At 61.3% G+C, this 113,708-nt stretch carries 101 protein-coding genes and 4 pseudogenes (2 of these 105 only partly in view); 51 read left to right on the top strand and 54 right to left on the bottom strand.

Features of this window, described 5'->3' with window-relative positions; all coding sequences use genetic code 11:
• From AC13QO_RS02510 to AC13QO_RS02495, 4 genes are all read left to right on the top strand, one after another.
• Positions 1 to 956, top strand: partial view of an ABC transporter substrate-binding protein gene (locus AC13QO_RS02510; RefSeq protein WP_488539891.1) — the 3' portion only. Its footprint begins 22 nt before the window's first position; the window shows 956 of its 978 coding nt (coding positions 23-978); the start codon falls outside the window, past its left edge; its stop codon occupies positions 954 to 956.
• Between the two features lie 93 nt (positions 957 to 1,049).
• On the top strand, positions 1,050 to 2,123 hold the full coding sequence (locus AC13QO_RS02505; RefSeq protein WP_488539830.1) for an ABC transporter ATP-binding protein: 1,074 nt from the start codon (positions 1,050 to 1,052) through the stop codon (positions 2,121 to 2,123).
• Entirely contained in the window at positions 2,120 to 3,289 is a 1,170-nt protein-coding gene (locus tag AC13QO_RS02500) for an ABC transporter permease (protein ID WP_488539829.1), read from the top strand. Before AC13QO_RS02505 ends, AC13QO_RS02500 begins: the two co-directional genes overlap by 4 nt.
• Positions 3,286 to 4,074 (top strand): ABC transporter permease, encoded by a 789-nt coding sequence (locus tag AC13QO_RS02495; RefSeq protein ID WP_488539828.1) that lies wholly within the window; start codon positions 3,286 to 3,288, stop codon positions 4,072 to 4,074. Before AC13QO_RS02500 ends, AC13QO_RS02495 begins: the two co-directional genes overlap by 4 nt.
• A 228-nt stretch (positions 4,075 to 4,302) precedes the next feature.
• Here AC13QO_RS02495 and AC13QO_RS02490 read toward each other — a convergent pair whose 3' ends face one another.
• From AC13QO_RS02490 to AC13QO_RS02480, 3 genes are read right to left on the bottom strand one after another with little or no spacing between them, the layout of a single operon-like run.
• Entirely contained in the window at positions 4,303 to 5,127 is an 825-nt protein-coding gene (locus AC13QO_RS02490) for a transglutaminase family protein (RefSeq protein WP_488539827.1), read from the bottom strand.
• Positions 5,128 to 5,139: 12 nt separating this feature from the next.
• A complete protein-coding gene (locus AC13QO_RS02485; protein ID WP_085779010.1) occupies positions 5,140 to 6,081 on the bottom strand; it encodes an alpha-E domain-containing protein in 942 nt (313 codons plus the stop codon).
• Complete coding sequence (locus AC13QO_RS02480) at positions 6,081 to 7,490, bottom strand: circularly permuted type 2 ATP-grasp protein (protein ID WP_041678724.1); 1,410 nt, start codon at positions 7,488 to 7,490, stop codon at positions 6,081 to 6,083. The genes AC13QO_RS02485 and AC13QO_RS02480 overlap by 1 nt, the downstream gene beginning before the upstream one ends.
• A gap of 518 nt (positions 7,491 to 8,008) precedes the next feature.
• On the opposite strand from AC13QO_RS02480, the gene AC13QO_RS02475 reads away from it, so the two are divergent.
• The gene (locus tag AC13QO_RS02475; RefSeq protein ID WP_488539826.1) at positions 8,009 to 8,908 is read left to right on the top strand and encodes a DMT family transporter; all 900 of its coding nucleotides are present in this window, start codon (positions 8,009 to 8,011) and stop codon (positions 8,906 to 8,908) included.
• A gap of 133 nt (positions 8,909 to 9,041) precedes the next feature.
• Here the strand turns inward: AC13QO_RS02475 and AC13QO_RS02470 are convergent, their stop codons facing one another.
• From AC13QO_RS02470 to AC13QO_RS02450, 5 genes are all read right to left on the bottom strand, one after another.
• Positions 9,042 to 10,250, bottom strand: a complete 1,209-nt coding sequence (locus AC13QO_RS02470) for an MFS transporter (protein WP_183699406.1) — start codon at positions 10,248 to 10,250, stop codon at positions 9,042 to 9,044.
• Positions 10,251 to 10,308: 58 nt separating this feature from the next.
• The gene (locus AC13QO_RS02465) at positions 10,309 to 11,298 is read right to left on the bottom strand and encodes an AraC family transcriptional regulator (protein ID WP_285195647.1); all 990 of its coding nucleotides are present in this window, start codon (positions 11,296 to 11,298) and stop codon (positions 10,309 to 10,311) included.
• Between the two features lie 311 nt (positions 11,299 to 11,609).
• A complete protein-coding gene (locus tag AC13QO_RS02460; protein WP_488539890.1) occupies positions 11,610 to 13,343 on the bottom strand; it encodes a DEAD/DEAH box helicase in 1,734 nt (577 codons plus the stop codon).
• A 247-nt stretch (positions 13,344 to 13,590) separates the two neighbouring features.
• Positions 13,591 to 14,706 (bottom strand): DNA alkylation repair protein, encoded by a 1,116-nt coding sequence (locus AC13QO_RS02455; protein WP_285195648.1) that lies wholly within the window; start codon positions 14,704 to 14,706, stop codon positions 13,591 to 13,593.
• A 68-nt stretch (positions 14,707 to 14,774) separates the two neighbouring features.
• Positions 14,775 to 15,083 carry a hypothetical protein gene (locus AC13QO_RS02450; protein WP_285195649.1) on the bottom strand — a complete coding sequence of 103 codons (309 nt, stop codon included), beginning with the start codon at positions 15,081 to 15,083 and terminating at the stop codon, positions 14,775 to 14,777.
• A 328-nt stretch (positions 15,084 to 15,411) separates the two neighbouring features.
• Here AC13QO_RS02450 and AC13QO_RS02445 point away from each other — a divergent pair, with 328 nt between their 5' ends.
• Positions 15,412 to 18,831 (top strand): response regulator, encoded by a 3,420-nt coding sequence (locus AC13QO_RS02445; protein WP_488539825.1) that lies wholly within the window; start codon positions 15,412 to 15,414, stop codon positions 18,829 to 18,831.
• A gap of 26 nt (positions 18,832 to 18,857) precedes the next feature.
• Here AC13QO_RS02445 and mnmC2 read toward each other — a convergent pair whose 3' ends face one another.
• Positions 18,858 to 19,586 carry a tRNA (5-methylaminomethyl-2-thiouridine)(34)-methyltransferase MnmC2 gene (gene mnmC2 / locus AC13QO_RS02440; protein WP_488539824.1) on the bottom strand — a complete coding sequence of 243 codons (729 nt, stop codon included), beginning with the start codon at positions 19,584 to 19,586 and terminating at the stop codon, positions 18,858 to 18,860.
• On the opposite strand from mnmC2, the gene AC13QO_RS02435 reads away from it, so the two are divergent.
• The 8 genes from AC13QO_RS02435 to AC13QO_RS02400 all read left to right on the top strand — a co-directional run bounded on the left by AC13QO_RS02435 (position 19,585) and on the right by AC13QO_RS02400 (position 25,082).
• On the top strand, positions 19,585 to 20,763 hold the full coding sequence (locus tag AC13QO_RS02435) for an NAD(P)/FAD-dependent oxidoreductase (RefSeq protein WP_488539823.1): 1,179 nt from the start codon (positions 19,585 to 19,587) through the stop codon (positions 20,761 to 20,763). The genes mnmC2 and AC13QO_RS02435 overlap by 2 nt on opposite strands.
• Positions 20,764 to 20,877: 114 nt before the next feature.
• Complete coding sequence (locus tag AC13QO_RS02430) at positions 20,878 to 21,585, top strand: DUF1045 domain-containing protein (RefSeq protein ID WP_488539822.1); 708 nt, start codon at positions 20,878 to 20,880, stop codon at positions 21,583 to 21,585.
• A 114-nt stretch (positions 21,586 to 21,699) separates the two neighbouring features.
• Positions 21,700 to 22,623 carry an allantoinase PuuE gene (gene puuE, locus AC13QO_RS02425; RefSeq protein WP_085779000.1) on the top strand — a complete coding sequence of 308 codons (924 nt, stop codon included), beginning with the start codon at positions 21,700 to 21,702 and terminating at the stop codon, positions 22,621 to 22,623.
• On the top strand, positions 22,623 to 23,123 hold the full coding sequence (gene uraD / locus AC13QO_RS02420; RefSeq protein WP_085778999.1) for a 2-oxo-4-hydroxy-4-carboxy-5-ureidoimidazoline decarboxylase: 501 nt from the start codon (positions 22,623 to 22,625) through the stop codon (positions 23,121 to 23,123). The genes puuE and uraD overlap by 1 nt, the downstream gene beginning before the upstream one ends.
• A complete protein-coding gene (locus AC13QO_RS02415) occupies positions 23,120 to 23,482 on the top strand; it encodes a HepT-like ribonuclease domain-containing protein (protein ID WP_085778998.1) in 363 nt (120 codons plus the stop codon). Before uraD ends, AC13QO_RS02415 begins: the two co-directional genes overlap by 4 nt.
• Positions 23,483 to 23,487: 5 nt before the next feature.
• Positions 23,488 to 23,988, top strand: a complete 501-nt coding sequence (locus AC13QO_RS02410; protein ID WP_488539821.1) for an ureidoglycolate lyase — start codon at positions 23,488 to 23,490, stop codon at positions 23,986 to 23,988.
• Positions 23,985 to 24,341: a hydroxyisourate hydrolase gene (gene uraH / locus AC13QO_RS02405; protein WP_085778997.1), complete on the top strand. Its 357-nt coding sequence runs from the start codon at positions 23,985 to 23,987 to the stop codon at positions 24,339 to 24,341. The genes AC13QO_RS02410 and uraH overlap by 4 nt, the downstream gene beginning before the upstream one ends.
• Positions 24,342 to 25,082: a metallophosphoesterase family protein gene (locus AC13QO_RS02400; protein WP_488539820.1), complete on the top strand. Its 741-nt coding sequence runs from the start codon at positions 24,342 to 24,344 to the stop codon at positions 25,080 to 25,082. It abuts the gene before it with no gap.
• 22 nt (positions 25,083 to 25,104) lie between these two features.
• Here AC13QO_RS02400 and AC13QO_RS02395 read toward each other — a convergent pair whose 3' ends face one another.
• From AC13QO_RS02395 to AC13QO_RS02380, 4 genes are all read right to left on the bottom strand, one after another.
• Entirely contained in the window at positions 25,105 to 26,871 is a 1,767-nt protein-coding gene (locus tag AC13QO_RS02395; protein ID WP_488539819.1) for a flotillin family protein, read from the bottom strand.
• A complete protein-coding gene (locus AC13QO_RS02390; protein ID WP_488539818.1) occupies positions 26,868 to 27,515 on the bottom strand; it encodes an OB-fold-containig protein in 648 nt (215 codons plus the stop codon). The genes AC13QO_RS02395 and AC13QO_RS02390 overlap by 4 nt, the downstream gene beginning before the upstream one ends.
• Positions 27,516 to 27,520: 5 nt before the next feature.
• A complete protein-coding gene (locus AC13QO_RS02385; protein WP_488539817.1) occupies positions 27,521 to 28,660 on the bottom strand; it encodes a PspA/IM30 family protein in 1,140 nt (379 codons plus the stop codon).
• A gap of 194 nt (positions 28,661 to 28,854) precedes the next feature.
• Complete coding sequence (locus AC13QO_RS02380) at positions 28,855 to 29,466, bottom strand: CDP-alcohol phosphatidyltransferase family protein (protein WP_488539816.1); 612 nt, start codon at positions 29,464 to 29,466, stop codon at positions 28,855 to 28,857.
• A gap of 202 nt (positions 29,467 to 29,668) precedes the next feature.
• On the opposite strand from AC13QO_RS02380, the gene AC13QO_RS02375 reads away from it, so the two are divergent.
• From AC13QO_RS02375 to AC13QO_RS02365, 3 genes are read left to right on the top strand one after another with little or no spacing between them, the layout of a single operon-like run.
• A complete protein-coding gene (locus tag AC13QO_RS02375; protein WP_488539815.1) occupies positions 29,669 to 31,453 on the top strand; it encodes a bifunctional alpha/beta hydrolase/class I SAM-dependent methyltransferase in 1,785 nt (594 codons plus the stop codon).
• A gap of 53 nt (positions 31,454 to 31,506) precedes the next feature.
• Positions 31,507 to 32,793 (top strand): phosphatase PAP2/dual specificity phosphatase family protein, encoded by a 1,287-nt coding sequence (locus AC13QO_RS02370; protein ID WP_488539814.1) that lies wholly within the window; start codon positions 31,507 to 31,509, stop codon positions 32,791 to 32,793.
• Complete coding sequence (locus AC13QO_RS02365; protein WP_488539813.1) at positions 32,790 to 33,230, top strand: hypothetical protein; 441 nt, start codon at positions 32,790 to 32,792, stop codon at positions 33,228 to 33,230. Before AC13QO_RS02370 ends, AC13QO_RS02365 begins: the two co-directional genes overlap by 4 nt.
• Positions 33,231 to 33,299: 69 nt before the next feature.
• Here the strand turns inward: AC13QO_RS02365 and AC13QO_RS02360 are convergent, their stop codons facing one another.
• The 3 genes from AC13QO_RS02360 to AC13QO_RS02350 form a co-directional block, all read right to left on the bottom strand.
• Positions 33,300 to 34,442: an alpha-hydroxy acid oxidase gene (locus AC13QO_RS02360; RefSeq protein ID WP_488539812.1), complete on the bottom strand. Its 1,143-nt coding sequence runs from the start codon at positions 34,440 to 34,442 to the stop codon at positions 33,300 to 33,302.
• Positions 34,443 to 34,566: 124 nt separating this feature from the next.
• A complete protein-coding gene (gene guaD, locus AC13QO_RS02355; protein WP_488539811.1) occupies positions 34,567 to 35,874 on the bottom strand; it encodes a guanine deaminase in 1,308 nt (435 codons plus the stop codon).
• Complete coding sequence (locus tag AC13QO_RS02350) at positions 35,871 to 37,115, bottom strand: urate hydroxylase PuuD (RefSeq protein WP_488539810.1); 1,245 nt, start codon at positions 37,113 to 37,115, stop codon at positions 35,871 to 35,873. The genes guaD and AC13QO_RS02350 overlap by 4 nt, the downstream gene beginning before the upstream one ends.
• A gap of 351 nt (positions 37,116 to 37,466) precedes the next feature.
• Between AC13QO_RS02350 and AC13QO_RS02345 the strand changes: the two genes are divergently transcribed.
• A complete protein-coding gene (locus AC13QO_RS02345) occupies positions 37,467 to 37,799 on the top strand; it encodes a hypothetical protein (protein WP_085778989.1) in 333 nt (110 codons plus the stop codon).
• Positions 37,800 to 37,853: 54 nt separating this feature from the next.
• Here AC13QO_RS02345 and gcvA read toward each other — a convergent pair whose 3' ends face one another.
• A complete protein-coding gene (gene gcvA, locus AC13QO_RS02340) occupies positions 37,854 to 38,750 on the bottom strand; it encodes a transcriptional regulator GcvA (protein ID WP_085778988.1) in 897 nt (298 codons plus the stop codon).
• 101 nt (positions 38,751 to 38,851) lie between these two features.
• Here gcvA and AC13QO_RS02335 point away from each other — a divergent pair, with 101 nt between their 5' ends.
• Complete coding sequence (locus tag AC13QO_RS02335) at positions 38,852 to 39,055, top strand: hypothetical protein (RefSeq protein ID WP_221113363.1); 204 nt, start codon at positions 38,852 to 38,854, stop codon at positions 39,053 to 39,055.
• On the opposite strand, the gene xdhC is transcribed toward AC13QO_RS02335, so the two are convergent.
• The 4 genes from xdhC to AC13QO_RS02315 form a co-directional block, all read right to left on the bottom strand.
• On the bottom strand, positions 39,031 to 39,846 hold the full coding sequence (gene xdhC, locus AC13QO_RS02330; RefSeq protein WP_488539809.1) for a xanthine dehydrogenase accessory protein XdhC: 816 nt from the start codon (positions 39,844 to 39,846) through the stop codon (positions 39,031 to 39,033). The genes AC13QO_RS02335 and xdhC overlap by 25 nt on opposite strands.
• A gap of 285 nt (positions 39,847 to 40,131) precedes the next feature.
• Positions 40,132 to 42,471, bottom strand: a complete 2,340-nt coding sequence (gene xdhB / locus AC13QO_RS02325) for a xanthine dehydrogenase molybdopterin binding subunit (protein ID WP_488539808.1) — start codon at positions 42,469 to 42,471, stop codon at positions 40,132 to 40,134.
• Positions 42,472 to 42,667: 196 nt separating this feature from the next.
• Positions 42,668 to 44,131: a xanthine dehydrogenase small subunit gene (xdhA, locus tag AC13QO_RS02320; protein ID WP_488539807.1), complete on the bottom strand. Its 1,464-nt coding sequence runs from the start codon at positions 44,129 to 44,131 to the stop codon at positions 42,668 to 42,670.
• Between the two features lie 28 nt (positions 44,132 to 44,159).
• Complete coding sequence (locus tag AC13QO_RS02315) at positions 44,160 to 44,936, bottom strand: 3-hydroxybutyrate dehydrogenase (RefSeq protein ID WP_488539806.1); 777 nt, start codon at positions 44,934 to 44,936, stop codon at positions 44,160 to 44,162.
• 248 nt (positions 44,937 to 45,184) lie between these two features.
• On the opposite strand from AC13QO_RS02315, the gene glpK reads away from it, so the two are divergent.
• The 7 genes and pseudogenes from glpK to map all read left to right on the top strand — a co-directional run bounded on the left by glpK (position 45,185) and on the right by map (position 51,600).
• Positions 45,185 to 46,678 carry a glycerol kinase GlpK gene (gene glpK / locus AC13QO_RS02310; protein ID WP_488539805.1) on the top strand — a complete coding sequence of 498 codons (1,494 nt, stop codon included), beginning with the start codon at positions 45,185 to 45,187 and terminating at the stop codon, positions 46,676 to 46,678.
• A gap of 110 nt (positions 46,679 to 46,788) precedes the next feature.
• Complete coding sequence (locus AC13QO_RS02305) at positions 46,789 to 47,163, top strand: YciI family protein (protein WP_008530596.1); 375 nt, start codon at positions 46,789 to 46,791, stop codon at positions 47,161 to 47,163.
• A complete protein-coding gene (locus tag AC13QO_RS02300) occupies positions 47,160 to 48,419 on the top strand; it encodes an RNA polymerase sigma factor (protein ID WP_488539804.1) in 1,260 nt (419 codons plus the stop codon). The genes AC13QO_RS02305 and AC13QO_RS02300 overlap by 4 nt, the downstream gene beginning before the upstream one ends.
• A gap of 90 nt (positions 48,420 to 48,509) precedes the next feature.
• A complete protein-coding gene (locus AC13QO_RS02295; protein ID WP_085778981.1) occupies positions 48,510 to 48,977 on the top strand; it encodes an SRPBCC family protein in 468 nt (155 codons plus the stop codon).
• A gap of 177 nt (positions 48,978 to 49,154) precedes the next feature.
• Positions 49,155 to 49,440, top strand: a pseudogene (locus AC13QO_RS02290) (GIY-YIG nuclease family protein).
• A 258-nt stretch (positions 49,441 to 49,698) separates the two neighbouring features.
• Entirely contained in the window at positions 49,699 to 50,760 is a 1,062-nt protein-coding gene (locus AC13QO_RS02285; RefSeq protein WP_434710842.1) for an LLM class flavin-dependent oxidoreductase, read from the top strand.
• 81 nt (positions 50,761 to 50,841) lie between these two features.
• Complete coding sequence (map, locus tag AC13QO_RS02280; RefSeq protein ID WP_085778980.1) at positions 50,842 to 51,600, top strand: type I methionyl aminopeptidase; 759 nt, start codon at positions 50,842 to 50,844, stop codon at positions 51,598 to 51,600.
• A 159-nt stretch (positions 51,601 to 51,759) separates the two neighbouring features.
• Here map and AC13QO_RS02275 read toward each other — a convergent pair whose 3' ends face one another.
• A complete protein-coding gene (locus AC13QO_RS02275; protein WP_488539803.1) occupies positions 51,760 to 52,335 on the bottom strand; it encodes a PadR family transcriptional regulator in 576 nt (191 codons plus the stop codon).
• A 161-nt stretch (positions 52,336 to 52,496) separates the two neighbouring features.
• Between AC13QO_RS02275 and AC13QO_RS02270 the strand changes: the two genes are divergently transcribed.
• Both AC13QO_RS02270 and sbmA read left to right on the top strand, forming a co-directional pair.
• The gene (locus tag AC13QO_RS02270) at positions 52,497 to 53,681 is read left to right on the top strand and encodes a YbfB/YjiJ family MFS transporter (RefSeq protein ID WP_488539802.1); all 1,185 of its coding nucleotides are present in this window, start codon (positions 52,497 to 52,499) and stop codon (positions 53,679 to 53,681) included.
• Between the two features lie 123 nt (positions 53,682 to 53,804).
• A complete protein-coding gene (sbmA, locus tag AC13QO_RS02265) occupies positions 53,805 to 55,070 on the top strand; it encodes a peptide antibiotic transporter SbmA (RefSeq protein ID WP_488539801.1) in 1,266 nt (421 codons plus the stop codon).
• Between the two features lie 229 nt (positions 55,071 to 55,299).
• Here sbmA and AC13QO_RS02260 read toward each other — a convergent pair whose 3' ends face one another.
• The gene (locus AC13QO_RS02260; protein ID WP_488539800.1) at positions 55,300 to 56,289 is read right to left on the bottom strand and encodes a polysaccharide deacetylase family protein; all 990 of its coding nucleotides are present in this window, start codon (positions 56,287 to 56,289) and stop codon (positions 55,300 to 55,302) included.
• A 121-nt stretch (positions 56,290 to 56,410) separates the two neighbouring features.
• Here AC13QO_RS02260 and AC13QO_RS02255 point away from each other — a divergent pair, with 121 nt between their 5' ends.
• The 3 genes from AC13QO_RS02255 to der all read left to right on the top strand — a co-directional run bounded on the left by AC13QO_RS02255 (position 56,411) and on the right by der (position 59,221).
• Positions 56,411 to 56,995, top strand: a complete 585-nt coding sequence (locus AC13QO_RS02255; RefSeq protein ID WP_285191384.1) for an NnrU family protein — start codon at positions 56,411 to 56,413, stop codon at positions 56,993 to 56,995.
• Positions 56,996 to 57,099: 104 nt separating this feature from the next.
• Positions 57,100 to 57,783: a tetratricopeptide repeat protein gene (locus AC13QO_RS02250; RefSeq protein WP_221112107.1), complete on the top strand. Its 684-nt coding sequence runs from the start codon at positions 57,100 to 57,102 to the stop codon at positions 57,781 to 57,783.
• A gap of 16 nt (positions 57,784 to 57,799) precedes the next feature.
• A complete protein-coding gene (der, locus tag AC13QO_RS02245) occupies positions 57,800 to 59,221 on the top strand; it encodes a ribosome biogenesis GTPase Der (protein WP_488539799.1) in 1,422 nt (473 codons plus the stop codon).
• A gap of 431 nt (positions 59,222 to 59,652) precedes the next feature.
• Here the strand turns inward: der and AC13QO_RS02240 are convergent, their stop codons facing one another.
• Both AC13QO_RS02240 and AC13QO_RS02235 read right to left on the bottom strand, forming a co-directional pair.
• Complete coding sequence (locus AC13QO_RS02240) at positions 59,653 to 60,834, bottom strand: glycosyltransferase family 4 protein (protein ID WP_488539798.1); 1,182 nt, start codon at positions 60,832 to 60,834, stop codon at positions 59,653 to 59,655.
• 236 nt (positions 60,835 to 61,070) lie between these two features.
• Positions 61,071 to 62,111 carry a glutamine synthetase beta-grasp domain-containing protein gene (locus AC13QO_RS02235; RefSeq protein WP_011426340.1) on the bottom strand — a complete coding sequence of 347 codons (1,041 nt, stop codon included), beginning with the start codon at positions 62,109 to 62,111 and terminating at the stop codon, positions 61,071 to 61,073.
• 432 nt (positions 62,112 to 62,543) lie between these two features.
• Between AC13QO_RS02235 and gstI the strand changes: the two genes are divergently transcribed.
• Positions 62,544 to 62,735 (top strand): glutamine synthetase translation inhibitor GstI, encoded by a 192-nt coding sequence (gene gstI, locus AC13QO_RS02230; RefSeq protein ID WP_097597128.1) that lies wholly within the window; start codon positions 62,544 to 62,546, stop codon positions 62,733 to 62,735.
• A gap of 83 nt (positions 62,736 to 62,818) precedes the next feature.
• On the opposite strand, the gene AC13QO_RS02225 is transcribed toward gstI, so the two are convergent.
• The 7 genes from AC13QO_RS02225 to AC13QO_RS02195 all read right to left on the bottom strand — a co-directional run bounded on the left by AC13QO_RS02225 (position 62,819) and on the right by AC13QO_RS02195 (position 69,884).
• The gene (locus AC13QO_RS02225; RefSeq protein WP_285191387.1) at positions 62,819 to 63,742 is read right to left on the bottom strand and encodes a sugar kinase; all 924 of its coding nucleotides are present in this window, start codon (positions 63,740 to 63,742) and stop codon (positions 62,819 to 62,821) included.
• Between the two features lie 184 nt (positions 63,743 to 63,926).
• Positions 63,927 to 64,268 (bottom strand): hypothetical protein, encoded by a 342-nt coding sequence (locus AC13QO_RS02220; protein ID WP_011426337.1) that lies wholly within the window; start codon positions 64,266 to 64,268, stop codon positions 63,927 to 63,929.
• Between the two features lie 167 nt (positions 64,269 to 64,435).
• Complete coding sequence (locus AC13QO_RS02215; protein WP_183704657.1) at positions 64,436 to 65,422, bottom strand: ABC transporter ATP-binding protein; 987 nt, start codon at positions 65,420 to 65,422, stop codon at positions 64,436 to 64,438.
• Positions 65,415 to 66,416, bottom strand: coding sequence for an ABC transporter ATP-binding protein (locus AC13QO_RS02210; protein ID WP_221112111.1), 1,002 nt, complete (start codon positions 66,414 to 66,416; stop codon positions 65,415 to 65,417). Before AC13QO_RS02210 ends, AC13QO_RS02215 begins: the two co-directional genes overlap by 8 nt.
• 1 nt (position 66,417) lies before the next feature.
• The gene (locus AC13QO_RS02205; RefSeq protein WP_085778968.1) at positions 66,418 to 67,335 is read right to left on the bottom strand and encodes an ABC transporter permease; all 918 of its coding nucleotides are present in this window, start codon (positions 67,333 to 67,335) and stop codon (positions 66,418 to 66,420) included.
• Positions 67,332 to 68,255 (bottom strand): ABC transporter permease subunit, encoded by a 924-nt coding sequence (locus tag AC13QO_RS02200; RefSeq protein ID WP_183704661.1) that lies wholly within the window; start codon positions 68,253 to 68,255, stop codon positions 67,332 to 67,334. The genes AC13QO_RS02205 and AC13QO_RS02200 overlap by 4 nt, the downstream gene beginning before the upstream one ends.
• Before the next feature lie 48 nt (positions 68,256 to 68,303).
• Positions 68,304 to 69,884 (bottom strand): peptide ABC transporter substrate-binding protein, encoded by a 1,581-nt coding sequence (locus AC13QO_RS02195; RefSeq protein ID WP_285191697.1) that lies wholly within the window; start codon positions 69,882 to 69,884, stop codon positions 68,304 to 68,306.
• 286 nt (positions 69,885 to 70,170) lie between these two features.
• On the opposite strand from AC13QO_RS02195, the gene bglA reads away from it, so the two are divergent.
• Complete coding sequence (bglA, locus tag AC13QO_RS02190) at positions 70,171 to 71,892, top strand: beta-galactosidase BglA (RefSeq protein ID WP_488539797.1); 1,722 nt, start codon at positions 70,171 to 70,173, stop codon at positions 71,890 to 71,892.
• A 21-nt stretch (positions 71,893 to 71,913) separates the two neighbouring features.
• Here bglA and ade read toward each other — a convergent pair whose 3' ends face one another.
• Together ade and AC13QO_RS02180 are read right to left on the bottom strand one after the other, a co-directional pair.
• On the bottom strand, positions 71,914 to 73,611 hold the full coding sequence (ade, locus tag AC13QO_RS02185; RefSeq protein WP_488539796.1) for an adenine deaminase: 1,698 nt from the start codon (positions 73,609 to 73,611) through the stop codon (positions 71,914 to 71,916).
• Between the two features lie 116 nt (positions 73,612 to 73,727).
• Positions 73,728 to 74,831, bottom strand: coding sequence for a branched-chain amino acid ABC transporter substrate-binding protein (locus AC13QO_RS02180; protein ID WP_488539795.1), 1,104 nt, complete (start codon positions 74,829 to 74,831; stop codon positions 73,728 to 73,730).
• Positions 74,832 to 75,006: 175 nt separating this feature from the next.
• Here AC13QO_RS02180 and AC13QO_RS02175 point away from each other — a divergent pair, with 175 nt between their 5' ends.
• On the top strand, positions 75,007 to 75,291 hold the full coding sequence (locus tag AC13QO_RS02175) for a hypothetical protein (RefSeq protein ID WP_488539794.1): 285 nt from the start codon (positions 75,007 to 75,009) through the stop codon (positions 75,289 to 75,291).
• Positions 75,291 to 76,205, top strand: coding sequence for an HD-GYP domain-containing protein (locus AC13QO_RS02170; RefSeq protein ID WP_488539793.1), 915 nt, complete (start codon positions 75,291 to 75,293; stop codon positions 76,203 to 76,205). The genes AC13QO_RS02175 and AC13QO_RS02170 overlap by 1 nt, the downstream gene beginning before the upstream one ends.
• Before the next feature lie 78 nt (positions 76,206 to 76,283).
• Here the strand turns inward: AC13QO_RS02170 and aptA are convergent, their stop codons facing one another.
• From aptA to AC13QO_RS02140, 6 genes are all read right to left on the bottom strand, one after another.
• Positions 76,284 to 77,609: an omega-aminotransferase AptA gene (aptA, locus tag AC13QO_RS02165; RefSeq protein ID WP_488539792.1), complete on the bottom strand. Its 1,326-nt coding sequence runs from the start codon at positions 77,607 to 77,609 to the stop codon at positions 76,284 to 76,286.
• 340 nt (positions 77,610 to 77,949) lie between these two features.
• Entirely contained in the window at positions 77,950 to 78,267 is a 318-nt protein-coding gene (locus tag AC13QO_RS02160) for an ArsR/SmtB family transcription factor (RefSeq protein ID WP_085778959.1), read from the bottom strand.
• A 107-nt stretch (positions 78,268 to 78,374) separates the two neighbouring features.
• Positions 78,375 to 79,124: a HugZ family pyridoxamine 5'-phosphate oxidase gene (locus tag AC13QO_RS02155; protein WP_221156114.1), complete on the bottom strand. Its 750-nt coding sequence runs from the start codon at positions 79,122 to 79,124 to the stop codon at positions 78,375 to 78,377.
• A 31-nt stretch (positions 79,125 to 79,155) separates the two neighbouring features.
• Positions 79,156 to 80,208 carry a choline ABC transporter ATP-binding protein gene (choV, locus tag AC13QO_RS02150; protein ID WP_064804161.1) on the bottom strand — a complete coding sequence of 351 codons (1,053 nt, stop codon included), beginning with the start codon at positions 80,206 to 80,208 and terminating at the stop codon, positions 79,156 to 79,158.
• On the bottom strand, positions 80,205 to 81,050 hold the full coding sequence (gene choW / locus AC13QO_RS02145; RefSeq protein WP_085778957.1) for a choline ABC transporter permease subunit: 846 nt from the start codon (positions 81,048 to 81,050) through the stop codon (positions 80,205 to 80,207). Before choW ends, choV begins: the two co-directional genes overlap by 4 nt.
• 74 nt (positions 81,051 to 81,124) lie before the next feature.
• Complete coding sequence (locus tag AC13QO_RS02140; protein WP_285191397.1) at positions 81,125 to 82,081, bottom strand: choline ABC transporter substrate-binding protein; 957 nt, start codon at positions 82,079 to 82,081, stop codon at positions 81,125 to 81,127.
• A 234-nt stretch (positions 82,082 to 82,315) separates the two neighbouring features.
• Here AC13QO_RS02140 and AC13QO_RS02135 point away from each other — a divergent pair, with 234 nt between their 5' ends.
• The 3 genes from AC13QO_RS02135 (at position 82,316) to AC13QO_RS02125 (ending at position 85,690) form a co-directional block, all read left to right on the top strand.
• On the top strand, positions 82,316 to 82,918 hold the full coding sequence (locus AC13QO_RS02135; RefSeq protein ID WP_011426320.1) for a thymidine kinase: 603 nt from the start codon (positions 82,316 to 82,318) through the stop codon (positions 82,916 to 82,918).
• Between the two features lie 336 nt (positions 82,919 to 83,254).
• Positions 83,255 to 84,328, top strand: coding sequence for a hypothetical protein (locus tag AC13QO_RS02130; RefSeq protein ID WP_488539791.1), 1,074 nt, complete (start codon positions 83,255 to 83,257; stop codon positions 84,326 to 84,328).
• 231 nt (positions 84,329 to 84,559) lie between these two features.
• Positions 84,560 to 85,690 (top strand): DUF2333 family protein, encoded by a 1,131-nt coding sequence (locus AC13QO_RS02125; RefSeq protein WP_285191400.1) that lies wholly within the window; start codon positions 84,560 to 84,562, stop codon positions 85,688 to 85,690.
• 11 nt (positions 85,691 to 85,701) lie between these two features.
• Here AC13QO_RS02125 and AC13QO_RS02120 read toward each other — a convergent pair.
• The 3 genes and pseudogenes from AC13QO_RS02120 to AC13QO_RS02110 form a co-directional block, all read right to left on the bottom strand.
• Positions 85,702 to 86,161, bottom strand: a pseudogene (locus tag AC13QO_RS02120) (PAS domain-containing protein).
• A gap of 45 nt (positions 86,162 to 86,206) precedes the next feature.
• A complete protein-coding gene (locus tag AC13QO_RS02115; RefSeq protein ID WP_085778952.1) occupies positions 86,207 to 86,932 on the bottom strand; it encodes a helix-turn-helix transcriptional regulator in 726 nt (241 codons plus the stop codon).
• Positions 86,933 to 87,044: 112 nt separating this feature from the next.
• On the bottom strand, positions 87,045 to 87,413 hold the full coding sequence (locus AC13QO_RS02110; RefSeq protein WP_259668135.1) for a hypothetical protein: 369 nt from the start codon (positions 87,411 to 87,413) through the stop codon (positions 87,045 to 87,047).
• Between AC13QO_RS02110 and AC13QO_RS02105 the strand changes: the two are divergent.
• Positions 87,400 to 88,889, top strand: a pseudogene (locus AC13QO_RS02105) (COG3904 family protein). The gene AC13QO_RS02110 and the pseudogene AC13QO_RS02105 sit on opposite strands and share 14 nt — an antisense overlap.
• Before the next feature lie 67 nt (positions 88,890 to 88,956).
• Here AC13QO_RS02105 and AC13QO_RS02100 read toward each other — a convergent pair.
• On the bottom strand, positions 88,957 to 89,487 hold the full coding sequence (locus tag AC13QO_RS02100; RefSeq protein WP_488539790.1) for a TIGR00645 family protein: 531 nt from the start codon (positions 89,485 to 89,487) through the stop codon (positions 88,957 to 88,959).
• Between the two features lie 155 nt (positions 89,488 to 89,642).
• Here AC13QO_RS02100 and AC13QO_RS02095 point away from each other — a divergent pair, with 155 nt between their 5' ends.
• Entirely contained in the window at positions 89,643 to 91,322 is a 1,680-nt protein-coding gene (locus tag AC13QO_RS02095) for a formate--tetrahydrofolate ligase (protein ID WP_285191402.1), read from the top strand.
• Positions 91,323 to 91,504: 182 nt separating this feature from the next.
• On the opposite strand, the gene AC13QO_RS02090 is transcribed toward AC13QO_RS02095, so the two are convergent.
• The gene (locus tag AC13QO_RS02090; RefSeq protein ID WP_488539789.1) at positions 91,505 to 92,455 is read right to left on the bottom strand and encodes an extensin-like domain-containing protein; all 951 of its coding nucleotides are present in this window, start codon (positions 92,453 to 92,455) and stop codon (positions 91,505 to 91,507) included.
• Between the two features lie 96 nt (positions 92,456 to 92,551).
• Between AC13QO_RS02090 and AC13QO_RS02085 the strand changes: the two are divergent.
• The 6 genes and pseudogenes from AC13QO_RS02085 to queF all read left to right on the top strand — a co-directional run.
• Positions 92,552 to 94,070: pseudogene (locus AC13QO_RS02085) on the top strand (TonB-dependent receptor domain-containing protein); the annotation flags it as partial.
• Between the two features lie 266 nt (positions 94,071 to 94,336).
• Entirely contained in the window at positions 94,337 to 96,526 is a 2,190-nt protein-coding gene (locus AC13QO_RS02080) for an anthranilate synthase (protein ID WP_488539788.1), read from the top strand.
• A gap of 103 nt (positions 96,527 to 96,629) precedes the next feature.
• Positions 96,630 to 96,869, top strand: a complete 240-nt coding sequence (locus tag AC13QO_RS02075; protein WP_085778946.1) for a hypothetical protein — start codon at positions 96,630 to 96,632, stop codon at positions 96,867 to 96,869.
• Between the two features lie 14 nt (positions 96,870 to 96,883).
• Positions 96,884 to 97,540, top strand: a complete 657-nt coding sequence (locus AC13QO_RS02070) for a DUF2161 domain-containing phosphodiesterase (protein WP_183704779.1) — start codon at positions 96,884 to 96,886, stop codon at positions 97,538 to 97,540.
• A 225-nt stretch (positions 97,541 to 97,765) separates the two neighbouring features.
• Positions 97,766 to 98,680: a CDF family cation efflux transporter EmfA gene (emfA, locus tag AC13QO_RS02065; protein WP_285191405.1), complete on the top strand. Its 915-nt coding sequence runs from the start codon at positions 97,766 to 97,768 to the stop codon at positions 98,678 to 98,680.
• Positions 98,680 to 99,144: a preQ(1) synthase gene (gene queF / locus AC13QO_RS02060; protein ID WP_488539787.1), complete on the top strand. Its 465-nt coding sequence runs from the start codon at positions 98,680 to 98,682 to the stop codon at positions 99,142 to 99,144. The genes emfA and queF overlap by 1 nt, the downstream gene beginning before the upstream one ends.
• Positions 99,145 to 99,280: 136 nt before the next feature.
• Here the strand turns inward: queF and AC13QO_RS02055 are convergent, their stop codons facing one another.
• Positions 99,281 to 100,042 (bottom strand): DUF2076 domain-containing protein, encoded by a 762-nt coding sequence (locus AC13QO_RS02055; protein ID WP_488539786.1) that lies wholly within the window; start codon positions 100,040 to 100,042, stop codon positions 99,281 to 99,283.
• A 231-nt stretch (positions 100,043 to 100,273) separates the two neighbouring features.
• On the opposite strand from AC13QO_RS02055, the gene AC13QO_RS02050 reads away from it, so the two are divergent.
• The 3 genes from AC13QO_RS02050 to leuA all read left to right on the top strand — a co-directional run bounded on the left by AC13QO_RS02050 (position 100,274) and on the right by leuA (position 104,299).
• Positions 100,274 to 100,858 (top strand): ATP-dependent Clp protease proteolytic subunit, encoded by a 585-nt coding sequence (locus tag AC13QO_RS02050; protein ID WP_011426306.1) that lies wholly within the window; start codon positions 100,274 to 100,276, stop codon positions 100,856 to 100,858.
• Between the two features lie 149 nt (positions 100,859 to 101,007).
• Complete coding sequence (locus AC13QO_RS02045; RefSeq protein ID WP_488539785.1) at positions 101,008 to 102,237, top strand: benzoate/H(+) symporter BenE family transporter; 1,230 nt, start codon at positions 101,008 to 101,010, stop codon at positions 102,235 to 102,237.
• A gap of 343 nt (positions 102,238 to 102,580) precedes the next feature.
• Positions 102,581 to 104,299, top strand: coding sequence for a 2-isopropylmalate synthase (leuA, locus tag AC13QO_RS02040; RefSeq protein WP_488539784.1), 1,719 nt, complete (start codon positions 102,581 to 102,583; stop codon positions 104,297 to 104,299).
• A gap of 345 nt (positions 104,300 to 104,644) precedes the next feature.
• On the opposite strand, the gene AC13QO_RS02035 is transcribed toward leuA, so the two are convergent.
• From AC13QO_RS02035 to AC13QO_RS02020, 4 genes are all read right to left on the bottom strand, one after another.
• On the bottom strand, positions 104,645 to 105,484 hold the full coding sequence (locus AC13QO_RS02035; RefSeq protein WP_488539783.1) for an anti-sigma factor family protein: 840 nt from the start codon (positions 105,482 to 105,484) through the stop codon (positions 104,645 to 104,647).
• Position 105,485: 1 nt separating this feature from the next.
• Positions 105,486 to 105,995 (bottom strand): RNA polymerase sigma factor, encoded by a 510-nt coding sequence (locus tag AC13QO_RS02030; protein ID WP_285191411.1) that lies wholly within the window; start codon positions 105,993 to 105,995, stop codon positions 105,486 to 105,488.
• A 185-nt stretch (positions 105,996 to 106,180) separates the two neighbouring features.
• Complete coding sequence (locus tag AC13QO_RS02025; protein ID WP_085778938.1) at positions 106,181 to 106,741, bottom strand: tetratricopeptide repeat protein; 561 nt, start codon at positions 106,739 to 106,741, stop codon at positions 106,181 to 106,183.
• A 158-nt stretch (positions 106,742 to 106,899) separates the two neighbouring features.
• Positions 106,900 to 107,808 carry a metallophosphoesterase family protein gene (locus tag AC13QO_RS02020; RefSeq protein ID WP_488539889.1) on the bottom strand — a complete coding sequence of 303 codons (909 nt, stop codon included), beginning with the start codon at positions 107,806 to 107,808 and terminating at the stop codon, positions 106,900 to 106,902.
• A 70-nt stretch (positions 107,809 to 107,878) separates the two neighbouring features.
• Here AC13QO_RS02020 and AC13QO_RS02015 point away from each other — a divergent pair, with 70 nt between their 5' ends.
• Positions 107,879 to 108,358 (top strand): NUDIX domain-containing protein, encoded by a 480-nt coding sequence (locus tag AC13QO_RS02015; protein ID WP_085778936.1) that lies wholly within the window; start codon positions 107,879 to 107,881, stop codon positions 108,356 to 108,358.
• Positions 108,359 to 108,441: 83 nt separating this feature from the next.
• Here the strand turns inward: AC13QO_RS02015 and AC13QO_RS02010 are convergent, their stop codons facing one another.
• Entirely contained in the window at positions 108,442 to 109,452 is a 1,011-nt protein-coding gene (locus AC13QO_RS02010; RefSeq protein WP_488539782.1) for a glutathione S-transferase family protein, read from the bottom strand.
• A 277-nt stretch (positions 109,453 to 109,729) separates the two neighbouring features.
• On the opposite strand from AC13QO_RS02010, the gene AC13QO_RS02005 reads away from it, so the two are divergent.
• Positions 109,730 to 110,230, top strand: coding sequence for a GNAT family N-acetyltransferase (locus AC13QO_RS02005; RefSeq protein ID WP_285191414.1), 501 nt, complete (start codon positions 109,730 to 109,732; stop codon positions 110,228 to 110,230).
• Here AC13QO_RS02005 and AC13QO_RS02000 read toward each other — a convergent pair whose 3' ends face one another.
• The 3 genes in view from AC13QO_RS02000 to AC13QO_RS01990 are tightly spaced (at most 4 nt apart) and all read right to left on the bottom strand, a layout consistent with a single transcriptional unit that may run on beyond the window.
• Positions 110,231 to 110,647, bottom strand: a complete 417-nt coding sequence (locus AC13QO_RS02000; RefSeq protein WP_488539781.1) for a GNAT family N-acetyltransferase — start codon at positions 110,645 to 110,647, stop codon at positions 110,231 to 110,233.
• Between the two features lie 4 nt (positions 110,648 to 110,651).
• A complete protein-coding gene (locus tag AC13QO_RS01995; RefSeq protein WP_488539780.1) occupies positions 110,652 to 112,724 on the bottom strand; it encodes a hypothetical protein in 2,073 nt (690 codons plus the stop codon).
• A 1-nt stretch (position 112,725) separates the two neighbouring features.
• Positions 112,726 to 113,708, bottom strand: partial view of a DUF4159 domain-containing protein gene (locus AC13QO_RS01990; RefSeq protein ID WP_488539779.1) — the 3' portion only. The gene runs 1,831 nt beyond the window's last position; 983 of the gene's 2,814 nt are visible here — the last part of the coding sequence; the start codon falls outside the window, past its right edge — the gene reads right to left on this strand; the stop codon is at positions 112,726 to 112,728.

Below are 113,708 nucleotides of genomic sequence, written 5' to 3'. Positions count from 1 at the left end.
CATCCTGGGGTGGGAATTTTCAGGATGCCCAGCGGGAAATTTACTTCAAACCTTTCTCCCAACAGGCCGGCCGGCCGCTGCTGGATGAAGGATGGGATGGCGGCATCGGTGTTCTCCAGGCGAAGGTCAAGGCAGGCAGCCCTTCCTGGGATGTCGTGGAGGTCGAAGCCGATGAACTGGCGCTCGGCTGTGCCGACGGGCTTTTCGAAAAAGTGGACTGGAACAAGCTTGGCGGCAAGGACGCATTTTTGCCTTCGGCCGTCAGCGATTGTGGCGTCGGCGCCATCGTCTGGTCGACCGCGATCGCCTATGACGGCGCCAAGATTGCCGATGGTCCCAAGTCCTGGGCCGATTTTTGGGATGTGAAGAAATTTCCGGGCAAGCGCGCCCTTCGCAAGGGGCCGAAATACACGCTCGAATTCGCGCTGATTGCCGACGGCGTTCCGGCCGACAAGGTTTATGAAGTCCTGGCGACGCCGGATGGCGTCGATCGTGCCTTCGCCAAACTCGATGCCCTGAAACCGAACCTCGTCTGGTGGACATCAGGCGCTCAGCCGCTGCAATTGCTTGCTTCCGGCGAGGTGGCCATGACCAGCGCCTATAACGGCCGCATCACGGGCATCAACCGCTCCGAAGGCAAGGCGTTCAAGGTCGTCTGGCCAGGCAGCATCTACGCGGTGGACAGCTGGGTCGTCCTGAAGGGCGCTGAAAACAAGGATGCGGCCTTCGACTTCGTCGCCTTCGCCAGCAAGCCGGAAAGCCAGGCGAAACTGCCGCAATATATCGCCTACGGCCTCACGAACAAGGCCGCGGACAAGGACCTGCCACCGGACCAGCTCGCAGACCTGCCGACTGCGACCGCCAACATGACGGGAGCACTCAGCCTCGATACGGACTTCTGGATCGACAATTCGGAAGCGCTGACGAAGAGGTTCGACGCCTGGCTAGCGCAATAACAGCGCTATTTTCTCCCCACGGATCGCTCCAAGAAGCAATACGTGGGGCTTTCCATGTTCCTAAAGAAACGACTATCTGAACGGAGGGCCATCATGGCTACCCCGCGCATACGCTTTGAAAGAATCTCCAAATCCTTCGGCCCGCTGCAAGTCGTCAAAGACCTGTCCCTCGATATCGACAAGGGTGAATTCGTCAGCCTTCTGGGACCCTCGGGCTCGGGCAAGACGACTTTGCTGATGATGCTTGCGGGATTTGAAAATCCGACCGGCGGCGGCATCTTTCTCGACGGCCGTCGTATCGAACATCTGCCGCCGCACCGGCGCGAAATGGGCGTCGTTTTCCAGAATTACGCCCTCTTTCCCCACATGTCGATCGCCGACAACATTGCCTTTCCGCTCAAGATGCGCGGCATCGGACGCAGCGAGATCGAGGATCGGGTGACGCGTGCGCTCGACATGGTGCAACTGTCGGCATTGAGCAGCCGAAAACCGGCCCAGCTTTCCGGCGGTCAGCAGCAGCGTGTGGCACTTGCCCGGGCACTGGTATTCGAGCCCACCGTGGTGCTGATGGACGAACCGCTCGGGGCGCTCGACAAACACTTGCGCGAACAGATGCAACTCGACATTCGCGACCTTCACAAACGCCTGGAACTGACCGTGGTGTTCGTAACCCACGATCAATCGGAGGCGCTGACCATGTCGGACCGAATTGCGGTCTTCAACCATGGAAAAATCGAGCAGATCGGCTCACCACGTGAGATCTATGACCGCCCGCGGACGCGCGTTGTCGCCGAATTCATAGGCGAAACCAATCTCATAGAAGGAACTGTCAAGGCAACGGATCCAACCGGGACGGCAGTCGAGATCGTCGAGGGGCGGCATGTGGTCGTATCGGGCGGCCGCTCCCTTTCCGTCGGAAGCCGCGTCCACATTTCCGTCCGTCCCGAGCGGATTTCTCTTGCGGCACATGGAAACGGCTCGCCGGCCAATGCCCTGCCGACAAAGATACTCGACAGCGTATACCAGGGCGATCACCTGCGGGTGCAGCTCGACGAAGATGCCTTTCGCTTCGTGGTTCGAACCGACAGGCGATCGGCGGAGTGGCCGCCGGGATCCGACGTGGTGGCGCATTTCTCACCGGACGACTGCTGGGTGATCGCCGCATGAGCGTTTTTCGTCAACGTCTCGGCACCTTCGCCCTCGTGTTTCCACTCGCCCTGTTTCTGAGCGTCTTTTTTATCTGGCCGCTTCTGACCGTGCTGGGTCAAGCGGTGTCGGATCCGGTCGTGAGCCAAAACCTGCCGCGCACGACAGCCGCTGTTTCCACCTGGGACCGTATCGCCAAGCCTTCGGACACCATGCATGCCGCTCTCGTCGACGATCTGAAATTGATCGAGGACGACCAAAGCCTGGGCGAGGTGGTGAGACGATTGAACAGTGCCCAGCCTGGCTTCCGCACTCTGATGAGGAAGACCGTCACGGCCGTGAGAGATAGCACGCAGCCGATCGTCCTTGGAGAGGTCGATCCGCGATGGAACGATATTGCGTTCTGGCGGGCAATTGCGGAGGCCATCAGCCCTTATTCTGATCGCAATCTTCTTGCTGCCGTCGATCTTCAACATGATGCCGCAGGGGCGATCGTGGCCATGCCGGCCGAGGAGTCGGCCAACCAGGCGATTCTTCTCAGGACCTTCGCTGTGGCTGCTGTCGTGACCTTGGCGACCTGCCTCATCGGGCTGCCATACGCGATGCTGGCGGCCGCCTCGAACGGCTGGCGACGCCAGCTTCTCCTGGTTGCCGTGCTTCTGCCGCTATGGACCTCGCTTCTGGTGCGCACAGCAGCCTGGTACATTCTTCTTCAGGACAAAGGCCTCATCAACTCGGCGCTGATGTCGCTCGGCCTCGTCAGCAATCCCTTGCCGCTGCTCTTCAACAGGACAGGTGTCATCATCGCCATGACGCATGTATTGCTGCCTTTCATGGTTCTGCCGATCTACAGCGTTCTCATTGCCATTCCGCGAAATCTCATGCCGGCGGCCGCTTCTCTCGGTGCGAGGCCAATCAGAGCCTTCCTGCATATTCTGCTGCCTTTGACGCTGCGCGGCATCGCCTCCGGCGGCCTGCTCGTTTTCATGGCAGCGCTCGGCTACTACATCACGCCCGCGCTTATCGGCGGACCGAAGGACCAGATGATCAGTTCGGTCATTGCCTTCTACGCTACCGGTTCCGCCAATTGGGGCATGGCGGGCGCGCTCGGTATCGTTCTGCTTGCCGTGACGGTCGTGCTTTATGGCATCTATGGGCGGCTTTCCACGGAGACGACAGGGGCATGAGAATGGCGCGGTTACTCAAATTCGTGTTCGGCGCGGCAACGGTCGTCTTTCTGCTGGCTCCGCTTTTGACGATCCTACCGATCGCATTTACATCAAGCAGCTTCCTGGCCTATCCCATACCAGCCTTTTCGACCCGCTGGTTTGCAGAGCTTGCAAATACCGACGCCTGGCGGCGATCCATCGTCAACAGCTTGCTGATCGGCACCGGAACCACCCTGCTGTCGACGGTGCTTGGTATGCTTGCGGCCCTCGCATTGCGCAGGCGCATTGCGTTCCGTTCGACATTGCGAACGATTTTCCTCCTGCCCATGGTCGTTCCGGCGGTCGTACTCGGTGTTGGGCTGCAGATCCTGTTTGCCCGGCTCGGATTTGCGAACACCTTTGCCGCGGTCATCGTCGCGCACACTGTTGTCGCGCTCCCCTTCGTTCTGGTCAGTATCACCGCATCGCTCGAAGGCATCGATTATCGGGTCGAGCGGGCGGCGGCGAGCTTAGGCGCTTCCCCCCGGCGTGTTTTCTGGAAAATAACGCTTCCGCTTGCTGTGCCGGGGGTGCTGTCGGGCGCAGTGCTGGCCTTTGCCACATCGCTGGACGAGGTGGTGCTGACTCTTTTCGTTGCCGGACCGAACCAGTTGACGCTCGCGCGCCAGATGTTCTCCTCTATCCGCGAAAACATCAGCCCGGCCATCGTCGCAGCAGCATTCCTGTTCATCGTGGGAACAGTCTTACTCGGCGGCCTGTTGGCCGCCGTGCACAAGCGCGCCCGCATCGCGGTCGCAGGCTGAGATCTCGATCACTCTTGGTGATTTGTCGGCTTCAAGCAGGGTGAGACGATTTCGTCCAATGGCGGATTTGGGCGGGGCGCCCGGGCTTGATCGGAGGCAGGGGGCAGGTATTCCCGGTCGGGCGGACAGATCTTCAGCCACTCCATCACCGCCGCCCCGCGGAGCCGGCGGGCTGCCGGCTTCGACGGCTCCAGTCCGCCGGCGCCGCGCATCCTGGGGCGGCGTCGCTCAGCTCTGGCTCTGGCTTTGCATCTGGCCGCTGTCCTCTACCTTCACGGTGACTGACAGTGTTTCCCCCGGCGTGCCGATGCGCATGCCTGAGATCGGGGCGGCGTCGCGGTAGCAGAGGCCCGAGGCGATGCGGACATATCGTTCATCCGGGCAGATCTCGTTGGCCGGATCGAAGCCGACCCAGCCGAGGCCGGGAATATGGGCTTCGGCCCAGGCATGGGTCGCCGCCTGTTCGACCTTTTCTTCCATCATCAGATAGCCGGAGACATACCGCGCCGGCACCTGCAGGGCGCGGGCGGCGGCAACGAAGATATGCGCATGATCCTGACAGACACCGCTCTTCTTCTCCAGCGCCTGTTCGGCCGTCGTCGCAGCGTCGCTGGTTCCTGGCCTGTAGATGACGGTCTCGTGAATGGCTGCCATCAGCGCATGCATGCGGGCGAGTTCGTTATCGCCGTTGACGGTTCTGATCAGTTCCTTCACCAGCTTGCCGCTCCTGGTGAGCGGCGTTTCGCGCAGGAAGAGCCAGAGTGGACAGAAACCGGTATGCGGCCCGGTGACGCCGTTCTGATCCATGGTTTCGACCTCGCCTTCGGCGAGAATGCGCGTCACCTGCTGCTCGCCTTCCAGCGAGACCAGGTTGACGTGGTTGCCGAACTGGTCGTCATATTCGACTTCGGGCGTCGCACCCTCGACCTTCAGCGACCAGCCGAGCACAGTCTGGCCATTGTTTGTCGGCGGTGTCAGTCTCAGCCGTTGCAGGGAGAATTTCGCCGGATCGTCGTAGCGGTATTCGGTGAGGTGGCTGATCTTCAGTCTCATATTCTGATCCGCTTAAACGTAGAACCGGTAGCCGTCGGAAATTTCCATGCCGAGCTGGTTGTTGCGCGCGACGAAATCCTCGAGGAACTCATGCAGGCCTTGATCCATGATGTCGCGGATCGCCCGCGTCTGCAGGGTGGTGCGGATCGCGTCCGCCGTATCGTGGGCGGGAAGCCGTTCCTCGTAATCCTGGGCGAGATAACCGAGATTGCTGACGATCTTCTCGTAGCAATAGGCCAGGGAGCGGGGCATCTGCACATTCAGGGTGAGGAAGTCGGCGATGTTCATTGCCCGGTACTCGCCGTCATAGGCCCAGCTATAGGCGCGGTGCGCGGAGACCGAGCGCAGGATCGATTCCCACTGCACGTTGTCGAGTGATGAGCCGACGGCGGAAACCGAGGGCAGCAGCACGTAATATTTGACGTCGAGGATGCGGCTCGTATTGTCCGCCCGCTCGATGAAAGTGCCGATGCGGGCAAAGTTATAGAGTTCGTTGCGTAGCGTCGAGCCGTGGAAGGCGCCGCGGATGAGGCCAGCGCGGCGCTTGATGACGTCGATCACCTCCGGCATGTCGGCGGCTTTCACGCGCTTTTCGAGCAAAGATTTCAGATCGATCCAGCATTCGTTGGTTGCTTCCCAGGTCTCCCGCGTCAGCGCGGTGCGCACCATGCGGGCATTGTTGCGGCCGGAGTCGATGCAGGACATGACGCTTGACGGGTTTGAGCGATCGCGCAGGAGATAATCGATCGCATCGGCATTGGTCAGCTTGGCGTGGCCCTCGTCATAGGCCTCGCGCACGCCGGCACTTTGCAGCACGCCATCCCAGTTGTCGTCGCCGGCGCTGCTGCGGGTCAACGACATGCGCAGCCCGGCGTCGATCAGGCGGGCGATATTTTCGGCGCGCTCGATGTAACGGAACATCCAGTAGAGGCCGTTTGCAGTTCTTCCGAGCATCAGTCCTCCAGTACCCAGGTGTCTTTGGTGCCGCCGCCCTGACTGGAGTTGACCACCAGCGAGCCCTGCTTCAACGCCACGCGGGTGAGACCGCCCGGAATGATCTGGACCTTGTCGGAAACGAGTACATAGGGACGAAGGTCGACATGGCGCGGCGCGATCCCTTTGTTGACGAGGATCGGCACGGTGGAGAGCGACAGGGTCGGCTGGGCGATGTAATTGTTCGGTTTGGCCTTCAGCTTTTCGGCGAAATCTGCGCGTTCCTTCTTCGATGCCGTCGGTCCCACAAGCATACCGTAGCCGCCGGAGCCGTGCACTTCCTTGACGACGAGCTCCTCCAAGTGCTCCAGCACGTATTTCAGGCTTGATGCTTCCGAGCAGCGCCAGGTCGGGACGTTTTCCAGAAGCGCCTTGCGGCCGGTATAGAATTCGACGATCTCCGGCATGTAGGAATAGATGGCCTTGTCGTCCGATATGCCGGTGCCCGGCGCATTGGCGATGGTGATGTTGCCAGAGCGGTAGACATCCATGATGCCGGGAATGCCAAGGGCGGAATCGGCCCGGAATGTCAGCGGGTCGAGGAAATCGTCGTCGACGCGGCGATAGAGCACGTCGATCGCCTCGTAGCCACGGGTCGTGCGCATCTTCACCTTGCCGTCAATGACGCGCAGGTCCGAGCCCTCGACCAGTTCGACGCCCATCATGTCGGCCAGGAACGAATGTTCGTAGTACGCAGAATTGTAGATGCCGGGGGTCAGCACAGCGACGCGCGGCTTGCCGGTACAGCCGGGAGGCGCAAGCGACGCAAGGCTCTGGCGCAAGAGATAGGGGTAATCCTCGACGCGCTGCACCTTGTTCTCATGGAAGAGCTCCGGGAACATCTGCATCATGGTTTCCCGGTTTTCCAGCATGTAGCTGACACCGGAAGGCGTGCGGGCATTGTCCTCCAGCACGTAAAACTGGTCTTCGCCTGTTCGTACGATGTCGGTGCCGACGATATGGGTGTAGACGCCGCCAGGCGGCCGGAAGCCGATCATCTCGGAAAGGAAGGCGACGTTGTTTTCGATCAGTTCACGCGGGATGCGACCGGCACGGATGATCTCCTGCTTGTGATAGATATCATCCAGAAAGGCGTTGAGCGCGATCACCCGCTGCTCAATGCCCTGGGCCAGCTTGCGCCATTCGCGGGCGGAGATGATGCGGGGGATAATATCGAAGGGGATGAGCTTTTCGGAACTGTCGGCATGGCCGTAAACGGCGAAGGTGATACCGGTCTTCCGGAAGATGTTTTCCGCGTCGCGGGACTTGGCAATCAGATGCGACCGGTCTTGGCTGTTGTACCACTCGAAATATTTTTCATAAGGCGGGCGGGGGCTTTCGTCCCCGGTAATCATTTCATCAAATGCCAAAGGTGCGGCTCCCCTTTTTTGTTCATTTGAATACAACGCAAATTGCAATGCAAGAACCATGCGCAGTTCGGGGAAAAGATTTTGCGCTGCGAGAAAACGGTAAAAATCCGGGCATTCGGAGTGAGGTGGCGCGGCGGAGAGGGTGGTCAGTCTGCCGGGGCTGCGCAAAATGCAGGCAGGTGATGGTTTTTCGGTCAAGCGGTTTAAAGGGTGCATGCGCTTCCTCCCTCATTCCTGTGCCTGTCACAGGAATCCAGCCACCGCGCGTCTGCGCGGTGAATGACTCTGTGACGATGATGAGAGTCTCCCGCGCCCTAGGACTTGGGCGCACTGGATTCCTGTGACGAGCACAGGAATGAGGGAGATTGGGAAAGTGCCGGTCATTCTTCGCCGTGGTGGCATGGCCCCGCCTGCCGCCCGCAACATCAGCGAAATTTCACGTAAGCATCAACGCTTCGCCTTTGACTGCGGTGCCCGGGTGCCGTTATCAGCACGGCGAATCTTTCTTGCGAGCCCCCATGTCCCTTGATCGCCTTGCCCCCGCTCTCTTCGTTCTGCTCTGGTCCACGGGATGGGTGGTGGCGAAATATGCGGCGCTGCATTCCGAGCCCTTCACCTTTCTTTCGATACGCTACGCGCTGTCGGCCCTGGCATTCCTGGTGCTCTGCCTGTTGATGCGGGCGCAATGGCCGACAAGCCGGGCGACGTGGCTGCGCGCCATCTATTCCGGCGTCTTCCTGCATGGTTTCTATCTCGCCGGCCTCTGGTGGGCGATTGCCAATGGCGTGCCGGCCGGCATATCGGGGATCATCGCGGCGCTGCAGCCGCTGCTGACCGCAATGGCGGCGCCCTTTCTCGTCGGCGAGCGGTTGCAACAGACACAGAAGCTCGGCCTCGGGCTCGGTTTCATCGGTATCGCCATCGCGATTTCGCCGAAGCTCTTCGATCCGGCGACGGCCGATCTCAGCCATGCGGCGCTGCCGTTGGCGATCAACCTCATCGCCATGGGCTCCGTCACTTACGGCACGCTTTACCAAAAGAAACACTTGCAGTCGGGTGATCTCAGAAGCATCGCGACGCTGCAGTATGTCGGTGCGCTAATCCTCACCCTGCCGTTGTCGCTGATCTTCGAAAACCAGCATTTCGATGGCACCGCGCAGGCCTGTGGCGCGCTTCTCTGGTCGGTCTTCGGCCTCTCGATGGGCGGTGTCGGGCTGCTGCTTTACCTCATCCGCCGCGGACAGGTCTCGCGCGCCGCCTCGCTCATCTACCTGATGCCGCCGGCGGTGGCGTTGGAGGCCTTCGTTGCCTTCGGGGAACCGCTGACGCTGCCGTTGATCATCGGCACCGCGATCGTAGTGATGGGCGTATATATGACAAACCGTAGGGTCGTTCAGCAAGCGCAGGCGAGCGTATAGGCTGATGGCTCGGCCAAGGTCGAACAATCGGATGGCTTGAACCTCAACTGAGCGAGGTCGCCGGCGATTGCCGACGACCTCATGTCTAGAGCGCCCTAGAGCGCTACTCGGCCCATCGAGCAGCAAGCGACGATCAGCTGCGGGGCTGCAGCAGCGCCAAGGCAACCGTCGACGCCGCCAGGAGAGCGGTGAGCGTCAATGGTCCCGCAGCGCCGTAGTGGTCGACGATATAGCCGCCAAAAATCGCGCCGCTACTGATGGCCACCTGAAAGGAGACGACCATCAGGCTGCCCGCCGCTTCCAGAGCGTCGGCGGCCGCGCGGGAAAGATTGGTCGGCAGCACTACCGGCGCCATGCCGAAGGCAAAGCCCCAAAGCGCGACGAGCGCAAACGCGACGGCGGTATGAGCGCCCCAAAGCAACAGAGCGAGTGCGGCAAAAGCCATCAACACCGCCGTGACTGCGAGCGCTATGCGGATGCTCGCGTCGGCCATCCGGCCACCGGCAAGATTGCCGATCACCGAGGCGATGCCAAACCCGAGTAGTGCCAGGGCGATCGATCTGGTTTCAAGGAGCGTCACTTGTTCGAGGAAGGGACGCACATAAACCGATCCGGCAAAATGTCCGGTCATCAGCAAAAGGATAGCAAGCATTCCCAGTTGAACACCGCGCCGTCGTGTCAGCCGGAAAACATCAGCGAGACTGTTGCTTGTGCTTGCCGGGAGCGTCGGCAAGCTGAGCACCTGCAGCAGCATGGCAAGCGCGGCAAGCCCGGCTGTCATCGCCATGGCGCTGCGCCATCCCAGCCAATCGCTGATCAAAGCACCCATTGATGGCGCAGCTATCGTGGCGAGCGAAACGCCGAGGGTGACGATAGCCATGCCCCGACCTGTCGCGTTGGCGCCGACCAGCCTCGCCACGACCGCCACGGAAAGCGCCCAAAAGCCGCTCAACGCGATGCCCAGCCCAGCCCGGCCCAACAACAACAGCCAAAAATCGGTCGCTAAAGATGCGAGTATATTGGAGCCGACCGCCAACGCACTGAGACCGACCAGCACCACCTTGCGGTTCAGTCTGCCGATAAGAACATTGCTCAAAAGGGCCGTCACAGCGCCGACGGAAGCGGTGGCGGTGACGACCTGTCCGGCCGTTCCCTCGGAAATGCCGAGATCGCGCGCCATTGGCGTCAACAGTCCCGCCGGCAGGAACTCAGCAGATACCAGTGCAAAGCTGGTGGCCGCCATCGAAACAACGGCAAACCAAGTCGCCGCGCTCCACGCGGATGGTTCAGCCGTCTCCAGACCAATTGCAGCCTCGTCGAATTGTGATGTTGTGTCCGTCATAGATGGATCTCCTGTGTTCGGAGATTTCATAGACGAAGTTTTCAGGATGATATGTGTCTTAAAATCCGAAATCCATGTCCGTTCGTCCGGAATTTGTGCGACGCACAATCCCCGGTGAAAGGTTGGTGACGCGCTTGAAGGCACGCGCGAAAGACGCCTCGGACTCATAGCCCAATCGTGAGGCTACCTCGGCGACCGACATACCGTTCTGCGCCAACAAATCGCGGGCAAGCTGCATACGCAGACGGGCGAGATAATGTGCCGCGCCTTCTCCCAAGATAGCGCTGAAGCGCTCGGCGAAGATCGAGCGCGACTGGCCTGCCACACCAGCGAGGCTTTCAAGGGTCCAGTTATGGCCGGGATCTCGGTGCATGGCCGCCAGCACACGACCGATCTGGGGATCGCGGATGGCAGCGAGCCAGCCGGTGGTCGAGGCTCCGCTGCAATTGACCCAGCAACGGATAAGCCGCGCAGCGAGCAAGTCCGCCATACGCGACAAGACCGTCGCACTTCCCATCTGGGGTTGTGTCGCCTCCGCCGACATAGCGGCCAGCAGGGGGCCCACGATCGGGTCGTTGCCGGCCACATCGCAGCCCTTGATGATTGGGGGCATCAAGGCGATTAAGGGATTAAGCGCATGGGCGCCCAAAGCCATGGAGCCGCAGAAAAGGGTGCTGGTGGCGCCCGTTCCTTCCCGCACGACGTCGCAGACGTTGCTGCCCAATTTTGTAATCTGGCAACTTTTAAGCGAGTCGCCCTCAACATCAGGCGCGCTCGCCAACCGGTGTGCGTTACCTTGCGGCAGCAGCACCAGATCGCCATCGTTCAACGCCTGCCATCCGTGGGTTTCGGTATGGATCCAGCATGGACCCTGGCTGACGAAGTGAAAACGAAGCAGCTGTTGTTGCGGAAAGGCGATGCTCCATGGATGCCTGAGCTCGCAGCGTCCATAATTGACTCCACTCAAGCGAAAGTCTTGCAGGACTTCGCTCAGGGCATCCATTGGGATAGTTGGCGGCGACAATGGCCGGGACGAATGGTCAAGCATGGAGCTAATTTAGGTCTCAAACGTCCGGGACGCAAGCGGTCCGGCTTCGCGGCGCGGTTCTTTGCGGCGTCACGCTGCCCGTCGACGCGGGTTCACAGCGCATTGATACCGCAAGGCTCCCGCCGGCGCTGCGAAGGGCTTCGATCTCGTCAACTGGGTGAGTTCAGAAACCGGGAAACGTGACCGAGTACTGCCGTCGCAGTGTTGTCGTCACTACAATGAGAAAAAGGCCGGACATCCCACTGGATGCTCCGGCCTCCCAATATTCAAGGCCGAAGGTCCGGCCTTTTCTCCTTTGAATCAATCGGCGCTCAGGCGCGTTCGCGGCGCTGGCCGCCGCCATTGCGAGAGCCCGAGCCGCCGCGGCGGTTGCCGCCATTGCCGTCGCGGCGCTGTTCGCCGCCCTGAGCCTGATGCGGTCCACGGTCTTCGCCGTGCTTGCGGGCCGGGCGGCCGTGAGCGTGGCGGCCGTTGCCGCGGTGATGGCCGCTCGGTTCGCCATTGGCATGATGGCCATTGGGGCCGTTATGCGCAGGGCGCTGCGGCTTTGCCGGGCGGAAATCGAAGGTCGAGGCCAGATCGTTGTCGGGGCCGAAATCCGGGGCTGCTTCGCCGCGGCGCTGACCGCGGAAGTCCTCGTTACGGCCTGAGCGTTCGGGACGAGGACGGCGCTCGCGGCGCTCCTCGCCGCCGGCGCGGATTTCGCCGCCTTCGCCTTCGCGGCGCGGGCGGCGTTCCTGGCGGCTGCCGCGATGCTCCGAGCGGTTGGCATCGCCGCGGCCTTCGCCGCGACCCTGGGTGCCGCCCCGATTGCGGTTGTTGCCATTGCCGTTGCCTCGGCGCGGGCCGCCGGCGCTGATATGTGCCGGCGGTTCACCGCTGGCAACTGATATGTCGATGCCCATCAGGCGCTCGATATCTCGCAGCAGCTTTGCTTCGTCAGGGGCGCAGAAAGCGATGGCAATGCCGTCGCGGCCTGCGCGCGCCGTGCGGCCGATGCGATGGACATAGGCATCCGGCACTTCGGGCAGGTCGTAGTTGTAGACGTGGCTGACGGCCGGGATGTCGATGCCGCGGGCGGCGACGTCTGTCGCGATCAGCGTCTTGATGCTGCCCTCGCGGAAGGCCTTCAGCGCCCGCTCGCGCTGACCCTGGCTCTTGTTGCCGTGGATCGAGGCGACGGAATAACCGATATTGTCGAGGTGCTTCATCAGCTTCTCCGCACCATGCTTGGTGCGCAGGAAGACGATGGCGCGGCCGTCCGGATTTTCGGTCAGCGATTTGCGTAGCAGTTCCGTCTTGTCGTTCTTGCCGCCGACGAAATGGACATACTGCTCGACCTTGTCGGCAGCCTTGCCGGGAGGCGTGACTTCGACCTTGACGGGATCGACGAGATAGTCGCCGGCGAGATCGGCGATCGCCTTCGGCATGGTGGCCGAAAACAGCATGGTCTGACGCTTCTTCGGCACCAGTTTGGCGATCTTGCGCAGGTCGTGCACGAAGCCGAGGTCGAGCATCTGGTCGGCCTCGTCGAGCACGAGATAGCGCACCGTCGTCAGCGTGATGGCGCGGCGGTTGACGAGATCGAGCAGGCGGCCTGGGGTCGCGACCAGGATGTCGGTTCCCTTTTCGAGCTGCAGCTGCTGCTTGTTGATCGACACACCGCCGACGACGACGTTGATGCGCAGCGGCGACTTGCGGATGAACTTCTTCAGGTTCTCGGCGATCTGGTTCACCAGCTCGCGGGTCGGCGCCAGGATCAACGTCCGCGTCGTGCGGTTGTCGGGGCGGCGCTCGTCAGCGAGCAGCTTTTCGATGAGCGGCAGGCCGAAGGCGGCGGTTTTGCCGGTGCCGGTCTGGGCAAGGCCGATCAGATCGCGGCCTGAAATGAGGAGGGGAATGGCCTGTTCCTGGATCGGCGTCGGCGTTTCGATGCCGAGCTGGAACAAGGTGGCGACGATCGGCTTGGAGACACCAAGCGATTCAAAATTAGTCAAGGCATAACCTTTCGGGGCGCCACAACGACTAGCGCCGGAACGCACCATGCGATCCGGTTTCATTCTGGCGTCAAGAACCCCGCGTGAAGTGGGAACTTGCAAGTTGGAAAAAGCTTTCCAGCGCTTCTGGCCGCTCTTGAGAGTGCGGCGCTCTGTCGAAATGCGCTTTTGTCCCTTCTTCCTGCGTTTCGTATTTTCCAGCAGGGGCACGCTCACGCGGCGGCCGGAAGGGTGAAAGCTGAGCCGCATTTGGGCTAGTTTGCGTGGAAAGTCAAGTGCAGCGCACAAAAAGGCATTAGCCCGGGTCAGGCGACGGCATTCTGAGGACGAAACTTTCCGATGCGCTTTCGGCGCCATTGACGAGCACGGCGATGCGATGCTCGCCGGGATAATAGCGCCGCGTCGTGATCGGCCGCATGGCATGGCGGCGCTCGATTGCGTGGCTCTGCCCCGGCGCGAGCGTGACCGTCTTGCATTTGAAGACTTTGGGCGAGAGCGAGCCGTCGGCCTTCATGTGGTGAATGGCGTAGTCGATCATTAGTGAGTGCGCGGTTTCGCCTGAATTGGTCAGGCGGATTTCAAAATCCAGCCCTTCGCCGAACACCACTTCGCCGTTCTGAAGGCGCAGCTCGCATGTCAGCGCGGTTGCCGCGTCGAAACCGAAATTGGCAAGCGCCTGCGCATGGCCTTTCTTAAGCATCGTGCGAGAGGCGTGTTTCAGCAGCCGGCGGCGCTCGGCGGACGCGCCGTCGATATGGCCGGCGATAAAGGCGGCGACCAGATCTGGATGATCCTTGGCGATGTCGTTCAAGCTGTTGGCGACGGAGCGGCGCACATAATCCTCCGGATCATCCATCAGCGCGGTCAGGATCGGCAGGATCGGTGCGGGGTCTTTCACAAGTTGCGGCAGGCGCATGGCCCAAGGCAGGCGCGGCCGCGTTCCCTCGCTCGCCAGCCGGCGCACATGCCGGTTGGGATCGCCGACCCAGGTGGAAATGATGGCGAGCGCACGTTGCTGGTCGCGATGGATGAATTGCCGGATGCCGAATTCGCCGGTGAAATGCGGCGTCAGCGCCTTGAGGAGGTCGAGGCCGAGATCGAAATGATCGGTGCCGCGGGCGGCGATGAACTGATTGACCGGCAGCAGCATCCAGCCGGAGAGTCCCGGCGTGTCGGCGGCCGGCAGGCTTGCCTTGAGGATAGAGGCTGCTTCAGGAAAATCTCCGGGAAGCGTGGCAAGCAGCGCGTCACGGATCAATGCGGAGCGCTCCATCAGTTCCAGGGCTGCGAGGCCATCGGTCGCCAGAGTTGCGAAACGTTCCCGGTCGAAGGCGGGCGCACGGGCCGCAATGTGATCGGCCATATCACCGACGAGCTCTACATGCAGCAGTTTCTTGAGCGGTTCCGGCATGCTGATCCTCCTGCGGGGGGATTGGACCAGCGCCGCCGGGAGGTCAAGCGGCGCCGGATGCGGTCTTGCTATTCCGGGCAGACTTTCACGCGGTAGGGCTCGCCCCAGCGGTCGTAACGCCATTCGAGGTGGCAATAGTGCGGCCGGTAATAGGTCCGATAGACGGGGTAGGGACGGTAGACAGGGTAAGCCGGATAGACGGGATAGGCGGGGCGGGCGGCCTCCGACAGCAGGGCGCCGCCGACGACGCCGGCGGCAAGGCCGCCCCAGAAGGCATCGCGCGGATGGGCATCGGCAGTGGTGGCAGTGGCGAGCGAGGCGCCGGCAAAGGTCAGCGCGATCAGGCCCGTCGCCATGGTCTTATGAAGAACGGACATGGTATCTTCCTTATCTAGACTGGCTTCTGTTAAAGCCATGCCCAGACTCCGCCCGGATCGCGGCGGAGCGATGGCCGCACAAGGGCTCTCCAGATTAAATTTCGTCCATGATTTCAATAGCTAGCCAAGAGTAAAGGCGGATCGCGGCCGACAGGATTTGCTGCCGATAACGGCGTGCTCTGGATTTCACGCAGGAACGGGGCCTCTTCAGCCTGGTACGCCGATTGTAAAATTCCGCCCTCGAAATTTATGGTTAAAACCTTGTTAAAAGCCTTGGCGTTATAGTCTTTGTCGTTGATATTCCATTCATTGCGGGAGCGACAATTTCTTGAAATCAGCCGGGGACATTCTGGAATTGGCTTGCCGCCGGATCGCCGATCTGGACACCCCCGCCTATGTCAAGAATAGCGAGCTGCGCTATGTCGCCGTCAACGAGGCCTATGCCAATTTCCTGGGCCGCGAGATTTCCGATTTCATCGGCAGGCGCAGCCGCGAACTCTTTGACCGCCCCGAGGAAGAGGATCGTGAGGATAGGGAACGCCGCGCGCTGGTGTTCGGCACCGAGGAAAACGCCATCTGCTTCGATGCCGCAGGCCAGGGCCACGAGCGCGTCCAGATCGAAAGCTTCTCGCCGTCGCCGGACCGGATCTATGTGCTCGGCATCTTCGAAGCCCGCGAGCGCCGCGCCGTTGCCCTTGGGGGGATTGCGGGCAAGCCCGGGATTGCCGGCAGCTCTAAGACTGTAAACGATTTCGGAAGTGCCGCCGATCTCGCCCAAGTGCGCGAGGCACTGGAGAACCTCGATCACCCGATCGGCATCTTTGCAGCCGACGGACGCCCGCTGGTCGTCAACGCAGCCTATCGCAACGGCGCGACGCCTGTGGCCGCCGGGGAATCGGCCTGGGGAGAGAGTGTCAATGAACTCGACGTACTCCGCACCGTCCTGGAGGATCTGCCTGTGGCGGTCTTCGTCCGCGACGACAAGCATCGCCTGGTCTATGCCAACAAATATTATGAAACCTTCAGCGGCCGCGCCCGCTCCGAATATCTGGGAATGACCGAACACGAAATGTTCGGGCCAGAAGGTGCTGAGGCGATCTACCAGGAAAACCTGCTGGCGCTCAGGGACGGCATTTCGGTGGAGCTCGAAAGCGAGATGCCGAGCAATAGCGGCCATGTCTATCCCGTCATTTCGCGCGTCAATCGCGTGGTGACGGCGGATGGGCGAACCTATGTCGTCGGCTCCTTTTCCGACATCTCGCCGCTCAAGGAACGCGAGAAGGCGCTGATTGAATCGCGCAAACAGCAAGAAATACTACATCGGGACATCGAGAGCATTCTGCGATCGCTGCCAATCGGCGTGCTGATCCTCGATAACGACCACCGGATTCTCTACGTCAACGACGAATTCTACAGCATCTGGGAACTGCCGCTCGACGATCGCTTCGATGGCCGCCCGTTCATCGACGTCATCCGCCGTAATGACGAGCTCGGCCGCTATGACGGGACGAAGACGCCGGAAGAGATCTACGCCTTCCGCAAACATCTGTTCGAAGCCGAGGAGCCCGAGCCGATCGAGCTTGGCTGGGCGGGCGGCAAATCCGTGATCTTCGACAGCCGCCGCATCTCCAACGAGCGCATTCTGCTCACCTATGCCGATATTTCGGCGGTGCGCGAACGGGAAAAGGAAATCCACGAGACGCGCGCAGCCCTCGAGCGGCTCGGCGAAATGATGCGGGATGCGACGCATGCCATGTCGCAGGGCATTGCCATCGTCCAGGACGGCATCATCAAAATGTCCAATGAGGCGATGGCCGAGATCCTGCAGATCCCGCCGCACTATATCGAGGCCGGCCAGGGCTGGCTCGGCATGTTCGAATTCTGCGCGGCACGCGGCGATTTCCACGATGCGGTGGATGAGATCCTGCAGGAGTGGCGGGCGAATATCGCAGCCAGGCAGCCAATTTCCACCGTCTTCCATGTCGGCGGCGAGCGCTGGGTGAATATGGATGCGACCGTCAGCCGGGGACAGCATTGGGTGGCGCTGTTCACCGACGTCACCGAGCTCAAGCGCCGCGAGGAGGAACTGCGCCAGCTCCTGTCGCGCGCCGAAGCCGCCGACCGCGCCAAATCCGAATTCCTTGCCAATATGAGCCACGAGATCCGCACGCCGATGAACGGTGTGCTCGGCATGGCAGAACTGCTGGCCAAGACCAATCTCGACACGCGCCAGAAAACCTTCATCGACATTATCGTCAAGTCGGGAAATGCGCTGCTGACTATTATCAACGACATCCTCGACTTTTCGAAGATCGATGCCGGACAGATGAAACTGCGCAAAGCCGCCTTCGATATCACCGAAGCGGTGGAGGACGTGGCGACACTCCTCTCCTCGCATGCCGCCGAGAAGAACATTGAACTGCTGGTGCGGGCTGCACCCGATCTGCCGGCCGCGGTGATCGGAGACGCCGGGCGTTTCCGCCAGATCGTCACCAATCTCGTCGGCAACGCCGTCAAGTTCACCGAGCGCGGCCATGTCTTCGTCGATGTCGGCTTCGAGACGATCGCCGGCGGGGAGATCATGGCGATCATCCGCATCGAGGATACCGGTATTGGCATTCCCCGAGAAAAGCTCGAATCGGTCTTCGACAAGTTTTCGCAGGTCGACACCTCGTCGACGCGCCGGCATGAGGGAACGGGGCTCGGCCTCGCGATCACCGCCGGCCTCGTCGATCTCTTCGGCGGCTATATCAATGTCGAGAGCGAATGGGGCAAGGGCTCGGTCTTCACCCTGAACCTGCCTTTTGCGGTGGCGGCCGCCCACCTTGAACCGAAGCCGCTGCCGATCAATGTGCAGGGCGCGCGCATCCTCGTCGTCGACGACAATGAAGTGAACCGGCGCATCCTGACTGAGCAGCTCTCGCTCTGGGGCTTCGACGGAGTGGCTGCCGAAGGTGGCGGCACCGGTCTGGCGATCCTCGAGGCAGCGGCCGATCTCGGTGTCACCGTCGACGCCGTCGTGCTCGACTATCACATGCCCGACATGAACGGCGCCGACGTCGCGCGCCGGCTGCGCGCCGATCCCCGCTTCGTCGAGCTGCCGATCATCTTCCTGACGTCGATGGATATTTCGGGCACGGAAAAGGAATTCGCCGCGCTGAACGGCCATGCGCATCTGATGAAGCCGGCACGCGCGAACGTGCTGCGCAATACTGTCGTCGAGGTCGTCCGCGCCCGCCGCGTCAAACAGGCCTCTGAAGCCGATATCGCCCGGCTGCGGGCGGAAGCGGTCGGACCGGCGCCTGCACTTGCAACTGCGCCCGAGCCGCAAGAGCGGGCGGCCGAGTTCGTCGACGTGCTGGTTGCCGAAGACAACGAGGTCAACCAGATCGTCTTCACCCAGATCCTGCAGTCGACGCGGCTTTCCTTCCTGGTCGTCGACAACGGGCAGGAGGCTGTCGCCGCCTGGGAAAGCCACACGCCGCGCATCATCATGATGGACGTCTCGATGCCCGTCATGAACGGCCATGAAGCGACCCGGACGATCCGCGAAAGGGAAAAGGGGCAGGGCCACCGCGTGCCGATTATCGGCGTTACCGCCCATGCCCTTGAAAGCGACCGCGAAGCCTGCCTCGACGCCGGCATGGACGATTACATGTCGAAGCCGATCAGCCCGGAACTTCTGGAGGAGAAGATCCGGCAATGGCTCGGCAAGGATGAGCTGCAGCCGGAGCGCACGAGTTACTGATCTCCATCGAGTAGCAGTCGTAGGGCTTACCGAGCAGGTGCCTTAATGCCGCAGAGCATTTCGCGCTTGCCGGCGAAGCCCCGGCGGCGTTCGACTGCAAAGCCGGCGGCGATGAGGTTGCGGCGAACGAAGCCGGCCGCGGCGTAAGTTGCGAAGGTGCCTCTGGCCACAGTCTTTTCGTTGACCTCACGCAGCAGTTCCTCCGACCACATGTCGCCGTTGCGCGAGGGCGCGAAACCGTCGAGATACCAGGCGTCGAAGCCGGGCTTTGCCGCGGCGACGCCGTCGAGTGCCGCACCGCAGACGACGCTGAGCCGCGTTTGGGCATCGAGATCGAGCGAGACAGTTCCGGCTGGCGTTTGCGGCCAGGCCGCCGTCAGCGCCTCGCATTCCGCGTCGATCTCCGGCCAATGCGACAGCGCCCGGCCGATCTCTTCGCCGCGCATCGGATGGAGTTCGAAGGAGATGAAATGCAGGTGCTGGCCGTGTTCACGGTGAAGCTTCCATTGCCGCCAGGTCTCGGCGAAATTCAGGCCGGTGCCGAAGCCGAGTTCGCCGATCATGAATTCCTGCCTGCCGGCCCAGCGCTCCGGCAGGCCGTTGCCGGCGAGGAAGACATGGCCGCATTCCAGCCGGCCGTCGGTCTGGCAATAAAAATGATCGCCAAAGACAGTGGAATAGGGCATATCGCCGTCGCGCCATTCGAGCGGCTGCGGCGCGCCCGCGCCAATCTGATCGGGGTTCACGTCTCTCATGGAAAAAGCCGATAGTCCTCAGCCGACGTCCGGTCAATCTTCTTGCGACTTGCTGATCGTCGGCGGCGGCATCATGGGTCTCTGGGCGGCCATTCATGCCGAACGCCGCGGTATCAGCACCGTCCTCGCCGACGGCGGCAGATTGGGCGGAGGCGCGAGCGGCGGACTGCTAGGCGCGCTGATGCCGCATATGCCGGACCGGTGGTCGGAGAAAAAGCAATTCCAGTTCGATGCGCTGGTCTCGCTCGAAACCGAAATTGTGGCGCTTGAAGCAGAAACCGGGCTGTCGGCCGGCTACAACAGGTCGGGGCGGCTGATCCCGTTGCCGAAACCGCATCTCAAGCGCATCGCCCGCGGCCATTCCGAAGATGCGGAGCGCCATTGGCGGACCGGCGAACGCCGCTTCCACTGGCATGTCATCGACAGGCCGCCGGTCGATGGTTGGCCTGACGCATCTGCCGGCGAAAGTGGCTTCGTGCACGATACGCTCGCCGCCCGTGTTGCGCCCCGCTCCTTGATCTCAGCGCTCATCGCATTGCTGCGGCGGGCAAAACATGTGCGCATCATGGAAAATGCTGTTGTCTCCGATCTCAATCCCGATCGCGGGACGGCCGAGATCGGCGGCGAAATCATCACGTACGGCCGCTGCATCCTGGCCGCCGGCCATCAGTCCTTTCCCGCGCTGCAGCGGCTGACGCCGGGCTTGAAGCAGCCGCTCGGCCAGCCGGTGAAAGGGCAGGCGGCGCTGTTGAAAGCAGATGTCGACCCGGCGTTGCCGACGATCTTCCTCGATGGACTCTATATCGTCGCGCATGAGGGGGGGCATGCGGCGGTCGGCAGCACCAGCGAGAACCGTTTCGACGACCCCCTCTCGACCGATGCACAGCTCGACGCGTTAATCGCGGCGGCGCGGGCGATCGTGCCGGCGCTCCGCAGCGCCCCTGTCATCGAACGTTGGGCGGGGCTTCGCCCGAAAGCCATCGACCGCGATCCAATGGTCGGCCGCCATCCCATCCATCCCCGACTGATCGCACTGACCGGCGGTTTCAAGGTCAGCTTCGGGCTGGCCCATCGGCTGGCGGAGGCTGCGGTTTGTATGGCAGGCGACACAGATTGCGAATTTTCGCTGCCGGAAAGCTTCGCGATATCAAGCCATATCGCTGTCGCTTCACGTTAAACGTGAATTAGATACAGCTGCGTTTCGTTATTCTGTCATGCAAATCACCTATCTGCTTGCGCATCGGCAGCGCCGGATTTTCCCGGCGCTCACTTCCTTCACGGAGGAAATTGCATGCGCTATGCCATTTGCTTTACGCCTCCGGCGAGCGACCCCTTGTCGCTCGTGGCCGCTAATTGGCTTGGCCGAAACGTGTTTTCAGGCGATATGGTGGAGCCTCCGGCCGTCCGCGGCCTCGGCATTCATGAGATCGCCTTTTATACTGCGGTGCCGCGACGCTATGGTTTTCACGGCGTTCTGAAAGCGCCTTTTCACCTCTCCGCCGAGACGTCCGAATCGCAACTCCTGCGCGATCTCATGCGTTTTGCCGGAACATATGCTCCCTTCCAGATCCCAGGTCTCGAAATCGCCCGGCTCGGCAATTTCTACAGCCTGGTGCCGAGCGCCCCCTGTGAGCGGATCCAGTATCTGGCTTCGGCGATCGTTCAGGAGTTCGATCGTTTCCGGGCGCCGCTGAGTGAAGCCGATATCGAACGCAGCGATCCCGACGGATTGTCGGCGGCGCAATTCGCCAATCTGCATCGTTGGGGCAATCCCTATGTGATGGAGGAGTTCCGCTTCCATATGCCGGTGACAGGCCCCATCCACACGATCGACATGCCCCGCATCGAGCCAGCGCTGGGAACGATCTTCGAGCCCGTCTTGAGGGAGCCGGTGATCGTTTCGAATGTGGCTTTGATGATCGAGGAGGGCACTGGCGGTCCCTTCCGCGTTCACTCGCTCCACCCGATGGGCAAGGTCAGCGCGCGCAGGATCGCCTGAGCAGATGTCGATCTAACCGGTTGTTTTAAAAAGAAAAATTCTCCTGTGCAGTTTCCGTCTCGACATTCCGGCTGCGGATGATACCGTTCCTTCGTCTTTTCAGAAGGTGATTTGATGGTTTCCGAGACCTACCCGCGCAATCTCGTCGGCTACGGGCGTCAGACGCCCGATCCGAAGTGGCCGGGCGACGCCCGCGTCGCCGTGCAGTTCGTCATCAATTACGAGGAGGGCGGCGAAAGCTGCATCCTCGAAGGCGATCCGGCTTCCGAAAACCTGCTGTCGGAGATTGTCGGTGCGGCGGCCTGGCCGGGGCAGCGCAATCTCAACATGGAATCGATCTACGAGTATGGTTCGCGCGCCGGGTTCTGGCGGCTCTGGCGGATGTTCACGGGTCTCAAGGTGCAGGCGACCGTCTATGGCGTGACGCTGGCGATGGCGCGCAACCCCGAAGCCGTCGCGGCCATGAAGGAGGCCGGTTGGGAGATCGCCAGCCACGGTTATCGCTGGCTGGAATACAAGGATTTCCCCGAGGATCTCGAGCGCAAGCATATCCTCGAAGCCGTGCGCCTGCACACCGAACTCACCGGCGAGCGGCCTTTCGGGATGTATCAGGGAAAGCCTTCCGACAACACGCTGCGACTGGTGCAGGAAGAGGGCGGTTTCCTCTATTCCTCCGATTCCTATGCCGACGACCTGCCTTATTGGGTGAAGGGCGTCGACGGGAAACCCTTCCTGATCATCCCCTATACGCTCGAAACCAATGACATGCGTTTTGCCACACCGCAGGGTTTCAATGCCGGCGACCAGTTCTTCACCTATCTCAAGGACGCTTTCGACACGCTTTACGAGGAAGGCAAGGACGGCAGCCCGAAGATGATGTCGGTCGGCCTGCATTGCCGCCTCGTCGGGCGTCCGGGCCGGGCAGCCTCTCTGAAGCGCTTCATCGAATATGTGTTGAAGCATGACAAGGTCTGGATTCCGCGCCGCATCGAAATCGCCGAGCACTGGCACAAGAATCATCAGCCGGATGCGCTCTGATGTTGTCGCGCGAGGATTTCGTTTCCCGCTTCGGCGGCGTCTTCGAGCATTCGCCTTTCATCGCCGAACGCGCCTATGACGCCGGGGGTCTGAGGGAGCCTTTGACGGCATCAGGCGTGCATGCGGCTCTTGCCGCCGTCTTCCGTGCAGCAAGCCGGGAGGAGCGTCTCGGCGTGCTGCGTGCCCATCCCGATCTTGCCGGGCGTCTGGCGATAGCGGGCGAACTCACGGAGGACAGCCGCAAGGAGCAGGCCGGCGCCGGTCTCGATCGGTTGAGCCCGGCCGAACATGCCCGCTTCACCGAACTTAATGCAGCCTATGTCGAAAAATTCGGCTTTCCCTTCATCATCGCCGTCAGAGGGCTCGACAAGGACGATATCCTTTCGGCCTTCGAAAGGCGGATCGGCAATGACCTGGATGAAGAATTCGCGACCGCCACGACACAGGTCGAACGGATCGCGCTGCTGCGCCTGACATCGATGTTGCCGGAGGGCAAATGAGCGAGCCTCGTGCTATCGACTATCTCAATGAAATGCAGAAGGCGGCAGCCGAAGCACTATACTTCGTGGGCGGAATGGATGAGGCGGCCTTCGCCGAGGATAATCTCACCTTCAAGGCGGTCGCCTTCTGCCACTTCACTATCGGCGCGGCTGCTTCCCGACTGCTCGTAGCCCATCCGGAATTCGCAACCGAGCATCCCACTCTGCCGTGGACGAAAATCTGCGGAACCGGCAACCGTATCCTGGAAGACGTCTTCGCTCTCGATCCCTCGGACATCTGGGATGCAACCTATCGCACGCTGCCGGAACTTCTCGTCGAGATCGACGCTATTCGTCACTGGCACGCCGAAGGTGAGTGAACCCGTTGGCTGATTTTCTCGATATCCGCCCGCTTACCAGATCGGCCTTTGCTCCTTTCGGCGAAGTGATCGAAGCCGATCCAGCCTCGATGCGGCTCATCAACGGCGGCACGACCGAACGCTTCCATGCGCTGGCCGCGGCGGAGGCGGCGGGCGAGGGCGCGCGCGTGATCATCAATCTCTTTCGCGGCCAACCGCGCAGCTTCCCTTATCACGTCGACATGATGGAACGCCATCCCTTCGGCAGTCAGAGTTTCTCGCCGATCTCCGGCCGCCCATTCCTCGTCGTCGTCTCCGAGGACGAGGGCGGACGTCCGGGCAGGCCGCAGGTGTTTTTCGCGCGCGGAGACCAGGGTGTGAACTACCGCCGCAATGTCTGGCATCATCCGCTGATGGCGCTCGGCCAAACCTCCGATTTCCTGGTCGTCGACCGCGACGGCCCTGGCAATAATCTGGAGGAATTCTTCTTCGACCCCCCCTATGTCATCAAAGAGCCAGGCCCATGACCGGACTGACGACACATGTGCTCGACACCGCCCTTGGCAAGCCCGCCAATGGGCTCAGGATCGATCTTTTCCAGCTCGACGGCGAGATCCGCAGACATCTGAAAACGGTGGAGACCAATGCGGACGGCCGAGTCGACGGTGGCCCGATCCTTGCGGGCGAAAATTTTCACGTAGGCATCTACGAGCTGGTCTTCCACGCCGGCGAGTATCTCAGGGCCTGCGGCACGCCGCTGCCGCATCCGGCCTTCCTGGATCTCGTGCCGATCCGCTTCGGCATCGCCGATGTCACGGCGCATTACCATGTGCCGCTCCTGCTTTCGCCTTACGGCTATTCAACCTATCGCGGCAGCTAAATGAGGTTTGCTGCGATCGCCGATATTCACGGCAACCATCTTGCACTCGAGGCGGTGCTTGCCGATATCCGGGCTCAGGGCATCGAGGACGTCGTCAATCTCGGCGATTTCTTCAGCGGGCCGCTGGAGGCAGGCCGAACGGCTGACCTGCTGACGCCTCTCGGGCTGACCTCGGTTCGGGGCAATCACGACCGCTATCTGATCGAGCAGGATCCCGCCTCTATGCATGCCTCGGATGCTGCCGCCTACCGGCAGCTGACGCCGTCCCACCTCGAGTGGCTGCGGGGTCTACCGTTCGATGCCGTATATCGCGGGGAGGCCTATCTCTGCCATGCGACGCCGAAAGACGACAATCTCTACTGGCTGGAGTCCGTTTCGCCGCAGGGGCAAGTCTTCTTGAAGCCGTTCGAAGCGATCGAGGCGCTCGCCGAAGGCATCGACCTGCCGCTGATCCTCTGCGGCCACAGCCACATTCCCCATGCCGCCCGACTCTCGGACGGCCGGCTGATCGTCAATCCCGGCAGTGTCGGCTGCCCCGCCTATGACGATGTGCTGCCCTATTATCACAAGGTCGAAGCCGGCCATCCGCTGGCGAGCTATGCTATCCTGGAAAAGACGGCGGCCGGATGGATGTGGCAGTTCCGAACTGTCGCCTACGACCACATGGCCCAGTCGGCACTGGCCGCCGAAAGGGGCCGTGCCGACTGGGCCAGTGCGCTTGCAACGGGCTGGGTGAGATAGCCCGGCCCTACCTGCGCTGCGATCAATCCTTCTCGGGCGCGTGAGGAGCGATCGTTTGTACGGGAGCCGCGGCCGATGCTACGGGCTTTACCGGAGTGGCGGGCGGAATTGCAGGCCTTGCCGGGGGTGCCGCCGGCTTTGCCGGTTTTGCGCCATCGAGATTGCCAAGCAGGGATGAGATGGCGTTGTCGCCGTCGAATCCGGCTTCCTTCAATAGCTTGTCGAGGATCGGCTTGTTCGCCTGATAGGAGAGCAATTGCCCGGCCAGCCCGTCGCCTAGTCCGATGCCGCCTTCACCGTTCGCGCCGTTTCCGCGGCCGAGCATGCCGCCGGTGTCGAAGATGCGGATATCGGAGATCTTCTCGATCGGCTTGACCGCCTCGGCGAGCGCCTCGGGAATGATGCGGATACGCTCGCGGGTGATCTCGAACTCGATGATGGTCTGGCTGAGTTTGTTGCGCGCCTCATTGAGGAGCGCCTCGCTTTCGGCCTGAGCCCGGCCGGTTTCGAGGATGCCTTTGGCCTTGATGATTGCGGCATCCGCCTCGGCGGTCGCGAGCGTCTTGATGGCTTCCGCCTGGTCGATCGCGGCCTGTTTTTCGGCCTCCGCGCCGACGGTGACGGCGGTGGCCTCGGTTTCGGCGGTCTTGCGGGCGTCGATCACGGCGATCTGCTTTTCACGTTCGGCGATTTCGATCGCCTTGGCGGTGCCGACCTTTTCCTCTGCCGCGATCGCCCGGGCGCGGGCCATTTCGGCGGTCGCCTTCGCCTCGGATTCTTCTCGGCTCTTGTTGGCGACAGCGATGGCGCTTTCCTGCGCCACGATCTGAAGGTCGCGCTTGGCTTCGGTATCGCGCTGCTGGACGGCGCGGGCGGCATCGATGTTTGCGCTTTCGCGGGCCTGCTTGGCGGCTGCCTCGCGCTCGGCGATCGCCTGTTCGGCGGCGATGCGGGCTTCCTCCTCGGCGCGTTTGGCCGCCTGTTCCTGTTGTGCGGTTTCGGCGCGGGTCGCCGCGGATTTGTTGGCGATGTCGCGTTCCTGGTTGAGTTCGGCTTCGCGCTTGGTCCGCTCGATGGCCAGCGATTGCTGGCGGGCCTCCAGGTCCTTCTGGGCGATGGCGACTTCGGTGTCGCGGACGATTTCGTTGCGCTCCTTCTTGCGGCCTTCGGTTATGCGGGTCAGCGCCGCCAGCCCCTGCGCGTCGAAGAAATTGTTGGCGTTGAAATGCTTGATGTCGGTCTGGTCGAGCCGTGTCAGCGACACGGATTCAAGCTCGAGGCCGTTCGACTGGAGGTCGGCGCCGACGGCTTCCTGCACGGCCTTGACGAAATCCATGCGCTGTTCCTGCAGCGCGTCGAGATTCATGGTCGCCGCCACCGAGCGAAGGCCGTCGACGAACTTCGCCTCGATCAGGATGCGGAGCGCCTCGGCGTCATTGGTGCGGCTGCCGAGCGTCTGGGCAGCCAGCGCAATCGAGGAGCCGTCGGGTTTGACGCGGACGTAGAATTCGGCGCCGATATCGACGCGCATGCGGTCCTTGGTGATCAGCGCATCGCCTTCGCCGCGGCGAACCTCGAGGCGGAGTGTCTTCAGATTGACCCTGGCGATGGAGTGGAAGATCGGCAGGACGACGGAGCCGCCGTCGAGCACGACCTTCTGGCCGCCGAGGCCGGTGCGCACATAAGCCTCGTCGCGGCTGGAGCGCGTATAGAGAGAGGCGAGAACAAAACCGATGCCGAAGATCAGAACGATGCCAATGCCGGCCGGTAGAATAATGTCATACATCATGGCTGCTCCCTGAAAGATTGATTGTCCGCTGCGGCGGGGTCCGCCAGTGCGGGAATGGCGATAAATACATCTGCCGTACGATCGACGAGGAGAACCTCCGTGCCAACCTTGAGAGGCTCCTGATCTCTGGCGGCCTTGGCTCTCAGCACGTGCCAGTTTCCATGCTGGTCCTTGACGCGGACGCGCCCCGGCAGTCCCTGATCAAGCGGGCCGAGCGATACTTCGGCGGTCCGGCCGATCAACGTGTCGAGATCGACGGCATAGGTCTCGTCGTGTGGAACGAGCCGCGCCACGGTTCTGCTCGAGGCCCTGACCATGGGCACGGCGATCAAGATGGCGGGAACGGCGGCGACGGCGGCGGGAAGCGGCGCCCAGAAGGCGTTGGCGACGGCCTGTATGGCAAAGCCCGTCATGGCGAAGAAGCCGAGCGCCAGCATGATGAGGATGAGCAGGGGAACGCCGCCGACGTTGAGCCAGGACAGATAGCCCGAAAACCCGTCATGGCCATGAAAATCCGGTTTTCCCAGAAATTCCATGATCGAAAAACCCATGACGGTCGCGAGCATCTCGATCGCGGTCAGGCCTGCGAGCACGGCGGCGGCGATGGCGAAGGGGGCACATTCAGGGGCGAAAAGAAGTGCCATCGGCGTTACCGGTTATCCGCCTTGAAGCGTGCGAGGCGTGCTTCGATCGCTTGTTCGCGATGCAGCCGGTCGAGTTCATCCAGTTCGGAGCTGTTGATATGGTCGCCTGATGGAACGCCGGTCAGCCGCGACACCGCCGCCGCAGCCCGGGCAGCATCGGCGCCCGGCGCGGGCCGGCTATGGCCTGTAGCGGCGTCCTCGGGATGTCTGGCGATGCTGCGCTTGAAATCGGCAAGGCGGGCGTCGGCCTCGCGGCGCGTGGCGAGCACGGCCTGTAGGGCTTTCTGGCCTTCGTCCAGCTGCTGCCTGGCATCGGCCAGCGCCTTGTCGAGCGCGGCGATCTGGGATTCGAGATCGATCTGGCGGGCGACGCCGGCCTTTGCCAGATCAGCGCGCCCGGAAGAGACGGCGAGGCGGATCTTTCCGTCGAGCGCGTTCATATCTCCGACGATCTCGTCCCTGCGGCTCTGGATGCGATATTCCTCGGCGCGCGCCTTGCCGAGATCGGTGCGGGCCTCATCAGCCGCCGCGTCGATCTCGCGGATCGCCTGTTCGATGACGGCGATCTTGTTGACGCCTTCCGCCTTGTCGACCGCTGCATTCGCGATGCCCGCGATCAGGCGGCCCATGCGGGAAAGAATGCCTTCATTCGTCATGTTTTCCTCCATCCGAAAGGAATTCGGCGTGACGCCGATGTGAATCTCGTAGTGATCCGGGCCGGCAACGAGATAGGCCGGGAAAATACTCTCCCATCCCCTGGAATAGCCGGCGACATCGAAGGGCACGGCAACGCGTCCGTGCACCGTGGCGATCGTCAGGTCTGCAGGTCCTTTGATGGCGAAGAGCTTATCGTCGAGCGGCAGCTGCGGCGGATTGGCGATCACGCCGCGATTGGCGGCGAAATCGCGAAGGCCGAGTGTGACCAGCCGCGCCGGCAGGCCCGTTTGTTCGCGCACGGTTTCATAGGCAAGGTCGTGCAGGACGACGAGATTGGCGCCTGCCTTGTCGTCGATGATTTCAGCGAGGATGTCGATCATCCTGCGGTAGGCGGCGATGGTGTCATCAAGCGCCTGGCGGGCATGATCATCCGGTGCCAGCACGTAGCGCAACTGCGATGGATGCTGTGTCCTGCTCACGTTTGCCATGAGTAAGACATAAAGCACCGCTTTTGTGCTTTCAAGGAGAGCGGAAAAAAATAGAGGCTGCGTTTAACAGGTCGTTAGGAGGAGAGTGGCTTGGAAGAAGCGCCAACCAAGCAACTAGTAAGAAGCAGCGTTCAACACTAGTTTCGAAATACAGTGCCAGTGAAAGAACGGGCGGCCGATCGGCTCCTCGCTTTCTATCGGGTGGCCGTCTGCGACTCCCGAATACCGGCGCTGATACGGTTGGTGGTGGTCCATACGAGAAGCAGGGCCACCACCGCCCAAAACCACGAGGTCCATCCCGCAAACCCACCGCCAACTCCGACATAGGTGCCGAGCGCGCCGAAAAGCACCGCACGGTCGCTCTTGCCCAGCGGCCCGTCATAACGCCGGCTTGCCCCAACCGTTTGACCCAGGACGCCGGCAAATTCCGTCAGCGCCGAGAGGAATATGACAGCCATGACCGGCATCAGATCGTTCGGATCGATGAGCGCAAACGGGAAATAAAGGGCGGCATCCGACACGACGTCACCGATCTCGTTGAGATAGGCGCCCAAAATGCTCTTTTGCCCATGTTCGCGCGCGAGCATGCCGTCAATGGCATTGAGGCCCATTCGCAGTAGAAACCATACAGGCACCAGCACGAACCAATGCGGAAGCGGGGCGACGCTGAGGAAAAGCCCAAGTGCAACCGAGACGGCGGCAGCAACTGAAGTCACCTGATTGGCGGTGACGCCTCGCGCCGCAAGCGAGCGCACCAGGGGGCGAAGAATATTCTGAAACCGGGACTTCAATTGATAAACAGACATGGTACCTCAGTGGAATTTCGCGGCAATTGAACAGTCTATCCCGGCTGGGTCCGTGCGGATCATCGTAGCTGTGGGAAAGCCCGCACTTCAAATCGGCTCACCCAAAGGACTTATCATTTGCAGCTAGACTTTTGCAATGAAAGCAACTCACTGTTGCCGGCAATAGATGCAACCTATCCACTGATCAGAATTGGAGACGACCGTGCTGCAGACTACCGACAGCGAGCAACCGTCCTCGACGACCAGACCCATGCATGAATCCGAATTCGCATCGAATGACGGGACTCGACTGTTTTATCGGACGTGGCCTGCGACCGGTGCTTCACCGAAGGGCGCCATCATTCTTCTCCATCGCGGCCACGAGCATAGCGGCCGCGTCGCCCATCTCGCCACCGAGCTCGGCCTCGATGATTTTGCCTTCTACGCCTGGGACGCGCGCGGTCACGGACGTTCGCCGGGAGAGCGCGGTTATTCGCCATCCTTCGCTGCCTCGGCGCGTGATCTCGATTGCTTCGTCCGCCATGTCAGCGAGATCAGCGGTACTGCGGTCGAAGACATCGCCGTCATTGCGCAGAGCGTCGGCGCCGTCCTTGCCGCCACCTGGGTGCACGACTATGCGCCGCCGATCCGCGCGCTGGTGCTGGCCTCACCGGCCTTCAGCGTCAAGCTCTATGTGCCTTTCGCCAAGGAAGGCATTGCGCTCTGGGAAAAGTTCAAGGGGACATTCTTCGTCAATTCTTACGTCAAGGCGAAGTTTCTGACGCATGATCCCGAGCGCATTGCCTCTTTTGAATCCGATCCGTTGATCACGCGGCCGATTGCCTCCAACATTCTGCTGCAGCTCTACGAGGCGGCGGCCCGCGTCGTCAACGACGCCCGCGCCATCACCGTGCCGACCCAGCTGCTGATCTCCGGCAGCGACTGGGTGGTACGGCACGCGCCGCAGCATCGGTTTTACGAAAACCTCGGCAGCCGCATCAAGGAACGGCACGTGTTTGCCGGCTTCTACCATGACACGCTCGGCGAAAAGGATCGCGCGATTGCGCTCGCCGAAATCCGCCGTTTTATCGATGCGCGTTTCGCTGAGCCGCGGGCGCCTGCCGACCTGCGCACCGCCCATGTCCAGGGCTATACCAAGGACGAAGCCGACCGGCTCGCGAGCCCGTTGGATGCGACATCCGCACGCGGCATCTACTGGGCGCTCAGCCGCCTCAACATCCGGATCGGGGCGCTGGTGTCCGCAGGCATAAGGACCGGGGCGAAGACCGGTTTCGATTCCGGCTCGACGCTCGATTACGTCTACGAAAACAAGCCCCGCGGGCTCGGTCCCGGCGGGCGGTTGATCGACCGGGTGTTCCTCGAGGCGGTCGGCTGGCGCGGTATCAGGCAGCGCAAGCTGCATTTGCAGGAACTGATCGACCACGGGCTGCAGCGCCTGAAAGCCGCCGGCCGCAGCACTCATATGCTCGACATAGCGGCCGGGCACGGGCGATATGTCCTTGATGCTATCGAGACCGCTGCAGTGCGTCCCGATAGCGTGCGGCTGCAGGATTATTCCCTCATCAACGTCGAGGCCGGCCGCAACAGCATCGCCGCGCGCGGCCTCAGTGATTTTGTGAGCTTCCGCCAGCAGGATGCCTTTGACGGCGAGGGGCTGGCCGCAATCACGCCGGCTCCGGACCTCGCGATCGTCTCCGGCCTGTATGAGCTGTTTTCCGACAATCAGATGATCGCCGCATCGCTCGAAGGGATCGCCCGCGCGATGCAGCCCGGCGGTCTGCTCGTCTACACCAACCAGCCATGGCATCCACAGCTGGAGATGATTGCTCGCGCGCTCACCTCTCATCGCGGCGGTCAGGCATGGGTGATGCGGCGGCGCACGCAAGAGGAAATGGACCAGCTGGTCGCCGCAGCCGGTTTCCGCAAGATCGAACAGCGCATTGACCAGTGGGGCATTTTCACCGTCTCGCTGGCGGAGAGAGTTTGAGGGCAACGCCGTTGGGGCAGGCACATTCTCCACTTTCCCGAACAGCGCCGGTCATGAAGCGGGCGGCGTGCTGGCTCGCCTTCCTGGCGCCGTTCTTCTATCTGACCTATGGCGGCGCCAACTGGCTGGCGTCGCAACGCGCTGATGTGCCGAACATTGCCTTCGCATGGGAAAGCGCCATTCCGTTCTTGGGATGGACGATCATTCCATATTGGTCGATCAATCTGTTCTACGGGCTCTGCCTGTTCATCAACACGACGCCGCGCGATGTGGATATGCTGGCAAGGCGTTATCTGACGATCCAGTTAATCGCAGTCGCCTGTTTTATCGCGTTTCCGCTCGAAGCAATCTTCGTGCGGCCGGCCACGAGCGGCCTGCCCGGTTTCATGTTTGCTGTCCTCGGTGGCTTCGACAAGCCGTTCAACCAGGTGCCGTCGCTGCATATCGCGCTGCTGGTGGTGATCTGGGACCATCTGCGCGGCCGGCTGCCGCGCAGGGCCCGGCTTCTCTGGCACTGCTGGTGCTTCCTCATCGGCGCCTCCGTGCTGACGACGTGGCAGCATCACGTCATGGACATACCGACCGGCGTGCTGCTCGGTCTGTTTGCCGCCTGGCTTTTCCCACGCGATGCCGGTTCGCCTCTTGCCAATTTTGCGTTGAGCGACGACCCGAAGTCGCGCCGTCTCGGCATCTATTATCTGTGCGGTGCTCTCGCATTTCTCGGCCTTGCAGCGCTCTTTACTCCTCTGTCGGCCGCAGCGCTTCTGTTGCTCTGGCCGGCGGTTGCGCTGGCGATCGTCGCAGCCGGATATCTCGGCGCCGGCCCGCAGATATTCCTGAAACGCGCCGATGGCCGGGCCGCACTTGCCAGCCGCTGGCTACTGGCGCCCTACCGGCTCGGCGCCGTCGTCAATGTTTGGCTCTGGACACGCAAAATACCGGCATCCGTGATGATCGTTGACGGTGTCCATCTCGGCCGTTTTCCGCGCCGCCACGAGGCCGACCATTTCGCCACGGTGATCGACATCACCGGCGAGTTTCAGCGCCCAAGCGGGACATCAAGGCGCTGGTGCAGTTTTCCCACCCTCGATCTGACAGGCCCCGACGAGATCCAGACGCGAGCCGCGGCGAACCTCATCGAGATTGCGCGCCACCAGGGACCGGTCCTCGTCTGCTGTGCGCTCGGTTTCCAGCGGAGCGCCGGCGTCATCGTGCGGTGGCTGCTCGTCAGCCGACGTTGCGAAACTCCAGCAGAAGCGCTGCGGCTGATCGAAAGGGCAGGGCGGCGTGTTCATCTGCCCGAGGAAAGCATCCATGCCGTGACGGAGGGCTTGCAATGACGCAATGGAATGCCAAGGCCTCGGCGGCTGCGCGAAATCTGGGTCGCAATTCAATCGTCTGTGGGCTGACAGCGCTGTTGCCGCTGATTATCGGCCCGATCACTCAGGGATATCGAGGTTTCGCTCCAGCATTCGGCTGGCTCTTGATGCTCGTCTTCTGCGGGATCGTGCTCGCGCTGGCGATCCATCTCCTTTTCGATGCGCTGTTGTTTCGCCTCGCGTCGAGCCATGAGACAGAGGCCGCCGGTCTTGCCGCCGTCGACGACCTGCTCTCCCGAATGCAGCTTCGCAAGCCTGACGGGACATCGCCTGGCCTCGAGAGGCGGATTGCCGGATCGCGCCGCATCGTGTGGCGGCAGCGTTTGGCGCTCGCCATCTGTCTCGCGATTTTTGCGATCCTGCTGTTCACCGCGGGTGACGGCCGGTCGCTGTGCTGAATCGCATGCCGTTGCGCAGGTCGAAGATATTGCCGACCCATCGGGGCGTTCAGCCAGTGCCGACTTCTCTCAGCCGCGCCCCGATATGATCGACGCATCCACGTCATTGATGTCGCGCTTGCCGCAGAGGGCCATCGTGATGTCCATCTCCTTGCGGATGATGTCGAGCGCCAGCGTGACGCCTTCCTTGCCCATGGCGCCAAGCCCGTAGAGGAAGGGGCGGCCGATATAGGTGCCCTTGGCGCCGAGCGCCACGGCCTTCAGCACATCCTGGCCGGAGCGGATGCCGCCGTCGAGGTGGACTTCGATGCGGTCGCCGACGGCGTCGACGATCGAAGGCAGCATGCTGATCGAGGAGGGGGCGCCGTCGAGCTGACGGCCGCCATGATTGGAAACGATGATCGCATCGGCGCCGGTATCGGCGGCGGCCTTCGCGTCTTCGGGATCGAGGATGCCTTTGATGATCAGCGGGCCGCCCCATTGCTCCTTGATCCAGGCGATATCGGCCCAGGACAGCCGTGGGTCGAACTGCTCGTGCGAAAACTTGGGCACAGAGGCGACATTGGCGACGTTCTTGGCATGGCCGACGATATTGCCGAAGTACCGGCGCTTTGTCTGCAGCATATCAAGGCACCAGAGGGGCCGGGTTGCCATCTGCCAGATATGTTTCGCGGTCAATTTCGGTGGGGCCGAGAGACCGTTGCGCAGGTCCTTATGGCGCTGGCCGAGGATCTGCAGGTCGGCGGTCAGCACCAGCGCGGAGCATTTCGCCGCCTTGGCGCGACGGATGAGGTCGAGGACGAAATCCTTGTCCCTCATCACGTAGAGCTGGAACCAGAAGGGACGTGTGGTCACTGAGGCAACATCCTCGATCGAGCAGATGCTCATCGTCGACAGGGTAAAGGGAACGCCGAATTCTTCCGCCGCCCGCGCCGCCAGCATTTCGCCATCGGCGTGCTGCATCCCGGTCATGCCGGTCGGTGCGAGCGCTACCGGCATCGATACTTTCTGGCCGATCATCGTCGTTTCGAGCGTGCGGTCGCTCATGTCGACCAGCACGCGCTGGCGCAGCTTGATCTGACCGAAATCGCTTTCATTCGCCCGATAGGTGGATTCCGTCCAGGCGCCTGAATCCGCATAGTCGAAAAACATTTTCGGCACGCGGCGCTGCGCGAGTTTTTTCAGATCGTCGATGGTGAGCGGAGTTGCCATGAATCGAACCTTCTACAGGTTTAAATGCGACCATCGCCCATAACATGAATCCCAAAAGAAGGGTTACGGGAAACGTCCGCCTCAGACGGTCTTCACTGTACCTCGTTGGGGGGAACCGATATCGTCAAAGCCCTGTTTTCAAGGCAATGCCGGAAACGTAGGTCTCGGCAATCGCTCTGTCGTCGCCCATCGTCTGAAGCAGGAAGAGTTCCTCGGGCAGGGTCTTTACCGTTTCCATCTTCAGCGCCATGGCCGGGGTCGCGGCCGCGTCGAGGACGACGAGGTCCGCTTCGGTGCCGGGGTCCAGCGTGCCGATCCGGTCGGCGAGCGACAGCGCCTCGGCATTGCCGCGCGTCATCAGGTAATAGCTTTCCAGCGGGTTCAGCCGCTCGCCGAGCAGCTGCTGGATCTTGTAGGCCTCGTCCATTGTTTTCAGCATCGAATAGCTGGAGCCGCCGCCGATATCGGTTGCGACACCGATGCGGACCGAGTTTTGGCGCCGCGTCAGCGCCTTCAGCGGAAAGAGACCGGAGCCGAGGAAGAGGTTTGAGGTCGGGCAATGGACGGCGACGGCGCCGGCCTCGCTCATGACATCGGCCTCGCGTTCGGACAGGTGGATGGCGTGGCCGAAGAGGCTCTTCGGCCCGAGCAGACCGTAGCGGGCGTAAATGTCGGTATAGTCGATCGCCTCGTGATAGAGCTCGCAGGTGAATTTGATCTCATCGTGGTTTTCCGAAAGATGCGTCTGGATGTGAAGATCGGGAAATTCGCGGGCGAGCGCCGACGTAGCCTCCATCTGCGCCGGCGTCGACGTGATGGCGAAGCGCGGGGTGATTGCGACATGGTTGCGGCCTTTGCCGTGCCAGTCCGCTATCACCTGGCGGGTCTCGTCATAACCCATCTCCGGCGTGTCGAGCAGGCCCTGGGGAGCGTTGCGGTCCATCATCACCTTGCCGCCGACCATGCGCATATTGCGCTTCATCGCCTCGGCGAAGAAGGCGTCGGCCGAGGTCTTGTGCACGGAGCAATAGGCGACCGCCGTCGTCGTGCCGTGGCGGATCAGCTCGTCGTAGAAATGTGTGGCGATCCTTTGCGCATGCGCGCTTTCGACGAAGCGGCATTCCTCGGGGAAAGTGTAGGTATTCAGCCATTCGAGCAGGTTGGCTGCATAGGAGGCGATCACCTGCATCTGTGGAAAATGCAGGTGCATGTCGATGAAGCCGGGCAGGATCAGATGCGGGCGATGGTCGATCTCGGTCGTGCCTTCGGCGGCTTTCGCCTTGACGTCGGCATAGGGGCCGACTGCGGCGATCAGCCCGTCCTCGACCAGCAGGCCACCGTCTTCCTCGTAGAGATAACTCTGGCTGTCGGCGAGACTCAGCGGCGCGCGATGGAAAGAGAGGAGGCGGCCGCGGAGAAGTGTCGTCGTCATTGTTTCTTGCCTTCGACTGCGCTTTCGAACCAGGCGACGAGCAGTCTGCGTTCGTCCGGGGTAATATCGGTCACGTTGCCGGGCGGCATGGCATGGCTGCGGCCTGCCTGTATATAGATTTCTCGGGCATGGGCGGCAATTTCCGCGTCGTTTTCGAGCATCACGCCTTTCGGCGGCCGCACGACGCCTTCATAGGCGGGCTCGGCCGCATGGCACATGGAACAGCGTGTCGAGACCAGTTGCTTGACGGCCGGAAAATGCGGATTTCCGGCAAATTTCTGGAAGGCCCGCGCCACTGCCGTCGCATGCGCATCTGTCTCGCCGGTCAGCAGCTTTGGTGCCGTCGAAAGCCACATGATCAGGATGAAGAGGATGACGGTAACGATCCAGGTCCAGGTCGGGCGGCCTTTCCTCGCATGGGTGGTGTTGAACCAGTGGCGGATGGTGACGCCCATCAGGAAGACCAGCGCCGCAATCACCCAGTTGAACGCCGTGCCGAAGGCCAGCGGATAATGGTTCGACAGCATGAAGAAGATGACGGGCAGCGTCAGGTAGTTGTTGTGGAGCGAGCGCTGCTTGGCGATCTGCCCGTATTTCGGATCGGGCGTGCGCCCGGCGATGAGGTCGGCGACGACGATCTTCTGGTTCGGGATGATGATCATGAACACGTTCGCCGACATGATCGTCGCGGTAAAGGCGCCGAGATGCAGGAAGGCGGCGCGCCCCGTGAAGAGCTGCGTATAACCCCAGGCCATGAAGACCAGCACCACATATAGCACTGCCATCAGCCCCCAGGTGTTGCGGCCAAGCGGGGATTTGCACAGCAGGTCATAGACGATCCAGCCGAAGGCCAGCGACGTCAAGGAGATCAGGATCGCGACGGGCGGACTGATATCGAGGACGTGGCGATCGATGAGAAACAGGTCGGCGCCGCCATAATAGACGATGCAGAGCATGAGGAAGCCGGAGATCCAGGTGAAATAGCTCTCATATTTGAACCATGTCAGGTGCTCCGGCATCTGAGCGGGCGCCACCAGATATTTCTGGATATGATAGAAGCCGCCGCCATGAACCTGCCATTCCTCGCCATAGGCGCCGGGCGGCAGATGCGGGCGTTTCACCAGTCCCAGATCGAGTGCGATGAAATAGAAGGATGATCCAATCCAGGCGATCGCGGTGACGACATGGAACCAGCGGGCCGCGAAGGCGAGCCATTCCCATGCTATGGCATATTCATACATCGAGTTCCCCTATCTTCCTCCGACTCGCGACATTGCGGAAATTTTGGCGGGGAGGAAAGAGGAGAATGATGAACCGCACAGGCCCTTCGCAAGGCGGCGGGCCGGGGCGGGGCGCTGGCAGTCGCCATTGGTTTCGCCTATGTCGGCGACCGCTAACGCATCGCCGATCTGTCGTCCGTGCCTAAAAGCTGCCGAGAAGGCCATGCATTATGACTGTCTCATACTGGATTGGCAAAGATTTGCCGATCTTGAAACTATGATGAGCAGATACAGTTAGGTTTGCAGGCCGCCGGCATGAAATAAAAAGAAACGTTAGATATCGGCGGCGCATTCATCGACGGAGAGATGCCCATGCGCAGCATTCTGACGTGTGTGATGATGGCATACGCATCGTTGGCGACGGCTCACGACGCACCTTCGGGGTGGAGTTATGACCCCTATTGTTGCAATGGCGACAGTCATAATGGCGATTGCCAGATGATTCCGTCGAAAAGCGTGGCGGTGACACCAAACGGATATCGTGTGACGCTGATGCCGGGCGACCACCGCCTGGTCACGCATGCTCACGTCTTTCTGCTGCCGATGACGAAGGCAATGCAGTCCGGCGATGGTGATTATCACCTCTGTCTGTTTCCCAACGAGAACACGCCGCGCTGCTTCTATGCGCCGGAAATGGGGTTTTGAAGCCGAACTTAGCAAGGCCTATTCAGCCTGATTGGATCTGATCTGTTTGCCGGATCAGTTTCCGGCGGCTTTCATCTCTTCCAGGATCCAGTTGCGGAAGGCCTTGATCTTCGGCACGTTGCGGCGATTTTCGGGATAGGCGAGCCAGTAGGCCTTGCCGTCGCTGCGGGTCAGGTCGAAAGGCTGATAGAGCCGGCCGAGCGCGATCTCCGCCTCATAGAAGGCGGGGTGGAGGATGGCGACGCCGTGACCGGCGATCGCCGCGTCGGCTTCCATCGCCTGAGAGCCCAACTGATTGCGCGGGCGCCGATCGAGATCCGTATCGGTAACGCCGGCAGCTTCGAACCATTGCTTCCACCAGATGTCGCCGGCGTCGAAAAGGTCGAATTTCAGGAGATCGCGCGGCTCCTTAATGCCGCCTGCCGATTCCGCCAGCTTCGGGCTCAGCATCGGCGTGAACTCCAGGCCCATCAACCGGTGCAGCGCGAGCCCCGGCCAGTTGCCGTCGCCCCAGCGGATGCCGACGTCGATCTGTTCGCGGGCGAAGTCGATGATGTCGGAGGTCGCCTGAAACCGCACCGCGATCGCCGGATGCTTCAAATGGAAGGAGCCGAGGCGGGGCGCCAGCCATTTCGAGGCGAAGGTATGGGTCGAGCTGATGGCGAGCGTGCCTTCGACGCTGTCGCGCGCCGTTGCCATCGCATCATGCAGCATGGCAAAGGCCTCGGTCACCTTCGGGGCCAGCCGCTCGCCGGTCTCCGTCAGCGCGATCTGGCGGGGACGGCGCAGGAAGAGCGGCTCGCCGACATTCTCCTCCAGGAGCTTGATCTGATAGCTGACGGCCGTCTGCGTCATGCCGAGCTCATCACCTGCCCTGGTGAAGCTGCCGAGCCGGGCTGCGGCTTCGAAGACGCGCAGCGCATTCAGCGGAAATTGCTTCGACAGTTTCATGGATAAGTTCTCTTGATGCAGGCAGACGATCGTTCGATTGGAATAGCAGCATTTTTAGCGGCAAGCTGCAACTCATACCATCAATCTGATGAGGTGACGTCATGGATTGCCAAGCTATCGAAGAGAGCCGGCCGCAACGGAATAGCAGTGTTTTCCTGCGTCTTGCCGGCTGGCTGGCGGGAAGCGCCAATCGCTTCTGCCGTTTGCCGCGGCTCGACCTTTCCGCCACGCCGGACCGCGTCAAGCGCGACCTCGGTTTCCTCGACGGCCGCGATCCTTATTATGAAGACGAGCGCATGCGGTAGGCTGCGAGTGCCGTCAGGATTTCGGCAGCCGTCATCGCGGCGATCACTTCCGGGCGCTTATCCCTGACGGCCGAACCGCCGATCGGCAGCGTCAGCCGCTCTATCCAGGCGCGGTCGCCGCCGGCCTCACGGGAAAGCCAGCTTGCGAAGGTGGCGCGTTTGGTCGCCGAGCCGATCATGCCGATATAGGCGAGGTCGGTTCTCTCAAGCGCCTCGCGGGCGATGAGGAAATCCAGCGCGTGGTCGTGGGTGAGGATGACGACCGCTCCGCCGGCGGAAATATCCTTCACCAACGCTTCCGGCATTGGCACGAGCCGGGTGTTGATTTCATCCGGAAGGTTAGCAAGCTCTTCCTGCCTCGTTTCGACGACCGTCACGGACAGCGGCAGCGGCGCAAGGGCCGACGCCAGCGCCCGGCCGACATGGCCGGCGCCGAAGAGAAAGACCTCCGGCAGCCTGTCGATCTCGCCGGCAAGCCTTGCCTCGAGCTCATCCTTCAGCGCCTGCGTCAAGCGCCGAAACCGCAGTTGCGTGCGCCCGCCGCAACATTGGCCGATTTCGGGGCCGAGCGGGATGTCCATGGTAAGGGCTCCGCCGGTTCCAGCCAGAATCTCACGCGCATTTGCAATTGCCATGAACTCGAACTGCCCGCCGCCGATCGTGCCCCAGAGGGCGTTCGCCGAAACGAGCATGAAAGCGCCGGCCTCGCGCGGAGTGGAGCCTTGCGTGCCGGTGATGTCGACGAGGACGCTCTCTGGGTGGGCGGCGAGGAAGGTTTGGAGGTCTTTCATGGAAAGACAACCGATGGGTATGTGGGCGTGGCACCCCCCTCTGTCCTGCCGGACATCTCCCCCACAAGGGGGGAGATCGGCAAGAGGCAATGCCTCCCCATGATAACGGATCGATAGCTTAAAACCGGATTTTCATAGTCTGATGTCAGGGCAATAAGGAGCAAGGGCTTTCGTCTTGCCGATCTCCCCCCTTGTGGGGGAGATGTCCGGCAGGACAGAGGGGGGTGCAACTCGTTCCAGCCTGTCCGCCCGTCCTGCCCAAACAACAAATCAGCCGGACGCATCCTACACTCGCTTCATCCGCTCCACCGCCATCAGCACCCGTTCCGGTGTCGCCGGCGCATCGAGTCTCGGGCAGACCTTATAATCGGCGACGCTAGCGACCGCCATCGACAGGGCTTCCAGCGCCGAGATCGCCAGCATGAAGGGCGGTTCGCCGACGGCCTTAGAGCGGCCGATCGTCGCTTCGGCATTCTCCGACCATTCGGCAAGCCGCACGTTGAAGATCTTCGGGCGGTCGGAGGCGAGCGGGATCTTATAGGTCGACGGGGCATGGGTGCGCAGCCGGCCCTTATCGTCCCACCAAAGTTCTTCTGTCGTCAGCCAGCCCAGGCCCTGCACGAAGCCGCCCTCGACTTGGCCCATGTCGATCGCCGGGTTCAGCGAACGGCCGACATCGTGGAGAATGTCGGTGCGGTCGATCAGATATTCGCCGGTCAGCGTATCGATCGAGACCTCGGTGCAGGCGGCGCCATAGGCGAAATAGTAGAAGGGGGTGCCGCGGCCGGCCTTGCGGTCCCAGTGGATCTTCGGCGTCTTGTAGAAGCCGGTGGCCGACAGCTGGACACGGGCGAAATAGGCCTGCTTGATGAAATCGGGGAAGGGGATCTCGCTCTCGCCGATGCGCACGCGGTTAGGCAGGAAGACGATCTCGGAAGGCGCCACTTCCCATTTCTCGGCAGCGAAGGCTACCAGACGTTCCTTGATCTGGCGGGCGGCGTCGTAAGCGGCCATGCCGTTCAAATCCGAACCTGATGAGGCGGCGGTGGCCGAGGTGTTCGGCACTTTCGCCGTTGTCGTCGCGGTGATCTTGACGCGGTCGATGTCGACCTGGAAACTGTCGGCCAGCACCTGCGCCACCTTGGTATAGAGGCCCTGGCCCATTTCGGTCCCGCCATGGTTCAGGTGGATCGAGCCGTCCTGATAGACATGGACGAGGGCGCCGGCCTGGTTGAAGGCGGTCATCGTAAAGGAGATGCCGAATTTGACCGGCGTCAGCGCGATGCCTTTTCTGATGTAGCGGCTGTCGCGGTTGAAGCCGATGATGGCGTTGCGCCGCGCCCGGTAGTCGGCCGTTTCCTCCAGCTCTTCGACGACGCGGGCGATGATATTGTCCTCGACCTCCTGATGGTAGGGGGTCAGCGTGCGCCCGGAACCCGGCTGTCCGTAGAAATTCAGCTTGCGGATATCGAGCGGATCCTTGCCGAGGGCATAGGCTACCTCCTCGATGATGCGTTCGGCGCCGAGCATGCCCTGTGGCCCGCCGAACCCGCGGAAGGCGGTGTTGGAGACAGTGTGCGTCTTCAAGGGTTTCGACTGCAGATGCACATGCGGATAGAAATAGCTGGAATCGGCGTGGAAAAGAGCTCTGTCGGTCACCGGGCCCGAGAGATCGGAGGAAAAGCCGCAGCGGGCCGCATAAGTCGCATCGACGGCGTGGATACGACCTTCGGCGTCGAAGCCCACCTCGTAATCAACGAGGAAATCGTGGCGCTTGCCGGTGGCGCTCATATCTTCGTCGCGATCCGGACGGAATTTGACGGCGCGACCGAGCTTCTTGGCGGCGATCGCCGCGAGTGCGGCGAACTGGTTGCCTTGGGTTTCCTTGCCGCCGAAGCCGCCGCCCATGCGGCGCACATTGACGGTAACGGCGTTAGACGGGATATCCAGCACATGGCCAACGATGTGTTGGATCTCGCTCGGATGCTGTGTCGAGGACCAGACGGTGACCTCGTCATCTTCGCCGGGGATCGCCACGGCGATATGGCCTTCGAGATAAAAATGCTCCTGGCCGCCGATGCGCATCTGGCCCTTTAGCCGCATCGCGGCGTTCGACATTTCCGTTTCCGGCTCGCCGCGCTGCAGCGTCATCGGCGTGGTGACCAGCGGGCTGCCATTGGCAAGCGCGCCGTCGATATCGTGCCAGTGCGGCAGGTCACGATAGTCGATCTTGGCGAGCCGCGCGGCGCGGCGGGCGGCGTCGCGCGTTTCGGCGATGACGGCAAAGATCGGCTGGCCGTGGAACTGAACCAAAGTTTCGGCCAGCAGCGGTTCATCATGGCTGCCGTTGGAGCTGGTGTCGTTGACGCCGGGCACTTCCTTGCCGGTGAAGACCCAGACGACGCCGGGATAGGCGGCGACCGCGGAAAGATCGATGCTGAGGATTTCGGCATGCGCCCGGTCGGAGAGGCCGAGCGCGCCGTGCAGCAGGCCGGCGGGTTCGGGAATATCGTCGATGTAGTCGGCGGTTCCGGTGACGTGTTTGTGCGAGGAATCATGGCGCAGCGAGCCGTGCATGGGGCCGGAGATGACGACTTTAGGGTCCTCGAAGGTGGACTTGTCCATTAGATCAGTCCTCCGTGACCAGCCCTGTTCGCGCGGTGGCCCCTTATCCGGCTGCCGCCACCTTCTCCCCGTTCTGACGGGGAGAAGGGATATGCCGCACCGCCTCTTGCTCTCGCAAACATTGCGCGAGGCACGTTCCCTCTCCCCGCAAGCGGGGAGAGGGTTAGGGCGAGGGGCCAATTTGCGAAACAACCCATCATGCCACCTCCTCGAACCGCTTCAGTTCGGCCGGCGCCCCTACCGTTTCCAGATAGAACCGCGTCAACAAATTCTTCGCCGTCAGCTGGCGATATTCCGCCGTGGCGCGCCAGTCGGTGAGCGGCTGGAAATCGGCGTCGAAGGCGGGGCGGGTCGCCTCGATCGTTGCTTCCGTCCAAGGTTTGCCGATCAGTTCTCCCTCCACCGTACGAGCGCGTTTCGGCGTTGCAGCCATGCCACCGAAGGCGACACGGATGTCGGTGACCGTCTCGGCATCGTCAAGGGTCAGCAGGAAGGCGCCGAGCACGGCGGTGATGTCCTCGTCGCGGCGCTTGGTGATCTTGTAAGCCGCAAAGCGGCTGGCCTTGGGATAGGGCACGAAGACGCTTTCGACGAACTCGCCTGGCCTGCGGTCTTGTTTGCCATAGGCGATAAAGAAATCCTCGATCGGCATTTTGCGCTGGCCTTCCAGGGAGCGCAGCGTCAGCGTCGCACCGAGCGCGATCAGCGGCGGCGGGCTGTCGCCGATCGGCGAGCCGTTGGCGATGTTGCCGCCGATCGTGCCCATGTTGCGCACCTGCTCGCCACCGATACGGTCGATCAGCCGTCCGAGCGCCGGGATCTTTTTCGCGATCGCCGCAAAGGCGCCGGTATAGCTGACGCCGGCGCCGATGGTGACACCGTCCTCGTTTTCCGTGACCGACTGCAATTCGCTCAAGTGATTGATGAAAACGACGGGGCTCAGCCGGCGCATCTGCTTGGTCACCCAGAGGCCGACATCGGTCGAGCCGGCGACCAGGATCGCATCCGGTTCCTGCGAGAGAACTTCAGCCAGCGCCTGGACCGAAGCAGGTACGATCAACCGGTCTTCGCCCTTGGCAATGCGGACGGTGTCGCTCGCCTGCATGGCCCAGAGCCGCGCGATGATTTCCGAACGCGCGCGCTCCAGCGGATCGAACAGCGCGCTCGGCCGCATCAGGCTCACCTGCTCGGCGGCCTTGACGATCGGCTCATAGCCAGTGCAGCGACAGAGATTGCCTTGCAATGCCTTTTCGATCTCGCGGCGGCTTGGTTTTTCCTTGGTCAGCCATAACCCGTAGAGCGACATGACGAAGCCCGGGGTGCAGAAGCCGCATTGCGAGCCGTGGCAATCGACCAGCGCCTGCTGCACCGGATGCAACGCGCCGTCCCGACCGGCCAGATGCTCGACCGTCACCACGTGCGTGGCGTGCAGCGAGCCGGTGAAACGGATGCAGGCATTGACGGATTCATAGGCAAGCTTGCCGTCGACGAGCCGGCCGACGAGCACGGTGCAGGCGCCGCAGTCGCCTTCCGCGCATCCCTCCTTGGTGCCGGTGAGGCGCCGCTTCAACCGCAGAAAATCGAGAAGCGTCTCGGTCGGCCCGACATCGGTGAGTTCGATGTCCTCGCCATTCAGGATGAAGCGAATGCTGTCGTTCATGGTATTCCCGGTTGTCTTTTCCAAATGGTTAGGCCGCCGTCCAGCCACCGTCAATCGAGATGTGGGTTCCCGTCACCTGGCGGGCGGCGTCACTGGCGAGGTAGAGCGACAGCGCGCCGATCTCCTCGGCCTTGACGAATTCACGCGTCGGCTGCGCCTTGAGGATGACTTCGCTTTTCACCTGCTCCTCGGTTATGCCGCGGGCCTTGGCGGTATCGGGTATCTGCTTTTCGACGAGCGGCGTCAGCACATAGCCCGGGCAGATGGCGTTGACCGTCACGCCGAATTCGGCAAGTTCCAGCGCCGCTGTCTTCGTCAGTCCTAATATACCATGTTTTGCCGCCACATAGGCGGATTTGAACGGGGAGGCGACGAGGCCGTGAGCCGAGGCGATGTTGATGATGCGGCCAAACTTCTTTGCCTTCATCAGCGGAATGGCGGCGCGCATGGTGTGAAAGGAGCTCGACAGGTTGATGGCGATGATCTGGTCCCATTTTTCGATCGGGAAATCCTCGATCTTCTCGACATGCTGAATGCCTGCATTGTTGACGAGGACATCGACGCTGCCGAAGGTTTTTGCGGCCGTTTCGATCAGGTCGGCGATCTCGGGGGGCTTGGTCATGTCGGCCGGATGATAGATCGCCCGGCCTTTCGATACCGATTCAAGTCGCTCGACGATCGCCTTGATTTCATCGGCATTTCCAAACCCGTTGATGACGACGTTGTCGCCGGTTTCGGCGAAGGCGGTGGCGATCGCAAGGCCGATGCCGCTGGTGGAACCGGTGACGACGACTGATCTGCTCATGCTGTTTCTCCCTGAATGCCGATGCTGCGTCGCAGCGTTAGCCGCGAGGTTATTCCCAAAGCCGGCTGGCTGGCAATTCCGCTTTATTGGCTTTTCTCGCCCGCATCCGTCTCCTTGTCATGATAATCAGCCTGGAGCAGTTCCGTTTTCTCCGAATCGCGGAAATGCTCTATTTCATTGTTCCACGCAATTCCGGGCGCAAAACCGCTGCGCACTTTTGCTGGAATTGCTCTAGGGAGAAGGATTTCATGAGCGGATATGTTCTGGCGATTGATCAGGGAACGACGTCGACACGGGCTATCGTTTTTGATGGCGACATGCAGGTCGTCGGCAAGGGCCAGAAGGAATTCACTCAGATCTATCCGCGATCCGGCTGGGTGGAGCATGATCCCGAGGAGATCTGGGACTCGGTCGTCACCACCGTCACGATGGCGCTGAGCGAAGCCAAGCTGACGGCGAAGGACATCGCCGCGCTTGGCATCACGAACCAGCGCGAGACCGTGGTGGTCTGGGAGCGCGAGACCGGCCGGCCGATCCAGAACGCCATCGTCTGGCAGGACCGGCGCACGGCAAATTATTGCGACAACCTGAAACGGCAGGATCTGGAGCGGGTTTTCACAAAAAGGACCGGACTCATCCTCGATCCCTATTTCTCAGGCACCAAGCTCTCCTGGATGCTCGCCAATGTGAAGGGGGCGCGGACGCGCGCGGCCAGAGGCGATCTCTGCTTCGGTACGATCGACACCTTCCTGATCTGGCGGCTGACCGGCGGCAAGAGCTTCGTGACCGACGCCACCAACGCTTCACGCACACTGATGTACAACATTGCCGAAAATGCATGGGACGAGGATCTGCTCGACATTCTGAGAGTGCCGGCCGCTATGCTGCCGGAGGTCAAGGACTGCGCTGCCGATTTCGGCACGGTCGATCCGGAGATTTTCGGCGCGGCTATCCCGATCCTCGGCGTCGCCGGTGATCAGCAGGCGGCAACTATCGGTCAGGCCTGCTTTGCGCCCGGCATGCTGAAATCGACCTACGGCACCGGCTGTTTCGCGCTGCTCAATACCGGCGCCGATATGGTGCGTTCGAAAAACCGGCTGCTGACCACCATTGCCTACCGCCTGAACGGCGAGACGACCTATGCGCTCGAAGGTTCGATCTTCATCGCGGGTGCTGCCGTGCAATGGCTGCGGGACGGGCTTCGCATCATCGATAGTGCTGCCGAGACCAATGCGCTTGCCGAAAAGGCCGATCCCACGCAGGAGGTCTATCTCGTCCCGGCCTTCACCGGGCTTGGCGCGCCATATTGGGATGCCCAGGCGCGCGGCGCGATTTTCGGGCTGACGCGCAACAGCGGCCCTGCGGAGCTTTCCCGGGCGGCGCTCGAAGCCGTCTGTTACCAGACCCGGGACCTGCTCGATGCCATGCAGAAGGACTGGAAGAATGGTGCTGAGGATACGGTGCTCCGCGTCGACGGCGGCATGGTCGCCTCCGATTGGACGATGCAGCGCCTCGCCGACCTGCTCGACGCTCCTGTCGACCGCCCGGTGATCCTGGAGACCACCGCCTTGGGTGCGGCCTGGCTCGCCGGCAGCCGGGCGGGGGTGTGGCCGGATAGGGATGGGTTTTCGGCAACTTGGAAACGCGACCGGCGGTTCGAGCCCGACATGGACGAGAAGGTGCGGACGGCAAAGATCAAGGGCTGGAAGAATGCAGTCAGGCGGACATTGAGCGAAGGCTAGCCTTCGGTAAGAGCCGTGGTTCCTGCAATCGCCGCTGAGCTGGATAATTTTTTGATGCGGCCTGTCGGGTAAGCGGTTACTCCTTCGTCATTCGGAAAGAGGAGTGACCGATGCTTTATGCAATCCTTTGTTACGCCCATGAGGAAACCGTCTTCGCCTGGAGCAAGGAGGAAGAGGCTGCCGTCATGGAGAAGCTTTACGCTGTGCAGGAGCCGCTTGCCAAAGCCGGCAAGCTGGGCCCCGTCGGCCGGCTCATGCCGACGACGGCGGCGACGACCGTGCGCAAGGGCAAGGACGAAGCTCTGGTGATTGACGGGCCGTTCGCGGAAACGAAAGAGGCGCTCCTCGGCTTTTACGTGGTTGACTTCGATACGCTCGACGAGGCGGTCGCCTTCTCGAAACAGCTATCCTCGGTCAATCCCGGCTCCACCTCTTACGAAATTCGGCCTTTCTACGTGTTCCGGCCGGGAGATGCTGCATCATGACCGACATTGCCTGGATCGACCTCGCGCTTGCCTCTGCCCGGCCGAAGGCGCTCGGCGCGCTGCTACGCTATTTCCGCGATCTCGACACCGCGGAAGAGGCGTTCCAGGAGGCGTGCCTGAGGGCGATCCGGACCTGGCCGGAGAAAGGGCCGCCGCGCGATCCGACGGCCTGGCTCATCTTCGTCGGGCGCAACAGCGGTATCGATGCGGTGCGCAAACGCTCGAAGCTGCAGGCGCTGCCGGACGAGGACGTCATTTCCGATACCGAGGATGCCGAAAGCGACATTGTCGAGCGGCTGGATGATGCCAATTATCGCGACGATATCCTGCGGCTTCTCTTCATCTGCTGCCATCCCGATCTGCCGGCGACGCAGCAGATCGCGCTGGCGCTGCGCATCGTCTCCGGCCTTTCGGTGACACAGATCGCGCGCGCATTCCTTGTCTCCGAAAGCGCCATGGAGCAGCGCATCACCCGGGCCAAGGCGCGTGTCGCGAAGGCCGGCGTGCCTTTCGAAACGCCGAGCCCTGAGGAGAGGGCCGAGCGTCTTTCGATCGTCAGCACGATGATCTATCTCATCTTCAACGAGGGCTACAGTCAGGCGGATCCCGAACATGAGGCGGCCGCCTTCAGCGACGAGGCGATCCGGTTGGGACGGCTGATGCTGCGCATCTTTCCGTCCGAACCGGAGTTGATGGGTTTGCTTGCGCTCATGCTTCTGCAGATATCGCGCCGCCCGGCGCGCTTCAGTTCCGAAGGCGAGATCGTGCTGCTCGAGGATCAGGACCGCTCTCTCTGGAACCAGCTTTTCATCAGTGAGGCCCTGGCGCTCCTCGACAAGGCGCTGCGCCATCGCCAACCTGGCCCCTACCAGCTTCAGGCTGCCATCGCCGCCATCCATTCCCGCGCGAAACGGGCCGAAGACACCGACTGGACGGAAATCGATCTGCTTTACCGCGCGCTGGAGCGTGTTCAGCCGTCGCCTGTCGTAACGCTTAATCGCGCGGTCGTCGTTTCCAAGCTGAACGGGCCGCAGGCGGCGCTGGATCTCATCGATCCGCTCGGTGAGAAGCTCGGGGGCTATTTCTATTATCACGGTCTGCGGGGCGGGCTGCTGAAGCAGCTTGGCTTGACCAGCCAAGCGCGCGAAGCCTTCGACCATGCCATCGCGCTTGCCCATTCGGCGGCGGAAGCCGCCCATATCCGCCGGCAGATCGACAAGATGCAGGAAGAGGCGGCGCAGCCGATTGCAAATTAATTTCGGCGTGCTGTCGGAACGGCGAAGTTTGACACGTCCTTATAACAACCTGATACGAAACGGGTTTCACTCAAAAGGAGAGATGTTGAAATGACCGCCAGCACGCAACATGAACTCGTCCTTGTTCGCGAATTCGACGCTTCGCGCGAGAAGATTTACAAAGCCTGGACCGATCCGGACCTGCTGAAGCAATGGTTCGTGCCGCGCCCCTGGGGTGTGGCGGAAGCAACGCTCGACGTGCGGCCCGGCGGCTCCAGCGTCGTCGTCATGCAGGATCCCGAGGGCAATCAGTATCCGAACCGCGGCGTCTATCTGGAGGTGGTCGAGAACGAGAAGATCGTCTTCACCGACGCCTATAGCAGCGCCTGGGTGCCGGCTGACAAGCCTTTCTTCACCGGCGTCATCCTGCTGGAAGACCTCGGCAACGGCAGGACGAAATATACGGCCAGGGCGCTGCACTGGCGCGCCGAGGACAAGGAAGCGCACGAGAAGATGGGCTTCCATGAGGGATGGGGCAAGGCCGCGGACCAACTGGCGGAACTGCTGGCGACGATGTGATTGCTGCGGACGGCGAGGGGTAGGCCTCGCCTTTCCGACGCTTCAAGTGCGGCGTGAGGTTGCTTGGAAGATGATTCCGCTGGGGCTTAGAAGTCGTTGAATTCAGATTCGAATTGGGGATTCGGGCGCGTCGGTGTCTCTGTCGACGTGGGATCTATCCTGTGCCAATCTGCTGTTATGAAAGGGCACGTCTATATCCTCGCATCCGCACGCAACGGCACGCTCTATACCTGCGTGACGCGTTGCCGGCTGGCTATACGAGCATCAGAATGAGCTGACGCCGGGTTTTACGTCGGAGGATGGTGTCAAGACGCTGGTGTGGTTCGAAGAACATGATCTGCTGACGACAGCGATCACGCGTGAAAAGACGATTAAGAAATGGCCGCGACTGTGGAAGCTCAATCTGATCGAGCGGGAGAATCCCGAATGGGAGGACATTTCGTTTCATCTCTTGGGCTTGTGAGAGGATGAGTCTCCTGTCGCGCGGACGCGCGACTGCTGGATTCCTGTGACAAGCACAGGAATCCAGCAGCGCCGTGTCTACGGCCAAAGACTCTTTAAATCGTCCTGTCTTCACCCAATCATACCGCGCAGTTGGTGCCCGTCGAGCCCGTGAAAACTAACGCCTATCAAGATTCTCGAACGATCCGTTCCACAATTTGTGTTTGCGCTGCATCACCGCCATCCTTATCTCCGGATCGAGTTCAACAGGATGCCGATGATGGAACTGGGGCTTTACACATTCGCCGATGTCAATCCTAATCCCTCCCGCAGCAAGGGAGCTGAGGGGGCCGAGCGGCTGAAGCATCTGATCGAGGAGATCGAGCTTGCCGATCAAGTGGGGCTCGACGTCTTCGGACTCGGCGAACATCATCGGCCGGATTATGCGGTATCGGCCCCCGCCGTGGCGTTGGCGGCTGCGGCCGTCAAAACCAAAAACATCCGGCTGACCAGCGCCGTGACGGTGCTCTCCTCCGACGATCCCGTGCGGGTGTTCCAGCAGTTTTCGACACTTGATCTCATTTCCAACGGCCGTGCCGAGATCATGGCAGGGCGTGGCTCTTTCATCGAGTCCTTCCCGCTGTTCGGCTACAATCTCGAGGATTACGACCAGCTGTTCGAGGAGAAGCTCGATCTGCTGCTGGCGTTGCGCGACGACGAGACTGTCACGTGGAAGGGGGAGCTTCGCGCGGCGATCAACGGACGCGGTGTCTATCCGAGGCCGCTGCAGGATCCGCTGCCGCTGTGGATCGCGGTTGGCGGCACACCGCAGTCGGTGGCGCGCGCCGGCGCGCTCGGACTGCCGGTCGCGCTCGCGATCATCGGCGGCGAGCCGCGCCGGTTTGCGCCGCTGTTCGATCTCTACCGTGAGGCGGCGCGCCGGGCGGGGCAGGATCAGGCGAAACTGAAGACCAGCATCAATGTCCATGGCTTCATCGCCGACACGACCGAGAGAGCGGCTGACCAGTTCTACGGCCCACAGGCCGAGGTAATGAACCGTATCGGCCGCGAGCGCGGCTGGGGACCGACGAGCCGTGCGCATTTCGATCTGTCGCGCGGGCCGAACGGCGCGCTCTTCGTCGGCGGTCCCGAAGCGGTTGCGGAAAAGATTATCGCCCATCACGCGATATTCAAGAACGACCGCTTCCTGCTGCAGATGGCGATCGGCTTGATGCCGCATGATCAGATCATGCGCGGCATCGAGCTCTACGGGACAAAAGTCGCGCCGATCGTCAGAAAGGCATTGACTGAAAGGGGCGAAGGGGCGAAAGCCACGGCTTGATTAGCGCAATTCCTCAGCGCGTCCTGCCGGACGCGTGCTCTAAGGCGGCCGCGGCCGTCGCGTGCAGGCCGGATGAGACGAATGGTAATCGCAAACGACGATGAACTGACAAAGCTCAAAGAGATCGGCCGGATCTGCGCCAACGCCATCCAGGTGATGGCGGCGGCGATGGAGCCGGGCATGACGACGCTGGAGCTCGACCGGATCGGCCGCAAGGTGCTCGAGGATTCCGGCGCGCGCTCGGCGCCGGAGTTCTGTTACCAGTTTCCCGGTGCCACCTGCATCAGCGTCAACGAAGAAATCGCCCACGGCATTCCAGGTGCGCGTGTCATCCAAGCCGGCGACCTGATCAATATCGACGTCTCGGCGGAAAAGGACGGCTTCTTCGCAGATACCGGCGCTTCCTTTGCGATGCCGCCGGTCAAGCCGAAGATCGAACGCCTCTGCCGCGACGGCAAGCGGGCGCTCTGGGTGGGGCTCAATCAGGTGAAAGCGGGCGAACCTCTGGCAAAGATCGGCACCGCCGTCGGCGCTTTCGCGCAGAAGAACCGCTATACGCTGGTCGCCAATCTGGCGAGCCACGGCGTCGGCCGCTCGCTGCACGAGGAGCCGGCCGAGCTCTCGACCTGGCCGGATCCGTCGGAAAAGCGAGTGACGACAGATGGCCTCGTCTTCACCGTCGAGCCGTTTCTTTCGCTCGGCGCGACCTGGGCCGAAGGCGGCGACGATGCGTGGACGCTTTATGCCGATCCGAAGGCGCCGACTGTGCAATTCGAGCACACGGTGGTTGCGACGCGGAATGGGCCGGTGATTTTGACGCTGCCGGATGGGCGGGTGTAGAGGCTAAGGCGCGCGCCTCGCCGTTCGAGGTTGGTATCTCCATGACGTTTTGTGGGCGCGCACCCACTTCTTCCCCATCGTTCCAGTGACGAGCACGGGAATGAGGGAGGAGGAGTTAGCGCACCATCAACTTACGGACTTGTCCGCAATTCTTCGTCTTCACCCCCGCGTTTCCGGCCGGCCGCCCTGCAGTATCTCCGTCGCCGCGCGTTCCAAAATGCCGGCGATGCGGGCGGCTTCGGGTTTGGACCAGGGATAACGCATCCTGAGCGCCGAGCGCAGCAGCATGCGAGCGGCGCGGATATCGCCGCCGTCCTGCATGAAGTCACTGTCGTTATCATCATCGGCGCCGTGACGTTCGGATTCGAAGACACGCTTCACATAGGCCATCTTCTCGCCGATGCGTTCGAGCTTGGCGAGCGTGTGCAGGATCATCTCGCGGTTTTCGGCGACGCGGCGGCGGCCGGCCTCGGTGATGCGGTAGAGTTTCTTGGCGCCCTCGTTTTCCACTTCGGCAAGGCCGGTTTCCTCGAGATAAGTCAGCGCGGGATAGATGACTCCGGGGCTCGGCACGTAGAAGCCGCCGGAGCGCTCTTCGAGGATCTTGATCAGCTCATAGCCATGGCACGGCCGCTCGTCGAGCAGGGCCAGAATGACGAGCTGCAGGTCGCCGGCTGCGAATTTACGACCCATGCGGAAACCTCCGCCAAACATGCCGCCTTTGAAACCTCTCATGGCCTTCCCCTTCATCATTGGATATATCGTTCGCTATGTCGTAAAACATATATCGTAAGATATTCCAAGGGCGGCGGCAAGATTCCGATCTTTCGTGGAATTGATCGATCGATCAGAAATAGTCGTTTGTGGCACCGGCGCTGCGGCGCGATAAGCACTGCATGCTTTCCCGCCCACCTCGCTCCGCGCCTGATCTCGTTTCGACCGCCGCCGCCGGCGCCGTCGCGATGGCGGCGGCCATGGGTTTTGGGCGCTTCTCCTACACGCCGATCTTGCCCGGCATGATGAGCGGCGTGCCACTTTCGGCAGCCGATGCCGGTTTTATCGCGTCTGCGAATTTCGTCGGCTATCTCGTTGGCGCCGTGCTTGCGGCCTATGGCTGGGCGGCGGGACGCGAGCGGCTGGTGGCGCTTTCGGCATTGCTGGCCACCGCGATCCTGCTCGCTGCCATGGCCGCCACCGATTCCGTTGCGGTCTTTGCGGTCATCCGGTTCCTCGCCGGTCTCGCCAGCGCCTTTGCAATGGTCTTCACCTCGTCGATCGTGCTCAGCCACGGGGCTGCCGCCGGAAACGACCATGTGCAGGCGGCGCATTTCGGCGGGCCGGGTGCCGGGGTTGCGCTTTCCTCGGTGATGGTGCTCCTGGTCGGTCTCGGTTTTCACGACGGACCCGGCGGCTGGCGCGCCGATTGGATCGGCGGAGCGCTCTATTGCGCGGCGAGCCTCGTCGTCGTCTGGTGGCTCCTGCCTTCAGCGCCGGCGCAATCGGCGCGGACAGGCAGGGAGCCGGCGCTCACCTGGGGCCGGCCGACGGTACTGGTGACGCTGTCCTACGGCCTGTTCGGCTTCGGCTACGTGATTACGGCAACGTTTCTCGTCACCATCGCGCGGCTATCTGCGACGGGACCTTTCATCGAGTTTCTCTGCTGGTTTATCGCCGGGGTGACGTCGGCGGTTGCTCTCTTCGCCTGGAAGCCGCTGGTGAGGCCGCTTGGGCTCGGCGGCGTTTATGTTGCGGCCCTTGTGGTCGAGGCTGTCGGCGTGCTCGCCACCGTGGCGTTGCCGCCCTCGGTCGCGCCGCTGATCGGCGGGGCGCTGTTCGGGGCGACGTTCCTTGCGATCACTGCCTACGGGCTGCAGATCGGCCGCAAGCTTTCCCCGGAGAGTCCGCGGCGGATCCTGGCGATGATGACGGCTGCCTTCGGCGTCGGCCAGATCGTCGGGCCGATTGTTGCCGGCCGGATTGCCGAACGCTCGGGCAGCTTTACCCTGCCGACGGTGATCGCTGCCGCAGCACTTCTTGTCTGCGCGGCGCTCGTAATGCCCGTCGTCAGGAAAATCGCCTAACCGGTTACATCTGCGTAACAATCGGCCAAACCCATTGCTGCTTCCTTCGAACTGCCGTAGTTTCCGGCACAATCAGTGTTCCGACACTCCCGAGACTCACAGTTCAGGAAAGCAAAGCCCCCCGTGTTTCATTCCTTCTTTCCCCAGCCGAAACCTTTCTTCATTTCGCTTGTCGTCTGGACGCTGATTTCAATATTGGGCTGGTATTTCTTCGCGGCCGGTCTCGGCGCGTCGCTCGGCTTTGCGCCGGTTCCCGAAGAGCAGCAGCCGATCGATCTTTCCTTCTTCTTGCTGCCCGAAAATGTCTGGTTCTACAGCTATTTCTTTCTCTCAGCGCTGATCTTCTGCGGCGCCTGGCATCTGATAGCGCGCAATCATCCCTGGAAGCTCTGGTCGATCTGGGGTTCGGCGCTCATTATTTTCGTGACCTATTTCGGCGTGCAGATCACGGTCGTGATCAACAATTGGCGCCGGCCGTTCGGCGATCTTCTGCAGAACGCCTTGTCGAAGCAGCCGGGCATTTCAGTGGATAATTTCTACAGCCTGATGTGGGTCTTTTGTCAGATCGCGTTCCTCAGCATGTTCGTGTCGATCATGACCGACTTCTTCACGAGCCACTACATCTTCCGCTGGCGCGCCGCGATGAACGATTTCTATATGTCGAAGTGGGAAAAGCTGCGGCACATCGAAGGCGCTTCACAGCGCGTGCAGGAAGACACTATGCGTTTTTCGAGTACGCTCGAAGGTCTCGGCATCAGCCTCATCAATTCGGTGATGACGCTTGTGGTCTTCCTTCCGATCCTTCTGGCGCTGTCGCATTATGTGACCGAACTACCGGTCATCGGACCGCTGGCGAATTCGCTCTTCTGGTTGGCGCTCTTCTGGTCGGCATTCGGCACGTTGCTTCTGGCGGTCGCCGGTATCAAGCTGCCGGGCCTGAACTTCCGCAATCAGCGCGTCGAAGCCGCCTATCGCAAGGAACTCGTCTACGGCGAGGATCATGCGGACCGGGCGCAGCCGCTGACGGTGAGGGAGCTTTTCAACAACGTACGGCGCAACTATTTCCGCATGTATTTCCACTACATGTATTTCAATGTCGCCCGCTATTTCTACATTCAGGCGGACGCGCTCTTCGTGATCTTCATGCTGGTGCCGACGATCGTGGCGGGTGCTATCACCTACGGTATCTTCCAGCAGATCTCGACCGCCTTCGGACAGGTCAGCAACTCGTTCCAGTATCTGGTCAATTCCTGGACGACGATCATCGAGCTGCTGTCCATTCACAAGCGCCTCAGGGCTTTCGAAGCGGCCATTGATGACGAGCCGCTGCCTGCGATCGATCGACGCTATCTGGAGCGTGAGGCGGGTGTCGTGCACGCGGATGGTTGATGGATAGGGTTTGGCCGGAGCGGGCGAGGTGGTGCTTTGTGGCCCCCTCATCCGGCTGCCGCAGCCAGCTCCCCGAGGGGAGAAGAGACTCGTGGCGATGCCTCGCCTTTATCCATCGCCTTAGAGAATTTTGGTCGACTTTGCGATTCCCCCTTCTCCCCAGAGGGGAGAAGGTGCCCGTCAGGGCGGATGAGGGGGCCACACGGCACCACCCCTCGTTCTCAAAGCGTCAGAGCCCCGACGTCCGCTCCAGCTTCCCGCGCGCCTCGATCATCGGAATCGCTTCGGAGTAACTGACGCAAGCCACATCCGCCCGGTGGCAGACGTCGCTGACCAGGCGGTCAAGCGCGCGCCAGTAGGCGCCGCCGTTCATTTCGACGAAATGGAAGCCGAGCTGGAGGGGGATGCGGTCGCCGTTATACTGGCGGTCGAAAACCTGGGAGAAGGCGGCGTAGGCGCGGTCCTCGAATGCCTTCGTATCCGCACTATCCTCCTGACCCTTGGAATGGCGAACGAAGAGGTTGTAGTCCATGCCGATGATCGGCTTTTGGCTGGGGCCTTCGGGAATCAGGGGGAGGCCGAAGCGGAGGATGCCGTTTTCCTCGACAGGCATCGCCGGGCCTTTGGTCACGAGGCTTGCGTCATAGGTGAAGCCCGCCTTCTTTTCGGCGGCGATCATGTCGGCGCCCGCCGTCGCCGAGAGATAGGGGGCGCGAAAGCCTTTGATGCCATGGTCGACCAGATCCTGCCAGCCGGCGGGTTCTTCGAGGCCGACGCTCTTCCAGGCATTTTTCAACGTAGCATGGAAGGTCGCGTATTCGGCTGACCAGTCGGCTGCGCTCCAGAGGCGGCCGTCAAAATGGCCGCAGGCATGGCTTGCTATGTCGTGCCCTTCAAGATGTGCATGCCAGATATTGCCGAGCCGCTCGCGGATCTCGTCGTCACTCTGGGCAAAACCGACATTGGATTTTCCGCGTTTCTGGTGCGGCGCCTGGTAGGCCCTTTTCGCCGCGTCGTTCATCAGGAAGGTGCAGGAAAGGAAATAGGTGAAGTGGGCGCTGTTCTTCGCCGCCATCTCGCGGCTCTTCAGCCAGAGCGCGTTGTCGTGGGCGCCGTCGAAGGAGATGATGACGAGCTGCTTCGGCCGGTCGGCCGCCTTTGCCGCCGCGGGAAGAACGAGGGAGGCGACCAGACAGGTGGCGAGGAGAGGACGAGACATGGGCACCGCGACAATTTGTTCGCGGTTTCCCTCCGATAGAATTGCGGCGAAGCTGCGATCACAACTGGCATTTTTTCCCGCCAGCCGCTAAGCAATGTCAAACTGCACGGAAGGGACCGCAATGGCACTGCTTATCATCGGCATCATACTTTTTCTCGGTGTGCATCTGGTGCGGGTGGTGGCTCCTGGCCTGCGCCGCTCGATGATCGCAAGCCTCGGCGACAAGGGTTGGCGGGCCGGGTATTCGATCGCGAGCATTCTCACGCTGATCCTCCTGATCTACGGTTTCGGCCAGGCGCGGCAGGTGACCGGCATGCTTTACAATCCGCCGGTGTGGACGGCGCATATCGCCGTCGCGCTGATGCTGATCGCGATGATCTGTCTCGTCGCCTCGCTGCTGCCGGCGGGGCATATAGCTACCAAGACCAAACATCCGATGGTGCTGTCGGTGAAGATCTGGGCGCTGGCGCATCTGCTCGCCAATGGCGAGACGTCGTCGGTCCTGCTGTTTGGGGCGTTTCTTGCCTGGGGCGTGATCGTGCGCATATCGCTCAAGCGCCGCGAGCGGGCGGGCGAAATCACGCTTCGGCCCTTCGTCTCGGCCAAGTACGACCTCTATGCTGCCGTCATCGGTATCCTCGTCTGGGCGCTGATCATCTGGAAGCTGCACGAATGGCTGATCGGCGTTTCACCGCTCGCTACGTGACGAATCTTTCACATCCCCCTTACAACGGCGGCAAAATGGAGTAGAAGGCCGGGCAATGCGCATTTTGCGCAAAGTTATGGGTATTTCCGCGGCCGGAGACGAGAATGGCATTTAACGACGACAGCTTCATCCGTGAGGTCAATGAGGAATTGCGGTCCGACCAGATGAAGGGCGCCTGGCGCCGGTTCGGCCGCTATATTATTGTCGTCGCCATCCTGATCGTCGCCGGCACCGCCGGCAAGGTTCTCTATGAATATTGGGACGATACCCGCTCCTCCGGCGCCGGCGACCAGTTTCTGGCGGCGATGAAGCTTGCCGACGAGAACAAGAACGACGAGGCGCTGGCCGCGCTTGAAAAGCTGGAAAAGGAAGGCCATGGCGCCTATCCGGTGCTGGCGCGCATGCGGGCTGCGACCGTCCAGGCGCAGAAGGGCGATGCTGCTGCTGCAATCGCCGCCTTCAACGAGATCGGCAAAGACAACGGCGTGCCGGCTGCCGTGCGCGATGTCGCCAAAATGCGTGCGGGCTGGCTGCTGATCGAGAACGGTTCCTATGAGCAGGTTTCAGCCGCGATCGAAGAAATGGCCGTGCCGAGTAACGCCTTCCGTCATTCGGCGCGCGAAGCACTCGGTCTGGCCGCCTACAAGGCCGGCAACATGGCGCAAGCGCGGCAATGGTTCCAATCGATTATCGACGACACCGGCAGCCCACGTCCTGTTGCCAATCGGGCTCAGATGATGCTTGATCTCATTACCGCATCCGGCAAGGCGCCCGCCGCGCAGGGCTGAGTTTTAAGGAAAAAGAATGAGTTTCACGGTCGCCATCGTCGGTCGTCCGAATGTCGGCAAGTCGACGCTTTTCAACCGTCTGGTGGGCAAGAAGCTTGCGCTCGTCGATGATACACCCGGCGTGACCCGCGACCGCCGGCCGGGTGATGCGCGGCTGATGGGGCTGACCTTTACGATTATTGACACGGCCGGTCTGGAAGAAGCCGACGAGGAAAGCCTGCAGGGCCGCATGCGCGCGCAGACCGAAGCGGCAATCGACGAGGCCGATCTTTCGCTTTTCGTCGTCGACGCCAAGAACGGGCTGACACCGGTCGATAAGGCGCTTGCCGAAATGCTGCGCCGGCGCGGCAAGCCGGTCGTGCTCGTCGCCAACAAATCCGAAGCGCGCGGCTCCGACAGCGGCTTCTATGACGCCTATACACTGGGGCTGGGCGAGCCGACGCCGATTTCGGCCGAACACGGGCAAGGCATGCTCGATCTGCGCGACGCGATCGTCGAGGCGATTGGCAAGGACAGGGCCTATGCCAAGGAGGATGTTGCCGTCACGGACGTCGATATTCCCCACTCGGCTGATGAGGGTGAGGACGAGGACGAAGAGCCAGCTTATGACGAGACCAAGCCGCTGCGAGTGGCAATCGTCGGCCGGCCAAATGCGGGCAAATCGACGCTGATCAATCGCTTTCTCGGCGAGGATCGGCTTTTGACCGGCCCGGAAGCAGGCATCACCCGCGATTCCATCTCGGTCGAATGGGACTGGCGCGGCCGCACCATCAAGATGTTCGATACGGCTGGCATGCGCCGCAAAGCGCGGGTGACGGAGAAGCTGGAAAAACTTTCGGTCGCCGATGCGCTGCGCGCCATCCGTTTTGCCGAAACCGTCGTCATCGTTTTCGATGCGACAATCCCGTTCGAGAAGCAGGACCTGCAGATTGTCGACCTGGTGCTGCGTGAGGGCCGCGCGGCCGTGCTTGCCTTCAACAAATGGGACATGATCGAGGACCGCCAGGCGGTGCTTGCGGATCTGCGCGAAAAGACCGACCGGTTGCTGCCGCAGGCGCGCGGCATTCGCGCCGTGCCGATCTCCGGCCAGACCGGCTGGGGACTCGACAAGCTGATGCAGTCGATCATTGATACGGACAGGGTCTGGAACAAGCGTATTTCGACGGCGCGGCTCAATCGCTGGCTGGAGACGCAGCAGATCCAGCATCCGCCACCGGCTGTTTCCGGCCGCCGCATCAAGCTGAAATACATGACACAGGTCAAGGCCCGTCCGCCGGCCTTCATGATTTCCTGCACCCGCTCGGACGCGCTGCCGGAATCCTATACGCGCTACCTGATCAATGGGTTACGCGCCGATTTCGACATGCCGAGCGTGCCGATCCGCATCCATTTCCGTTCGCCTGATAATCCGTACGAGTCGAAGAAGAGGCGGACGTAGGGCGCGCTTGCAATGATTGGTGGCCCATTAGGCCTGCGCCATGCGGCAGCCATCTGCAGGTGCCAAGCCGCGCTTCTATTCAGCGCCTCGCTCAGCGCTAAGATCTCGGATAGCAGCCCGCTGAGATCGACTGCATCACGGCCGATCTCGGCGGCGATGCAGTCGGAGATGACGGCTCTTTCTTGTTGGTGCTTGCCTTCCCCGTCGGCCGAAGCGCGACCACGCGTTGGTCATCCTCGCGCCTCATGTAGCCGGCACTTTTCCAGGCGTTCGAGCAATGGGGCCCGGATGTGATTCCAGTAAGAGCTTTTCGCAGAGGCTGCCGACGCTCTGGCCGTCCTCGCCTCACAGCGCGACCCTGACGCCGCCCGTCCGCAGCACGATTGTGGTCGCGAACGATACGCTTCTAGACCTGCACAAAATGGGAACGATCAATCTCCAGAAGGGAGAGGCCCGGCGTTTTCGCCGGGCTTTCTGCTTCTTGGAAGCGACTTGGCAAATTGCCACGCCTTCTTCCATTTCGGCGTGATCACGCCGTTGGCGGCGCGAATGTTGTTGATGAACTGCTGCGTCGCCGCTTCCCAGGAATATTGCATGGCGAGCGCATGCGCCTTCTCGCGCGAAGCCGAGAGGGCAGCAAGGCAGGCGGCGCGCAGGTCCGTGTCGAGCGCGCCGACTTCGCTGTCTTCACCGATGATGTCGAGAGGGCCGGTCACCGGGTAGGCGGCGACCGGCACGCCCGAGGCCAACGCTTCGAGAATGGTGTTGCCGAAGGTGTCGGTGAGCGAGGGGAAGACGAAGACGTCGGCCTGGGCATAGGCTTGCGCCAGCTCCTCGCCGAACTTCACGCCGGCGAAGAAAACATCGGGATATTGCTTTTCGAGCTCGGCGCGCGCCGGCCCATCGCCGACGACGACCTTCGAGCCCGGCAGATCGAGCTCAAGGAAGGCCGGCAGATTCTTTTCTAATGCCACGCGGCCGACGGTCATGAAGACCGGGCGCGCCAGGCCGAACGGCTTTTCCTCGAGCGCCATAGGGCGGAACTGCGCGGCGTCGATGCCGCGGCTCCAGGGCATGAGATTACGGATGCCTTTTTCCGACAGTTCACGCGCAAGGCTCGGTGTCGCCACCATGCAGCCGGCGCCGCCATTGTGGAACCAGCGGATGAAGGAATAGAGCCAGCTCTTCGGGATCGGCAGGCGGGCCGCGACATATTCCGGGAAGCGGGTGTGGTAGCTCGTCGAAAACGGCATGCGGTTCTTCAGGCACCAGCGGCGGGCGGTGAGACCGAGCGGCCCTTCGGTGGCGATATGCACGTAGGAGGGATTGTGCTTTGCGATCTCGCGGGCAATGCGGCGATAACTGGCGATCGACAGACGGATCTCGGGATAGGTGGGGCAGGGGATGCTGTTGAAACGCTCCGGCGTCACCATCCCAACCTCGACGCCCATCTTTGCCAGTTCGCGATTGGTGTTCTCGATCGAGCGCACCACGCCGTTGACCTGCGGATGCCAGGCATCGGTGACGATCACCAGCCGTTCCGGCAGTTTGCCGGCCGAGGTGGCATTGGCCCAGCTCTCGCCGCTGTAAGTGTTTGCCGGACGTTGCAGCATATCGCGATTTCCATCCGCGTTGCAGTGATCTGTCAACGCTCAACCCCAAAGCGGGGTTCCGGAACGGCGATTCCCGCTTGCCTATTTTGAGGCATGACCATGATGGAAATATTACAGCCGCTTGCCAGTCTTTTGAGGCGTTTAGCGGTCCGATCGGCGCGAATATGTCAGCGGCCGATCATCATTTCAGGCAGAAGAATGACGGCGCCGGTCGAGGACCGACGCCGCTTGGGAGGTTAGGCGGCAGCGGAAGCCGAACCGGCGAGCGGAACTTCCGAGATCGTCTTCAGAACCTGGGAAGCGATCTGGTAGGGGCAGCCCTGCGAGTTCGGGCGGCGATCTTCTAGATAGCCCTTGTAGTCGTTCTTGATGAAGGAGTGCGGCACGCGGATCGAAGCGCCACGATCGGCAACGCCGTAGGAGAACTTGTTCCACGGAGCCGTCTCGTGCTTGCCGGTCAGGCGCTTGTCGTTGTCAGGACCGTAAACGTTGATGTGGTCCATCAGGTTCTTTTCGAACTGCGCCATCAGCGCTTCGAAGTAGGCCTTGCCGCCGACTTCGCGCATGTACTTAGTCGAGAAGTTGCAATGCATGCCCGAGCCATTCCAGTCGGTGTCGCCGAGGGGCTTGCAGTGATACTCGATGTCGATGCCGTATTTTTCGGTCAGACGCTGCAGCAGGTAGCGTGCCATCCAGATCTGGTCGGCAGCCTTCTTGGAGCCCTTGCCGAAAATCTGGAATTCCCACTGGCCCTTGGCCACTTCGGCGTTGATGCCTTCGTGGTTGATGCCGGCAGCGAGGCAGAGATCGAGATGCTCTTCGACGATTTCACGGGCGACGTCGCCGACATTCGAATAGCCGACGCCGGTGTAGTAGGGGCCCTGCGGAGCCGGATAGCCCTGCTCGGGGAAGCCGAGCGGGCGGCCGTTCTGGTAGAAGAAATATTCCTGCTCGAAGCCGAACCAGGCATCTTCGTCGTCGAGGATGGTGGCACGGGCGTTGCTCGGGTGCGGCGTGACGCCATCGGGCATCATGACTTCGCACATGACGAGAACGCCGTTGGTGCGGGCCGGGTCGGGATAGATGGCGACGGGCTTCAGCACGCAATCGGAGCTGCGGCCTTCGGCCTGCATCGTCGACGATCCGTCAAAGCCCCAGAGCGGAAGCTGTTCCAGCGTCGGGAAGGCGTCGAATTCCTTGATCTGCGTCTTGCCACGCAGGTTCGGTACCGGGGTGTACCCATCGAGCCAAATATACTCGAGCTTATATTTTGTCATCGTGACTCTCTCAATACGACGAAGGTGAGCAAACCCGGAGACGATCTGGGCGCGCAAACGCATCCGACCGCCAGGGGATGCACCTATTTAAGCACGTAGCGTGCCAGTTTGATCGCGGGCGAAAGAAAAATTGTAAATCAGCCGGTCAATCCGCGCTTTTCCTTTCTCGAAGGAAGCCCGTTTGGACGATCGAAGATTGATTCATCAGGAGGATAGAGAGGTTTTCTGCCTCGGAACCGGATGAAAAATTGGGCGTTAGTCTGAAACGGTGAAGTGTTGAACAAATAGGCGGAAGCTTCAGCCATAAACAGCATATGGATCAATCATTAGTTAGATCATGCATTTATTTTGTGCAATTTGCATAAAGGATGTGCATCATGCTATGGTCGCGGTCCTGATGCCGATGCGCCGAACGGAATGGAGGCGAGTCTCATGCCCACCGGTTTCCATCGTGAATCCGCGACGATCTACCAGTTTCCCGTCAAGCCGACGCGGGCCGCAAGCCGGTTCGAACGCGCCAGGCTGATGGAGCGCGAGGCGGCTGATGTCTGCGACGCCGCGCTCGATAGCTGCTGGTATCATGACGAGGCCGTTCGCGAGACAGATCGGCCGACGAAGTCCTGATTTTATGCCCTTAACCGGGGAGGCATGCCGACAAGGCGGGGAGCGCCCGCCCATGGCATATGTACGGTCGTCATGCGCGGGCTTCAGGCGCCGCTCAACCCGAGCTTCTCTCTTGCAATCAACGCCCCATGCTCACTGACGACGCGAGCCGCAACGCCTGCGGCGAAGCGCGCAGCGGCCGGCGCGTCTTGACTCTCGAGATATCGTGCGAGAAAGGCACCATTGAAACTGTCGCCGGCGCTGGTGGTGTCGACGACGTTCTCGACCTTTTCGGCCGGCACGAAGGTCTCCTCGCCGCCGAAATTCAAGGTAACGCCGTCTGCGCCATTTTTGACCACGACATCGAGAGCGCCCAGCGCGCGGTAGCGATGGATGGTCGCCTCGATGGAATCGTCGCCGAAATGGGCGGCCTCGTCGTCAAAGCTCGGCATGACGAACACGGAGGAGCGGGCGCCTTCGCTAATCGTCGCATGCATCACGTCGTAGCTCGACCAGAGGCGTGGACGGATGTTGGGGTCGAAAACCACGAGCTTGCCGGCTGCCTTGGCGCGACGGATTTCGGCGAGCAGCGTTGCGGCATCCTCCTGCGGCAGGATGGCAAGGGTGATGCCGGAGAAATAAACGACGTCAGCGCTTTCCACCGCCTCGCGTAGATGATCCGGATCGGCAGCCAGGCTGCGGGCGGCCGAACTGTCGCGCCAATAGCTGAAGGAGCGTTCGCCGTTCTTCAGATTGATCATGTAGAGGCCCGGCGTCTTGCCCTTGACGCGGCGGATGAGGTTCGTGCCGATACCCGCTCCGGCGATAAAAGCAGCCATCTCGTCCGACATGGCGTCGTCTCCGAGCGCGGTGAAATAATCGACCGACCAATCGGGGCCGAGGCAAGCGCGGGCATACCATGCGGTATTGAAGGTATCGCCGGCAAAACCCTTGCGCAGCAGGCCGTCGCCGGCCTGCGAGAGCTCCACCATGCATTCACCGATCGACAGAAACCGTCTTCCGTTCACCTTGTCCTCCCGGCATCGGAGCGCCGTTGATGCAACAGGCCGCTCTATCACTTCGAATTAACGCTTCATCCGCTGATACGCGGAGCCGGGCGGAGTGACAAGCGTCGATATTGCAAGCGCCATTGCGACAAGGAACCGAAAGCCGCCTTCGCGGGCAAGCGAAGGCGGCAAGCGCGAAAGGTGTTTATTCGTGGATGGTGTAGCTGCCGAGCGCGCAAAGATCCTGCGTGTCTTCGGTGGTGTCGAGGTCCGAGTCTTCGTCGAATTCGAAGCGCATGTCGTATTTGCAGACGGTACGGCCGTCGGCGATGGTGATGTTCACGGTCTCGCCTGGATTGAGGACATCCTCGCCGAACACGTCTTCTTCCCAGCTGTTGACGCCTGTCGGCGAACTGTAGAAGCGTGTCAGGACGGACTTGGTCCCGTTGGTGAGCTGGAATTTCAGATCTTCGGCATGTGACGATACGGCGGAGGTGGCGATGATCGCAGCGGCAAGCGCGATCAATCCTGATAGTTTCGATTTCATATTGCGTTCCCCAAGCCCATGATTGGGCGGAGGCAGGGATAACATGCGCGCATCTAAATCTTTGTTATCGGAGATTATAGATTCCGACGCATGTGTGTTTTGGCCGATTCACCGCGAAGGGGACGTGACAAGTGTTACGAGCGAAGGCCGCTTCATGCGGCCTCCACTCACGGCCGGTCCATATGATAGCAGGCCGCCTTCTGACCGGGACGAACCTCTTCGGTCGGCGGCATTTCCGTGCGGCAGATGTCGGTCGCCTTCCAGCAGCGGGGAGAGAAGACGCAGCCTTTCGGCGGGTTGAGCGGCGAGGGCGGATCGCCCTGCAGGCGGATGCGGGTGCGCAGGCGCGCAAGCTTCGGATCCGGGATCGGTGCGGCGGAAAACAGCGCCTGTGTATAGGGGTGAGCGGGATGATCGAAGACAGTGGCGCAGTCGCCTGATTCCACCACGCGGCCGAGATAGAGTACCAGCACATCATCGGAGATCAGGCGCACGACCGAGAGGTCGTGGCTGATGAAGATCAGCGTCAGGCCGAACTCCCTACGCAGCCTGCGCAGAAGCGTGATGACCTGGCCCTGGATTGAAACGTCGAGGGCCGAAACGGGCTCGTCACAGACAATGAGCTTCGGTTTGGTGATGATCGCACGCGCAATGCCGATGCGTTGCGCCTGGCCGCCGGAGAATTCGTGCGGATAGCGGTTGATCATCTCCGGCACCAGGCCGACGGCGCCCATGATTTCGCGCACGCGCTGGGTACGCTCGGCCTTCGAAAGCTTCGGTTCGAAGACAGTGAGCGGTTCGGCGATGATGTCTCCAACCGTCATGCGCGGGTCGAGCGAGGCGATCGGATCCTGGAAGATGATCTGCATGTCGCGGCGAGCGGCACGCATTTCCTCCTCCGTGAGGTCGAGAAGATTGCGGCCCTGCCAGAGGATGCGGCCCTTCTGCGATTTCAAGAGCCGCAGAATGGACCGGCCGAGTGTGGATTTGCCGCAGCCGGATTCGCCGACAACACCGAGCGTGCGGCCTTCGGCGAGATCGAAGCTGACATTGTTGACGGCGGTGAGGAAGACCGGCGGTTTGAAGAGGCCTTTCGCCGGCAGTTCGAACTGGGTGGTGAGGTTCTCGACCCTGAGCAGCGAGCGATCAGCCATGGTTCAGCAACTCCTCACGGCGCGGAAACGGATGGTAACAGGCCGCACAGTGGCGCGGCGCCAACGGTTCGAGGGAAGGCGGACGGTCGATGCAATCATCCTGGACCTGCGAACAGCGCGGCGAAAAATTGCAGCCCTTCGGCAGGTGCTGCAGGTTCGGTGGGCGGCCGGGGATGACGACGAGATCATCGACATCCTGGTCCGGGCGCGGGATCGAGGCATGCAGCGCGGCCGTATAAGGATGGGCGGGACTATCGAAGAGTTCGTCGACCGGCGCCTCCTCGACGATGCGGCCGGCATACATGACGGCGACGCGGTCGGCGAGACCGGCAACGACGCCAAGATCGTGGGTGATCATGACAAGCGCCGTGTTCATCTCCGCCGTCAGATCGTTGAAAAGGTCGAGGATCTGCGCCTGGATGGTCACGTCGAGCGCCGTCGTCGGCTCGTCGGCGATCAGGAGCTTCGGCTTGGTGAGCAGCGCCATGGCGATGACGATGCGCTGACGCATGCCGCCTGACAGTTCGTGCGGATAGAGGTGGAAGCGCCGCGTCGGGTCGGGGATGCCGACGCGTTTCAGCATGTCGAGGGCAGCGTCCGAAGCGGCGCGCGACGTCAGGCCGCGGTGAACCTCCAACTGTTCCGTCAGCTGCCGCGAAATCTTCAGCGACGGGTTCAGCGCTGTCATCGGGTCCTGAAAGACCATGGCCATGTCCTTGCCGCGGATCTGGTCGAGCTCGCGCGGTTTCAGCGACAGCACGTCCTTGCCTTCGAGCAGCGCCTGTCCCGCCGTCTTGCCGTTCTTGGCAAGCAGGCCCATGATGCCGAGGAAGGTCTGGCTCTTGCCGGAGCCGGACTCGCCGACGATGGCGATGCGCTCGCCGCGCCGCACCGTGAGGTTCATGTTGGAGACCGCCTTCACCTCGCCGTCGGGCGTTGCGAAGGTGATCGAGTAATCCTTGAGTTCGAGCAGGATGTCTTTTTCTTGGAGCATTCTATCGATCCTTCGGGTCGAACGCGTCGCGCAGGCCGTCTCCGATGAAGAGCAGGCTGAGCAGCAGGGCGACGAGGAAGCTTGCCGGGAAGATCAGCAGCCAGGGCATGCTTTCCATCGCATCGGTCCCTTCCGCGATCAGCGTGCCGAGCGAGGTCAGCGGTTCCTGCACGCCGAAGCCGAGATAGGAAAGGAAGCTTTCCGTGGCGATGATCTCAGGCACTGTCAGAGCCGCAAAAATGACCACCGGCCCGACGAGGTTCGGGATGATGTGCTTGACGATGATCTTGAACGGCCGCTGCCCGGATGCGCGGGCCGCTTCGATGAATTCGCGATGCTTGATCGACAGCGTCTGGCCGCGCACGATGCGGGCCATGGTCAGCCATTCCAGCGCGCCGATCGCGGCAAAGAGCAGGTAGACGTTGCGGCCGAAGATCACCATCAGCAGGATGACGAAGAGGATGTAGGGAAGCGCGTACATAATATCGACGAAGCGCATCATGATTGCATCCAGCCTCCCGCCGATATAGCCCGATATCGCGCCATAGAGTACGCCGATGACGACCGAGACGACAGTCGCCGTCAGCGCCACGGCCAGGGAGACGCGGGTGCCGTAGAGCACGCGGGCGAGAAGGTCGCGGCCGTTCGGGTCGGTGCCGAAATAATGGCCGGTCTCGATCGAGGGCGGGATGCGGAACGCGGCCCAATCCGGGTCCTCGTAGTTGAAGGGAATGAACCAGGGACCGAGGAAGGCGGCGAGGATCAGGAGGCCGAGGACGGCGATCGACAGAACGGCCGCCTTGTTGCGCCCGAGGCGGCGAAGCGCATCCCTGGTGAGCGAACGGCCTTCGGGCGCCAGGCCTTCGGCCTGCAGAAGCTCCTCTGCGAGCAGCTCGCGTTTTGCGGGATTGAGGATCATCGGTTTCTCACTTTCGGATCGAGCCACGCATAGGCGATATCGACGAGAAGGTTCAGGAACACGATCAGCACCATGTAGAAGATGACCGTTCCGAGAACCATGCCGTAGTCGCGGTTCAACGCCGCATTGACGAAGTAGCGGCCGATGCCGGGCAATCCGAAGATGCTCTCGACAACCAGCGAGCCGGTGAGAAGGTAGCTTGCCGCCGGTCCGAGATAGGAGACGACCGGCATCATGGCGGGCTTCAGCGCGTGGCGCATCACCGTCAGCCGCGGGCCGATGCCCTTGGCCTTGGCGGTGCGGATGAAGTTCTGGTTCATCACTTCGATCATCGAGCCGCGGGTTATGCGCGAGATACGCCCGGCATGGGGAAGGGCTAGAACGACGATCGGCAGGACAAGGAATTTGAGCGAGCCGTCACCCCAGCCGCCGACCGGAAACCAGGCAAGATGGATGCCGAAGATCAATTGCAGAATCGGCGCGATCAGGAAGTTCGGCAGCACGACGCCGATCAGGATCAGGCTACCGAGAATGTAGTCCGGCGTCTTGTTCTGATAAAGCGCCCCGAGACAGCCGACGGTCACGCCGACGAGGATGGCGAGCAGGAAAGCAGCCGTGCCGATCGTGAAGGTATAGGGCAGACCGATCATGATCTGCTGAGCGACGCTGAAATCCTCACTGGAGAAGGAGGGGCCGAGATCGCCCTTGAGCAGATCTCCGACGTAGAGCAGGTATTGCTGGATCAGCGGCTTGTCGAGATTGTAGTGGGCCGCAAGATTCTTGAGGATGACCGGCGGCAATGGCCTTTCGCCATCGAAGGGGCCGCCGGGAGCAAGGCGCAGGACGAAAAACGAGGCTGTCACGGCGATCCACATGACGGGGATCGTCGACAGCAGGCGACGGAGAGCGTATTTGATCATGGTCGTGGGCCGGTCCTTCCCGCAGTGTGCGGGAAGGACCGTTTTCCCTTACTCTTTCATCGACAGCCAGCGCGTGCGGTGGATGTCCTGGATGTTGTCGACGAAGCCTTCGATCTTTGGCGAAACGACATTCTTCGAGACGTAATAGTAGATCGGCAGGGCGGCGGATTCATCAAGCGCCAGTTGCTCGGCCTTCTTGAAGATTTCGGCGCGCTTGGTGAGGTCCGTCTGAGCATTGCCGTCCTTGATCAGCTTGTCATATTCAGGATTGGACCAGCGGCCGTAATTCATCTGCACGCCCGTCACCAGGAGGTTCAGGAAATTGTCCGGGTCGTTGTAATCGGCAAGCCAGCCCGCACGGCCGATTTCCACCTGGCCGCGCTGCATCTGGTCGTAATGCACCTTGGTTTCGGCGTTGACGAGCTCGACATCAACGCCCAGCGGCTTCCACATCGAAGCGATCGCGACGGCGATGCGCTTGTGGTTGTCATTGGTATTGTAGCTGAGGACCGCGTGGAGCGGCTTATCTGGGCCGAATCCGGCGTCGGCAAGCAGCTTCTTGGCCTCGGCGACCTTGTCCTTGTAAGGCAGGTCCTTCCAGCTGACATAGGCCGGCTCGCCGTAATTGGCAGTGCCTGGCGGAACCCAGGAATAGGCCGGAAGCTCGCCCGTGCCGAGGATCTGCGGGCCGATCACTTCGCGGTTGATCGCCATGGAGAGAGCCTGGCGGACGCGCTTGTCGCTGAAAGGAGGCTTCTGCGAGTTGACGACGTAATAATAGAGGCCGGAGAAGGGGGCGACATGCGCCTGGCCCGGCAGGTTCTTCTTCATCCATTCGTACTGGTCTGTGGGAAAGTCGGTGAGGATGTCGAATTCGCCGGCGCGGTAGCGTTTCAGCGCCGCTTCCTGGTCTTCGAGCACGAAGAACTTGGCGCCGTCGATCTTCAGGTCTTTGGTGCCATACCACTGGTCGTTCTTGACTGTTGTGACGTGCGAGCCGGGAACCCATTCGACCGGCTTATATGGGCCGTTGGTGACGATGTTGCCGATCTTAACCCAATCCTGGCCCTTCGCCTCGACGACATGCTTCGGCAGCGGATAGGCCGTGTAGTGCATCAGCGCATTGAGGAAATAGGGAGTCGGATTTTCCAGGGTGATTTCGAGTGTCTTGTCGTCGATCGCCTTGACGCCAAGCTGGCTGAGATCGGTGATCTCGCCCTTATTGATCTTTTCGGCGTTCTTGATGGTGAACTGCAAATAGGCGTAGTCGGCGGCGTTCTTCGGATCGACGAGGCGCTGGAAGGCGAAGACGAAGTCTCCTGCCGTTACCGGCTGGCCATCGGACCACTTGATGCCGTCGCGGAGCTTGAAGGTGTAGACCTTGCCGTCAGGCGAAATGGTCCAGCTTTCGGCCTGGCCAGGGACCGGATTGTCCTTGGCGTCTTCGGTGACGAGGCCTTCGAAAATGTCGCCGGCAATACGATTCTCCCAGTCGCCGGAAAGTTTCTGCGGATCGAGCGACTGCGGATCGCCACCATTGTGGATGTTGAGCGTCGCCGCGTGCGCCGAAAACGCCAGCAATGTGCCAAGCATTGCGGAGGCGATAAATTTTTTCGTGAACTTGTTCATCATGGGTCCACCTTTCTAGGCTTTGCGCCTTTATTAGACATCTGTTCCCGGTTTTCGACCTCTTACGTGCAGGTCAGTGCGCACCTTATCGCAAAGGCTTTGCGTTGCAACCCCAAATCCAGAGGCTGGTTTGCGGTTGTGGACAAGCCTATATACGTCTCCCTCTTGCGGGATCGCGACGAAGCGTCGCGGCGGTTTCGGCTCCATTCATAACGGCTTCACATGGTTGTCTTTTGTTTCGTCCGCTTTAGTGTGGCGAGCGCGAACAAGGCAGGAGACGTAGCCGATGGCATTGCAGGCAGGCGGGAATGCGGACTGGTGGCGCGGAGCGGTGATCTATCAGGTCTACCCGCGCTCGTTTCAGGACACCAACAGCGATGGGCTCGGCGATCTCAAGGGGATCACCCGCCGGCTGCCGCATATCGCCAGCCTCGGTGTCGATGCGATCTGGCTTTCGCCCTTCTTCAAGTCGCCGATGGCCGACATGGGTTACGACGTTTCCGATTATTGCGACGTCGACCCGATCTTCGGCACGCTCGCCGATTTCGACGAGATGATGGCCGAGGCGCACAGGCTAGGCATCAAAGTGATCATCGACCAGGTGATCTCGCACACCTCCGACCGACATCCCTGGTTCGTCGAGAGCCGGGCGAGCCGGAGCAATCCGAAGGCGGACTGGTATGTCTGGGCCGATCCGAAGCCCGATGGGACGGCGCCGAACAACTGGCTGTCGATCTTCGGCGGCCCGGGCTGGGAATGGGACGGCGTGCGCCGGCAATATTACCAACACAATTTCCTGACTTCGCAGCCTGACCTCAATTTCCACAGCGAAGAAGTGCAGGAGGCGGTGCTGGAGACGGTGAAGTTCTGGCTCGACCGCGGCCTCGACGGCTTCCGGCTGGACACGGTCAACTATTATTTCTGCGATAAGCAGCTCCGAAGCAATCCGCCGCATGAGCCCGATACCAGTGACGGGGGCCTCGATGCGCCCGACACCAATCCTTACGGCATGCAGAACCACCTCTACGACAAGACGCAGCCGGAAAATATCAGCTTTCTCAAGCGCTTTCGGGCGCTGCTCGACCGCTATGAAGATCGCACGACCGTCGGCGAAGTCGGCGACGGCGCTCGCTCGCTGAAGACGGTGGCCGCCTATACGAGTGGCGACGACAAGCTGCACATGTGCTACACCTTCGATCTGCTGGGGCCTGATTTCACCGCCGCGCATATCCGCGGCTGCGTCGAAGCCTTCCAGAAATCGGTGACCGACGGTTGGGTCTGCTGGGCCTTCTCAAATCATGACGTCATGCGCCATGTCAGCCGGTTCGCGCTGACGGAGGAGGAGCGGCCTGTTATCGCCAAGCTTGCGATCTCTGTACTTGCGGCGCTGCGCGGTTCGATTTGCCTTTATCAAGGCGAGGAGCTCGGATTGCCGGAGGCGGAGCTTGCCTTCGAGGATCTGCGCGATCCCTACGGCATCCGCTTCTGGCCGGCCTTCAAGGGCCGCGATGGATGCCGCACGCCGATGCCCTGGGAAGCCGGAAAGGCGCATGCGGGCTTCACCTCGGCCGAGAAGAGCTGGCTGCCGGTGCCTTACGAGCAGGCGGCGCTTTCCGTGGATACACAGGAGGACAGCGACAACTCGGTGCTGCACCACTACCGCCGGACGCTCGCCTTCCGGAAGAGCCATCCTGCGCTTGTTGACGGCGAGATGACCTTCATCGGCACAAATCAGGACCTGCTCGCCTTCACCCGCGAAAAGGACGGAGAGAAACTGCTGTTCGTTTTCAACCTGACGCGCAAACCGGCGGAATTCCGCCTGCCTGACGGCATGGTATTCGGAGAGCCCTTGGCCATGCCGGGCTACGAGGCTGTGGACGGTGCCGGGACGGTGGCGCTTGCGGCACTGGACGGATTTTGTGCGCGGGTTGGCGGCCTCTCGAAGCTGCTCGGGAAGGTGCCCGTTGCGAAACCTGTCGAGGGTGAATTGCCGGAGGCCTGGCAGTAAGCCCACCCAACCCGGCGCTACTCACCCGATCAGCGCGAACTTGTCCACGTCGACCATGCCACGGTCGGAAATCTTCAGATGCGGGATGACGGGCAGCGGCAGGAAGGCCAGCTGGAGGAAGGGCTCTTCCAGCGTGGCGCCGAGTGCCAAGGCGGCCTGGCGCAGATGGTGCAGCGTGTCGCGCACTGTCTCGTAAGGCTCGATGCTCATCAGGCCGGCGACGGGCAGCGCGATTTCGCCGGTGATCTTGCCATCCTCAACAACGACGAAGCCGCCCTTGATCTCTCCGAGGCGATTTGCGGCGAGCGCCATGTCGTCCTCATCGACCCCGACGACGCAGATATTGTGGCTGTCATGGCCGACAGTGGAGGCGATCGCACCCTTCTTCAGGCCGAAGCCCTGGACGAAGCCATTGGCATGATTTCCGTTCTTGCCGTGGCGCTCGATGACGGCGACCTTGATGATGTCGTTGGTTAGATCGACCGTCGCCTCGTTGCCCTTGGCCGGCAGGCGGTAGCGGCGATGCTCAGTGATGATCTTGCCCGGCATGACGCCGATGACCGATGTTTCGCCCTCGGTGACCGGTACTCCAAAATGGGCGGCATTGACCCGCCGGGCCTTGACGCTGTCGAGGCCGATCGGGGCGACCGGTTTGCGCGTGGCAAAAAGCTCGTCGGTGACGCGGCGACCGGCGGAAAAAACCATCTCTGCACGGCAGCTTTGCAGGCTGTCGAGAACCACGAGATCGGCGCGCCAGCCCGGGGCCACCAGGCCGCGGTCTCTAAGGCCGAAGGCTTGTGCGGCAGAGATCGAGGCGGCGCGATAGATGGCGAGCGGCTCGACGCCACTCGCGATCGCCGTGCGGATCATATGATCGAGATGGCCCTGTTCGGCGATATCGAGCGGATTGCGGTCGTCGGTGCAGAGCGCGAGGTAGGGTGAAAGCCGCTCGGTGATGATGGGGATCAGCGCGGCGAGGTCTTTGGAGACAGAGCCCTCGCGCACCAGGATGTGCATGCCCTTGCGAATCTTTTCCAGCGCCTCGGCGGCGCTCGTGCACTCATGCTCGGTGCGGATGCCGGCCGCGAGATAGCCATTGAGGTCGTTGCCGGAGAGAAGCGGCGCGTGGCCATCGATATGGCCGCCCTGGAAGGCGTCGAGCTTAGACATGCAGACGGGATCCTTGTGGATCACGCCGGGGAAATTCATGAATTCGGCAAGGCCGATGACTTTCGGATGTTCGCGGAATGGCAGCAGGCTTTCGATCGGCAGGTCGGCGCCCGCAGTTTCAAGATGCGTGGCCGGCACGCAGGAGGAGAGCTGGACGCGGATGTCCATGATCGTCTCCAGCGCGGATTTAAGGAAGAATTCGATGCCCTCGGCGCCGAGCACATTAGCGATCTCGTGCGGATCGCAGATAGCGGTCGTGACGCCATAGGGCAGGACGCAGCGGTCGAATTCATGCGGCGTCACCAGCGAGGATTCGATGTGCAGATGCGTGTCGATGAAGCCCGGAACGACTATTCTGCCCGAGATGTCGATCTCGGTCTCGCCCGCATAATCGCCCGCAGTGGCAACAATGCGGTCAGCGCCGATGGCGATGTCCGAGCGGACGATTTCGCCGGTGACGAGATCGAAGAAGCTGCCGCCCTTCAGCACGATGTCGGCGGGGATACGGCCCACACCCTGGTCGATGAGACGTTCGAGTCTGTTGGTCATGGCACCGCTCACATTGCAAACCGATTCCGGAACTTATAACCGATCTGCCGCGACATGCGATGCCACAAACCAAACCGGGCGCTTATAGCGCCCGGTCGCAATCTGCAAATCTGGGATTATTCCGCAGCGACGATCTTCCCGCCTTCCCACTTATAGAGCGAGAAGCTCTGCGAGGTCAGGTCGCCGGTCTCGCCGTAGGTGAGCTTGCCGATGGCGGTCGGAACCTCCATGCCGCCCTTCAGTGCAGCCGCGACGGCTTCCGCATCCTCAGCGCTGCCGGCCTTTTCGATACCGGCTTTCAAGACTTCGACCGCGGCGTAGGCATTGAGCGTAAACGCCTCGGCCGGAATGTTCTTAGCGGTAAGCGCTTCGGCGGCAGCCTTTGAGTCCGGGTTCTTGGTGGCGTCGGAAGCGTTGGTGAACAGCGTGCCTCCCGCCGCATCGGTTCCGATCGCCCAGAATTCCGTATTGGAGAGGCCGTCGCCGCCGATGATCATCGCGTTGGCGGAGAGGTCATGCAGTTGGCGGGCGAGCAGGCCGCCTTCCGGGTGGTAGCCGCCAAAATAGACGATGTCGACCTTTTCGGCCTTGATGCGGGTGGTGAGGGCGCTGAAATCCTTATCGCCTGGTGTGATTGCGTCATTGACGACTTCGGTGACGCCGCCGCCATTCAGCGTCGCCTTGAAGGCGTCGGCAAGACCCTTGCCGTAGGCACCCTTGTCGTTGACGATGGCGATGCGCTTGTCCTTGAAATTCTTCAGCACGTATTTGGCGGCGACTTCGGCCTGCTGATCGTCGCGGCCGCAGGTGCGCAGCACGTTGGTGAGGCCGCGCTTGGTGAGGTCGGGGGCGGTCGCCGTCGGGGTGACCATCAGCACGCCATTTTCAGCCAAAACATCCGACACGGGGATTGCAACGCCCGACGTAACCGGACCGACGACGAATCGGATGCCGTCGCCGACGACCTTGTTGGCCGCGGAAACGCCCTGCTTCGGTTCGCCGGCATCATCGGCCAGCTCCAACACGACTTTCTCACCGAGAATGCCGCCCTTCTTGTTGATTTCATCGACAGCAGTCTGAGCGCCGTTCTTCACCTGATCGCCATAGGCGGCGACAGGACCGGTCAATGGCGCGATCAGACCGATGGTGATATCGGCATGCGCAAGCGGCGCAAAGGCGAGTGACGCGACGAGGGTCGCCGTCAATGTCTTGAGGGTCATTGTCTGTCTCCTTGGATGGGGTCGTCGACCCGCGATGATGTGCCGCGCCGGCTTTCCCGATCATTCAACAGCCTTCAGAGGCTGTGCCAAGGACGACCGGTAACGGTGCGATCAGCGAACCCGCCGGCCATGTTTGACTCGGTGAGGGCTCATGGCGAGATTTCTAGAAATTTTGATGAGATTGCGCAAGTTCATAACAAAATGGAAAGAAAATTCGGCCCATCCGGCCGAGAATTCAGTCGAAACCGATCATTTCCTTCGATTTTCCATGATTTTCAGAGGCGAGGCGGCGAATGGTCACGACCTGCCTCCGGACAAAATCACCTCCATAAGGTTGTCTTTAGCTTTCCTATTAACCGTTAGTTTGGCCAAGGGCAGTAGTATCCAGGAGACCCCGAATACCGCCGCATTGAAAAAGAGTCCTGTACAAAGAATTAGCTATCGGGAAACAGAGATCTGATGCTCAAGCGTATCGACGCCGGTCAGGTGTGTATCGGAATGTTTGTGGAGGTTGTCGAGGGCCTGTGGCAGGATCCTTTTTTGTCCAAGCGCAGATTTTCCCTGCGACGCGAAGTTGATGCTGCAAAAATTCGTCAATGCGGCACTGCCGGCGTCGTCATCAATACCAGCAAGGGGCTCGATACCAACGGCCTGCCGGGCCGTGACGTCGAGATCGACATTCAGGCCGCGCGCGACACCGTCCAGAGATCCATGCCGTTGTTGGAACAGGCTTTCGCAAAGCTGCGGAACGGCGATGGCGTCAGCATAGATCATGTGGCGCCGGTGATCTCGTCCGTCTCCAAGTCGATGGATGAGAACCCTGCGGTGTTCCTGAGCGTCACGCGCCTGAAATCAAAGGACGAGGTAACCTTCCTGCATTCCATTTCGGTGAGCGCGCTGATGATCCTTTTCGGCCGCCATCTCGCACTCGACGAGCATACGATTCGGATGCTCGGCACTGCGGGTTTGCTGCACGATGTCGGTAAGCTTGAAGTTCCAATTGAGGTGCTGAACAAGGCAGGGCCTCTGGAAAAGGATGAGATCGGCTTGCTTCGGGGCCATCCGGAGAAGGGGCACGCGATCCTGTCGCGGCAGGAGGGCATGTCGGACATCGTTCTCGACGTTTGCCTCAATCATCACGAACGCATCGACGGCAAGGGCTATCCGCGCAGCTTGCCCGCCAGCGAGGTGAGCCTCCACGCGCGGATGGCCACGATCTGCGATGTTTATGACGCCATTACCTCTGTGCGGCCATACAAGGCGCCGTGGAGTGCCAGCCAGGCACTGAAATGGATGTTCGGTGCCGAGGGGCATTTCGATCGCCAGCTCCTGAAAAAGTTCGCCCTCTGCCTCTCCGTCGCCTCTGTGAGCTGAGGTCTGCATTTTCAGACGAAAAGACCCGCGAGAACATTGTCCATCGCGGGTCTTTGGCACTGACCTTCGTGAACCTCTTCAGATGTTGTTCTGAAGGATGGTCCTCAGCTTGCCGAAGAGCTCGTCGATATGCTGCTTCTCGATGATCAGCGGTGGTGAGAGCGCGATGATGTCACCGGTGGTGCGGATCAGAAGCCCGCTCTCATAGGCCTTCAGGAAGGCGGTGAAGGCGCGCTTCGTCGGCTCGCCGGCGATCGGGTCAAGTTCGATTGCGCCGATCAGACCGGTGTTCCTGATGTCGATGACGTTGGGGCAGTCCCTGAGCGAATGCAGTGCATCGGCCCAATAATCGGAAAGCTCAGCGGCGCGGGTGAGCAGACCTTCTTCCTTGTAGGTGTCGAGCGTGGCGAGGGCTGCGGCGGAAGCGATCGGGTTCCCGGAATAGGTATAGCCGTGGAAGAACTCAATCATGTGCTCCGGGCCGTTCATGAAGGCGTCATGGATTTCGGAGGTGACGAAGACGGCGCCCATCGGAATGACGCCGTTGGTCAGCCCCTTGGCGGTGGTGATCATGTCGGGCCTGACGTCGTAATATTGCGCGGCGAAGGGGGCGCCGAGACGGCCGAAGCCGGTGATGACTTCGTCGAAGATCAGAAGGATGCCGTGTTTGGTGCAGATTTCGCGCAGCTTCTGCAGGTAGCCCTTCGGCGGAATCAGGACGCCCGTGGAGCCGGCCACCGGCTCGACGATGACGGCCGCGATGGTGGAGGCATCATGCAGCGTAACGATGCGCTCGAGTTCAGTGGCGATGTCGCCGCCATGCTCAGGTTCGCCGCGGGTGAAGTTGTTCTTGCCGGGCTGGTGGGTGTGCGGCATGTGATCGACACCGGTCAGGAGCGTGCCGAACATCTTTCGGTTGGCGACGATGCCGCCGACGGAGATGCCGCCGAAATTGACGCCGTGATAGCCGCGCTCGCGGCCGATCAGGCGGAAACGCGAACCGTTACCCTTCACGCGGTGATAGGCAAGCGCGACTTTGAGGGCAGTCTCGACGGATTCGGAACCGGAATTGGTGTAGAGGACGTGGTTCATGCCTTCCGGAGCGATATCGACCAGGCGGTTCGCCAGTTCGAACGCCTTGGGATGGCCGAGCTGGAAAGCCGGCGCGTAATCGAGTTCGCCCGCCTGCTGGCGGATCGCTTCGGTGATCTTCGGGCGGCAGTGGCCGGCGTTGACGCACCAGAGGCCAGCCGTGCCGTCCAACACCTCACGACCGTCATGGGTGGTATAATACATGTCCTTGGCGCCGACGAATAACCGCGGCTCCTTCTTGAACTGGCGATTGGCCGTAAAGGGCATCCAGAAGGCACGAAGATCATTCGGTGCATTGAGGCGGTTGGACATGCTGTTCTCCTGGCCGTTGGCGGCCCGTTCCCGAGGGGTTTTTCGTCCGAATTTTTACTGCCCGGTCAAATTATCAGCGCTTCCCAACGCGTCAACGAGAAAAGTCCCAACGCTTCCCTTCTGTTCAGCATCCGATGTTGCGTCGCCGGCAAGAAGTCGGCGGTTGGGCTGATGACAGGCATCAGACGAAGGTCACACAGAATCCTGAAAAAAACGACCGGCAAATCGCGTGATTTGCCGGTCGTGTCTTTAAGGTTTAGGTGCTGAAATACGTTGCCGATGCTCCCAGGGGTATTCCCATGCGGCGCGGCACCGGCCGACTGTTATGTCAGCGCTATCATCAGGCTGCGGATCTATTTCGGCTCGGAACGAGGTAGATGTCTTCGAGCGTCGCCAAGATCTTCATGACAGGCTCGGATGTGCTCGAATAGTAGATGGTCTGGGCGTCGCGGCGGGTCTTGACAAGCTTCTGCGCGCGCAGTTTCGAAAGGTGCTGTGAAAGCGCCGACTGGCTGAGGCCGACTTGTGTGGCAAGTACGCCGACGGCGACTTCGCCCTTCACCAGGCTGCACAGGATCAGCAATCTTTTGGGGTTGGCCATGGCTGACAATAGTGCTGCCGCCACATTCGTGTGGTCAGCCAAATCAGGGGTTTCCATATTCTTGTCTTCCTAATGCGAAACGTACATCATCTATTGGTAAGGGCTGTCTGCCGGAGCCCGCGGCAAAATTAGCAACTGGGCTCGAAGATTGTATATACCTAAAATTAAGGTATCGAGTATGCTATTTTAGATATGTTTGAACAAATGTGATCGGAATCCACAGCGGGCGTTTCGAATTCGTATCGCAGCAAAAAGTCGCCGGAAATGATTTCAAAGCCCGCCGGATCGATGCCGCAGATGCGCCAAGAAGCCGATTTCGGGGCTTTTAAGCGCGCTGCAAGGGTTTCCGCCACATCGGGATGGCGCTCTACTAAATCTCGCACTGTTTCGGCCGCTTTGGCGGCAATCTCTTCGATTGCCGGCGATTGGATGATGAGATCCCCGCCATCGAGATGGTAGGCGCGGCCGAAGCCGGCGTTGAGGCTCGCCTGCTCCGGTTTGAGACGGAAGAACAGAAAATCGGGGAAATCGATATAGAGATTTGCCTTGGGATGGCGATCGAGAAAACGCGTGCGAATGCGCTCGTGGAACCGATGACCATGCTCAATCGGCTCCGCCGTGCATTGGGTCGTCAGCCGGCTATGGGCAAGCGGATCGCCTTTGCCCGGCTCACCGGTCAGCAACGAGGCGCGCGGGTCTCGTACTAGCGCTTTCGTGTGAGCCGAAAGCTTCGAAACGAGGATAACGGGCGCGCCGTCGACATCGGTAGCGAGAAGGACACGGCTGGCAAAGGGAAAACCAGTGTCGGGATCGAGAACGGCAATTGCCGCGTACCGTGCGGAGCGCAGCAGCACGCGGGCGAGCCTACGGGCCTCGTCGTCGGTTTCGCGTAAGGGCGAGGGCTGATCTTTCATGTCCGCTTTGTGGCAAAGCGGATCGAAAACATCAAGCGTCCTCCTTGCGGCGATGGCGCGTGAGGCCGGCGACGATATCCTGGGCGGTGATGGTGCCGATGACGGTGCCGTTTTCCACGATGCCGATGCTGCCCGGCTGGCGGGCGAGTACGTCGAGGACATCGACGAGCGGGGTCGCGGCGCGGGCCGTGGCGCTGACGCTCATACCGGCAGCGGTCTGGCCCAGGCCGGGCTGCATAACGTCGGCAGCCGTCAGCATGTTGATCGGGTTGAGGTTCTGCACGAAGTCGGCGACATACTGGTCCGCGGGGTTCTTGACGATGTCGTGCGGCGTTCCGCACTGAATGATCCGACCGCCCTCCATGATGGCGATGCGGTTGCCTATGCGGAAGGCCTCGTCGAGATCGTGGCTGACGAAGAGAATGGTCTTCTTCAGCCGCCGCTGGAACTCCAGGAGTTCGTCCTGGAGGCGGGTGCGAATCAGCGGGTCGAGCGCAGAGAAGGGCTCATCCATGAGCAGGATCGGGGCGCCGGTGGCAAAGGCTCGGGCAAGGCCGACACGCTGCTGCATGCCGCCTGACAGCTCGTTGACCTTACGGTTCGCCCATTTCGTCAGGTTGACGAGTTCGAGCTGCTCGCCGACGCGGGCCTTGCGTTCGGCCTCCGGCATGCCGGCGAGTTCGAGACCGAAGCCGACATTTTCGGCGACGGTGCGCCAGGGCAGGAGGGCGAACTGCTGGAACACCATGGAGACGGTGTGGGTGCGCAGTTCGCGCAGCGCCTTGGCATTGCATTTGTAAGGGTTGACGAGGCCGGTGGTCGTGGAGACCGCGACGTCACCGCGCACCACGGGAGCGAGCCCGTTGACGGCGCGCAGCAAAGTCGACTTGCCCGAACCGGAAAGGCCCATCAGCACGAGGATCTCGCCTTCCTCGATCGTCAGCGAGGCATTGGCGACGCCCAGCACCAGGCCGGTCGCGGCGCCGATCTCGTCGCGCGTTTTGCCCTGGTCGGCCATGGCAAGGGCGGCTTCCGGCCGATCGCCGAAGATAATGCTGACATCCTTGAAGCTTACCGCGGTCATGCGCCCTCTCCTTCACCCGCCGTGCGGAACATGCGGTCGAGAATGATCGCCAGGATGACGATACAGAGACCGGCTTCGAAGCCTTTTGCGACATTGACAGTGTTCAGCGCACGCACGACGGGCACGCCGAGACCATCGGCGCCGACGAGTGCGGCGATGACCACCATCGACAGCGACAGCATGATGGTCTGGGTGAGACCCGCCATAATCTGCGGCGCGGCGAAGGGAAGCTCGACCTTGCGCAGCACCTGCATCGGCCGCGCGCCGAAGGCGACCGCGGCTTCGACGAGGGAGGGTGGCGTCGAGATGATACCGAGACGCGTCAATCGGATGGGAGCGGGGATCGCAAAGATGACAGTCGCGATCAAGCCCGGAACCATTCCGAGGCCGAACAGGATCAGCGCCGGGATCAGGTAGACGAATGTCGGAATGGTCTGCATCAAATCGAGTACCGGGCGCATGGCTGCATAGACCCAGGCGCGGCGGGCGGCCGCGATACCCAGTGGAATACCGATCACCATGCTGACGAAGGTGGAGGCGAGCACAAGCGCGAGCGTCTCCGTAGTCTCCTTCCAGTATCCTTGATTCATGATGAGCAGCAGCCCAACACAGGTAAAGAGCGTAATCGCGATCGACCGCCGCAGCCAAAAAGCGAGGGCGGAAATGACCGCAATGACGATCAGCGGATGCGGCTTTTGCAACACGAAGAGCAGGCCGTCGATGACGTGCGACAGCAGAAAGGCAAGTTGGTTGAAGAACCATTCGCCATTCGAGGTCAGCCAGTCCACGAAGGATTTGGCCAATGGGCCGATGGGAATCTTAGAGTCGGTGATCCAATTCAAGAGCGCGCCTATCCCGAAAAAATTAACAATCGGACAAAAATGAAACGGGGCGGCGAGCCGCCCCGTTCATGTGATCAAAGGCCCAGGCTGGTCTTGGCGGCCGCCAGCGCGTCGCCCTTGCCGTCGCGGGTCTTGACGCCGGCGAGCCAGGGCGCGAGCGCCGACGGGTTGGCCTTCAGCCATTCGGTAGCCGCAGCTTCCGGCTCCTTGCCGTCGTCGAGGATCTTACCCATGATCTGGTTCTCCATGTCGAGGGAGAACGTCAGGTTCTTCAGCATGGAGCCGACATTCGGGCATTCGCCGAGGTAACCGGCGCGGACATTTGTGTAGACCTTGGCACCGCCGAAGTCGGGACCGAAGACGTCGTCGCCGCCTGTGAGGTAGGTCAGTTTGAAGTTGGTGTTCATCGGATGGGGTTCCCAGCCGAGGAAGACGACGGGCTTGCCTGCTTTCTCGGCCCGAGCGACCTGGGCGAGCATCCCCTGTTCGGAGGATTCGACGACTTCCATATCCTTCATTCCGAAGGTGTTCTTTTCGATCAGATCCATGACGAGGCGGTTGCCGTCATTGCCGGGCTCGATGCCGTAGATCTTGCCGTCGAGATCGTCCTTGTGGGCGGCGATATCCTTGAAATCCTTGATACCGAGCTCGGCACCCTTGGCGTTGGTGGCGAGCGTGTACTTGGCGCCGACGAGGTTCGGGCCGAAGGATTCGACCGACTTGTCATCGATGTAGGGGCGAACGTCCTTTTCCTGCGTCGGCATCCAGTTGCCGAGGAAGATGTCGATGTCCTTGTTCTTCAGCGAGGTATAGGTGACCGGCACCGAGAGGACCTTGATGTCGGTCTGGTAGCCGATGCTTTTCAGGACGACGGAGGCGGTCGCCGTCGTAGCGGTGATATCAGTCCAGCCGACGTCGGAGAAGCGGACGGTGGAGCAGCTGTCGGGATCGGCGGCGAAGGCGGCGGTCGCAACGGAGAGGGCGGCGACGGCAGTTGCAGTGACGAGTTTGAATGTGCTTGTTGTTTTCATTTTAGACTCCCAGTCTTTAGGTCCCCAAGCCAATCACCAATAACCCAGTTTGACAAGCGACCTCAGTGCGTTTGCGTCGTATCGGAGGGTGCGATTGCGACGTTTGCGGTTTTTCCGATGTGCCCGGTTTTCGAGGCTTTCGACGGAGTTCAGACGGCGATTCCTGTGATTATTGCCCTTGCGGGTCTTTTCTTTGCCACTCCGAGCTTTCAATAACCGATCAAGGAGACTCTGATGGCAAAGCTCTATTTCAACTATTCGACGATGAATGCCGGCAAATCGACGATGCTGCTGCAGGCCTCCTATAATTACCAGGAGCGCGGCATGCGCACGGTGCAACTGATCGCCGCCTTCGACGAGCGCGCCGGCCGGGGCGTGATCGGCTCGCGGATCGGGCTGGAGGCGAGCGCCATTCCCTTCGAACCGGACGAGGATCTGTTCCGACTGGTCATGACGCTGAGCGGTGAAGGGGCGCCGATCTCCTGCGTCTTCGTCGACGAGGCGCATTTCATGACGCCTCTCCATGTCTGGCAGCTTGCCCGCATCGTCGACCGGCTCGGCATCCCCGTCATGGTCTACGGGCTGAGGACGGATTTTCAGGGCAAGCTGTTTCCAGCCTCACAGGAGCTTTTGGCGATTGCCGACGAAATGCGCGAGGTGCGGACGATCTGCCATTGCGGGCGTAAGGCGACGATGGTGGTGCGGCTGGACGCGCAGGGAAAGGTGCTGCACGAAGGCGCGCAGATCGATGTCGGCGGCAATGAGAAATATGTCTCGCTCTGCCGCAGGCACTGGGACGACGAAATGAATGGGGCCTGGATCGCCGAGCCGGTCTGAGACCGTCCGTTTTATTTGGCCGGTTTAGCAAAAGCCGATTACGTGACTTCAATGAAAGGGTGGAGATGTCATCCAGCTACGTTATCGGTGATCACCACGAAATGTTCGTGCGCACTTGTCGAGAGTGGAAGCTACCAGAGTGCCAGTATTGCGCGATGGTCTGCGCCTTCTGGAGCAGCGCGAGCAAGAGAGCGCCCTGGAGCCCGAAATTCGTCAGACGGTGAAAGCCGAGCGGCGCTCCGAGCGCGTCTAGTTAGAAGCTCCCTCGATGCTAACCGCTCACACTTTTCGGCGTTATGCTCTAGCTTGAGGCAGAAGATTCCCTGGAGAGATTAGGTGCGCAGAGCCCCGCCATTCGATAGCCTGTACGAATCCGCAGGCGGCCTTGCCGAAAAGATTGCGGCCGAGGGAGCCTATTGCGAAGCCTGCATCCGCGGCTTTGACAGCGACGAAACGCGGTCGGGCGACCAGGTTTTTCTCGAACAGAACGCGCGCTTCCAGGCCCATATTGCCGATGGCACGGCGCTCGATGCGTTGCTTGCCGAACTGGTCTTCACATTGGACCGAATGACGGCGGAGGTTTCGGCCGATCTCGATAGTTTCCGCGGATTGACGCTGCGCGAGAAAATGGCAGGCTGGACGTCGCGCCAGAGAATGTGGCGCATGTATACCGAACGCGTGCGCGAGGCGCCGGTCATCGAGCGGCTACTCGATCTCTTGGCGAAATCGGACGCGCTCGCCAGGCTGATCGTGAGCCAGCGCACCTCGATCATCGAACGCCACAAGATAGCCGAGCACGGGCTCGTGGGCATTGTCGAGCAACGGCGCCGGCTGGTCGATTCCATCGATATCGCCCGCCTGAAGATGAAGGAGCTCAACGCCAAAGCACTGACGACGCAGGGCCGTATCGGCGTCTATGGCAACAGGGCGCACTGGGAGCAGATGGAGGCAGAGCGGCGGGCGTTGAAGGCAGAGGCCGAACGAATTTCGGCCGAGGAGCACGAGATGCGGGACGACAGCCAGCGGCGCGAGCGCTTCATCGGCCTGTTCCAGGCTTTCGTCGATTCGCTGAATGGCCGGATCGGTGCCTGCAACGTCTTGCTGCGCAAGCTGATGATCGATGTCGAGGAGCGGCTGATCATCTATCAGGCGCAGGTCGATACCGACCGGCCAGGCATGAAGGTCAGGATCAAGCCGGAACTGTTCCCCGATATTGCAATCCCGATCAGGCTGTTCGAGAAGGATATGCTGGTCGCCCAGGATCTGGAGCGGCGCAAGAGCCGGGCCGACCTCGACGTCGCCGGAAAATTTCCGGCTTACGCCGAGCTGGCACCGGAAACGTCGGGAGCGCCGCTCATCGATACGGCGCGCAGATCCTTCCGCTTCAGGTTGCCGTTCCTGCGTTCCTGAGCCGTGACGCGCGCGGTTCGCGCTGCTTCATTCGTAAAAATCGAGGGCTCTTGTTGTGCTCGGGCTGGCGAGCGCATATGTGGATGCAGCGGGGCGGCGATGTCCTCCTGCATAATTCCTTAGATTGGAACCATTTAAGGAATTATGCAGTGACTCAAAGTGCTACAGCGTCCTTAGCGCGTCTAAAACGCGCGGCGCGGTAGTGTTCGCCTCGCCTGACAGGAGACGACGATGCTTGACCGGATTGCCGGTTTTTTCAGGCGGATCGGCCAGACGATCGGCCGCTGGGCCCGCCTGTTTTCCGCCTGGGCCTTTTGGCCCTTTCTTGGCGCGCATGGCTGGTACCAGCGCCGGAGCTGGTTGATCCGGCTGCCGATCATCGCATTCGTGGCGCTCTTCGCCGTACTTTACGGCTATTTCTTCTGGCAGACGCAGGTCTGGTCGAACTTCAACACTGCCTTTGTCGACCAATACCGCTTTTCGGAACGCAAGATTGCCGCCGGGCAGGAACTGCCGTCCGCCGAGGGCGCGAGCGGCGCGGCCATCAAGACCTGTCAGCGCTCAGCCATTGTCGATGTCACGGCTGACCTTACCGATTTCAACGTCAACCAGAACGCATGGATTTCTTCCATGCTGCTCTACAAAATGGGCTTCTTCGGGATCGACTGGGATCACACGCCCTTCCTCGACAACAAGGCCTCGTTCCAGCGTGGCATCAACCAGGCAGTCCGGCGTACCTCGGCGGAACTTGTCGATACACTCGGGCGCGTGCGCGGCACGTCTGGCATCAACAACGATCTGCAGAGCGCGCGCGGCAATCTGCAGTTCGACGAATATAGCTGGTATTTCGGGCTCAATCCGTTCGGGCCTAAAACGCCAACGCCTTCCTACTACCGCTCGGCGATCGGCAGCCTGCGCAAGTTCAATACTGATCTGTCCGCCTGCAACGTTATTTTCGACGGCCGCGCCGACAATCTGATGCAGTTCATCGACCGCATCGCCAACGATCTCGGCGCCACTTCCGACATGCTCGCCGAGCGTTCGGAACACCATAATCGCGGCTGGTTCGATACGCGTGCCGACGACCGGTTCTGGTTCGCCTACGGCCAGCTTTATGCCTATTACGCCATCCTGACGGCTGCACAGGCGGATTTCTCGCAGGTGGTGCAGGAACGCAATCTCGGCGCGATTTGGAGCGGCACTACGCGGCAGTTCCAGGCGGCACTGCGCATCCAGCCCTCGATCATCTCGAACGGCCGCGAAGATGGCTGGATCATGCCGAGCCACCTCGCGACCATGGGCTTCTATATTCTGAGGGTGCGCTCGAACCTCGTCGAGATCCGGTCGGTGCTCGATCGTTAGAGCGTTGCGCGTCAGCGGCGCCCCGTATGATCCTCGCAGCCAACGACGCGCAGCCTCTCGACGAATTCATAGGTGACGCCGACGATGCCGCCGCCGCTGGCATCGTCACGGAAGCGGCCGATGCTGCGCACCAACTTGTAACCGCCGAGCCGGTTGTGGACGCGATAGACGAATGGAAGCCGACGCCGTGACGGCTTGCCTCCTCGGAGGTCTGGGCGATCAGGCTGCGGTCTTCGGCGTGAATTCGAGACATCAGTTCGGCCAGATTGACCGGCCCGTCGCTATAGGGAAGATCGAAGATCGTGTGCACATCCTCGCTTGCAAAGAAATGTGCGGTTTCGATGTCGATGCGCCAGAAGCCAAAAGGCGATAGGCCGCAACCATCTGGACGATTTCCGCATCCATGATGCCGATATGGACGCGGGACTGTGCTATCTTGTCGACGACAGGCTGTTCGAAACGAAGAGACACGATTCTCCCAATCACGGGACGACGTGCTGACCCTCTTCTGATTTTTCAGCTGATCAGCTTCAATCGAATTGCTTTTGCTACCAACTGGGTGCGATTGACGCAATCGAGTTTCTTGATCGCGTTGGTCATGTAGGCGTTTACCGTGTGATCGGAGAGCGCCAGGATCTGGCCGATTTCGATCGAAGTCTTGCCCTGTGCCGTCCAGCGCACGACTTCAAGTTCACGCGCCGACAGCGCATTGTGCGCGTTTTCCTCGTTGCGCCTGACGGCATTGTATGCGTCGAGGGCATGCAGGATGATGATCGCCAGCTCGTTGACCTCGCTCTGGCCGAGCGCCGCACGCTCGCCGCAGAACCAGAAGACCAGGCGCTGCCCATCGAGTGCAATCGTCGGCATGGCAACACCCGCAGGTATCGCATGGCGCAGCATCAAGGCGCGCAGTTCGGCTGGAAAGGCCTGTCCATTGACGGTATCGTCGAGGTGCCAGGCCTGCGGCACGGCCGACTCCCTCAGCCGTACGCCGAAAGGGCAACCCCGCATCATGTTGGCGCGATCGAAGTCTCTGATATAGGCCGCGGGAAGCGAGCTTTCGATCAGTAGCGGTTTCAGGAGGAGGTCTTCCGGCGAGGGAGCGTGCATCAGCGTCGCATAGGACAGTCCGAAAGCCGCAGAGACCCTGCCGAGCCCTTGTGCAAACAGGCCGCGCGTTCCTGCAACAGCAAGTTCCGCCGCAAGCAACGACTGTCTTTCAGAGGTGGTCATATAAGACATTTGTACGCCTCCGGCAGCCCCAATGTTAACGCTATCAAATACACAAACACTGCTGGATGCTAGTCCCAATCGCCTTATCTCAAGCCGATTAGTACGAAACGCGCAGAAATAGTCACGACTGCGCGCGCCTCGGTTGAGTTGGGGCTTGTGCAAATAGCGTTGTGGTATCTTTGACTTCTTCCGCGGCGGGATAGCTGCGGATCTCGCCTGCTCCGGGGGCGAAGAGAATCACGCCGGAAGAGCTTGAGCAGCGAGAGGCGTCGAAATCTGGCTTGCTGCGGCACGATGCAATTGATAGGCGTATTATCATGTATAACTGAGGCGATTTAATCGTGCGCTTTGCACCTGCCCTGGCTTTTAAGCATCTGTTTTCTCTGGCAGTACTTGTTTTTCTTTTGTTGAACTTGTCGATCGGTGCCGCGCCTTCGCAGGCGGCTGGGCAGAAGAAGCCGGCAGGGCAGCCCCCGATGCGTTTCATCATCGTACACAGCCTCCTCTGTATAGAAGACTGTCCTGAATGGATATCGGCGGAGGGCCGCATAACTGCCGATACTCCCGCCCAGCTTAGAAGAGTTCTGAAGAAAATCGGGGACCGCAAACTGCCCGTCGTCTTCCAGTCAGAAGGCGGTGAGGTGGATGCCGCCTATGCAATGGGCCGGATGATCCGCAAGGCAGGCCTGGAAACAGCCATAGGGGGCACGCGACTGAAGGATTGCCCGGAGGATGATGCGCGTTGCGCCGCAGCTATCGCCAAGGATGGCAGCTCGGTCGGCGTCACCTATTCGGATGGTGCATACTGCTTTTCCGCATGTCCGCTGGCCTTCGCCGGCGGCATCTCACGCGTCTCGTCGCAATGGGCCTTCATCGGCGTCCACCAGATCACGACTGTCTACAACAGGGTGCGTATCTCCTATCGGATCGAATATAAGATCGTGAACGGCAAGAGACGGAAATTTCCCGCAAAGAGGTTGGACGCAAGGCGGTGGGACAGAGCAGCTCCACCAAGCTCGGCAAGAAGGCGACTGCTGCCCTGACGACCTATTTGAAGGAGATGGGCGTTAGCGGCGATCTGATCGCCTTGATGATGAGTACGGCTCCTGATCGTATCACGATCATACCGCCCGCAGATGCACTTCGCATGGGGCTGAACACCGACATGCTGTCTTACAATGAGTGGCCGGGCATGCCGCTCTGCGTGCCGGATGCCGCCACTGATGCCGTCTGCCACGGCCATTCTGCAGTCGCAGACACAAGCGAGAAACTGCCGACAACCCAGCCGATGGACTTTCTGCTGATGCATCATGGCAATTGTCAGGAGGAGTGCACGCAGTGGATTTCTGCGGAAGGAGACATCACGCCGGATACCCCGGTTCGGCTGAAGGCGATCTTGGAGACGCTCGGCCAAAGAAAGCTGCCGGTCGTGCTTCAGTCCAATGGCGGGGACATGGATGCGGCTTTCGCGATGGGACGTATAATCCGTGCTGCAGGCCTGGAGACCTCGGTTGGCAGAACGCGGTTGCCGAACTGCCCGACGCTAAATCCGCGTTGCAAGGCGAGCATGGCCAAAAGCGGCCCAACTGAGGGGGAGGTCTCCGCCGGCGGGGCATACTGCCTTTCGACCTGTGCTCTCGTCTTGATGAGCGGAACGCCGCGAATTGTCGGATATTCCGATATTGGCCTCGTGAGACCCACCACGGCTGAATCTGCGAAATTCTTCGCCTATTTCGACGAGATGGGTGTCAATTCCGAGTCTTTCGAGGCGATGATGATCGCGACCTCGATTGAGCGAAAAGAAATTCCTCGTGCTCAGGCGCTCGAACTTGGGATCGTCAATGGCATCATCCCTGATGGCGATGAGCCCGGCGACCGCCTGTGTGGACCCGATGCCAAGGAAAGTCTTCGATGCCCCAGAAAAGCTGAGGCAGAGATCATTCCTGCTGCTGGGGCCTCGAACTGACGCGGAAAGGAAGGCCTCGACTGCCGGCCTGCCCGCGCATCGACCTGACAAGCGGTTCGTCGTCTCTCTATCCCTCGTCCCTCAAATCGTTCTTCGACGTCACACTCATGAGCTTCTCCAGGAAGCCGAGCATGACGGCGGAGGCGACGAAGGTGAGGTGCATGAGCGTCAGCCACATGATCTTGCCGTCTTCGTATTGGTCGGCATTGAGGAAGACCTGCAGCAGATGAATAGAGGAGATGGCGACGATCGAGGAGGCGACCTTGATCTTCAGGCTGCCTGAATCGAGCTTGCCGAGGAAAGAGACCTCGTTGTCGGCGCCGTCGGCTTCATCGAAGCGGCTGACAAAATTCTCGTAGCCTGAAATCATCACCATGACGATCAGGCTTGCGACGAGGGCCGCATCGATCAGGCTGAGCATGGCAAGGATCATGCCCGCCTCGTCGAGAATGAAGACGTTGGCGGTGATCTTCAAGAGCTTATAGCCGAAGGAAACGGCATAGGCGGCGAGCGCCAACACCAAGCCCATGTAGAAGGCGACGAGGAGCCAGCGGCTCGACAGGATGATACGCTCGACGAGGAGTTCCAATGCTTTCATGTCTTCACCTTCAAAATCCGCGACGGTTGAGCGCCCCATAACCGTCCAGCGTGGCGGCTGCAAGGCGAGCGCTATTCACAGCTTGGCGATATTTCGATATCCCACTGACGAGGGAAACGCCTTCGCGCCCGCGCAGGCCGCAATGGGGAGCATCCATGCCAGCAATCAAATCGGATATCGAGATTGCGCGTGCCGCGGCCAAGAGGCCGATCTTTGAGATAGGGGCAAAGCTCGGCATCGGGGCCGAGCAGCTCGTCCCCTATGGTCACGACAAGGCAAAGGTCAGTGCCGAGTTCATCGCGGCGCAGGCTGGCAAGAAGGACGGCAAGCTGATCCTTGTCACGGCGATCAATCCGACCCCGGCCGGCGAAGGCAAGACGACGACGACTGTCGGCCTCGGCGACGGTCTGAATCGGATCGGCAAGAAGGCGATCGTCTGCATACGCGAGGCTTCTCTCGGCCCCTGCTTCGGCGTCAAGGGCGGTGCGGCCGGCGGCGGTTATGCGCAGGTCGTGCCGATGGAAGATATCAATCTGCATTTCACCGGCGATTTCCATGCGATCACCTCGGCGCACAATCTACTGGCGGCGATGATCGACAACCACATCTACTGGGGCAACGAAGAGAATATCGACATTCGCCGCATCACCTGGCGGCGGGTCATGGACATGAACGACCGGGCGCTCAGAAGCATGGTCTCGTCGCTCGGCGGCGTTGCGAACGGTTTTCCGCGCCAGGGCGGCTTTGACATCACCGTCGCCTCGGAAGTGATGGCGATCCTCTGCCTTGCTGCCGACCTCAAGGATCTGGAGCGGCGGCTCGGCGACATCATCATCGGCTACCGCTTTGATAGGACGCCGGTGCGTGCGCGCGACCTGAAAGCCGATGGCGCGATGGCGGTGCTGCTCAAGGATGCGATGCAGCCGAACCTCGTACAGACGCTGGAGAACAATCCGGCCTTCGTGCATGGCGGCCCGTTCGCCAATATCGCCCATGGCTGCAATTCGGTGACGGCGACGAAGACGGCGCTGAAGCTCGGCGACTATGTGGTGACGGAAGCGGGATTCGGGGCCGATCTCGGGGCTGAAAAATTCTTCGACATCAAATGCCGCAAGGCCGGGCTGAAACCGGATGCGGCAGTTATCGTCGCGACCATCCGGGCGCTGAAGATGAATGGCGGCGTGAAGAAGGAGAATCTCGGCACGGAGGACGTCGCGGCGCTGCAGAAGGGCTGCGCCAATCTCGGCCGGCACGTTGCCAATGTGCGCCGCTTCGGCGTGCCCGTCGTCGTCGCGATCAATCATTTCGTCATGGATACCGATGCGGAGATCGCGGCGGTGAAGGAATTCGTCTCGCGGCTCGGCGCCGAAGCGATCCTCTGCCAGCACTGGGCCAAAGGTTCGGCCGGCATCGAGGAACTGGCGCATAAGGTGGTGGAGCTGGCCGAATCGGGCCAGGCGAAATTCCAGCCACTCTACGGCGACGACATTTCGCTGTTCGAGAAGATCGAGATCGTCGCCTCGAAGATCTACCATGCCGGCGAGGTGACCGCGGACAAGGCGGTGCGCGATCAGCTGCAGACATGGGAGGAGCAGGGCTACGGCAAGCTGCCGGTCTGCATGGCGAAGACGCAGTATTCCTTCTCCACCGATCCGAACCTGCGCGGCGCGCCGGAAGGCCATATCGTCTCGGTGCGGGAGGTGCGGCTTTCAGCCGGAGCCGGCTTCGTCGTCGCCATCACCGGTGAGATCATGACGATGCCCGGCCTGCCGAAATCGCCGTCGGCGGAGCGGATTTTTTTGAATGAGCAGGGTTATATTGAAGGGTTGTTCTGATCAGAGGCGGACTTCCCGAAACGCTCGACCAGACGGTGCTCCCGACGCTTTTCAAAGTCTGGATCGATAAACAAACGGATAAGGCTTTGCATCGTGCCGAGGAACAACGGTCCGATGGCGAAGGCCCAATGGAACTCACCGGTAAATATGAAGTCGACAGCGATGATCAGGAAACTGGTTCATCAGTGACAATAGCGATAGCCGCCCTTCCTTTCAATGACGTCGAGATGAAAATGGGTCTCGTGGGCGGCGTCACTTTCGGGGTCGAGGACAGTGGTGAAATAGAGACAGCCGGCGGCGCTGACGGTTCGCTGAAAGGCGCCGGTCAGTGTGGAGTCCTCGCGGCGGGAGCGGACGGCGACGTCCTCGCCTTTCTCGAAATGTAAGCTTGCAATGTCGATAGCGTTGCCGCGAGCATGTTCGGAGATCTTGCCGGTTCCGGCGCCGTTGCGCAGGCGGCACATATAGGACGTTGCCTGGTTAACTGATGTGATGCGGCCCTGTCCAGGCAGGGCAGCGGCGGCGGCGGGGATGACGCTCTCCTTTATCCAGCGGGCAAGCGCGAGGGCGGCCGGGCAGCGCATTGTCGCTTCCGGCTTGAGCGCAACGCCGGGCAGGGCTTCGGAGACGATGATCGGCTTGTCGATGCCGCAGCCATTGCCGTCGTCGATGCGCGGCGCTTCCTTGAAGACAACGCCCAGAGCCTGAAGGGCGGCGGTGCATTCTGCATGTTCAGCATCGCTCTCGGGCTCGATTGTCAGTTGCTGCTCTTCGAGCGTCTGCTCGCCCTGCGGCTTGTTTTCTTCCGGCGCCTGGGGGCGACCGGCAGTACCCGGCGGCAGCGGCGGACCTTGCATCGGTTCCGTCGGCTCCGGTTTTGCCGGGGCGGCCTGCGGCGCGGGCGTCTGGCTGGATGCCGGCGCCTCCGGCTCCTTCACGTCCGGTTTCGGCTGAGGGGCGGGAACTTCCTCCGGTGCGGGCGGTTCCGCCTTTTCCGCGGGCGGGGCAGACGGGCTGGTCGTCTGTCCGGTATCGGGCCGAGGTTCTGGCAAGGGGCCCTGCGCAGGCAGGCGGGCGCCGGCAAGAAAGACGCTAGCGGCGAAAAGGATCGCCAGTGTCGAAAGTTTCCTCAATGGGCAGAGATCCTAGTATCGTCGCGGGTAACAACGCATGAGGGCGTTTTTCGTTGCAATTGTGCAACGCCCTACGAGATCGTTAAAACTTGATGAGAGGCGAACCCGGCTGATTTCGACCAACACAACCTGCTCTTCAAACTGCGCCAGGAGCTGGAAGGCGGTCATCGCATCGGCTTGACGGCGGAACGCTTCCGCAGCGACCTGGAAACCGACCTGCACCATCTTCAGGGAGGAACCAGCCCTCGCAACTTCATGATCGACAATTATGACGGCCGCGAACAGCGTGACCGCGATCGCGTATCGCTCGACTACGATTATGAAGCGCAGTCTTCCGACGCGGTCTTCAGCAGTGCGCGCGCCACGCTTTATTGGCAGGATTTGAAGAAGGAGGCCGGCAGCGGGGGCCGTACGACCGCCAATGTTGCCTATGGCCGCAACAACGAGGTCGAAAACGAAACCTGGGGCTTCAGCGGCACCGCGACCAGGGACTTCGAATATTCCGGCCTCAGCCACTCCGTTCGCGTCGGGCTCGACGTCGGCGTCTCCAGCTGGAGCCAATATAGCTGGGCCCTGTGCCCGACATTGAACACGTGCCCGGCGCTGAACAACCAGGCGGAAGTGCCGAATGTGGACAGTCAGATCCTTGGGCTTGTTGTCGAAGACAAGATCGAGATCGGCAACACCGGTTTCACGCTGACGCCCGGCTTCCGCTTTGACCGGTTCAACTACGATCCCTCCACCGGCGGCGGTTTTAACAACAATACCGGCCTTACCCGTTTCGGCGATCTTCGCGACCGAACGGAAGCCGTCATGTCGCCGAAGATCCTTGCGACAGACGACCTGAGGCCTGATGTAGAGCTCTATATGCAGCTGGCGGTCGGCTTCCGCGCGCCAACCGTCGACGAACTCTATAGCCGCTTCTATAACCCCACCGGCCGCTACGCCCAGCTCGGCAATCCTGATCTGGAACCGGAAATCGGCCGCGGCATCGAAGTCGGCGCCAATTTCGACACGGGCGATTTTACCGGCAGGGTCGCGGCTTTCCATACCCGTTATCAGAACTTCATCGAGACGGTGACGAGCGTCGACGCGACAGGCTTTACTGAGTTCAATTACACGAACGTGGCTGCGGCGACGATCTCGGGTATTGAAGCCAGCCCGTCAAGACCTTCAATAACGGCATCAATCTGCATGCTTCGCTTGCCTGTGCCCACGGCAGGAACGAAGAGACCACCCAGCGCCTGCGCTCGGTGGCGCCGTTCAAGGCGATCATCGGCGGCGGCTGGAGCAATGAGACCTTCGGCTTCGACCTTTCCTCGACGCTTGCGGCCGGCATGCTCACGGACCACCTCAATACACCGGTCACGAACACCAACGACACGACCTTTGATGCGCCCGGTTACTTAATCGTCGACTTGACCGGCTGGTGGACGCCGAACAGTTGCCGGGCCTGCGCGTCCAAGCTGGTGTCTACAATATGTTCGACCAGGAGCACTACAACGCGCTCGCCGTGCGCAACGTCAATCTCAGCTCGGCGACGGCGTCGCAGCCGCGGGAGTGGTATTCCGAGCCGGGTCGCACATTCAAGGTCTCGCTCACCAAGACTTTCTGAGCCAGTCATGCCTTCAAGGCTGGGGAGGGGCGGCTTTCGGGCCGCCCTTTTCATTCGTGCGATCGCCTCTTGCGTGGCGGCTGATCTCAGGCTAACAATTTTCGCATGATCAAGTCTTTGAACATTGCTGTTTGGTGGTGGGCTCGCTGAGGCGGCCTCGACCAATCGTGTCCAAAGACGACGACGAGTGAGCCGCCCGAAACTTCGAGGCGGCTTTTTTGTTTTATCGCCGCCTGTCGTCCGGGCCCCGATAACGGAGTGGAACTATGGTAACGATCCTGCGGGATGATGGTGCGGAAATCTACGAGACCAAGGGTGGCATCACCGTCACCCGGCAGCGGCGGGCGATCCCTTATGCCGGTGCGGTCTCCTCCTATGTCGACAAGCTCGACGAGCGCCGCGGCGCGGTCTTCTCGTCGAACTACGAATATCCGGGCCGTTATACGCGCTGGGATACCGCCGTCGTCGATCCGCCGCTCGGCATCTCCTCCTTCGGCCGCGACGTCTGGATCGAGGCCTATAATGAGCGCGGGGAGGTGCTTCTCGGCTTTGTGACCGACCGGCTGAAGACGGTGCCCGAGCTTGTGCTCGGTGCCTCCTCCGGCCGCCGTCTCGACCTTTCCGTCAAGGCACCGGATCGGGTGTTTACCGAGGAAGAGCGTTCGAAGATGCCGACGGTTTTCACGGTGCTGCGCGCCGTGACCGACCTTTTCTATTCGCAGGCGGATGCGAGCCTTGGCCTCTACGGCGCCTTCGGCTACGACATCGCCTTCCAGTTCGACGCGATCGATTTGAAGCTGACGCGGCCCTCTGATCAGCGCGACATGGTGCTCTACCTGCCGGACGAGATCCTGGTCGTCGATAACTATGCCGCGAAAGCCTGGATCGACCGCTACGATTTCGAGAAAGGCGGCGTGACGACCGAGGGCAAGGCTGAGCAGATCGCGCCGGAACCCTTCAAGCAGACGGATGCCATTCCGCCGAAGAGCGACCATCGACCGGGCGAGTATGCCGAACTCGTCGTCAAGGCGAAGGAGAGCTTCCGCAAGGGCGATCTGTTTGAAGTCGTGCCTGGGCAGAAATTCATGGAGCGCTGCGACAGCAAGCCTTCCGACATTTCCAAGCGGCTGAAGGCAATTAATCCATCGCCCTATTCCTTCTTTATCAATCTCGGCAATCAGGAATATCTGGTCGGCGCCTCGCCCGAGATGTTCGTGCGCGTCTCCGGCCGGCGCATCGAGACCTGCCCGATCTCGGGCACGATCAAGCGCGGCGACGATCCGATCGCCGACAGCGAACAGATCCTGAAGCTCCTGAACTCCAAAAAGGACGAATCCGAACTCACGATGTGCTCGGATGTCGACCGCAACGACAAGAGCCGCGTCTGCGAGCCTGGCTCGGTCAAGGTGATCGGCCGCCGGCAGATCGAGATGTATTCGCGCCTCATCCATACGGTCGACCACATCGAGGGGCGGCTGCGCGACGACATGGACGCCTTTGACGGGTTCCTCAGCCACGCCTGGGCCGTGACCGTCACCGGTGCACCGAAGCTTTGGGCGATGCGCTTCATCGAGAGCCATGAAAAGAGCCCGCGTGCATGGTATGGTGGAGCGATCGGCATGGTCGGCTTCAATGGCGACATGAATACCGGCCTGACGCTGCGCACCGTGCGCATCAAGGACGGCATCGCCGAAGTGCGCGCCGGGGCGACGCTGCTCAACGATTCCATTCCTGAGGAAGAAGAAGCCGAAACCGAATTGAAGGCCTCTGCCATGCTTTCCGCCATCCGAGACGCCAAGACCGGCAATTCCGGCAAGATCCAGCGCGACGTCGCCAGCGTCGGCAAGGGCGTCAACATCCTGCTCATCGATCATGAGGACAGCTTCGTCCACACGCTGGCCAATTATTTCCGCCAAACCGGGGCAACGGTTTCAACCGTGCGCACGCCGGTGCCGGAAGAAATCTTCGACCGGTTGAACCCGGATCTAGTCGTGCTGTCGCCAGGTCCCGGCAATCCCAAGGATTTCGATTGCAAGGCGACGATCAAGAAGGCACGGGCGCGCAGCCTGCCGATCTTCGGCGTCTGCCTTGGCCTGCAGGCGCTCGCGGAAGCCTATGGCGGGGAATTGCGCCATCTGGCGCTGCCGATGCACGGCAAGCCTTCGCGCATCCGCGTGCTGGAACCCGGCATCGTCTTCTCCGGCCTTTCGAGGGAAGTGACGGTCGGCCGCTACCACTCGATCTTTGCCGATCCCTCGACGCTGCCGCGGGAGTTCATCATCACGGCGGAAAGCGAGGACGGCACGATCATGGGCATCGAACATGCCAAGGAGCCGATCGCTGCGGTGCAGTTCCATCCCGAATCGATCATGACGCTCGGCGGCGATGCCGGCATGCGGATGATCGAGAATGTCGTGGCGCATCTGGCGCGCAAGGTGAAGACGAAGGCGGCCTGAGCCTAGCTCTATCCCGCCCCTTTCCATGTGCGGATAGGGGCGAGGGTTGACACCGTTAGGCAAATCAGAACATTTCCGGAACGATCAACCGGGAATTATCGCCGTGGCCAGTGCCGAGAAGTTCATCGTCCTTCCCTACCGCAAGAACCGCGGCAGTCTCGTGCCTGGCGAAATGCGTCAGGCTTCGAATGCCGTCAGCGCGGAAAAGATCGCTTCGGCGATGGCCGAGCGTTTCGTCGGCGTTGCGGCCTATGCCGTCATGGTCGACGAGGAGACCGGCGACATGACCTCGCCGCGACTGCTCGCACGATATGGCGAGATTGCCGATCTCAACGCCGCCTGAGGCGCGATTTTCTGATGGAGACATCGCTCTACCTGCCGGTCAAAGCCTTCCTGGAAGCGGCCGGTTATGTGGTCAAGGGTGAGGTCGGCGGATGCGATCTCGTCGGGTTGAGCGATGGCGAGCCGCCGGTCGTGGTGATCTGCGAGCTCAAGCTCTCCTTCAATCTGGAACTGCTGCTTCAGGCGGTCGACCGGGCTGCCGTGAGCGACGAAGTCTGGATCGCGGCGCGCGTTTCGGCCAAGGGGCGCGGGCGGGAGACGGACAAGCGCTACCGCGACCTCTGCCGGCGCCTCGGCATCGGTATGCTCGGCGTCTCGGATGGCGGCGAGGTCAGCGTCATCGTCAGTTCGATCTCGCCGATGCCGCGCACCAATCCCAAGCGGCGCTCACGCCTCGTCAAGGAGCATCAGCGCCGTCGCGGCGATCCTGCCGTCGGCGGCGGCTCGCGGGCGCCGGTCATGACGGCCTACCGCCAGCAGGCGCTGCTCTGCGCAGCCGCACTCGACCGCGGAATTGTGCGCCCGCGAGATATGAAGGCGCTGACGCCAAAGGCCGGTCCGATCCTGCGCGACAACGTCTATGGATGGTTCGAGCGCCGGGAAAAGGGCGTCTACGCCCTGACGACGGCAGGCCAGGCCGCGCTTCTGCGGTGGCCGCAATCTCTCGGGTAAGATCGCGCTCCACCGGCGCTGTAGAGGATCGCGTATCGGATGCCGGCACCGCTACCCGTCGGGAAGCGACCACTGGCTGTGAAGGGACCCGTCATTCTCTTTGACAAATCCTCCATCATCGCCCATATCAGCCGCAACTGGGCCGCCTGCGCGACATTCGCGTGGGCGGTTTTGCATTTCAATGGCTTGGACCCTGCAATTCATTCGCAACCGCAGGAGGACGATATGAGCGACAACGGCGATCTTACTGTTCAAAAGCTGGCGATGTGGGGTATTCCGCTGTCCCTCGGCGTCATGGGCCTGAAGATGGTGGCCTGGTGGGTGACCGGATCGGTGGCGTTGCTGTCGGACGGGCTCGAATCGACGGTCAACGTCGTGGCCGCCTTCATCGCCTTCTTCGTCATCCGCTACGCGCAGAAGCCGGCCGATCACGACCATCCTTTCGGCCATCACAAGGCGGAATATCTCTCAGCCGTGACCGAAGGCGTGCTGATCGTCGTCGCCGCGCTGCTGATCGTCAAGGAGGCGATCAGTTATCTCGCGGAACCGCGCATGCTCGATGCGCCGGTGCTCGGTCTTGCGATCAATATTGCCGCCGGCCTCATCAATGCGGTCTGGGCGCGGCTGTTGATTCGGACCGGACGCAAACATCGCTCGGCGGCGCTGGCGGCGGATGGGCAGCATATCATGTCGGATGTGGTGACATCCGTCGGCGTGCTCGTCGGCCTGCTGCTGGCGCTGGCGACGGGTTATGCGATCTTCGACCCGGTTCTTGCCATTCTGGTTGCCATCAACATTCTCTATCAAGGCTGGAAAGTGATCTCGCAATCGATCAGCGGTCTGATGGATCAGGCGGTCGAGCCGCAGGAAGAGGAAGCGATCAAGCAGGCTATCGCGACCCATGCGGCGGGTTCGATCGGCGTGCATGACCTGAAGACGAGGCGCGCTGGCACCGTCACTTTCATCGATTTTCACATGGTGGTGCCCGGCACTATGTCCGTGCGGCAGGCGCATGATATATGCGACCGCCTTGAGGATGCCATCAGAGCGGTGCATGAGGGCGCCAAAATAGCCATTCATGTGGAGCCGGAGGGCGAAAAGGCCCATGGCATCCGCGTTAAAGTCATCAAGGAGGCATGATGCCGAATACCGATGTTTCCAACCTGTCGATGCTAGGTCAGCAAACCGAAACTGCGAAATCGCCGGAAGAGGCGGTGCTGGAGAAAGTGCCGGCCAATCATGCCGGCACCGACTATGTCGTGCGCTTCACCGCGCCGGAGTTCACCTCTCTCTGCCCGATGACGGGGCAGCCGGATTTCGCCCATATCGTCATCGACTACATCCCAGGCGAATGGCTGGTGGAATCGAAGTCGCTGAAACTCTTCCTGTTTTCCTTCCGCAATCACGGCGCCTTCCACGAGGATTGCTCGATCTACATCGCCAAGCGCATCGTCGAACTGCTCGACCCCAAGTGGCTGAGGATCGGCGCTTACTGGTATCCGCGCGGCGGCATTCCGATCGACGTCTTCTGGCAGACGGGCAAGCCACCGGAAGGTGTGTGGCTGCCGGAGCAGGGTGTCGCCACCTATCGTGGACGTGGGTGAGGAGCGGTCGGGCAAAGCCCGAGCAATCGATCCAGTGAATCGATTGCAGCGACGAACGCCCTGAGCTTAAAGCGAAGGGCGGGGATACGGTGCGGCAATTGATTACAAACTGCCGCCCATTTCTGCTCGATAGACCTCAAACATCCGTCACGTCGTCGCCGGACGAATCATCACCATAATCATCGCCGTCATCGTAATCGGCCTGCTGCAGGTTGTCGTCATTGTCATTGCCGGCAATATCCGCGGCCTGACGGACGTCGTCATTGCCGTAATAATTGTTGATGATGGTTTCCTCGGTCGGGGCGGCTGCATTGCCGAAGGGGTTGGCGCCGAAGGGTGAGCCCCAGCCGAGCGAGGACATGTGGTTGCCGAAAATGCCGCTCAGGGAGTTGGCAAGCAGCATGCCGCCGGCAACGCCCGCGGCCGTGCCGAGCGCACCTCGCAGAAAGCTGCCGCCGGCAGACGGCGCGTAGGCCTGCTGACTCCAGGGGCCGGTGGGCTGCTGCGGCGTCTGGCGATCGTAGCCGCGCGGCTCGTCATAGGCGCGGGACGGTTGCCCCCAGGGGCCGGGGTTGGAGGGGACAGGCGCGGGCTGCTGCGTCTGGGTATTGCCGAAGATTGAGCTCAGGAAACCGCCGCCCTGTTCGGCCTGGCGGTGCTCGCTGGCTCCGGCTTCAAACTGCCGGACGCGCTCCTCAAGTTCCTTGATGTGGTTGGCGGCCGCTTCCAGCCCCTTTTCCTGCACGATGACGGCCTGGGCGAGATAATAAGTGGCGGACGGCTGCTCGCGCGTCGCCTGGTCGATCAGAGCTTCGGCCTCGCGGTCGCGCGGCTGGCCTTGCGCGGTGCGCACGCGATCGAAGAGGGCGGTCAGCAATTGGCGTTCTTCCGGTGACATGTCCGGTCTCCTGTTCATCTCTTTTGGCGATTGCCATGTGAGAGGTGAGGTAGGAACCGATTCCGGCTTTTCAAAGCCTTCCACCGTTACATTTCAGTAAGGCTTGCGGAACAGTGCGCGGCTTCTTAAGGATATCTCCACCGCTTCGGTGCCTTGTGTTTTTCCCGCATTGTTTTAGGCATTGAGTCGCACTATGTGCGAGGAACCCGAATTCATCTCCGAGAGGTTCGAATGAACGACGAAGAACAGGACGACAAGACGAAGGAACTGCCGCTCGGCAAGGAAACGGAGGCGAATCTTTTCAAGTCGCGTTCGATCTTCATCTATGGACCGATCAACCAGGAACTGGCGCAGAAGGTCTGCTCGCAACTCGTTGCACTTGCTGCGGCCAGCGACGAAGACATTCGCATCTATGTCAATTCGCCCGGCGGTCACGTCGAATCCGGCGATTCCATCCATGACATGGTCAAGTTCATCAAGCCGAAGGTCTGGATGATCGGCACCGGCTGGGTCGCTTCGGCCGGCGCGCTGATCTATGTCGCGGCTCCCAGGGAGAGACGCCTGTGCCTGCCGAACACGCGCTTCCTGCTGCACCAACCGTCGGGCGGCACACGCGGCATGGCATCCGACATCGAGATCCAGGCACGCGAGATCATCAAGATGAACGAGCGCCTGAACAAGATCATGGCGGAGGCCACCGGCCAGCCGCTCGAGAAGATTGCCAAGGACACGGATCGCGACTACTGGCTCTCGGCCGAAGAGGCGAAGGACTATGGCCTTGTCTCGCGCATCGTGACGTCGCAAGCCGACATCTGAGTTTTCTCGACCGAAACCTTCGAAACGCCCTTGCCTGCCGACCGCAGGTGAGGGCGTCTTGATTTCGGTTATGCTTGCGGTCATTGACCGGTAGGGCTGGACGGAAAGCCCTCCATCTGGACTTGCGCGGGCGCCAACCATCATGCTCCATGCGCCATTCCAGCAGCTCAGAGTCCGCCATGCTCAAAGATTTTTCCGTCCAGCCCCTGTTCATGGGTCTGCTTACCGCTTTCGTCGGCTCCGCCAGTTCCTTCGCCGTCGTGCTGCATGGGCTGCAGGCGGTGGGTGCAACGGATGCGCAGGCCGCTTCGGGGCTGATGGCGTTGTCGATCTCCATGGGCGTCTGCGCGATCGTGCTCAGCGCCGTGACTCGACTGCCGATCAGCATCGCCTGGTCGACGCCGGGGGCGGCGCTGCTCGCAAGCACCGGCGCAATCGAGGGCGGCTTCAATGCAGCGGTCGGCGCATTCCTGATCTGCGCCGTGCTGATCATCATTGCCGGGCTGTTCAAGCCGCTCGGCCGGGCGGTCGCCGCCATTCCCGCGCCGCTCGCGAATGCGATGCTATCAGGTGTGCTGATCGGCCTCTGCTTTGCGCCGGTAAAGGCGATCGGCTTCAATCCGCTGCTCGGTCTGCCGATCGTCATTTCCTGGATCGTCGTCGGCGCCTTCAAGCGGCTCTGGGCGGTGCCGGCCGCACTCGCCGCCTTCGTGCTGGTGCTCGCCTTCGGCGTCGACATTCCCGACGGCGCTTTCGCCTCGCTCGAACGATCGCTGGTGCCGACGGCGGAACTCGTGCGGCCGGTATTCACCCTGGCGGCCTTCATCTCGATCGCGCTGCCGCTTTTCATCGTCACCATGGCCTCGCAGAACATTCCCGGCATCGCCGTCCTAAAAGTCAATCACTATGATCCGAAGCCGGGTCCGCTCTTCGCCGTCACCGGCTTCTTTTCGTTGCTGTCGGCGCCTTTCGGCGGCCATGCCGTCAACTTGGCGGCGATCACCGCGGCAATGTGCGCCGGGCATGACGCGCATGCCGATCCCAAGCGACGCTATTGGGCATCGCTGATCGCCGGCGTCGGTTACGTGATCCTCGGGCTGCTCGCCGGCGCGGTCACGGCCTTCGTCGCCTTGGCGCCGCCCATTCTGATCGAGGCGGTGGCGGGGCTGGCGCTGGTCGGGGCCTTCTCATCCTCGGCGATGTCGGCCTTCCAGGCGCAGGAATCGCGCGAGGCGGCGGCGATCACCTTCCTCGTCACTGCATCCGGCGTTTCCTTCGCCGGCATCTCGGGTGCCTTTTGGGGACTGATCGCCGGCGGGCTGATGCTGGCGCTGTCGCGGCTGGTGAAGATGTCGAAAGATCGCGCTCGGCAGAAGTAACGGAAAGCCGGCAGGCTGAGAGGGCTTGCCAGGTTCACCGCCCAACGCTATAAGCGCGGCCATGAAGACCTCTGGCGCCAAGATTTCTGATACGATTGCACGCGGCCGCATCGCCCTGCGTGACGTCTCGAGCGCCGTGACCTCGCTTCTTCTCCTCGGCCTTACGCGCGGTTGCCGGGTCCGTTGAGGAGCGCCCGGCGGCCGAAAGCCCGCCCGGTATCGCTCCTCGCGACTCACTTTCAAAATTGACCCAACGACCGACGAAGGTCCGCATTTGTTTATCGCCAAGTCCGATGCGATCGGCTAAGAGGCGGGGCAAATGCCGGCACGAGGAGACAAGACAATGGACAATACCAACAGCCGATCCTCCGCGAAGGGCATGCCCGATGCCGCGATGAAGTACCGGCCCTATCCGCAGGTGAATATTCCCGACCGCACCTGGCCGACCAAGACCATCACCAAGGCGCCTGTCTGGTGCTCGGTCGACCTGCGCGACGGCAATCAGGCGCTGGTCGACCCGATGGGCCACGACCGCAAGGCCCGGATGTTCCATCTGCTGCTCGAGATGGGCTTCAAGGAAATCGAGATCGGTTTCCCCTCCGCCTCGCAGACCGATTTCGATTTCGCCCGCTGGTGCGTGGAAGAGGGTAACGTGCCCGCCGATGTCTCGTTGCAGGTGCTGGTACAGTGCCGCCCGGAGCTCATCACCCGCACCTTCGAAGCGCTGGAAGGCGCAAACCGGCCGATCGTGCATTTCTATAACTCGACCAGCGAGCTGCAGCGCCGCGTCGTTTTCGCCAAAGATGTGCAGGGCATCAAGCAGATTGCCGTCGACGCCGCCAAGATGATCACCGACATGGCAGCCAAGGCCGGCGGCGGCTATCGTTTCGAATATTCGCCCGAGAGCTTCACCGGCACCGAGCTGGAGGTGGCGCTGGAGATCTGCAACGCCGTCATCGAGGTCGTCAAGCCGACGCCGGACAACAAGCTCATCATCAACCTGCCGTCCACTGTCGAGATGGCGACGCCGAACGTCTATGCCGATCAGATCGAATGGATGTGCCGCAATCTCGACAATCGCGAGAACCTGATCGTATCGCTGCATCCGCATAACGACCGAGGCACCGGCATCGCCGCCGCCGAGCTGGCCTTGCTGGCAGGCGCCGACCGCGTCGAAGGCACGCTGTTCGGCAATGGCGAGCGCACCGGCAATGTCGATGTCGTGACAATGGCGCTCAACATGTTCACGCAGGGCGTCGATCCGGGGATCGACTGCTCGAACATCGAGCGCATCAAGGAAGTGTTCGAATATTCGAACCAGATGACGATTGCCGAGCGTCACCCTTATGTCGGCGAGCTGGTCTATACGGCGTTCTCCGGCTCGCATCAGGATGCGATCAACAAGGGCATGAAGGCGGCACAGGTCGCCAACCATCCGGTCTGGGAGGTGCCGTACCTGCCGATCGATCCGCGCGACGTCGGCCGTTCCTACGAGGCGATCATCCGCATCAACTCGCAGTCGGGCAAGGGCGGCATCGCCTATATCCTGCAGCAGGATTATGGGCTCAACCTGCCGCGCAACCTGCAGGTCGAATTTCGTGAGGATATCCAGCGCATCACCGACGTGGAGGGCAAGGAGCTTCCCTCGAAGCGCATCTACGACCGCTTCATCGAGCGCTACGTGACGCAGCCCGAGGCGCGCCTCAAGTTCGTCGACCACCACACCTATCCCGACACCGAGCGCAAGGGCCAGCGGATCGTTGCAGCTGAAATCACCGACAATGGCGAGATCAAGCGCATCGAAGGGCGCGGCAACGGTCCGATCGACGGCTTCATCAACGCACTGTCGCATTATCTCGGCATCGAGATGTCGGTCGAGGATTATTCCGAGCATTCGCTACAGCACGGCTCGAATGCGGCGGCGATCTCCTATGTCGAGACCTCCTATCCCGGCGGCAAGCTCTTCGGCGCCGGCATCAATACCAACATCGTCGCGGCATCGCTGGAGGCGATCGTGTCGGCTGCGAACCGGGTGCTCGAAGTGAAGGCTGGCAGGGCTTGATCTGCGAAGGGTTCAGGCCGCGATCGTTTTGGTACGGCGCGGCCTGACGATTCGGTTGATTTCGTTGCGTCTTCGCTAAGCGAAAGCAGCGAATGGCCGTGTGGCCCCCTCATCCGCCCTACGGGCACATTCTCCCCGCTGGGGAGAAGAGGGAGCGAGTGGCGGCCTAACGTCCTTCGGCGCCCTCTTACGAATGAGAGGGAGCGAGACGTTGCCGCATATCCCTTCTCCCTAGCGGAGAAGGTGCCGGCAGGCGGATGAGGGGCGGCTGATGCTGATGGTCGATTTTGCCATTTACCGCCTCAGCTCCGCTGGCAGTCGTTCACCTCATACGACAGGCGGCAATCAAATCGCCGTGGCAATCTTCATGGCGAGCTGGCCGAGGGTGGCTTCGGCGGAGGGGCCGGCGAGAACGTAGGAGGTGCCGGCATTGTGCCAGGTGACCAGGCCAATCTCGTCCTTGATCGTTTCCTTGAAGTCGTCGGTCTCAGGCGGCTGCGCGTCCTTCCGGAAGCAGATGGAGATTATATCGCCGTCGCTGTTGGAATAGACGAGCTGACCGACGGGGCGATTGTCGCCGAGAATTATGCGGGCACCCTGGAAGGTCCAGGATTCGGCGCTGAGATCCGGCACACGGAAAGGCACGCCGATGACGGTCGTCAGCCAGCTGGAGATTTCTTCGGCCTGCGATGCCGGCACTTCGACGAGGTGACGGGGTTGGCGGATCAGCAGGCGTTGATAGGCTGTGACGTCGCCGAGCCAGTTGTTGGTATTGGCGGGCGCCGTGGCGGTCGTGGTGGCGATCTCGTCGGCATCCGGGGTGGCGCCGGCAAAATAGCCGATGCCGCAACCGACGACGAAGAGGATAAGAGCCGCTGCCAGCGCCTGCGGGCCGCTCGGGGCCAGTTTCACCTGGGGGCGCATGGCGCGCTGGGCGATCGGCGTCTTTGGCGGCTGCGTGCTCTTGATCGAGCGGACGAGGGCGAGCGGCACCGGCTCCTTCAGGACATCGTCCAGGCGGCGGCGGCCGAAATCGGCGCCATGACGCAGCTTTTCATGCAGACGGCGCGCATTCTCGTCGGTTGCCAGGCGCTGTTCCAGTTCGTGCCGTTGTTCGGGAGAGACCTCGCCGTCGAGAAGGGCGGTGAGCTGGGCTTCGAGCGGCAATTTCCTAAGATCGAGCAATTCAGTACCTGTGGATGGGGTGGGTGCCGGCAAGCCCGGCGAAATGCAGCCTTGCGGTGGCAAGCTGGGAGACGACGCTTGCCGTCGAAATGCCCATGATCTCGGCCGCCTGCTGATAGCTGTGGCCTTCGACATCGACGAGCAGGAAGATCGAGGAAACACCGTCCGGCATTTCGGCGATCATGCGATGGATGGCGTCGGGATCGACCGAGGCCGAGCGTTCACGGGCAGCCTCTCTGATGTCGGTGACGTTGCCGCGTGCCGACGCCTTCGGCTTCCGCTTGCGGCTGTCCTCCGTCCACTGCTGGCGGGCAAGCGTATATACCCAGCTTTCCAGTCTGCCCTCGCCACTCCACTGATGCCCCTTGGCAATGGCACGCAGACAAACGGCTTGGACAAGTTCATCGGCCACGCCAGCCTCGCCTGCGAGCGTGATCGCGAAGCGGCGAAGGTGGGGCAGAAGGCCGACGAGATCACGCCGGAGGTCGATGGTCGTTGCGGGCTGACGCATTGTCTATCCAAGAAGCATTCACAATGGTTTCGCGGACGAAAGCTTCGGCATCGGACGCGAAACCGGCTTTGTCGGCACCGGAGATGCAGATGCTTTATGAAGCAAATCCACTGCGCTTCGCAAGCATCCGGTCATCTTATCCCCTTTCCCAAGGGGTTTTCCTAATCTAGCCCGCAAAGCTTGCGTCAATATGTCCTGTAACCGTTCAAGCTTTGCAGCAGAGCGCGGTAGGCCCAGGTGTCTTCGCCGCCGCGGTCGCGAATTTCGACGAGCTGAACGCGCGCCCCCTGGATGTCTCCTTGTTCCACCAGCGCCATACCCATGTAGGAGCGGGCGAGAATATAATTCTCATCCGCCTGCAATGCCTTGCGGTAATAGGACATGCCGAGCTCCATGCGACCGGCTTTGCGGTTCGCATAGCCGAGATAATTCAGAATGCGCGGGTCGTTCTGGTTACGGGCAAGATTGAGCACGGTGATGGCGTTCTCATACTGGCCGGCATAGGCAAACTCGCGGGCGAACTTGTAGAGATCGTCGTCGTTGAAGCTGTTCTTCTTCGGAGTGACGCATTCCTTCTTCTGCTTGTCCCAGACCTTGCCGCCGGTGCAGGTTTTGGTCGTCTGGGTCTTCGGCGGCGGATTGGTGTCGTCGTTGCTGTCGCCGACCGCGAAGGCGGCGCTCGCCATGCCGAGTACAAAGCCGGCGGCAAGTGTTGTTCTGCACAGGCGATGGAAGGGGGAAGTCATTGGCGGCTCCGTTCTGAGGCGATGCAGTCGGTCGGATTGTACGCTTACCGGTAAAAATACCAAGAGGGTAGGCCGCCTCCATTACAAATGTTGCGACGGTGGCGAAGCGCTTTCCGAGATTGATTCAAGTGCCGCATAAAAAGAGTCGGAAGTCAGCGCTAAGGTGCGAAAATATCGACGCTTTCCGACATCATCGCATCGCCTGTCCTGTTCAGGCTGAAGCGCTCGCCGGTGAGTTCCCAGGCGCCCGGAGAGCCGTCGATGGAGAAGAGGTTGTAGGCGGCCGGCGGCTTAATGCTGCCCGGTCCCTGCGAGGCCGACGCGATGCCGACGACCGGCACCGGCTGCACCTGGCCGCGCAGCCAGTGGAGCGTGTTCAGATGCGTGTGGCCGTGCAACACGAGCTCGGCGCCGCCGGTCGAAATCACGGCCGCGAAGCGACGGATGCCGATCATGCGTTTGTGAAAGGCGGTGGCGCCGCGGATCGGCGGATGATGGATCATGACGACGCGGAAGAGACCGGCTTCGCCGGCCGCGCGCAGCATGTTCACCGTATCGCGGGCCTGGCGAGCGCTGAAAAAGCCGGAGGCGGCGAAAGGGGGCGTGGCGACTGCCGTGGAGCAGCCGACGATCGCAACTTTGTCGCGGACACGTAGATAGGGAAAGATGCGGCGGTCTTCCTGCCATTGCGGCGAGGCGAGGTCGCCGCGGACATAATCGTACCAGGCGCGCATCGATTTCTCATAGGCACCCGGCACATAGGCGTCGTGATTGCCTGGAACGACCGAGGTGTCGGCGGGATCGCCGAGCGCGCGCAGCCAGGCGGCGGCGGCGCGGATCTCGATGCCGCTCGCCAGGTTGACGAGGTCGCCGGTGACGGCCAAATGATCGGCCTGTTGGGCGCGGATGTCATCGAGCAGCACATCGAGAGTGCCGCCGAAAAGGTGCTTGCGTCGATTTCGATGCCAGTTCACAAAGCCGGTTATGCGTTTTGAAAACAGCTCCTGTATGGAAAGACGGGGCAGCGGTCCAAGATGGACATCGGAAATATGCGCGAGCTTGAACATGCTACGAGACATAGACCAGCTTATTGACAAATCAAACACATCCGGCGCGATGAAGAGCCGAAACGGAACGATGGTGGATAAAGAGAAGCGGCCCCCTCACATCAGGCTGGCCCTGCGCCTCCTGCATGTCTATTTCTCCTTCGCCCGCGGCATGACCATGGGTGTCAGGGCCGCCTGCTTCGATAAGGATGGGCGGATTTTCCTCGTGCGCCACAGCTATGTCGGTGGTTGGCATATGCCCGGCGGCGGGCTGGAGCGCAATGAGACGGCCGAAGAAGCGTTGGTCAAGGAACTGCGCGAGGAGGGCAACCTCAGAATCATCGGAAAACCGCAGCTGGTCCAAGTCTATTTCAACACCACGACCACCCGGCGCGACCACGTCGTATTCTATCGCGTAACCGTCGAGCAGACGGCGCCGCGGCCGCCGGATTGGGAGATTTCCGACAGCGGGTTCTTTTCGCTCGACAGCCTGCCCGAGGGCACGACCGAGGCGACGTATCGCCGCCTCGCCGAGCTTCGGGGCGAGCAGGAGCCTGACCATCGTTGGTGAGAAGCTTCAGGCTGCATTCAGCCGCTGCATAATTTCTTAAATCGGAATCGATTTAAGAGTAAATTATGCAGCAATTTAAAGTTCTACAGCGTCCTTTGCGCCTCTAAAAAGACGCGCGGCGCTGCAGCGCGGCCATGCGGGCTGTCGAGATCGAGCGCCGGGCCGGCGGGGACGATGCCGGTCGGGTTGATCGCCTTGTGACTGCGGTAGTAGTGCTGCTTGATGTGCTGCAGGTTTACCGTCTCGGCAACGCCTGCCGTTTGATAGAGATCCCTGAGATAGCCGGGCAGATTGCGATAATCGGCGATGCGGCGGATGTTGCACTTGAAGTGGCCGACATAGACCGGATCGAAACGCACCAGCGTGGTGAAGAGGCGCCAATCGGCCTCGGTCAATCTGTCGCCGAAAAGGTAACGGCCCCTGCCCAGGCGTTCGTCGAGAATGTCGAGTGTTTCGAACAATTTGACGACATTTTCCTCGTAAGCTTCTTGAGTTGTGGCAAAGCCCGCCTTGTAGACGCCGTTATTGACCGTGTCGTAGACGGTGGCGTTCAGCGCGTCGATCTCGGCACGCAGATCCTCCGGGTAGAAATCGGCCTTCGAGCCCGTCAGCCCGTCGAAGGCGCTGTTGAACATGCGGATGATCTCGGCCGACTCGTTGTTGACGATCGTGCCGGTCTGCGTGTCCCAGAGGACGGGAACCGTGACACGGCCGGAATAATGTGGATCGGCCTTGGCATAGATTTGCCAGAGGGTGGCCGCGCCGTAGAGGTGATCTCCGGTAGCTCCGTCGCCCACTTTGAATTCCCAACCGTTTTCGGCCATTAGTGGGTCGACGACAGAAACCGAGACCAGGTCCTCCAGTTTCTTCAGCTTGCGGAAGATCAGGGTGCGATGCGCCCAGGGGCAGGCGAGAGAGACATAAAGATGATACCGCCCGGCCTCGGCCCTGAAGCCGCCGCTTCCGGAAGGTCCAGCCTCGCCGTCTGCCGTCACCCAGTTGCGAAATTGCGAGGGCTGACGTTTGAAGTGGCCCTTGCTTTCCTTCGTGTCGTACCAGACGTCATGCCAGACGCCGTCCACAAGCATTCCCATGATTCATTCCCTGGTTGCCATGTTGGAATTGATGTTAGCTGAGATAGTGGGGCTTTGCAGGCGGTAAAGATCGAACAGTGCGTCACGCCCCCGACGCCAGCAGGCTCTGGTGTGCATTTTGCGTTGGACGGCGGAAATTTTTCCTGCTATCGGCCTTTTCACGATTTGAGGAACACCTGCCTGATGTTCATTTCCAGAAACCTGCGACGACGCTGATGCTCCGAACGCCAAGGGCGTGTTCGAGACCCATCAATCTGTCCAACCGGTTTCTGTCATCATGTACAAGCACGATCTCGTCTACCTCACCGAAGACGCGTCCCACGACGCCGCCATCGAACACATCAATGAAGAAGCCTTCGGTCCGGGCCGCTTCGCGCGGGCTGCCGCGCGTATCCGCGAGCAGGGGCCGCATGACCTGTCGCTCTCCTTCATCTGTGCTGACGACGGCGAGACGATCGCCTCCGTGCGCATGACGCCGGTGCTGGCCGGCACGGTGAAGGGGCATCTTCTTGGCCCGCTTGCCGTTCGACCCTCGCACAAAAATATAGGTATCGGCAGGGAACTGGTGCGGATCGCGGTGGAAGCTGCGCGGCGCAAGGGTTCGGAAGCCGTCATCCTCGTCGGCGATCCGCCCTATTACGGTCCGCTTGGCTTCGAGAAGGTGGCCTATAACGCGCTTGCCTTTCCAGGCCCCGTCGATCCGGGCCGGGTGCTGGTCGTTCCGATCGCCGAGGGCGTGCACGAGCGGCTGAAAGGTATGATCGCCTGGCGCGGATGATCAGAGCTTTTTCCGGAGGAAGCTGCGCGTGCGACCTTCCGGGAAATTTTCAAGCTCGCCGAAGACTTCATAACCGTGGCGCAGATAGGCGCGGAGAGCCTGCGGGTTGAAGGTATCGATCCAGGCGCCACGGCATCCTCGCGTCTTGGCCTCGTCTTCCGCTTTTGCGAGAATCCTGCCGGCTATGCCCGTTCCGCGTAGCGTATCGGGGATATAAAGCAACTGGATGAAGAGCCAGCCCCAGGCGGTAAAGCCCGACAGGCCGCCGGTCACCTTGCCGTCGGTATCGCGGATGAGGACGGCGAGCGGCTGGCGGTCCGAAGGGCCGACATCGCTGTTATTGAAGGCCGAGAGCGCATCGGTAATTGCCGCGAGTTCCACAGCCGAAGGCGATGCCGTGAGCTCGAACTCCGGCATGCGACTATCGCCCTTCGCGCCACCACATGGCGCCGAAAGCGAGCAGCAGGATGCCGACGCCGGCGAAACCGGCAAAGAGCGGCAGCGTGTTGATTCCCTTCAGGACCGTTTCGTTGGTCATGCGGATCATCATTCGCTCGTTATCGGAGACGCGGACCTGGCCGCGCACCGGCAGGATAGGCGGAACGCTGATTGCGCCCTTTTCGCTTGCGACGCGGGTCACGAGACCTTTGCTCCTGTCGACGACAGGCTTCAGCACATCGGTCGTCGAGATCATCGCCTTGAATTCCGGCGCATCGACAGCGCCGATGTGCACAAGCGTCGATAACTTGCCGTTACGGATTTCGAAGAGGCCGACCTCGTTCATGCGTTTCTCGGCCTTGTAAAGCCCGGGTTCTGTCTGGGTGAGCGGCAAGGTTTCGGTCTTGCCGGAGGGATAACGCACGGTGGCGTTACCAGGATTGTCGCCGATTGTCTGGCGGGTGACTTCAAGGGTTCGGCCGGAGGCGCGCGCCGTCAACGCTTCTTCCTCGAGCGCTGGTTCCTTCATCAGCCAATGAGCGATGCGGCGATACAGCGAGACATTTGGACCGCCGCCTTCGAAGCCGCGCGCCCAGAGCCAGCCCTGATCGGAAAGCAGCATGGCGACACGGCCCTGGCCGGCACGGTTCAGCACCAGCAGCGGATGGTTGTCGGCGCCAACCATGATCGTTTCGCCCTGCGGCCGTTCGACATCGACGCTGCGGAACCAGCGGCCCCAATGCGGCGGGTCCTCGCCGGAGCCGTCCAAGCCGCGCGTGACCGGATGCTTACGCCCTTCCTCGGAGAGTCGAGGATAGAAGGCCTTCTCGATCATCCGGCCCGTCGGCTCTGCCGGCAGCACGGAGGCGAGCGGCGTCATCGCGATCGACTCTGGGCTCGCATGTTCCGGGCCGGCGGCGATCAGCAGCGCGCCGCCGTTCTCCACGTATTGGGCGATGTTGTCATAATAAAGCATCGGCAGCACGTTGGCACGGTCCTGATAGCGGTCGAAGATGATCAGGTCGAAATCCTTGATCTTGTCGATGAAGAGTTCACGCGTCGGGAAGGCGATCAGCGACAGCTCGTTGATCGGCGTGCCGTCCTGCTTTTCCGGCGGACGCAGGATGGTGAAGTGAACGAGATCGACCGAGGCGTCGGATTTCAGGAGGTTGCGCCATGCGCGCTCGCCGGCATGCGGCTCGCCGGAGACCAGCAGAACACGCAGATTCTGGCGGATGCCGTCGATGACATGAACGGCACGGTTGTTGGCGGCGGTGACTTCACCGGGAAGCTCGGCGACGGAAAATTCGAGCACATTGCTGCCGCCACCCGGAACCTTGAAGGAGAAGGGCGTATCCTGACCGGGCGTTGCCTGCAAGGTAGCGATCTCGTCGCCGTTCAGCTTCACCGTGACGTCGGCCGTGCCGCCGGGGCTCGGACCATCGTCAAAGACGCGCAGGACGACCTGCTGCTCCTCGTTGACGATGCCGAAGCGCGGTCCCTTGATGACTTCGATGCGACGGTCGAATTCCTTGGGCTTGCCGGTGACGAGACCATGGATCGGCGCATCGAAGCCAAGCGCCTGATTGGCGGCCGGGACATCATGGACTTCGCCGTCTGTCAGTATGATGGCGCCGCCGATGCGGGCGGAAGGGACGTCAGCGATGTTGGCTGCCAGCGCCTCGAAGAGGCGGGTGGACGGAACGTCGGAATTGATGTCGCCTTCTACATCGATGAAGCGGGGTTCTATCTGGGGGAAGCGGGCAAGCTGCCCCTTCAACGCCACAAGCGCGTCATCGGTCATCTTCGTGCGCTCGGGCGTCTGCTGGCTCTGGCTCCGGTCGACGATGACGGGGACGATCGTCGACAGCTGATCCCGATCCTCCTGCAGCAGTACGGGATTGGCAAGGGCGGTCAGCAGGGCGAGGGCGGCCAGTATCCTGATCCAGGCGCCGCGAATGCCGCGCCAGATCGCAAAGGCGGCGATGAGAGCACTGGCGGCGGCCAGTGCGGCCAGAACCGGCCAGGGCAGGAAGGGTGAAAAATCGAAGGTCATCTCATTGCCCTAACCGTTCGAGGAGGTCGGGAACGTGGACCTGGTCGGTCTTGTAGTTGCCGGTCAGCATGTACATCATGATGTTGACGCCGGCCCGGTAGGCATATTCACGTTGCCCTTCATCCGAGGGCACAGTCGGCAGCATCGGCGTGCCGTTTTCGTCGACTGCCCAGGCGCCGGCGAAATCATTGCCGGTGATCAGGATCGGCGAAACCCCGTCGGCCGTCGCCGCCGATTTTTCGGTCGCTTCGCGGCCACCTTGCCGGGCCTCGATCCAAAGCGGGCTGCCGGCATAGCGGCCGGGAAAGCTCGACAGGAGATAGAAGGATTTGGTCAGCACGTGATCTGAGGGTACCGGTTCGAGCGGCGGGATATCGAGGTTGGCGAGGATTTCCTGCAGCCGCTGACCGTTGGCGCCGACATTGCCGCCATTGTCCAACGCGCTTATCTGGTCGCGCGTATCGAAGAGCACGGTGCCGCCGTTGCGCATATAGGCGTCGATGCGGCTGATGGCGGCCGATGACGGCATCGGCGCCGTTGCCGAAACCGGCCAATAGATGATCGGATAGAAGGTGAGCTCGTCCTTGGTGAGGTCGAGCCCGACGGGCGGCGCCGGCTCCAGCGTCGTGCGGAAGGTCAGGAACTGGGTCAAGCCCTCAAGGCCGCGCTCGGATATATTGTCGACTTCCTGCTCGCCGGTGACGACATAGGCGAGATGCGTGTTGTCAAGCCGCTCCAGAATGAGGTCGTCGCCGGGCCGGGAGTCGTTGGCGTGAAGTGTGCCGGGCTGCACCAGGAAGCCGGCGCCCACCGCGACTGCGATCACGCCCAGGGTGCTGGCGGCCGGGCGCAATCGCGAAAAAGCGCCGTTCATGAAGAGAACGACCACGCTGTCGGCGAGCAGCAGCAGAAAGGCGACCAGGAAAAGAACCGGCTTTGCCGACCAGCTTTCGCCGCCAATCAAGCCTTCGCGCATGGCATTGG

This window comes from Rhizobium sp. CNPSo 3670 (assembly GCF_057784555.1).
This window is presented reverse-complemented; position numbering and strand designations above follow the sequence as displayed.

Excerpts from the sequence above, each read along its gene's own strand:
- AC13QO_RS02055 (WP_488539786.1), bottom strand. The coding sequence starts at position 100,042 with ATGTCACCGGAAGAACGCCAATTGCTGACCGCCCTCTTCGATCGCGTG.
- xdhA (WP_488539807.1), bottom strand. The coding sequence starts at position 44,131 with ATGAACGACAGCATTCGCTTCATCCTGAATGGCGAGGACATCGAACTC.
- AC13QO_RS02345 (WP_085778989.1), top strand. The coding sequence starts at position 37,467 with ATGCGCAGCATTCTGACGTGTGTGATGATGGCATACGCATCGTTGGCG.
- AC13QO_RS02360 (WP_488539812.1), bottom strand. The coding sequence starts at position 34,442 with ATGGCAACTCCGCTCACCATCGACGATCTGAAAAAACTCGCGCAGCGC.
- gcvA (WP_085778988.1), bottom strand. The coding sequence starts at position 38,750 with ATGAAACTGTCGAAGCAATTTCCGCTGAATGCGCTGCGCGTCTTCGAA.
- AC13QO_RS02025 (WP_085778938.1), bottom strand. The coding sequence starts at position 106,741 with ATGACTTCCCCCTTCCATCGCCTGTGCAGAACAACACTTGCCGCCGGC.
- bglA (WP_488539797.1), top strand. The coding sequence starts at position 70,171 with ATGGCATTGCAGGCAGGCGGGAATGCGGACTGGTGGCGCGGAGCGGTG.
- AC13QO_RS02490 (WP_488539827.1), bottom strand. The coding sequence starts at position 5,127 with ATGAGACTGAAGATCAGCCACCTCACCGAATACCGCTACGACGATCCG.
- AC13QO_RS02470 (WP_183699406.1), bottom strand. The coding sequence starts at position 10,250 with ATGACGGACACAACATCACAATTCGACGAGGCTGCAATTGGTCTGGAG.
- AC13QO_RS02335 (WP_221113363.1), top strand. The coding sequence starts at position 38,852 with ATGGATTGCCAAGCTATCGAAGAGAGCCGGCCGCAACGGAATAGCAGT.
- xdhB (WP_488539808.1), bottom strand. The coding sequence starts at position 42,471 with ATGGACAAGTCCACCTTCGAGGACCCTAAAGTCGTCATCTCCGGCCCC.
- AC13QO_RS02500 (WP_488539829.1), top strand. The coding sequence starts at position 2,120 with ATGAGCGTTTTTCGTCAACGTCTCGGCACCTTCGCCCTCGTGTTTCCA.
- AC13QO_RS02135 (WP_011426320.1), top strand. The coding sequence starts at position 82,316 with ATGGCAAAGCTCTATTTCAACTATTCGACGATGAATGCCGGCAAATCG.
- AC13QO_RS02125 (WP_285191400.1), top strand. The coding sequence starts at position 84,560 with ATGCTTGACCGGATTGCCGGTTTTTTCAGGCGGATCGGCCAGACGATC.
- AC13QO_RS02215 (WP_183704657.1), bottom strand. The coding sequence starts at position 65,422 with ATGGCTGATCGCTCGCTGCTCAGGGTCGAGAACCTCACCACCCAGTTC.
- glpK (WP_488539805.1), top strand. The coding sequence starts at position 45,185 with ATGAGCGGATATGTTCTGGCGATTGATCAGGGAACGACGTCGACACGG.
- AC13QO_RS02180 (WP_488539795.1), bottom strand. The coding sequence starts at position 74,831 with ATGACCCTCAAGACATTGACGGCGACCCTCGTCGCGTCACTCGCCTTT.
- AC13QO_RS02250 (WP_221112107.1), top strand. The coding sequence starts at position 57,100 with ATGGCATTTAACGACGACAGCTTCATCCGTGAGGTCAATGAGGAATTG.
- AC13QO_RS02240 (WP_488539798.1), bottom strand. The coding sequence starts at position 60,834 with ATGCTGCAACGTCCGGCAAACACTTACAGCGGCGAGAGCTGGGCCAAT.
- AC13QO_RS02140 (WP_285191397.1), bottom strand. The coding sequence starts at position 82,081 with ATGAAAACAACAAGCACATTCAAACTCGTCACTGCAACTGCCGTCGCC.
- AC13QO_RS02390 (WP_488539818.1), bottom strand. The coding sequence starts at position 27,515 with ATGGCACTTCTTTTCGCCCCTGAATGTGCCCCCTTCGCCATCGCCGCC.
- AC13QO_RS02435 (WP_488539823.1), top strand. The coding sequence starts at position 19,585 with ATGGAAAAAGCCGATAGTCCTCAGCCGACGTCCGGTCAATCTTCTTGC.
- AC13QO_RS02505 (WP_488539830.1), top strand. The coding sequence starts at position 1,050 with ATGGCTACCCCGCGCATACGCTTTGAAAGAATCTCCAAATCCTTCGGC.
- AC13QO_RS02170 (WP_488539793.1), top strand. The coding sequence starts at position 75,291 with ATGCTCAAGCGTATCGACGCCGGTCAGGTGTGTATCGGAATGTTTGTG.
- AC13QO_RS02380 (WP_488539816.1), bottom strand. The coding sequence starts at position 29,466 with ATGTCTGTTTATCAATTGAAGTCCCGGTTTCAGAATATTCTTCGCCCC.
- AC13QO_RS02045 (WP_488539785.1), top strand. The coding sequence starts at position 101,008 with ATGCGCCATTCCAGCAGCTCAGAGTCCGCCATGCTCAAAGATTTTTCC.
- AC13QO_RS02220 (WP_011426337.1), bottom strand. The coding sequence starts at position 64,268 with ATGAAATCGAAACTATCAGGATTGATCGCGCTTGCCGCTGCGATCATC.
- AC13QO_RS02010 (WP_488539782.1), bottom strand. The coding sequence starts at position 109,452 with ATGGGAATGCTTGTGGACGGCGTCTGGCATGACGTCTGGTACGACACG.
- AC13QO_RS02080 (WP_488539788.1), top strand. The coding sequence starts at position 94,337 with ATGGTAACGATCCTGCGGGATGATGGTGCGGAAATCTACGAGACCAAG.
- AC13QO_RS02455 (WP_285195648.1), bottom strand. The coding sequence starts at position 14,706 with ATGCCGGAACCGCTCAAGAAACTGCTGCATGTAGAGCTCGTCGGTGAT.
- AC13QO_RS02195 (WP_285191697.1), bottom strand. The coding sequence starts at position 69,884 with ATGAACAAGTTCACGAAAAAATTTATCGCCTCCGCAATGCTTGGCACA.
- AC13QO_RS02450 (WP_285195649.1), bottom strand. The coding sequence starts at position 15,083 with ATGTCCGTTCTTCATAAGACCATGGCGACGGGCCTGATCGCGCTGACC.
- AC13QO_RS02365 (WP_488539813.1), top strand. The coding sequence starts at position 32,790 with ATGACGCAATGGAATGCCAAGGCCTCGGCGGCTGCGCGAAATCTGGGT.
- AC13QO_RS02115 (WP_085778952.1), bottom strand. The coding sequence starts at position 86,932 with ATGTCTTATATGACCACCTCTGAAAGACAGTCGTTGCTTGCGGCGGAA.
- aptA (WP_488539792.1), bottom strand. The coding sequence starts at position 77,609 with ATGTCCAACCGCCTCAATGCACCGAATGATCTTCGTGCCTTCTGGATG.
- AC13QO_RS02495 (WP_488539828.1), top strand. The coding sequence starts at position 3,286 with ATGAGAATGGCGCGGTTACTCAAATTCGTGTTCGGCGCGGCAACGGTC.
- AC13QO_RS02295 (WP_085778981.1), top strand. The coding sequence starts at position 48,510 with ATGACCGCCAGCACGCAACATGAACTCGTCCTTGTTCGCGAATTCGAC.
- AC13QO_RS02305 (WP_008530596.1), top strand. The coding sequence starts at position 46,789 with ATGCTTTATGCAATCCTTTGTTACGCCCATGAGGAAACCGTCTTCGCC.
- queF (WP_488539787.1), top strand. The coding sequence starts at position 98,680 with ATGCCGAATACCGATGTTTCCAACCTGTCGATGCTAGGTCAGCAAACC.
- AC13QO_RS02030 (WP_285191411.1), bottom strand. The coding sequence starts at position 105,995 with ATGCGTCAGCCCGCAACGACCATCGACCTCCGGCGTGATCTCGTCGGC.
- AC13QO_RS02175 (WP_488539794.1), top strand. The coding sequence starts at position 75,007 with ATGAGATTGCGCAAGTTCATAACAAAATGGAAAGAAAATTCGGCCCAT.
- AC13QO_RS02475 (WP_488539826.1), top strand. The coding sequence starts at position 8,009 with ATGTCCCTTGATCGCCTTGCCCCCGCTCTCTTCGTTCTGCTCTGGTCC.
- AC13QO_RS02395 (WP_488539819.1), bottom strand. The coding sequence starts at position 26,871 with ATGATGTATGACATTATTCTACCGGCCGGCATTGGCATCGTTCTGATC.
- ade (WP_488539796.1), bottom strand. The coding sequence starts at position 73,611 with ATGACCAACAGACTCGAACGTCTCATCGACCAGGGTGTGGGCCGTATC.
- puuE (WP_085779000.1), top strand. The coding sequence starts at position 21,700 with ATGGTTTCCGAGACCTACCCGCGCAATCTCGTCGGCTACGGGCGTCAG.
- AC13QO_RS02210 (WP_221112111.1), bottom strand. The coding sequence starts at position 66,416 with ATGCTCCAAGAAAAAGACATCCTGCTCGAACTCAAGGATTACTCGATC.
- AC13QO_RS01995 (WP_488539780.1), bottom strand. The coding sequence starts at position 112,724 with ATGACCTTCGATTTTTCACCCTTCCTGCCCTGGCCGGTTCTGGCCGCA.
- AC13QO_RS02255 (WP_285191384.1), top strand. The coding sequence starts at position 56,411 with ATGGCACTGCTTATCATCGGCATCATACTTTTTCTCGGTGTGCATCTG.
- AC13QO_RS02015 (WP_085778936.1), top strand. The coding sequence starts at position 107,879 with ATGGTGGATAAAGAGAAGCGGCCCCCTCACATCAGGCTGGCCCTGCGC.
- uraD (WP_085778999.1), top strand. The coding sequence starts at position 22,623 with ATGTTGTCGCGCGAGGATTTCGTTTCCCGCTTCGGCGGCGTCTTCGAG.
- mnmC2 (WP_488539824.1), bottom strand. The coding sequence starts at position 19,586 with ATGAGAGACGTGAACCCCGATCAGATTGGCGCGGGCGCGCCGCAGCCG.
- AC13QO_RS02005 (WP_285191414.1), top strand. The coding sequence starts at position 109,730 with ATGTACAAGCACGATCTCGTCTACCTCACCGAAGACGCGTCCCACGAC.
- AC13QO_RS02400 (WP_488539820.1), top strand. The coding sequence starts at position 24,342 with ATGAGGTTTGCTGCGATCGCCGATATTCACGGCAACCATCTTGCACTC.
- AC13QO_RS02350 (WP_488539810.1), bottom strand. The coding sequence starts at position 37,115 with ATGTATGAATATGCCATAGCATGGGAATGGCTCGCCTTCGCGGCCCGC.
- guaD (WP_488539811.1), bottom strand. The coding sequence starts at position 35,874 with ATGACGACGACACTTCTCCGCGGCCGCCTCCTCTCTTTCCATCGCGCG.
- AC13QO_RS02285 (WP_434710842.1), top strand. The coding sequence starts at position 49,699 with ATGGAACTGGGGCTTTACACATTCGCCGATGTCAATCCTAATCCCTCC.
- AC13QO_RS02070 (WP_183704779.1), top strand. The coding sequence starts at position 96,884 with ATGGAGACATCGCTCTACCTGCCGGTCAAAGCCTTCCTGGAAGCGGCC.
- AC13QO_RS02205 (WP_085778968.1), bottom strand. The coding sequence starts at position 67,335 with ATGATCCTCAATCCCGCAAAACGCGAGCTGCTCGCAGAGGAGCTTCTG.
- AC13QO_RS02095 (WP_285191402.1), top strand. The coding sequence starts at position 89,643 with ATGCCAGCAATCAAATCGGATATCGAGATTGCGCGTGCCGCGGCCAAG.
- der (WP_488539799.1), top strand. The coding sequence starts at position 57,800 with ATGAGTTTCACGGTCGCCATCGTCGGTCGTCCGAATGTCGGCAAGTCG.
- AC13QO_RS02315 (WP_488539806.1), bottom strand. The coding sequence starts at position 44,936 with ATGAGCAGATCAGTCGTCGTCACCGGTTCCACCAGCGGCATCGGCCTT.
- AC13QO_RS02100 (WP_488539790.1), bottom strand. The coding sequence starts at position 89,487 with ATGAAAGCATTGGAACTCCTCGTCGAGCGTATCATCCTGTCGAGCCGC.
- gstI (WP_097597128.1), top strand. The coding sequence starts at position 62,544 with ATGCCCACCGGTTTCCATCGTGAATCCGCGACGATCTACCAGTTTCCC.
- AC13QO_RS02270 (WP_488539802.1), top strand. The coding sequence starts at position 52,497 with ATGCTTTCCCGCCCACCTCGCTCCGCGCCTGATCTCGTTTCGACCGCC.
- AC13QO_RS02200 (WP_183704661.1), bottom strand. The coding sequence starts at position 68,255 with ATGATCAAATACGCTCTCCGTCGCCTGCTGTCGACGATCCCCGTCATG.
- AC13QO_RS02300 (WP_488539804.1), top strand. The coding sequence starts at position 47,160 with ATGACCGACATTGCCTGGATCGACCTCGCGCTTGCCTCTGCCCGGCCG.
- AC13QO_RS02415 (WP_085778998.1), top strand. The coding sequence starts at position 23,120 with ATGAGCGAGCCTCGTGCTATCGACTATCTCAATGAAATGCAGAAGGCG.
- AC13QO_RS02485 (WP_085779010.1), bottom strand. The coding sequence starts at position 6,081 with ATGCTCGGAAGAACTGCAAACGGCCTCTACTGGATGTTCCGTTACATC.
- AC13QO_RS02370 (WP_488539814.1), top strand. The coding sequence starts at position 31,507 with ATGAAGCGGGCGGCGTGCTGGCTCGCCTTCCTGGCGCCGTTCTTCTAT.
- AC13QO_RS02385 (WP_488539817.1), bottom strand. The coding sequence starts at position 28,660 with ATGGCAAACGTGAGCAGGACACAGCATCCATCGCAGTTGCGCTACGTG.
- AC13QO_RS02465 (WP_285195647.1), bottom strand. The coding sequence starts at position 11,298 with ATGCTTGACCATTCGTCCCGGCCATTGTCGCCGCCAACTATCCCAATG.
- leuA (WP_488539784.1), top strand. The coding sequence starts at position 102,581 with ATGGACAATACCAACAGCCGATCCTCCGCGAAGGGCATGCCCGATGCC.
- AC13QO_RS02000 (WP_488539781.1), bottom strand. The coding sequence starts at position 110,647 with ATGCCGGAGTTCGAGCTCACGGCATCGCCTTCGGCTGTGGAACTCGCG.
- AC13QO_RS02275 (WP_488539803.1), bottom strand. The coding sequence starts at position 52,335 with ATGAGAGGTTTCAAAGGCGGCATGTTTGGCGGAGGTTTCCGCATGGGT.
- map (WP_085778980.1), top strand. The coding sequence starts at position 50,842 with ATGGTAATCGCAAACGACGATGAACTGACAAAGCTCAAAGAGATCGGC.
- AC13QO_RS02260 (WP_488539800.1), bottom strand. The coding sequence starts at position 56,289 with ATGTCTCGTCCTCTCCTCGCCACCTGTCTGGTCGCCTCCCTCGTTCTT.
- AC13QO_RS02110 (WP_259668135.1), bottom strand. The coding sequence starts at position 87,413 with ATGATGAAACGCATCGGGGGCTGCCCTGCCGGCTTCTTCTGCCCAGCC.
- AC13QO_RS02160 (WP_085778959.1), bottom strand. The coding sequence starts at position 78,267 with ATGGAAACCCCTGATTTGGCTGACCACACGAATGTGGCGGCAGCACTA.
- AC13QO_RS02235 (WP_011426340.1), bottom strand. The coding sequence starts at position 62,111 with ATGACAAAATATAAGCTCGAGTATATTTGGCTCGATGGGTACACCCCG.
- uraH (WP_085778997.1), top strand. The coding sequence starts at position 23,985 with ATGACCGGACTGACGACACATGTGCTCGACACCGCCCTTGGCAAGCCC.
- emfA (WP_285191405.1), top strand. The coding sequence starts at position 97,766 with ATGAGCGACAACGGCGATCTTACTGTTCAAAAGCTGGCGATGTGGGGT.
- xdhC (WP_488539809.1), bottom strand. The coding sequence starts at position 39,846 with ATGAAAGACCTCCAAACCTTCCTCGCCGCCCACCCAGAGAGCGTCCTC.
- AC13QO_RS02020 (WP_488539889.1), bottom strand. The coding sequence starts at position 107,808 with ATGTTCAAGCTCGCGCATATTTCCGATGTCCATCTTGGACCGCTGCCC.
- AC13QO_RS02460 (WP_488539890.1), bottom strand. The coding sequence starts at position 13,343 with ATGGTGCGTTCCGGCGCTAGTCGTTGTGGCGCCCCGAAAGGTTATGCC.
- AC13QO_RS02050 (WP_011426306.1), top strand. The coding sequence starts at position 100,274 with ATGAACGACGAAGAACAGGACGACAAGACGAAGGAACTGCCGCTCGGC.
- AC13QO_RS02430 (WP_488539822.1), top strand. The coding sequence starts at position 20,878 with ATGCGCTATGCCATTTGCTTTACGCCTCCGGCGAGCGACCCCTTGTCG.
- AC13QO_RS02155 (WP_221156114.1), bottom strand. The coding sequence starts at position 79,124 with ATGAAAGATCAGCCCTCGCCCTTACGCGAAACCGACGACGAGGCCCGT.
- choV (WP_064804161.1), bottom strand. The coding sequence starts at position 80,208 with ATGACCGCGGTAAGCTTCAAGGATGTCAGCATTATCTTCGGCGATCGG.